This window comes from bacterium (assembly GCA_016703265.1).
Taxonomy (GTDB): Bacteria; Krumholzibacteriota; Krumholzibacteriia; order LZORAL124-64-63; family LZORAL124-64-63; genus CAINDZ01.
Genome location: JADJCK010000003.1, coordinates 115343 through 230685, shown reverse-complemented (window position 1 = coordinate 230685; position 115343 = coordinate 115343). Strand labels below are relative to the sequence as shown.

Below are 115343 nucleotides of genomic sequence, written 5' to 3'. Positions count from 1 at the left end.
CGCTGGATGCAACTGGGCCCGGGCTACGGCCTGGTACTGGGCGTGGCCGAGGGCGACCTCGGCTCGGCTGCGGTGCGCAACCATCGCTGGAATCTCGTGGCCGGCTGGATGACACGCAGCGGCCGCGATACATCGCCCTGGCTGACGCGGGTCTTCGTGGAGGCGGGGGCCGGCGAGAACCTGACCGGCGCGCGCCCGTTCCTGCTCGGCGCCGAACGCGGCCTGCGCACGCTGGCCGTCGACGGCATGGCCGGCGACCGCTTCGTGCGCGGCAACCTGGAACTGGGTCGGGCCACGGGGCTGCAACCGTTCGGCGTGTTCCGCCTGGGCCTGGCAGCCTTCTGCGGCGCAGGCTCGGCGTGGTGGGCCGACGAGGCGCGCTCGGCCGGCGACCTGCGCCGCGAAGCGGGCTTCGGCCTGCGCTTCGGCCCGGTGCGCTCGGCCAGTGTCGAGACGGCGCGCCTGGACATCGCCTGGTCGCTGGACGGGGGCGGGCCGCAGATCGCGGCAGTGACCGGCGGGCTGTTCTGAGCCTCGCCGGCACCGGCGGGAAGGGCAGGTCGATTCGATGGCAATTGGGAGGCGAACCTGGGGTGATCGTGGCCTGCTTGCGGCCGGCGTCCTGATGTGCGCCTCGAGCCTGGCCCATGCCCTCGGGGGCTGGCCGCCGCTGGCGCGCGAACTCGCGGGCCTTGGCGTCCCGGGAGACCTGGCGGGCGGGATGGCCGTCGGCTGGTTGTTCGGCAGCGGCGCGATGGCCGCCTGCGGCGTCCTCGTGCTGCTGGCGCGCCGCGAACTGCGGCGCGGCGTTGCCGCAGGCGCAGCCACCTGCGCCGTGGTGGGGACGTTCTACGTCATCTTCGGGCTGGCCGCCACGGCCTACCGCTTTCCGCACCTGCATTTCCTGGCCTTCATCGGCCTGGGCCTCCTCGTGCTGCTGTCAGCGCGGATGGCGGCCGCCCGCTGACGTCCGCGGCCCGTGGCGGTATTCGAGGTTGCCAGACCGGGTCGCGGTCGTTTATTCGTCGTGATCCGCGCGTGACAGTGCCCATTCCCATCCGCCAGCCAACCCGGGAGCCGACAGCCATGACCCGCGCCGCCCGCACCAGCCGGAACCACGCCCAGCAGCCCGTCGGCCCCCGCATGCAGGAGCTGGCCGATGCCGGCCGCCTGACCAGCCGCAACGCCGACAAGCACTGGCTGTACCAGAACTCGGTGCAGAACCCGTCGGTCGAGGTGCCGTTCATCGACCGTGTCTTCGCCAACGAGTTCGGCCGCAAGCCGAGCGTGCTGCGCGAGGACTTCTGCGGCACGGCGCTCCTGTGCAGCTGGTGGGTCAAGGCGCGTGCGACGAACCGCGCCATCGGCGTCGACTTCGACGGGCCCACGCTCGAGTGGGGCCGCGTCAACAACCTGGCGCCGCTGGGCGCGAAGGCCGAGCGCGTCACGCTCATCCAGGACGACGTGCGCAGCGTGCGCGCGCCGAAGGCCGACGTGCTGATGGCCTCGAACTTCTCGTGGTGGGGCTTCAAGACGCGCGATGAACTGGCGGTCTACCTGCGCAACTGCCGCGCGAGCCTGAAGCCCGAGGGCATCCTCGTGATGGACTGCTACGGCGGCCCCGAGGCGCAGGTGGTGCAGGAGGAGCAGCGCGACCAGGACGGGTTCACCTACGTCTGGGACCAGGACCACTTCAACCCGGTGACGGGCGAGGTGCGCTGCCTCATCCACTTCGACTTTCCCACCGGTCCGCGCATGACGCGCGCCTTCACCTACGACTGGCGCCTGTGGCATGTGCCCGAGACCTGCGACCTGCTGCGCGAGTGCGGCTTCAGTCGCGTGATGGTCTACTGGGAAGGCACCGACCGGAAGGGCGAGCCGAACGGCGTGTTCCGCGTGAGCACCAAGGGCGACCTGGCGCCGGCCTGGATCGCCTACATGGTGGCGGTGCGGTAGCGGTTTCGCAGGCCCCGGCGCGACCTACAACGAGAACCACTTGTTGAACTTCACCAGGAACACGTTGCGCGGGTGCGTCCCGAACAGCGCGTCGAGGTCGTCGTTCAGGCTGAACCGGCCGTTGTCGATGAAGTCGCTGCGCCCCTGCGACCAGACCAGGAACAGGGTCGAACCGGCATCATACTCCCAGCGTACGACCAGGTTCGAGTTGAAGTCGCGCACGTTGAAGTCGGGCCTGGCGAAGGAATAGTCGGGCGTGCCGTCGCCGTCCTCGTCTACGTCGTAGCTGCCGTCGGTCTCCGACACGTCCGCTTCGTCGTAGGCCGCGAAGCGGTCGCCGAGCGCCCGGGCGCGCGGGTCGAGCACGCGCTTGTAGGAGCCGTAGCGGCCGGCCGAGACGAACGGCGAGCCGTAGTACTGGATCGTCAGCGCCGGCGTCAGGCACCAGTCCAGGCGGAAGGTCAGGGACAGCGTGCGCTGCTCCAACCGGCCGAACACGTAGCGGTCGCTGCCGCCCGCGTCCACTGTTTCGACATACTGCAGGTTGTCGTCGTTGCGCTCGAAGGTCGGATTGAGCGACAGGCGGAGGTTGTTGGCCGGCCGCATGCCGATCTCCGACCACACGGCCCAGGTGTCCTGGCTGTCCTCGTCGCGCAACCAGCTCCAGGCGCCCAGGGCCAGGTTGACCTTGCGCCGCTCGTCGTTGCGGATGTTGCCCTCGAATTCCCAGCCGCCCGGCCAGCGCGACGAGGGCCCGCCGCGCAGTTCGGTGTTGGAAATGCGCCCGAAGTTGCGCGTGGCGCTCAGGTGGAACCCCTGCTGGCCGCGGAACTGGCCGCCGGTGTTCACGTTCATGGCCCGGTTCAGTCGCGTGCCGCCGAAATCCCAGTCCACCCACTCGTTCGCGTTCACCTGCAGGTTGTTGAAGATGCCGGCCGGGTTGCGCTGCACGTAGCTGGCCCAGGCGAAGTGGTTGATCTCGTCGGCCACGCGCATGTAGCCGAGGTCGTTGATCTCGAAGCCCGGCGAGCGCCACGCTCCGCCCACCTGGTACATGAAGTTCGTGTTGTTGCCGGTGCGCGTCAGCATGACCGAACCGGAGTGGCCGGACAGCGACGTGCGCAGCGAGTCGACCTCGGCATGGTCGTTGTCCGGGCGCTGGTAGAAGCGGGCGGGACTCGTCTGGGCGCCGAGGATGGCCTGCTCGCTGCCGCGCAGGTGACTGCCGAAAACGCGCGCCTCGAGGCGGAAATTGCGCTCCTTGAAATAGTGCAGCAGGTCCACGCCGCCGGCCCAGGCCCGTCGTTCGAGGAACTCGAGATGCGGGTCGTCGATGTCACGGGCCACGGAGGTCAGCATGCCGCCGATCACGGTCTGCCCGCCGCGCAGGTCCTGCGCCACGCGACCGACGAAGTAGTTCGTCAGCGGCTCGACGGTCTCCTGGAGGTCGCCGTCGCCGCCGGTGATGTCGGCCCGTTCGCGCGCGGTCACGCTCTCGAGCACGCCCACCGAAAGCCCGCCCGCCGTCTTGCCCGACAGCTTGGCGGCGCCCAGGATCGAGGTCTGGTCGGGCAGGTCGGCGAACTCGCCGTCGGCAAGGTCGGGCCGATGGCTGGGACTGCGCCCGATGCGCCGCGAGTAGAACAGGCGGTCGCGCGTGAAGTGGCCGCCGGTGATGGCCGGGGCCAGCGGCAGGTTCAGGACGTCGGCGCCCTCGATGAAGAACGGGCGCTTCTCCTCGAAGAACGTCTCGAACGCGGTCAGGTTCACCTGCGACGGGTCGGCTTCGACCTGCCCGAAATCGGGATTCACGGTCAGGTCGAGCGAAAAGTCGTTCCCCAGGCCGATTTTCGCATCAAGCCCGCCGGTGATGCTGCTCTCCGAACCGTCGCGGAACGGGTTGCCGGCCTCGGACTCCTGCCGCTCGTGCTGCACGACCAGGTACGGCAACACTTCGACCCGGCGGCCGGGCTTCAGGCCCTCGATGCCGCGCAGGTCGCCGAACCGGCTGACCCAGCCGTTGCCGCTGCGGGGGATGTTCTGCCACGTGGAGCGCTCGCCGGCCCGGAAGTGGCGCCGGTGCACCTGCAGGCCCCAGGGCGCCGGCTTGGCCGGGTCGAAACGCAGCTGGCTGAGGGGAATGCGCATCTCCGCCGTCCAGCCCTGCGCGTCGATGTTCGTGGCGCCTTCCCAGACCGGGTCCCAGTTGCCGTTCCAGTTGTTGCCGTCCTCGCTGATGTACTCGTCGCCGCGGGAGCCCGACAGGCTCAGCGTGAACGAATAGGCGGTGCGCTCGTCGGAGCGGCTGTCGATGTTGACCTCGATCCAGTCGCCCGGGAACCAGTCGCGGCGCGCCAGGTGCGGTGTCACCGTCGCCGGGTCGTCGTACAGGCGGAAGGCGAACCAGAGCGCCTTGTCGTCGTAGAGGACCTTGACCTGCGACTGCTGCGACGGCGCGGCGCCGTCTGCGGGTTCGCGCTGGACGAACTCGCCCGACCACTCGACCGCATTCCACGCGGGGTCGTCGACCAGGCCGTCCAAGTGCGGGGATTCGCCGGCGATGCGGCGTGTCTCGTAGGAGCGGGTCGCGACCGTGGTGCTGCCGGCCACCTGGGAGGCGTCGGTCACCTGGGCTGCGGCCGGCACCGCCAGGCAAAGGACCAGGGCGACAGCCCGAGCAAGGCGGAAACAGGGGCGCATGCGGGGTACCTCGGTTGGTGGGCGAACGACCGCGCCCCCCGGGGAGGGCGCGGCATGCGGATCTGAAGGACATGACGCTGAAACCGGGGGTCAGGGTTGCAAGGAATCGCGTGGCGCGCGATTCCGTCCGCCATCAGCCGGGCAATCGGAGAGCGGAGATCATTTCCGGACCGTCGACCACCGTCAGGTTGGCCGCAACCGGCCCCGCGGGAGTGAAGGTGATCCGGACCGCTCGAGCCCCGACCGGGTGGAACGCGCGCGAGCCCAGGTGCACGAGGCCGCGCGGAGCCCCGTCCGGCAGGCGCTTGAAGAAGAGCGTGCCGTCCTTGGCCGAGACCTCGAGGCGGCCCCCGCCCCGGCGATCCATCTCGTAGATGCCTGTGCAGGCCGTCAGGTCGGCGGGCTCCAGCGGCACGGGCACGGGCACCGGGTCCGCATCGCCAAGGGACTCGAGGTAGGCGACTACTCCCTGCGCGGCGGGGCCGCCCTTGCGCGCATGGTGTAGCAGTGTCAGGCCGTGCGGTCCGGTCGTCCGCTGGATGCCCGGGCTGGCCGCGACACAGGCCTGGACGGCCTCGAGGTGGCCGAGCATGGCGAACGTGAACAGGTCGGGCCGGGCACCGTGATCCAGCAGAAGGGCGGCGATCTCGCGGTTCCCGACGTGGGATGCGGCCCCGATCGGCGTCTCCCAGTCGCCAAAGCCCCAATCCCAGCCGGCGTTCGCCAGCGCCGGGCTTTCCGTGAGCAACTCCTGCACGCGGGCCAGGTTGCCGTGCGACGCCCCGACGATGGCGCGGACGCGCGCGGGATCCTGGGCCGGGAACGGGTCCCCGCCGGCGGGGTATGCATCTGTTTGGGGCGCCGCAGCGGCGGCGGCGCGCGCCGCCCCGAGCAGGGTCGGCGCTGCACAGAGCACGGGCACGGCGACGAGGAACGAACGGCGCGTGAGCAGGTCCGACATGGAACTCTCCATCCGGTCGGGTTCAGGCGGGGGAGAGGCAGGATAAGCAAAGTGGCCGGGTCGGCAACGCCGGCCGGTCCGCCCCTGCCATTCCGATTGACGGCCCGGCGCGGGTTGACTAACCATTGTGGGTTGAGAACGACGGCGTCGAATGCGGACGGGGCGGGCCCCCGCCCGGAAACACGGGCGAGCAGAAGGAGCGGCAATGGCGACGAAAATCGGCATCAATGGCTTCGGGCGCATCGGGCGGCTGGTGTTCCGCGCGGCGATGGATCATCCCTCGATGGAAGTGGTGGGCATCAACGACCTGTTCGACGCCAAGCAGCTGGCATACATGCTCAAGTACGACACGATCCACGGCCGCTTCAACGGCACGGTCGAGACCGGCGACGGCTGCCTGATCGTCAACGGGAAGAAGATCCGCCTGACCGCCGAGAAGGATCCCGCCAACCTGAAGTGGGGCGATGTCGGCGCCGAGTACATCTGCGAGTCCACCGGCTTCTTCCTCGACGAGGCCTCGGCCGCCGGTCACATCAAGGCGGGCGCGAAGTGCGTCGTCATGTCGGCGCCTTCCAAGGACGACACGCCGATGTTCGTCATGGGCGTGAACCACAAGAACTACAAGGGCGAGCAGTTCGTGTCGTGCGCGTCGTGCACCACCAACTGCCTGGCTCCCGTAGCCAAGGTGCTCAACGACAACTGGGGCATCGCCGAAGGCCTGATGACCACCGTGCACGCCACCACCGCCACGCAGAAGACCGTGGACGGCCCCGGCGGCAAGAAGGACTACCGCGGTGGCCGTGCGGCTGCCGGCAACATCATCCCCTCGTCGACCGGCGCGGCCAAGGCCGTGGGCAAGGTCATCCCGCAGTTGAAGGGCAAGCTCACGGGCATGGCCTTCCGCGTGCCGACGCTGAACGTCTCGGTCGTCGACCTCACCTGCCGCCTGGAGAAGGCGCCGGGTGCCGACGCCGATTCGGCCTACGCCGCCGTCAAGGCCGCGATGAAGGCCGCGAGCGAGGGCGAGCTGAAGGGCATCCTCGGCTACACCGAGGACGACGTCGTCTCTTCCGACTTCAACCACGACGCGCGCACCTCGATCTTCGACGCCGGCGCCGGCATCATGCTGAACCCGAACTTCGCGAAGATCGTGTCGTGGTACGACAACGAGTGGGGCTACAGCAGCAAGCTGGTGGACTTCATCCAGTACATGGCCGACCGGAAGTAGACTGGCTTCACCAGTCCGCTTGCGCCGGCGCAAGTCGAATCGATATCGCGAACGAAAGACCAGCCGGCCCGGTTTCGCACCAGGCCGGCTGTGTCATTGTGGCGCGGGAGCCTCCAGCCGCTCAGCGCAGCAAGGTCAGTCGCGTGGAACCCGTCGTTTCGCCGGCCCGCAGCCGGCAGACATAGGTGCCCGACGGCGCCTCGCGGCCGATTTCGTCGCGACCGTCCCAGCCACGGCTGTGCGCGCCGGCAGTGAGCGCTTCACCCCGGACCAGTACACGCACGCGCCGTCCGGCGGGGTCGAAGATCTCGAGCGAGGCGCTCGCGGACTCCGGCAATTCGAAAGAGATCACGGTCTGCGGGTTGAACGGGTTGGGCGCCGTTTCCAGACGGAGGTCCGTCCGGGTCGGCAGCAGTTCCACCGGAGCCGGTGCGAAGGCGCACTGGCGCGGCGCAATCCACAGTTCGGGATCGCTGGGAACGTACACATGGTCACCGTAGGCGTAGACAGGCGCCCACTGCACCGTCGGCATCGGGATGAGTCCCACCAGCGCCGGGGCGGCAGTGATTCGCATGTCGAGCACCTGAACACCCGTCTGGCGCACCATCAAATAGGCGAGGTCACCGCTGACGTTGATCCAATAGGCCGGCTTCGACGTTGTCCAGGAGCCGACCGGTGTCGGCTGTCCCGGATCCGACACGTCGAAGATCTCGAGTCCCGCCTGGGTCGTGATGTAGGCCAGGCCGCCGGACGCCAGGACTCCGGTGCTCAAAGATGTCGTCGTGAAGCTGGCGATGATGACCGGCTGCGTCGGGTCGGTCACGTCGACGATCCGGGTCGGACCGCTGGTGCGGACGTAGAGCAGGTTGCCGTCCAGCGAGAGTTGGTACGGGTCGGACACCAGCACCTGGCCGATGAGAACCGGTGCCGCGGGGTTGCTGACGTCCAGGACGCCGACCCGCGAGCCGGGAAAGCTGACGAAGAGCAGGTTGTCACGCGCTTCCATGTCGTAGGCCCAGGTGCCGCTCGGGGCCACGAAGTCGCCGACATCGAGCGGATCGGCCGGATCGCTGATGTCGAATATGCGCACGCCGGCCGGTGAACCCCACTGTATGTAGGTCAAGAAGGCCAGATCGCCGTGGACCTCGACGCGATAGGTCTCGTTCATGATCTCGACGGCCTTTTGGCCCAGCACCACCGGCTGCTCAGGGTCCGACATGTCGACGGCGACCAGTGCGCCGTAGAATGTCCGAGCCAGCCATGCGGTCGAACCGGCCATCTCCATGTCGATGATGCCGTCCGGCAACATGTCGAAGGACCAAGGTGCGGGGTCCGCGTCGGCACCCCAATCCTCGCATTGGGCCAGGGCAGCCGCGGGGGCCAGGCTGATTACCAGGCCCAGCAGCAGAGCCTTGACCGGCGCAGGCGCCGTCCGGGGGCAGTGCGCCGAAGCGCCGCAGTGCAGCTTCATGGCGGGTCCTTTCGGTCCTGAGCGTCAAGGACGAACCATGACCATACAGGACGGAAAATGTCCCGTCAAGAGCGGCGGTGCTACCAACGGTCAGCCGAGTACCTCACCCCGCACTGCTTGCGAATCACGTCCATAGTACACAGGATAGACAAGCTGTCATCGAGCGGCATCACGTCCGGCTCGGTGCGTCCTGCGCGCAGCAGGTCCATGAACGCCTCGGCTTCGTGCGCGTAGCCGCCGCCGCGGCTGGGCAGGTCGAAGACCTGTTCCTCGCCGCCGCGCACCTGCACGGCGATACGCGTGCCGGCCCACCACGGGAACAGGATACGGATGCGCCCCTCGGTGCCGATCACGTGTGCCTCGCGAGGCGTGTCGCAGCGCAACGAGCAGCTCAGCGTGGCCAGTTCGCCACGGGCATGGCGCAGCACGATGGCCGTTTCCTCGTCGACTCCGGTGGGGCACAGGTTGGCGACCGCGTGGATCATCGTCGGCGGGCCGCAGAACATCGACGCCAGCGTGAGCGGGTAGATGCCGAGGTCGAGCAGGGCGCCGCCGGCCAGTTCCGGTGCAAACAGCCGGCTCTGCGGGTCGAACGGCGCGCGGAAGCCGAAGTCGGCGTTCACCAGTCGCACCTCGCCGATCGTGCCGGCAGCCACCAGTTCACGCACGCGCGCGATCGACGGCAGGAAACGCGTCCACACCGCCTCCATCAGCAGCAACCCGGCCGCGCGCGCTGCAGCAACCATCCGCTCGCCCTGCGCGGCATTGACGGCCAGGGGCTTCTCGCACAACACGTGCTTGCCGTGCGCCAGGCAGAGCAGCGTGTGCGCCTCGTGGCCGCTGTGCGGTGAACCGATGTAGACGGCGTCGACGTCGTGGTCGGCGGCGAGGGCCTCGTAGCTGCCGTGCGCGCGAACCGCGTCCGGTTCGGCAGCGAACTCGGCGGCAAAAGCTGCAGCGCGCTCGACCTCGCGCGAACCGACGGCGACCAGTTGCGCGCCGGCAGACTCGCGCAGTGCAGCGGCGAACTTCCGCGAGATGCGACCCGGGGCCAGGATGCCCCAGCGGATGGTGCGTGGTTCCATGTCTCTCCTAATTGGCAGCCGTGTATCGTGGCGCGCTGCGCAATCATACCCGATGGCGCCAAATGATTGATGTACTTTTGTTTGTCGGCGATTGGATGCGCGACATCGATACTCCACGTTGTTCTTGAGATGCGTTTCGCGGAAAGAACGTCGGCCGAAGGGTTGTCGGTCAGGAATCATGTGCCTATACTCCAAGTACACGCTGTTGGTGATTCGCTGTTACCCATAAGGAGCAACACGATGGTTTCCAATATCCATCCGCCCCCACCATTCCACATCGTTGATTGCGCCCTGGTCACCAGCGTGACGGGCCGCAGTGTGCAGAATCTCCGCGAGCTTCGTGATGCCCTCCTGGATGTCGAGATCTCGAGCATGTACAACCACTTCTGGGGCGGGCTGCTTCGGCCCCATTTCGATGACCCGGAATTCCACAACGATTTCGCGATCTGGGCCCGCAGGGGACTGCATGATCGTGTCCTGGCCGAACGCCTCGCTGCCGTGGATCCGGCGGAATATTCCGAACTGGAGGAGATGCGGGACGACCTGGTCGACATCTGCGAGGATCGCCTGGCCGAGGTCGATATGGTGCCGTGGGCGCCGCGGGACCAGCAGTTCCATTTCCAGAGCGCCACTGTCGTCGTCTTCAATACGGGCCGCGTCGTGGCCAGCCCCGGGCAACTGGCCGACGCATTGCCGCGCTTCAGTCGCGGGAGCGTCTTCTATCATTTCGTCGACGCGCGCCGGCGCAATGACGACAGGTGCGACGACCTGAGTCGATGGCTTGCCGATTTCGGTTCGGACCACCTGGACCTCGTCGCTCGCCTCGGGGCCGTCGATCCCCTGCAGGGATCGCTCCACGACCTGAAGCGACGCGTGACTGAGGTTGTCGGCGCCGTCGCGGTCGGAGGTGGGCGATGAGCCTGCTACTCGAACGCTATGCCGAAGTCGCGGGCCGCGGCGTCATCGACCAGATCGAGGCGCTGGCGCGCCCGCTGCGCGGGCTCGAGGTCGTCCATGTCAATTCGACACGCAGCGGGGGCGGTGTCGCTGAGATCCTCGCCTGGATGGTACCGCTGCTCAACGAGCTGGGACTGACTGCCCGCTGGGAGGTCGTCAACGGCGACGGCGACTATTTCGAATGCACAAAGTCCTTCCACAACGGCCTCCAGGGGTACCCGGTGGCGTTGACCAGCTCGCTGTTGCGGGCCTACGAACAGACCAACGAAGCCAATGCCGAACGCCTGCGCGACGGGCTACGGAAGGCGGATCTGGTCGTCGTGCACGACCCGCAACCGGCGCCGCTTCTCGGGCTGATCCCCGATCGGAGGGGTATCTGGATCTGGCGCTGCCACATCGACGCCAGCCGGCCCAACCGGGCGGTCTGGAAGTACCTGCGCCGCCATGTCGCGGGCTACGATGCCAGCATCTTCTCGCTGCCTGATTTCACGCAGCGATTGCCTCATCGACAGTTCCTCATCCCGCCCAGCATTGATCCGCTCAGCGAGAAGAACATTGAGCTCGGCGCCGAGGAACTCGAGAGCGTGCGCAGTCGCTTCAACCTGGATCCGGATCGCCCGCTGGTGACGCAGATCAGCCGGTTCGACAGGTTCAAGGATCCGGTGGGTGTGGTTCAGGCGTATCGCCGGGCCAAGCGCGGCGTGCCGGGATTGCAGCTGGTCCTGGCCGGCGGCGAGGCGACCGACGATCCGGAAGGTGCCAAGGTGTACCGGGAGGTCCAGGAAGCGGCCGGTGACGATCCGGATGTCCGCCTGCTGCTGCTGCCGTCGGATGCGCACCGGGCCATCAATGCCCTGCAGCGCATCAGCGACGTCGTCATCCAGAAATCCACCCGGGAAGGTTTCGGTCTGACGGTTGCAGAGGCATTGTGGAAGCGCCGGCCCGTGATCGGGGGGAATACCGGCGGCATCCGCCTGCAGGTGGTCGACTACCAGACGGGCTTCCTGGTCGACACCGCGGAGGGCGCGTCGGAGCGCATCCGCTATCTCCTGTCCCGTCCCCGGCTGCGCGAGGAGATGGGTGCCCGGGCGCACGCCTACGTTCGCGAAAGCTTCCTGCTCACGCGCCATCTCGTCGAGTACCTGGCGCTCTTCAACGTGATGATCCGTGGCGAGTCCGACCGCATCGAGGTGGCGTGATGTCGGCAGTGGTGGAACGCTTCCTGCGCGAAGTCGGGAACTCGCAGCGCGCTGTGCTTGGTCTCGACTACGACGGCACCCTGGCGCCGTTCCGCAGGCGACCGCAGGATGCGTTCCCGTATGCCCGCATGCGCACGCAATTGCAGCAGATCATGGCGGGTGGCCGCACGCGCGTCGTCCTGGTTTCCGGTCGGCCGGCCGCCGACGTGCGGGACATGATGGCATTGTGGCCAAGCCCCGAGATCTGGGGCGCCCACGGCTGGGAGCGACTGCGGTCGGGGGTAAAGCTGAAGCGCATGCCTGTCGACGGCTCGGTTGCCGAGATGTTGGCGCGGGTGCGAACCGCGCTGGAAGCGTGCGAGCTGCTGGCACACGCTGAATGGAAGCCGGCCAGCGTCGCCGTGCACTGGCGCGATGCCAGCAACGCCGTTGACATCGAAGCCAGAGCTCGCGCTGCGCTGTCGCCCCTTGTCGCGGACCCGGAGTTCGAGCTCATGCCGATCGTCGAAGGCCTTGAGTGGCGTTGCCGTCGCTGGCACAAGGGCACGGCCCTGTCGGCGGTCATTTCCGAGGAAATGCAGGGAACTCCCGTGGCCTACGTCGGAGACGACCAGACCGACGAGGATGCCTTTCACGTCCTGGCCGGGCGCCCGTGCGCTCTCGGCCTGCGGGTGGCTTCAGGCCCGGTTGCCACGGCGGCCGCGGCGATCGTCGCGCCGGCAAGTGGTGTCATCCGCTTTCTCGAGCAATGGCGGGGCGCCTGGCCAGGTGCCATCGCGTCGGATGTCGCCGGCGGGAGGAAATCATGATCGACCGTGCGTCATCCGGCAGAATGGTGATCGTTTCGAACCGGCTGCCCGTCGTGGCGGTCCAGGAGGATGGTGTCTGGCGGCTGGAGCCCGGAAGCGGCGGCCTGGTGACGGCAATGGCACCCGTGCTGCGTGATCGCCGCGGCGTGTGGATCGGCTGGACTGGCTCGTCCGTTCCGGATGATGAAGATCTGCGACGACTTCTCCGGCAATCGACGCGTGAAACGGGATACGATATGGAGCCGGTCTTCCTGGATGAGCGGGAGCGACTCCTCTACTACCAGGGTTTCTCCAACGAAACATTGTGGCCCCTGTTCCATGACCTGCAGACGCGCTGTCGCTTCCAGACCGAGGCCTGGCAGGTCTATGAACAGGTGAACGCCCACTTCGCGGATGTCACACGCCGGCAATTGCGGGATGATGACTTCATCTGGGTCCACGACTATCACCTGCTGCAGGTCGCTGCGCACCTGCGCCGTGCCGGCGTGAAGCAGCGAACGGCGTTCTTCCTGCACATCCCGTTCCCGGCGCTGGACATCTACCTCAAGCTTCCCCGGCGCCACCAGATCCTCTCGGACCTCCTCGCCTATGACCTCGTCGGCTTCCAGGTGCCGAGGGATCAGCGCAACTTCGTCCAGTGCGTCCGCGCGCTGTTCCGGGACGAGGTCACGATCGAGCGCCAGGACGGCCGTACGACCATCACCTACCGGGGCCGGGTAACCCAGATTGGTTCGTTCCCGATCAGCATCGACTACGATCGCTTTGCCAGGGATGCGGCCAGCGAGACTGTGGCCGAGCGGGCCCGGTACCTGCGGGACCAGTTCCCGGACAGGCAGATCATTCTCGGTGTCGACCGGCTGGATTACACCAAGGGGCTGTGCGAGAAACTGCAGGGATTCCGCGAAGCGCTGCGGCGCTGGCCCGCGCTTTGTGGCCGCGTCACGCTGGTGCAGGTGGTGGTGCCCAGCCGCAGCGACATCCAGGAGTACAGCGACCTCAAGGAGGAGTTGAACCGCCTGACCGGCGAGATCAACGGTGAGTTCACGCGACCGGGCTGGGTTCCGATCCACTACCTGTATCGCAGCCTGGACCGGCAGGAGCTGCTGGCGTGGTACCGCGCAGCCGACATCATGCTCGTGACCCCGCTCAAGGACGGGATGAACCTGGTGGCCAAGGAGTACATCGTGGCCAACCACGGGCGAAAGGGTGCGTTGATCCTCAGCGAGTTCGCCGGTGCCGTGAGCCAGTTGCATCGCTGGGTGTTTGCGGTCAATCCCCACGACGCCGAGGAAGTGGCGTCGGCGATCCATGCCGCCTGGGAGTTGTCCGTCGATGAAAGGCGGCGGCGGATGACGCACCTGCAGCGAGGAGTACAACGGCACGATGTCTTCTGGTGGGTCAATACGTTTCTGCACGCCGCCATGCGACGAAAACTCGACGATTTCCCGGTCCTCGAGGAGTACGTGCCTGCGTTGCCGCCCGAAGGTCTGCGCGACGAAGCCCGGATCTAGCGCCCGACCTCACCGCATGCCGCGGACGGTGCGAACTCATTCGACACAGACAAAGGAAGGAGTGTCAGGATGTCTGCCTGGGATATGGACCTTTTCGGCAATACGTTGCGGGCATGGCTGATGGGGCTTGCGATTGCGGTGGTGTTGACCGTCGCCTCCAGGCTGGTGGTCTACGTGGTCATCCGCCGCCTGCAGGGCTTCGCGAAACGTACGGCCACAAACGTGGATGACCTGCTCATCGGCGTGCTCGCAAAGACAAAGCTGCTCCTGCTGTCCATACTGGCCTTGTATGCCGGCACATCTGTACTCGAACTGCCGCCCCGGCTCGGGGGATGGCTGGGTGCATTGGCCGTGGGTGCGCTGCTCGTCCAGGTGGGCATCTGGGCCGACCGCCTGATCAATCTCCTGGCGATCAACTACCAGGAACGAAGCCAGGATGACGATGGCGGCAGGGTCACCACGATGAGGGTGGCCGTATTCATGACCAGGATCGTGCTCTACAGCATCATCCTGCTGATGGCCCTGGACAACATTCCCGGACTGGACATCACGACGCTCGTGGCCGGCATGGGCGTCGGCGGCATTGCGGTGGCGCTGGCGCTCCAGAGCATTCTCGGCGACCTGTTCGCATCGCTCTCGATCGCCCTGGACAAGCCGTTCGTGGTCGGCGACTTCATTGTGCTGGACACCTACGCCGGCACCGTGGAACGCGTGGGCCTCAAGACCACGCGTATCCGGAGCCTCTCCGGGGAACAGCTCGTCCTGGCCAACAACGATCTCCTGGCCAGCCGGATCCGCAACTTCAAGCGGATGACCGAGCGGCGGGCGCTCTTCGGGTTCGGGGTGGCCTATGAGACCCCGGCCGAGGCGCTGGAGTCCATCCCGGTCATGGTGCGGGAGATCATTGAAGCCGAGGAGTTCACGCGGTTCGATCGTGCGCATTTCAAGGGCTATGGCGCCTCGTCGCTCGACTTCGAGGTCGTGTACTTCGTGCTGCAGCCGGACTACCAGGTATTCATGGATGTGCAGCAGGCGATCAACCTGGCCATCTTCAGGGCATTCGAAGAGCGGGGCATCGAGTTCGCGTATCCGACCCAGACGCTCTATCTGCGGCGGGCAGCAACGTCCTGAAGCTAGATGGTCGGGGGCATCCGCCTTCTGGTATGATCCTGCCGGAGAACCCTGGGAGGCCATCGGTTGAGAGAAGCCACTCAACAACCGCATTCCCGCATCGTACTCATCGACGCGCTGCGCGGCTCGGCATTGATGGGCATTCTTCTGCTGCACGCGACCACCCATTGGAGCTTCCCGCGTTTCCCGGAGGTGTCTTCGACCTGGCTCGGGGTCCTGGATGCCCGGACGCGCGACCTCGGACTGTTCCTGATCGAGGGCAAGGCTCACGCCATCTTCGCCATGATGTTCGGCGTGAGCTTCTTCATGCTCCAGGAACGCTGGACCCGGCGGGGCATCCGCTTCCGGGGGCGGTACCTCTGGCGGCTCGTGGTGCTGGCGGTTCTGGGCTACATCGACGGGATCATCTACTACGGCGATGTCCTGCTGACCATCGCCATCCTGGGCATGCCGCTGGTCTTCATCCACCGACTCGGGAACCGCTCGCTGGCCTGGATCGCCTTCGTGCTGCTGTTGCAGATTCCGGCTTTGTGGGGTACCGGCCAGGCGCTGTTCGTGAAGGGCTACCAGCCGTCGATACGACAGCCATGGGTTTCCGAACTGCGCCTCCAGAACGTATACGCCGAGGGTTCGTTCCTCGCCGTCAGCGCGGCCAATGCCGGCCGCGGACAACTCGCGCGCCTCGGGTGGGCCATTGAATCGGGGCGCTACCTGCAGATGATGGGCCTTTTCGTGTGCGGGCTCCTGGTCGGCCGCAGCCGCATCCTGGAGGATCCGGCGCGCAGCGAACGGCTGGGGCGGCAGGCGTTGTTCTGGGGGCTGGCGGGGTTCGCCGTCATGCACTTGGCCAAGCACCGGCTGGGCGGCTGGGGAATGCAGGGTGCGGACCCGGGCCAGCTCGGCAACCTGCTTTCGGCTTACCGCAACCTCGCGCAGATCGCCGTCTGGGTCGGCGCCTTCATCGTGATCCACCAGCGCACTCGGGCCAGGGCGGCGCTCGATCTGCTGGCACCGTACGGAAGAATGAGCCTTACGGGATACGTCACGCAGGGCCTGATCGGCGTGCCGCTGTTCTACGGCTACGGGCTGGCTCTGTATCGCCACCTCGGTCCGTTCGAGAGTCTCCTGCTCGGTGGCGGCATCCTGGTCGTCCAGTGCGCGGGTGCGCACTACTGGCTGCAGCGATTCCGGTACGGCCCGCTGGAATGGCTGTGGCGTTCGTGCACCTTCCTGGACTTCTCCACGCCGATGCGGAAAGGATGAGCGGCAGCGCATGCTGTCGTCTGAACGCTGAGGCGTGGCCGACGTTGTGGTGGTCGGTTACCGGAACAAACCCTTGATGGTGCCGAAACTGCTGACCTGCTCGGCCACGGGGCATCCCGGGCCGCCCCAGGTCGCCACCGGAAGACTGGGATCGCCGGACGCGACTCCGGCCAGGCGGACGCCGTGGGTGCCGCCGTAGATGACCGGCAGTCCTCCGTACAGCGCCGGGTTGGGCGCGGGACCCAGGCGGAACTCGACACTGGCGGGCTCCAGGGGCAGGAACTGCCAATGCACCAGCACGATGGCCGGCGACAGCGGCGTCGAGATCCCGCACTTGTAGAAGCCGCTTGCCATGTTCCCGCTGTACTGCAGGCAGCCCATCGTGCTGCCGGGAACCTCGTTGACCAACCGGACCACAAAGGCTGACGTGTTGACCGTGTAGCTGAACTCGAAGCCGCGGACTTCCTCGCCCGGATTCATCAACAGCACATACACGTCCGTCGAGTAGTAGGGCAGGACCACCTCGCAGTTCCGATTGCCGTTCGTATCGAAATAGACGCCGAACTGGTCGGTGTCGTGATCCAGGCTGCCCAGTGCCGTCGAGCCTGCGAATATGGCCAGAATGCAGGCAATGAAGCTGGCAGTGATGCGGGTCGACATGGGTGCGCTCCATGGTGGTGCGGCCGTTGAATGCGTTGCGCCCGAAGATCATAGCACATCGAATTGCCCGATGGCGCGTCCAGGAATGGCGGTGCTATTCCCCGACCGCCGCAAACCCGGCCCAGTAGAAGGGATGCGTGGAGCGGCCGTCACGGCGGCGCTGCTCGAGCGTCATGCGCGAGGCCTCGCGGACCGCGGCGCCGGCCGGCAGGTTCCGCAAGCGTGCCGCGTACAGGCCCAGCATCCACTCGCGCGTCGCCTCGTCCGCGACCGCCCAGCCGCTGGCGATGACGGTGCGCGCACCTGCCAGATGGAAGGCGCGCCGCATGCCGAGCTGGCCTTCGCGGGCCCACGCTTCGCCGACTCCCGAATGGCAGGCTGATAGCACCACCCAATCGGTGCCGGCCAGGTCGAGCGTCGAGACTTCTTCGGATGTCAGCAGCCCCTCGTTCTCGTCCGCCACCGTACCGGCCGGCCGGTTGGCGCCGGCCATGGCGAGCCACACGCGGTGACCGAGCCAGGTGACGGCGCTTCCCTGGCGGGAGCTGCTGCCCGTCGACTTGCCGGGTCGGCGCTCCAATGAAGAGACACCGCCGACCCCGCGCAGGTCCGACACCGCGACCTCGCAGGTGTCACGCAGCACGATGCCGTGCGTCGCCAGGTGAATGACCGCCTTGCCGGGAGCCTCGAGCTTGAACGTGCGCTCGTCCGAGGCCGCACCCACGAACAACGCCCGCGCGCCCATGGAAGTCGACGTATCCCAGATCCCGGCGATGGCTTCGGCTTCGGCGCGTGCCGCCGGCAACGGTCCCAGCGGGCCGGCGCGACCGGAGACGCACGGCCAGGAACGGTCGGCCGCCGCCATCGGGGGCTTGGCCGACCGCGACGCTGCGGTGCGATCGAGGTCGAAGTCGGGGCCGCCCATCGCCAGCAGCCCGCGGCCTGCCGGTGCGTCGTCGCCGAGGAGTTCGCGTTCGGCGTTCAACACGCGCACGATCCGGCCTTCGTCCGCCAGGTAGCCGTTGCCGCGCCCGGGCAGCGCCAGCCAGGACACGTTCCAGATGGCCCCTTCGGGCACCAGGAACAACTCGTTGGCCGACCCCGCGGCGCGATGCACCGGATCCCACAGGCCTTTTCGCACAATGTCGCCGAGGGTGCGACAGCGGCGCTCGGCGTCGGCGGCGGCCACCGGCGAGGTTGGCGGCGGCGTGGCCATCGCGGACGCCCAGTCGGCGATATCCGCGGCCAGGTCCGCTTCGCGGCCCAGCGCGACATAGCGAAGCGACTTGCTGCCGGCCCGGGCCACGAATGCGCCCAGGGTCCGGTCGCCTGTCCCGATGTCGCCTTTTCCGATGTCAGCCGGGGCAAAGGCCACGAGCGCCTGCCCGGGCCGGAGCCGCGAGAGGATGCGCGCCAGCGACACCGTGTCCGGCGCGGCACTCCCGAGCAGGCGCATGAAGCCGCGCTCGGCGTCGTCGGACTCGCGTCGGCCTGCCTCGAAGCGCGCTGCCGATTCCGGGTCCTCCGGATGTGCGGCGCCGCTGACGACCAGTTGCGCCAGTCGCCGCTGCGCACCCAGCCACCTGGCATGGGCGGTGACAACACTGGGATCGGCGGCGGCCGCCGCCGCGAGCCGCCGCGAGGCGATCTCGGCGCGCACCAGCCCGCGCGAGCGCACGATCGCTTCCCAGGCCTGCCGCACCTGCGCGGGCTTGCCGTCCCTTGCCAGCTGCACCAGCACGTCGCAGGCGCCGGTCAACTGGTCGGCCAGCTGCAGCGCCCGGCGGTCGGGCAGGGCCTGCGCCTGGTAGCGCAGGCGGTCGCGCTCGGCACGCGAGGCCAGCAAGGCATCGTCCCAGGCCGCCGCCGCGCGCCCGACGCGTGCCTCGGCAGCGGCACGCGCGGACAACACGGCGATCCATTCCGGGGTGGCGCCCACCGACGTGCTGTCATGCAAGGCGTCCAGGCGGGCCCGCAGGCGCTGGGCCGCGGGCCGATCGGCCCGTCCCTTCAGGGTGCCCAGGCCCTGCGTACAGGCCGCGGCGATGTGCTCGGCCAGCGCCTGCTTGTGGGGCCAGGCCCGGTCGACGGCCGCCTCGAGCCGCGCACGGGCTCCCGGCGCATCGCCGGCAAGCTGCTGCATCTGCGCCGCCATCAGCGCCAGGTACATGGCATTGGCGTCCATGGCCCCCGTCGGCGACTCGACCATCGGTGCCAGCCCGGCCAACTCCGCGCGCACCCCCGAGGTGTCGCCGATCGCCACCGAAGACTGCAGACAGGAAAGGCGCGCGTTGATCACGGTCGGGTGCTCGGGCCCGAGGTCCTGCGTCAGCCGCGGCAGGAGCCCGCGCAGCTGCGCCACTGCCGCCGCATGGTCCCCGAACTCGGCCAGGCGATAGGCAACGCGGGTGCGTGCGCGCAGGGTCCGCAGCGCATCCTCGCCCGACTGGGCGGCGGCAATCTCGTATGAGCGCTGGGCCAGCTCGACGGATTCGGCCAGATTGCCGACCCTCAGCTCGAGCGTGGTCTGCCGGGCCAGCACGCCTTCCAGCTTGTCGCTTCGCGGGTCCGTGATCCCCTCGGCGATGGTACGCGCGCGATCCAGCCGGGCACGCGCCTCGTCGAACTCGCCCAGGTCTGACAGCCATTGCCCGTACTCGGCGAGGACCGGCACCATCGAGGCGTCGTCAGGCCCGACCCGGGCTTCGCGCACCTCGACGGCGCGCTGGAACGAGGCCCGCGCCTCCTGGTCCCTGCCGACGGCGTGCAGGGCCAGGCCAATCGTCAGGTGGTCCTCGCTCACCTGCATCGAGTCGGGTGGCACCTGCGCCGCGTGAAGCCGCAGGGTCTCGCGCGCGTGGCGCAGTCCGTCCTCGCCGCGCCCCAGGTCCAGGTAGAATTTCGCCGCCCAGAGATGCGACCAGGCGTACAGGGGGTCGTCTGCCTTCGCGTGGCGGCTGCGGATCGCAATGCTCCGCTCGATGGCATCGAAGACAACGTCGTCGTGGACCAGGCGCTGCTTGTAGCGCGCCTGCGCCACGTAGATCAGCGCCCGGGACAGGGCCAGCGAATCGGCCGGGCTCTCACCCTCGATCGTGGCTACCAGGCCGCCGGCCAGCGAGTCGAGCGCGGCCCAGCGGCCGGCGGCACTGGCTTCCTTGAGGGCCGGCCAGGCCTGGGCGTGCGCATCGCGGACGACAGGCGCGGCGGGCTTCGCGGCGACGGCGGTCCCGGCGGTTCCGGCCACGAGTGCCGCCATGGCCAGGACCAGGGCCCCGAGCTGTGCCGATCCGTTCTTCATGCTGACAGCCTTTCCGGCTCCATGGGTAGTCCGGTCTCGACGAGAGCGGGCATGGTAACGTGGATCGCCGGATGCTGCACGCGAGCGCCGATGGTCAACGGGCGCAACAAGGCGCCCGCCAACCACTGGAGAACTGATTTGAACGTTCGTACCGGAACCTGCACATCGACGCGCGAAAGCTGCCGATAAATCAACCCGATGGTGATTCCGGCATCACTTCAAGAGCACCATCTTCCCGATATGATCCACGCCCGCGGCCTTGAATCGAAGGAAGTAGAGCCCACTGGCGAGCTGGTGCCCGTCATCATCCCGACCGTCCCAGGTGAGTGTGTGCGTGCCCGACGGCATGCGCCCGTCGGCCAGGAGGCGGACCTGCCTGCCGCGTGCGTCGAAGACGGCCAGCCTGACCGGTCCTTCGGCAGGGACCACATACTCGATCGTGGTCTGCGGGTTGAACGGGTTGGGGTAGGTGCGGGCCGGGCCGAAGGCGGCAGGGACGACGCCTTCGTCGACGCCCGACGGGATCACCCGTTCGACGTCGATGTAGTTGATGCTGAACAGCCAGCCCGTCTTGTCCGTGTCGGAGTCGAAATCGAACCGCATGATGTGCGTCCCGGCTGCGAGCGGCACGCTGGCGATCCGGATGGGACTCCAGAACTGAAAGCCCCCGGTGGACGGCACAGGCCTTTTCCCACTCACGTCGACATTGTCGATCGACAGGGTGAAATTGCCGAAACCCGGGACGGTCGCCACGAAGGGGACGAAGTCGAAGTATCCCGCCTCGGCCACCGAGAACGTGTACTCGATCCATTCACCCGCGACGATCCAGTACAGGTCGTAACCCCCGCCGGCGGCCGCTTCGAGGTCGACACCCTCGGCAGGCCTGTAGGCCAGGCCGATGTTGTTGGCGTTCATGTCGTGGTAGGCGATGCCTTCGCCGCCGTTGTCGTAGTTTTCCGCCTGGATCCGCCCGGGCACCGGCGCCGGCACGCCCGAGTACGGGGTGCCGCTGGGCAGTACGGTCACCAGCACGCTGTCCTGCGCCGAGAGGGCGAGCGCATTGGTGATCGTGAGCCGGACCCAGTGGTCGCCGACCTCGCTGAAGGTGACCGTCGTGTCGGCGGCCGTGCTCGAGCCCGCGCCGTCGAACGACCAGGCGAACGTCAACGGGCTCCCGTTCGGATCGAAGCTCTGGCTGCCCGTGAACTGGATGGTGAGCGGCGCCTTGCCGGAAACCCTGTCCGCCAGCAGCAGCACGACAGGTGCATCCGGATCGGCGGGCGAGGTGCTGAACGAAGCCGTTTCGCGCGGGCCGACCGTGAACGAGAAACCGTCCGTGAACGTGACCAGCCGGCTGGCAGGGCCGGCATTGTAGGCGACGTAGGTCAGGTCGCCGGCCGGGTCGCGGAAGACGGCATAGGTCGGGATGTCGGCGAAGATCGTCGTGTCCACCCGGCCCATCTTCTTGAGGTTGAACAGCCAGTGCATCGTGTGGGCGCGCGATTCGCCGTCGAACGGTTCGTAATCGCTGTCGGCAAAGTAGTAGGACAGGGCGAGATTCGGGTCCGCAAGCGCCAGGTACTCCCACAGCAGGTCCTGCCAGATGTTCGGCTGCCCGCTGTTTTCCGCCACGATCTCGCTGTAGTTGGCGAGAACATGGTCGGGATGATGGCCGAGATACAGCGAGCCGCCGTTCACCGGCAGGATATTGATGCCGTGGATGAACTCCGGATCGGCCCCGAACCAGGTCGAATGGACGCCCTTGCCGCCCCAGACCATGCCGATGGCGACATGCGGGTAGCTGGCCGGAAACACCGCGTTGTCCACGTCGAACCAGTACTGCTCGACGGCCGTCGTCTCGGTGGCGTGCAGGAAGACGCCCAGGTCGCGAATGGCGGCCTGACCGGTCGCCTCGCCCCACAGCACGACGGCCGTGGCGAAGTTCATCGACTCCGAGCTCGACTCCTGGTTGTTGCCGTCGCCGAAATCGCCGTGTCCCGCCGCCCACGAGTGCCCGGCATACGCGTCGTGTGACCGCAGGAAGGGAAAGCGCGTATCCGTCCGGTCCCAGTTGTTGCAGTCGCGGATCAACAGGTTGACCATGCCGCCCCAGTTGCCCTGCGCGGCCCAGGTGCTGTCATACTGCGCCACGACGGCCGCGCTCATGATCGCGTAGGACGCGTGGAAATGGTGGTCGTTGATCTGGTTGTCCGCGCCGTAGCCGGAAGGGTATCCGGTCAGGACATCCCAGTTGTCGATGTAGGAGTATTCCTGCTCGCCGCCGACGGTGAACCAGTCTTCCAGCCGGCTCTTGATCTCGGCGAGGAAGTGGTCGCGTTCAGCCGTCGCGCCCAGCTGGTCGGCGATATGGACAAGGTGGGCGAAGCGCCCCATGGCCTTGCCGTTCTCGTACGTCGGGCCGACGGGGATGCTCTCCGCCGCCACGGCCTGTACCTGCGCGAGCAGCTCGGCGCGGTTGTAGTCGCCCCGGTCCGGCAGCGCCGGCAGGACGCCGGAGAACGGCAGGTCGGTCGTGAAGGTGCTTCCCTCGTACAGCTTCATCTGCCCGTTGACCGACGGGTACGAGTAGGCGGTCAACGGTGCCGACGTATGCAGCCACTGGTGGCGGTAGAGCGCGGTCATCGTTTCGTTGACGCTGGTCCCGTTGCTCTCCATCAACTGAGTCTCGTACGCATAGGTGGTCTGCAGCGTCGCGGCCGCCTCGTCGTACTGCCAATCGACCGTGCTGCCGGTCACGAAGGCGTAGGCGTGCTTCCGGAAGAGCGCGATGGTCGCCGGCTGGGCATCGGGCAGCAGCGCGATCGACAGGTAGTCCTGGCCGTTCAGCGACGACTGCAGCGGGCCGGTACCCGTCCACGTGGATCCGCTCGGCGCAAAGACGCCGTAGTGACGGCCCTGGATCGTGAGCCCGAGCGTACCGTTCTGGTTGTACCAGGTCGTGAACGCGCCTTCGGGTGTGACGACGGCGTTGCCGCCGGTCAACCTGAAGAACACGAACGGCAGCCCGTGCCCGAAGGTGGCCTCCATCGTCTGGGCACCATCGTCCCACAGCGCGGTGGCGGTCCAGTCGCCGTAGTCGTGGGTTCGCGTCTGCGCGGCGGAAAGCCCGGCCACGCCCACCGTCAGCTGGAGCGAGAACGGATACAGGTAGTCGTTGGCCGCGTAGACATGGGTCGGCGTGTGCCCGACCTGCAACCCCGTCGCGATGGCCTTGACCATCAGCGGATGGGCGTAGAGCACGTTGGAGTGCGGGCTGCTGTAGAACGGGTAGATCAGGCTGCTCCAGAAGTCGTTAGACTGCACGGGCAGCGAGAATCCCGACGACACCTTGGGCGAGATGTTCTGGCCCGACGAGTTCTGCGGCCCGATCTCACCGGCCGGCAGCGTGGTGCTGTAGCTTCCCAGGCCTACGTTCACGGTTGCGCTGAAAGCCGGACCAGCAGCGATCGCGGCGAGGACGAGCAGCAGGGAGCGGAACGACGTCTTGGAGATCATGGCCGGCCTTTGGGCGGGAGGGTGCTGCCATTGCAAAAAACTTTGTTCGGTTACCGATCATAGTGGATCCAGCGCTTGATTACAAGCGCGAAGCGAGGATGTTTAATTTGCGAATTTGTACCAGAACACGCACATCGGCGCGCGAAAGCTACCCATAGATCAATTCATGGGGGCATCATTTCACCAGCGACAGCTTCTGCGTGCCGATCCGATCGCCCACCCGCACCCGCGCCAGATAGGTTCCTGAGGGCAGCGACCGGCCATCGTCGCCGTCGCCGTGCCAGGTCAGGACGTGGGGGCCTGCGTCGAGATGCCGGCTCGACAGCAGGGTCTTGACCAGGCGGCCGGCCGCGTCGAACACGGCCACTTCCGCGAGCGCCCGCTGCGGCACGGCAAAGCGGAGATCCACCTGGGGGTTGAAGGGGTTGGGATAGCCGGTCACCGCGAGGCCGCGACGGGCGGGGGGGCCCTGCTCCGGCACAGCCGACGTCGAGGTGATGCAGGGCGCGGGCAAGAACGCCACCCCGTCGTCACTGCCGACCCACACCAGGTCGCCTACCACGCGGGCGCGGTAGGCCCATCCGAGGTCGTACCCGTGGTAGAGGTGGCCGGCGAAGGCGGGCTCGAGGGGATTGCTCACATCCAGCAGCTGCACGCCCCAACCGCCCTGGGTGCACAACAGCAGGTCGCCGTGAAGCGACACGCCATTCGTGAACTGGTTCGGCCGAGTGAGGACGATCGTGGGATGGGCAGGATCGTGCACGTCGATCACCCGAAGGATGCCGTCGGACACGTAGGGGGTGCTGAGGTAGGCGTAGCCGCCCCCCACGGCCAGGTCTTTGCCGGACACCACGACGCGTCCCAACAGGGGCAGGTTCACGGGGTCGCCGAGATCCAGGATGTGCAGCGAGGTGTCCGACATGACGTAACACAGGCCATCGGCGAGTTCCAGGGTGCGCACCGACATGGCCCGGCCGCCGATCCGCTGCGGATGATCGGGATTGCTCAGGTCGAACGTCAACACGCTGTCAACGATTGCGGCGACGAGCAGGTCGCCGACCACTTCAATCTCGGACACGGGCGGCCACCAGGCCATCGGGACGTTGGCGCGGACGTTGGGCGCGGCGGGATTGGACAGGCCGTACACCGTGAGCCCGTTGCCGTGCCCGGAGTAGAGCCGGTCGGCGGACAGGGCCACCCTGGCCTGGATAGTGTCTCCGGTGAGGTTCAGGGGCACTGTGGGGTCGGACACGTCGAAGACCTGCAGGCCGAGGTCGCTGGAAAGGTAGACGTAGTCGCCGAGGCGCTCGGCATCGTACGAGAATCCGTTGCCCCAGTAATACTCGCCTGCCGTGGGGTAGGTCAGATGGGCGCCATCGGTGTCGAACACGCGCAGGATGCTGCCCTCGGCGCGCACCAGGTGGTGGCCGAAGAGCGCGGGGAGGTTATTCGTCAAGCCCGGCAGCGAACCCAGGAAGACGGGCGCGGCCAGGGTGGACAGGTCATAGAGGTCGATCGCGCCCGAGTCGAGGGTGAGGTAAGCGAGGTCGCCCTCCATCATCACGTGGACCGGCCTGTAGCGGGGAGCGAAACCGCCCGAGACGAACGGGGCATCAGGGTCGCTCACGTCGATGATGTCCACCGTATAGGTGCCGGGACCCGGCGCGACGATGTGCGTCGGGTCGGCCAGGCACATGGTAGTCTCGACCGTGGCGTTGCGGGCAAGGCTGCCGCGCAGCACGGGCGCTGCAGGATCACTGAAGTCCCAGACCTGGAACTCGGTCGTGGTGCGCACATACACGAGGTTGCCGCCGTCGGACAGCAACGACTTGGCGTCAAGAGCGAGGCTCGTCAATACGGACATGGCGGCGGGATCCGAGGCCTCAATGACGTCGACCATCCCCGTCATGCGCTTCGCCAGCAGCAGGTCGCCGTGAAGGGCCACGAAACTCACGCCCTGCGGGATGATCAGGGAGCCGGCGATCTGTGGCGATGTCGGCGACGAGACGTCGACGGCGTGCACGCCGGGCAGGGTCTGGTAGCTGCTGGCGAACAGGACGCTGCCGCGCAGCACCGGCTTGTTGAGGCGTGTCCCCACGTTCACTCCGGTCAGGAGCAGCGGGTGGGTGGGGTCGGTGAGGTCCAGCGCGGTCACGTCGCCGGTGGCACTGACGGCGTAGGCGTGGTGGGCATCGGCCGTGATGCCCGTGAGGTAGATAGGGAGGTCCAGGCTGCCCGCCAGGTGCGCGAACTGGCCGTAGTCCACGCAGTCCGTGGCTGCGATGCCGGGCCCGGCAGAGATGGTGGACACGGCGGTCAGAGCCAGGATGATCGCGGCGCTTGCGGTGCGACAGCGGTTTGTCGGCATGGCGTTCTCCAAATCACTGGGGCTTATCTGGATTGAAATTATCATGAATCAATGACATGGCGCAAGCGCCGAGAGATCCGGCTCCACAAACGCGCCAACGTGCTAGAATGCCGCGAAATGGAGGTCGCATGCCGATGAGAGCCTTTCTGATCACCGCAGCACTGCTGGTCGCAACCGCCGTGGCCGCAACTCCGGCCTCGTGGCTGGACCAGCCCGTTCCCGACAACTGGAATACTGCCGGCCGCCCGGTGCCCGCCGCCGTGCGCGACCCGCAGGCGCAGGGCGACCCGCGCTGCGCCGCCCAGTTCCGTATCCCGTCGAAGAGCCGCGCCGATCGCGCGGTGGTGAAGGCCGGCTGGTCGCTGGTGGGGCCGCTGCAGGTGTTCGGCGACACCGAGCTGGTGACGGCGGCGTCCGGCGCCGACGGCATGTGCCGGCCGCTCGGTTACCAGGCGTTCGTGTTCAAGGGCGGGAAATTCGTCGGTACGTTGTCGCCGGGGCCGATGGATGCGCGCACCGACGGCATCGCCAACCAAATCCATCTGGTCGCGCCCGACCGCCTGCACGCCGATTTCGCGCGCTACACGGACCAGGACCCGCTGTGCTGCCCGTCGGCGACCACCTCAGTCAGGTTTGAGATCCGCGGGACGGGCAAGGCAGCCGTGGTCGTGCCCGTCGAGGCGCAGACGCAGCCCACTGCTGCCTCGCCGCCGACAGGGAGCGCGCCGGCCTCCGATCGTTCGCTGGCCAACACCTACTGGAAGCTGGTGCGCCTCGGCGAGCGCGGCGTCACGGTGACCGAGGGGCGGCGCGAGCCGCACCTGATCCTGCACGCGGATGACGGGAGGGTTTCCGGTTCGGGCGGCTGCAACAACCTGAACGGGACGTACAAGCAGGAGGGCGCGGCCCTGTCGTTCGGGCCCATCGCCTCGACGAAGATGATGTGTGCCGAGGCCATGGAGCAGGAGCGGCGATTCCTGGAGACGCTCGGCAACGTGCGCAGCTGGCGCGTGGACGGCGACGGGCTGGAGCTGCTGGACGAGAAAGGCAACGCAGTTGCTCGGTTCATGGCGGTGGACCTGGACTAGCCGAACCCGCATCGCAAAAAACGGGGGAGCCTCACTGCGAGGCTCCCCGTCATTTCAGCACGCGAAACAGCGCCGCGCTCAACCGCAGCCGCTGCACCCGCCGGAACTGCAGTCCTTGCCGGGGGCGCCGAGTTTCAGCATGTAACCGCGCCGGTAGTTCTCGTCGATATAGTCGATGGTCAGGCCACCGCTCTGCTGCAGGATGTCCGAGGTCTGGGCATCCATCATGAACTTCATGCCATTCGTGTCGACGACCGCGTCGTCAGCCTTAGGCTCATCCAGAGCCATGCCAATGCTGGGGCCGCCTCAGCCAAAGCCCTGCACGAACAGGCGCACGCCCTTGCCGGCGTGTTCGGTCCAGTCGAACGCACCGAAGGCCTGGTGCGCACTGGCCGAGATATTGAGAAGATTTTCAACGCTCACGGCGCGTTCCTTTCAGAGTCGATGGGGGTCCCGATCCGGCTCACTCAATATGGGACGGGCGGGGCCTTCCCGCCAAGAACGGTTATCGACTTCCGGGCCGGAAACTGAAGCGGAGCGCCCGGGGCAGGTGCCCCGGGCGTCATCCCGGATCGAAGCTGGAGACGGGTGCCGCCGCGGCTCAGCCGCAGCCGCTGCAGCCGCCGGAATGGCAGTTGCCGGGCTTGCCGAGGGTCAGCAGGTAGCCGCGGCGCTCGTCTTCCTCGATGTAGTCGACGTTCAGGCCGCCGCCCTGGCGCACCACTTCGGTCGTCTGCAGGTCCATCATGAACCGCACGCCCGACTGCTCGACGACGGAGTCCTCGGCGGTCGCCTCGTCCAGGGCCATGCCGATCGAAGGGCCGCTGCAGCTCATGCCCTGCACGAACAGGCGCACGCCCTTGCCGGCGTGGGCCGACCAGTCGAAGGCGCCGAAGGCCTGCCCGGCGGTATCGGTGATCTTGAGGAGTTCCTGGGTTTCCACGTCTCGGTTCCTTTCGCGGGCGCGCCTGACCTGAGCTCGAAAATCTGCGCGCAAATATCGCGTCATTCCGCCGGAGTCGCCAGCCTCACGGCTTGGTTTCGGGCGCCACCCGCCGGTAGACCAGGCTCATGACGGCATTGCCCTCCTTGCCCGGCAATTGGCGTATCTCCTTGACCGTCAGCGTGGTGCGGTCGGCGCTGACGCGGAACTGGCGGGTGCGGCGCACCTGGCCCTGGGGATCGCGCTCGGTCACCACCAGGGCGTCGCCTTCCCACGCCGCCGCCGCCTTCACCGAACCGCGGGGCGTGAACACCTCGGTCGGCTCGCCGCCGATGCGCAGCATCCTGGAGATCTGCATGCCGTCGGTGAGGTCGAACTCGTCGCCTTCGTGGAAGATCTCCAGCAGGCCGAACTCGCGGGCCGACTGGCGGCCGGCGGCCTCGGCGCGCTTGCCGGCTTCGCCCTCGGAGCCGTCAAAGCCTTCGCCCGGCATGCGGCCCTGGTTGGGGTCCAGCGCGGGGCCGCTGCCACCGCGACCACCGCCAGGCCCACCACCACGACCGCCACCTGGTCCACCGCCCGGGCGGCCGCCGGGCCCGCCCGGCCCCCCGGGCCCACCGCCCATCCTGGCGGGGTCATCGCTGGCCTTGGGGTCGAGCTTCCAGTGACCGGAAAAATCGGGATGCGCCGTCGCCGGCGCGGCTGCGACCGGTGCGCCCGCCGGGGGCGCAACGGCCGGCCCCTCGGCACGAGTTGCAGGGGGAACGCCCAGGGCCAGGGCAGCCGCAAGGACCGCCGAACGCAGCAGGAAACGGGTCGACATCGGAACCTCCGTCTTGGGGAGTCGGCATGGTATCATGCGCGGGCAGCACACAAGCAACAACAACGCATGAAACCGTCCCTGCCAGCGGGAGCAGCCACACGATGAGCCCAAGCCGTCCCGACCGCCATTTCGAACCCGCCCTCTTCCGGTTCCTGGCCGACCTCAAGGCGAACAACGACCGCGACTGGTTCGACGAGCAGAAGCCGCGCTACGAGGCCGAGGTGCGGCAGCCGGCGCTGCGCTTCATCGTCGATTTCGGGCCGCACCTGGTGAAGGTCAGCCCGCACTTCCGCGCCGACCCGCGGCCGCAGGGCGGCTCGCTGTTCCGCATCCATCGCGACATCCGGTTCGCGAAGGACAAGTCGCCCTACAAGACGCACATCGGGCTGCACTTCCGGCACGAGAAGGGGAAGGACGCGCACACGCCCGGCTTCTACCTGCACCTCGAGCCGGGCGCCTCGTTCATCGGGCTGGGCCTGTGGCATCCTGACGGGCCCACGCTGAAGCAGTTGCGCGAGGCGGTGGTGGCCGACCCCGCGGCCTGGCGCAAGGCGGTCGGCGGCCGTCGCTTCAAGGCGGCCTTCACCGTCTCGGGCGACGAACTGGTGCGCGTGCCGCGCGGCTATGACCCGGAGCATCCCCTGGCCGATGTGCTGCGCCTGAAGGACTACACAGCGTTCGCGCCGCTGGCCAACCGCGATATCACGGCGCCGGGCTTCCTGCCGCGGTTTGCGGGGCTGTGCGCGGACGGGGCGCCGTTCATGGCGTGGCAGTGCCGGGCGCTGGGATTGGAGTTCTGAACGGTCTGGCGTTCTGAACGCGAGCCGCCCGCCGCAATCCCCACACATGCGAAAACCTCCCCGCCGACCGCAGCCGGCGAGGAGGCTTTGCGCTAAGGAGTCCGGCCGGAGCCGAACTTCAATCAAACCAGCAGCTACTTCACCAGCTGCATCTGGCGGACCTGCATGACTTCCTTGCCGATACGCAGACGAGCGAAGTAGGAACCGCTCGCCACGTTCTGGCCGGCGTCATCGGTGCCGTCCCAGACCAGGCTGTACTCGTTCGCGGGCAGGCTGTCCTGGATCAGGGTCCGGACCTTCTCGCCGCGGATGTTGTACACGTTCAGCTGCACGGGCTCGTTCCGGTTGACCACGAACTTGATCGTCGTGGCCGGGTTGAACGGGTTCGGCGACACCGAACGGAAACCGCCGGCCTTCTCGATCGAAGGCAGGTTGTTGTCGACAGCCGAGAGGCCGGTCAGGTCGATGTACGAGTCATCGATCGGACGGATCTTGAACGTGCCGAACTCGTAGTCCATGAAACCGGTCACGGTGACCACGTCGCCGACGGTCGGCGTGTAAGCCAGCGTCGCGTACGTGTCGACCATCAGGGTGTCGCTGGCCGAGTTGGTGTCCGAGATCAGCCACTCGCGATACTGGGCCAGGCCCGTGGTATCGATGACGGCCGAGTTCCAGGTCTTCACCCAGACGTTCTCCCACGCCTCGCCCGAGGCGCCGTCGCCGTCGGAGATCGGACGGTCGTCCTCGAGGACGTTCGTCTTGACGCGCGAAGGCACGGGCAGGGCATGGCCGAAGCTGATCAGGTTGACGGCTTCGGGGGTGTGCGGGATCATCTCGGTCAGGCCGAAGTACTCTTCGCCATGGCCGCCGATTTCCACCACGTCACCCTGGTAGTACGGGTACTTGCCGGCGCTCTCGTAGACCAGCACGCCACCGAAGGCGTAGCTGTTCGTGGCCGGGTTCTTGGCCAGTTCCTGCACCACGAGCTTGCTCGCCGCGCCGACCTGGGACAGGCCCGCCGCGGTGACCACACCCTTGATGTTGAGCGGCTTGTTCACGAAGTTGTTGTCCTGCACCGCAGCATCCGCCGGCACCGTCTGCATCGCGTAGATCGACGTGAAGCCGACCGCCACGCTGAAGAAGCCCGTGGGGGCCGTGCCGGGCAGCAGCGAGGTCTGCGCTGCCGTGTCGAAGGCCTGCAGGTAGAAGTCCACCTGGCTCTGCGTGTGCGGAGCCGGGATGGTGCCCGCCCAGATGTCGCCACCGGTGTTGCTCATGGCCACGCTCTGCCACGCGCCCGGCGTGGTGCCGTCGCTGTTGCGGTAGAACAGGGAGGCCGAAGCAACGGCGATGTTGTCGACGATCTTCGCCGACACCGTCACCGGGGTAGCCGCCAGGGGCGCCCAGTTCGAGGTGTTCAGCTCGCTGATGACCGGCACGGTGTCGCCCAGCGGATTCTCCACCAGGTGCGCCTGCTGCGTGGGCTTCAGCTCGATCTCGGCGTTGAACTTCACGATCGGAGCGGTGATCTGGTAGGTGTCGCCGATGTCGACGGCGCCGATGTCGATGCCGGTCGTGCCGTCGACGAACACCTGGATCGTGTCCGTGCCGTCGGTCATGAAGAAGAACTTGTTGAACGCGGCCGTGTTCTTCGACGTCACGACGCCGATCGAACGGCCGTAGGTGCCGACGTTCTCGTAGTCCGAGAGGATCTGCGTGATCGTCATGTCCACGGGCACCGGCGTATTGCCGCTGCTGAGCAGCGAGAACGTCGGGGTGGCCAGCTGGATTTCGCCGCTGAACGCGGAAACGGTGCCGGTGACCGACACGAGGTCGCCGAACGCCACGGCGTCGCCGCCGCTGCCGAAGAGCGCGATGCCGCCGTCGCCGGCGCTCCAGATGTAGCCGGAGCCGGTGCTGTAGTTGAACCGCTCAACCACGATGCCCGACACGGTCACGACCTGGCCGGTGTACGGGCTGGCGATGGCGCCCGTCGTCGGGTTGTACTGCTGGATCTGATCAATGGTCTGGGCCGAGGCGAAACCGCCAAGAACCAGACTCACCAGGATAACCGCGCCAAAAAGATGCTTTTTCATCCTTCCGGCCTCCTTCGCGCATAGAAGGTGAACGTCTCTGTCTGTCGTTGCCGATGCGAATGCCAAGTGCTTGGACCAGAAGTGGAAAGGAAGAACTTCCACGCAGGGGAACGATCGGGACCCGGTCGGGGAAACGCCTTCCCCCGGACCGTGGCGAACCCGCACCGTCCAGCCGCCCTTGACCAGGGATCGTCCCCGCGGAATTGCGGGGCGGGCGAACCCTGACAGGGATGCAAAGCATATCATAAAGCCGCCGGAATGGGAAAAAAGTTCTGCTAATAATCTGTCAAAAAGGCAAATCACGACGCCGTGATCAATAGGGAACGCCCAGTCATGACTTCGGGTTGCGGCAGGCCGAGCAACTGGAGGATGGTCGGGGCGATGTCCGCCAGCCCGGCCTTTTCGTCGGTCCGCAGGATCCCCTGTTTACCGGCAAACGATCGTCCGGCCAGGATGAACGGCACCCGGTTCAGCGAGTGCTGGGTCATGACCTCGCCGTCGGGCCCGAGCATCTCGTCGCAGTTGCCGTGGTCGGCGGTCACCAGCCAGGTGGTGCCGCGGGCCAGGCTCGGCGGCATCACGTCGCCGAGCAGGCGGTCGAGCGTGGCGATGGCGCGGACGGCGGCCTCGTAAATGCCCGTGTGCCCGACCATGTCGCCGCTGGCGAAGTTGACCACGATGACGTCGAACTCGCTGCCCAGGCAGGCCTCCTTCAGGACGGCCGCCACCTCCGGCGCGCTCATCTCCGGCTGCAGGTCGTACGTCGCCACCTTGGGCGAGGGCACCAGGCGGCGCACCTCGCCGGGCCAGGGCTCTTCGCGCCCGCCGTTGAAGAAGTAGGTCACGTGGGCGTACTTCTCCGTCTCGGCCGTGCGCAGGTTGCGCAGGCCCGCCTGCGCGAGGATCTCGGGCAGTCCCAGCCGGATCGGCTCGGGCGCGTAGATCGAAGGCAGGTCCAGCTTCTCGTCGTACGGCGTCATCGTCAGGTAGTGCACGCGGGGGCGCCGGGTGATCGGGAAACCGTCGAATCCCGGCTGCTTGAAGGCCCAGGTCAGCTCGCGGGCGCGGTCGGCGCGGAAGTTCCAGAAGAAGATGCCGTCGCCGTCGCGCACCGTCGCCAGCGGGGCGCCCGTCGCGTCGGTGACCACGGTCGGCTCCATGAACTCGTCGGTGACGCCGGCGGCATACGACGCGGCGATGGCCGCCACCGCGTCCGTGGTGCGGTGGCCCTTGGCGTCGAGCGTGCCGTCGACGACCAGGTTCCAGCCCCGCTGCACGCGGTCCCAGCGCTTGTCGCGGTCCATGGCCCAGTAGCGGCCGCAGACCGTGGCGATGCGGCCGGCGCCGATGCGGTCGAGCTGCTGCTGCAGTTCGGCCACGTAGCCGCGCCCGCTCTGCGGGTCGGTGTCGCGCCCGTCCAGGAAGGCGTGGATGAAGATGTCGCGGAAGCCGCGCTTCTTCGCCTCGGCGACGATGCCGTACAGGTGTTCGGTGTGCGAGTGCACGCCGCCCGGCGAGACCAGGCCCAGCAGGTGCAGGCGGCCGCCCTCGGCCAGGCAGGCGTCGGCGAACCCGGTCCAGGCCGGCCGCACGGCGAAATCGCCCTCTTCCAGGCTGCGCGAGATGCGTACCAGTTCCTGGTTGATGACGCGGCCGGCGCCGATGGTCAGGTGCCCGACCTCGCTGTTGCCCATCTGCCCTTCGGGCAGGCCCACGTCCAGGCCGCAGGCGCTCAGGGTGGTGAAGGGGTAGTCGCGCAGCAGCGACTCGTAGAACCGCGGATGGGCGCCGATGACCGCGTTGCCGACCTCACTGCCGGGACCGCTGCGGTAACCCACCCCGTCCAGGATGCAGAGGACCACCTTCGGGGCGCTGGTGTCGGCGGCGGCGGTGATCGGGGATTCCTGGCTCATGGTCGCTCCCTGGCAGGGTCGAAACTGCCGGCCGGCACCTGCCACAGCTCGGCTTCGCCGAGGGCCGTCAGGATGACGTCCGCCAGCAGGTAAGTGTCGTCGCGGGGGTCGGTTGCGCCCCCGCTGGCGGTTTCCAGGCCGGCCCCGGCCTGCAGGACGGCGCGTGTGATCTCGCGCCCGTCCGGCAGCAGCTCGGTCACCCGCAGGCGGCCGCGCCGGACCAGGTAGCCGGCCGGGGTGGCCGCGTGCAGCAGTTCATCGGGGGCCAGTGGCAGCGCCCGCCGGTCGCGGGCCAGGCGCTCGGCCAGTTCCGGCCGGCTCGAGAACAGGTGGGCGTCACGCCGGAGACGGAGCACCGGCCGGTCGGCTGGCGGCACGAAAGCCATCCTGTCGGTTGGGTCAGGGGCCTTGCGGCCGGACCAGTCGCTTGCCCGCGTGGACGTTGCGCTCGTCGACAGGATACGCCCGCCGGGCGCGGCCGCAAACCCCAATCACGTCGGCCGGTGCCGGCCGGCCACCGGCACGATTTTGAAGGTTGCGGTCGCATCTCCGACGATGTTAGTATTATTTTCGCAATATTGATTTTCAATTTCGCAGTATCGAGATCGGCGCCGCGGCGCGGCAGGGGCCGCGGCAGGCGCCGCCGAGCGGACGCGAGAGGGCGGACGCCGACACCGAGCGGACGCCCGTGACGCGGCCTCGAGACTGCGAGCGCGCGGGTGGGGACAGGGGGTCGATGATGGAGCGCAGGTTCTTTTCGAAGCGGCACGGCAGGTCGGTGGCGTTCGCGCTGGCCCTGCTGGCCGCAGTGCCGTTCGCCGCTGTGCCGGCGCGGGCACAGCTGAACGAGGAAGCGGTCGAGTACCAGGAGCACCTGGGCGAGTACATCCCCGGTGACATCATGCTTCGCGACGAACAGGGCCAGACCGTGGCCCTGGCCGACGTGATCGACAAGCCGACCATCCTGATGATGGTCTATTTCGAGTGTCCGGGCATCTGCACGCCGCTGTTGAACGAGGTGGCCGACATCCTCGGCAAGAGCCGGCTCGACCCGACGAAGCAGCCGTTCCAGCTGCTCGCGGTCAGTTTCGAGCCGAACGACACGTCCGAGATGGCGCGGATGAAGCGCGCCAACTACCTGAAGCTGGTCGGGCGGCCGCTGCCTGAGGAGACCTGGCGGTTCATGACCGCCGAACAGGCGAGCATCGACCGGCTGGCCGGCGCCGTGGGCTTCCGCTACATGCGCGCCGGGTCGGAGTACACGCATGCCGGCGGCCTGGTGATCGTGGCGCCGGACCGGAAGATCACACGCTACCTGCTGGGGACGGAGTTCCTGCCGTTCGATTTCCAGATGGGCGTGTACGAGGCCTCGCGCGGCACGGTCATGCCGACGACCGCGCGCCTGATGAAGATGTGTTTCAGCTACGACCCGGAAGGCCGCACGTACGTGTTCAACATCGTGCGCGTGACGGCCTTCGTGATGCTGTCGTCGCTGGCCGTGTTCGTGACGTTCCTGTACTTCACCACCCGCCGCAAGCGGCGCAGGGAGGGTTGATTCGATGTCCGGAACCAACACGGGGCCGGCCTACACCGGCAGCTACCTCGAGGACTACGGCAGCCGGAAGGGCCTCATGGCCTGGCTCACCACCACCGATCACAAGCGGATCGGCATCATGTACATGGTGGCGATGTTCTCGTTCTTCGCCGTGGCGGTAGCGCTGGGCCTGCTCATCCGCCTCGAGCTGATGAACCCCGGCATGCAGTTCGTGACGCCGCGCATCTACAACTCGCTGTTCACCCTGCACGGCGTGATCATGGTCTTCCTCTTCATCGTGCCGGGCATCCCGGCGGTGATGGGGAACTTCATCCTGCCGCTGCAGCTGGGCGCCGACGACGTGTCGTTTCCGAAACTGAACCTGGCCAGCTGGTACATCTACATGGCCGGGGCGCTGATGGCGGTGATTTCCCTGTTCGTGGGCGGCGGCGTGCCGGACACGGGCTGGACGTTCTACGCGCCCTATGCGCTGCGGTCGGGCACCAACGTCTCGCTGGCGGTGCTGGCGGCCTTCGTGCTCGGCTTCAGTTCCATCCTCACCGGCATGAACTTCATCACCACGATCCACCGCCTGCGGGCGCCGGGCATGTCGTTCTTCCGGATGCCGCTGTTCTGCTGGGGCCTCTACGCCACGGCCTGGATCCAGGTCATCGCCACGCCGGTGATCGGCATCACGCTGCTGCTCGTGGTCATGGAGCGGGCGCTGGGCATCGGCTTCTTCGACCCGGCGCGGGGCGGCGACCCGATCCTCTACCAGCACCTGTTCTGGATCTACTCGCACCCGGTCGTCTACGTGATGGTGCTGCCGGCCATGGGCGTGATCTCGGAGATCCTGCCCACCTTCTCGGGGCGCACGATCTTCGGCTACAAGGCGATCGCGCTGTCGTCGATGGCCATCGCCATCGTCGGCTACGTGGTGTGGGCGCACCACATGTTCACCACCGGCATCTCGGACACGGCGCGCTGGGTCTTCAGCCTGCTCACGTTCCTGGTGGCGATCCCGACCGGCATCAAGGTGTTCAACTGGATGGCCACGCTCTACAAGGGCTCCATCCGGATCGACGTGCCCCTGCTGTACGCGCTGGGCTTCATCTTCCTGTTCTCGATCGGCGGCCTCACGGGCCTGGTGAACGGCGCGCTGGCCACCGACATCCATGTGCACGACACGGCGTTCATCGTCGGTCACTTCCACTACACGATGTTCGGCGGTGCCGGCATCGGCTTCTTTGCCGCGCTCCACTACTGGTGGCCGAAGGTGTGGGGCCGCTCGTACAACCGGAAGCGCGCGCTGTGGGCGTGGGGCCTGATCATGGTCGGCTTCAACACGCTGTACTTCCCGATGCTGGTGCTGGGCATCATGGGCATGCCGCGCCGCTACGCGGACTACCTGCCGCAGTTCCATACGCCGCACTTCATCTCGACCGTCGGGTCGTGGATCCTCGTCTCCGGCCTGATTCTCATGTTCTACAACCTGATCCGTGCCATCAAGCACGGTGAAAAGGCCCCGGACAATCCCTGGGGCGGCACCACCCTGGAGTGGCAGACGACATCGCCGCCGCCGCAGCTGAACTTCGCCACCCCGCCGGTGGTGACCACCGGACCCTACGACCACACCGCCGTGCGCGCCGCGGCGGCCCGGGAGGTGCGTTCGTGAGCGCCGTTTCCCCTGCGGTGGCCGCCGAGGCCGGCCACCACGAGCATCGTGACGACGAGGGCAGCAAGACCGGTATGTGGCTCTTCCTGTTCACGGAAGTGCTGCTGTTCGGCGGGCTGTTCATCGTCTACGCCGTGTACCGGCACCGCTTCGGCCACGAGTTCCATGCGGCGGCCGGTGAACTGAACAAGTTCATGGGCGTGACCAATACATTTGTTCTGCTGACCAGCAGCCTGACGATGGTACTGTCGGTCGGCGCCCTGCAGCGCCACCGCCTGGCCGAGAGCCTGCGCTGGCTGTGGGTCACCTTCGGGCTGGCCTGCTGCTTCCTGGTCATCAAGTTCTTCGAGTGGAGCGCCAAGCACCACCACGGCATCTGGCCGGGCGGCGAGCACCTGCACGCCATGCCCCCGGGCGAGGGGCTGTTCTTCAACCTGTACTTCATGATGACCGGCCTGCACGGCATCCACGTGCTGGTGGGCATGGCCGTCATGGCGACCATCGCGGCGCGCATGCGTGCCGGCAAGATCTCCGGCGACCGCTACGGCGCGCTCGAGTACACGGGGCTGTACTGGCACCTGGTGGACCTGGTCTGGATCTTCCTGTTGCCGCTGTTCTACCTGACCAACTGACCTTGTGCGGCCGGGGTCGAGGCCGGAGAGGGGAGCGACGATGCACGATACTCATGCGACTCACGCGGCACACGCACCCGTGCCCACCAACGTCTTCATCCTGGTCTGGGTGGGCCTGCTGGTGCTGACGGGGATCACCGTGGCCGCCTCTGTCTGGTTCCCGGGCAAGGTGGGCATCGGCGTGGCCATGGTCGTGACACCGATCAAGGCGGCCATGATCCTGATGTGGTTCATGCACCTGAAGTACGAGAAGCCTGTCTTCAAGTTCATGTTCCTTTCGGCCATGCTCATCCTGGCCATCGTCATGGGCCTGACGTTCTTCGACTATTCGTTCCTCGGAGAGGGTGGATATGGCGGGCGCATCTAGCTATTCGGGACTCGTCGACAAGACGTTCTGGATGATCCTCGGTTCGTCGGTGATCCTGCTCCTGGGCATCACCATCACGATGATCGTGTTCATCGTGAAGTACCGGCGTTCGAAGCACCCGAACGCCAGCGACATCGAGGGCAGCGCGACACTGGAGACCCTGTGGACGGTCCTGCCCACGGTCCTGGTGATGGTGATGTTCTACTACGGCTGGGCCGGATTCAAGGTCATGCGTGACACGCCGTCCGGCGCCATGCCGGTCACCGTGCAGGCGCGCATGTGGTCGTGGTCGTTCAAGTACGAGAACGGCAAGCAGACGACCGAACTGGTGGTGCCGGTGGGACGCCCCGTGGCCGTGAACCTCGAGTCGGCCGACGTGATCCACTCCTTCTTCGTGCCGGCGTTCCGGTTGAAGGAGGACTGCGTGCCCGGCCGCAAGAACCACGCGTGGTTCCAGGTCGAGCGCGAAGGCACCTACGACATCCTCTGCGCCGAGTACTGCGGCGACCAGCACAGCGCCATGCTGGCCAAGGTCGTGGCGGTGCCGGCCGACACCTTCGATGTCTGGATCGAGCGGGGCGGCGGCCGGCCCACGGGCCAGAAGCTGCTGCAGATCAAGGGCTGCGTGGCCTGCCACACCAGCGACGGCAGCAAGCTCGTGGGTCCCTCGTTCAAGGGCATCTACGGGCACACGGTGAAGGTCATGACGAACGGCGTCGAGCGCGAGGTCATGGTTGACGACGAGTACATCCGTCGCTCGCTGATGGAGCCGAACGCCGATGTCGTCGTGGGCTTCCAGCCGCAGATGCCTGCCCTGGGCAGCCAGTTGGACGAAGAGGATATCCAGCTGATCATCGACTACATCAAGCGGCAGTAGCCGCGAAAGGACCGTCGTTGTCGCCCTGGCTGCAGCTGCTGAAGATCCGCATCACCGCGGCCTCCACGGTCACCACCGTGGTGGGCTACGTACTGGCGCGGGGGCGCTTCGACTGGCCGCTGGTGCCGGTGGCGGCGGGCATCCTGCTGCAGGCCTGCGGTGCAGCGGCGTTCAACCAGGTGCAGGACTCCCGAGTCGATGCGCTGATGGCGCGCACGGCCGGCCGGCCCATTCCCTCGGGGCGCATCTCGCGGCGCGCGGCGGCGTTGTATGCCGGGGCATTGCTGGTGGTCGGCACGGCGCTGCTGTGGTGGATCTCGCCGGCGGCCGCGCTGCTGGGCGTGGGCGCGGCCGTGGTCTACAACCTCGTCTACACGCCGCTCAAGCGGGTGACCCCGTTCGCGGCATTGCCGGGTGCGCTGATCGGCGCCCTGCCGCCGGCCATGGGCTGGGCGGCCGCCGGCGGCTACCTGCAGGATCCCTCCATCCATCTGGTGGCGTTCTTCTTCTTCCTCTGGCAGATCCCGCACTTCTGGCTGCTGCTGCTGTTCTACGGGCAGGATTACCATGATGGCGGCCTGCCGTCGCTGCTGGACCGCTTCGACCGCGGGCAGGTGCTGCGCCTGACGTTCCTGTGGATCGCGGCGGTCTGCGCCGCGTCGCTGCTGCTGCCGTTGACGTCGCTGTTCGACCGTCCGGCACTGGCCTACGTGATGGCCGGGGCCGGCGCGCTGGTCGTGCTCCGGGCGGCGACGCTGCTGAAGGTGGCGGCCCCCGGCATGGCGGTGGCGCCGTTCCGGCGCGCCTGCCGCATGCGGTTCATGGAGATCAATACCTTCGTGCTGCTGGTCTGCGTGCTGCTGGTGACGGACGCGTTGATGGTCGGGTGACGCCGGTCAGTTGCCGCGGGAACCGTTGCCCTCGCCCCGCTGTTCAACGTCTTTCCCCGTCCCGCGCCCGAACCACCCCTGCCGCCGGAAATAGTACAGCAGCCCCGCCGCCGTCGCCGCCATCAGCACCAGCGAGAACGCATAGCCCCAGGCCCAGTTCAGTTCCGGCATGTTCCAGCGTGAACGCGCGGTGTTGAAGTTCATGCCGTACACACCGGCAATGAACGACAGCGGCATGAAGATGGTGGAGATCACCGTCAGTACGCGCATGATCTCGTTCATGCGGTTGCTCATCACCGACATGTAGAGGTCCAGGAGTCCGGCGGCGCGGTCGCGCGCCGCCTCGGTCAGGTCCACCACCTGGCGCGCGTGGTCCAGGCAGTCGCGCAGGTGCAGGTGCGTGGTCGGGGTGAGCGTCGGGATCTCCTCGCCCAGCATGCGCACGATGACATCGCGGGTCTGCCAGGACATGCGGTGCCAGGCCGCCAGGTCGCGCTTGAGTTCGTGGATGACCGCCACGTCGACGCGCTGGGGGTGAGAGAAGATGAGGTCTTCCTGCTCGTCGATGCGCCGCTCGTATTCCTCCACCACCGGGAAATGCAGGTCGACCGCCAGGTCGATGACGGTGTAGGCCAGGTAGTCGGCGCCGCCCTCCATGAGGCGCGGCCGCTTCTGGCGGATGCGGTCGCGGATCGCGTCCAGCGCGGCCAGCGGGCGCTCCAGGAAGCAGAGCACCAGGCCTGGCGCCACGAAGAGGCACATCTGCTGGGTGGTGCGGCCGTCGGGGTCGGGCACGCGCAGCACGACGAAGTCCTGGTCGGCATACTCGTCGAACTTGGGGCGCTGGTGGGTGTGGGCCACGTCCTCGAGGGCCAGGCGATGCAGGTCGAACTGCTCGCCGAATCCGACCAGCAGCCCGTGGTCGTCCACGCCGGTCACGATGATGAACGTGATGCGGCCGGCTTCGACCAGCGCGTGGGCGCCGGCGGCGTCCTTCGCCGTCGATTCGGTCACGCCCGCCGGGCCGAAGGTGACGACCTCGATGGTCGACGGTGCGGCATCGGGCTGCGGGGCCAGGGTGCCGGGCGCCGTACCCGGGCGGCCGCGACGGCGCTTGGGCGCCGGGCCGTGGGTGCGGGCGGAACGGGCGGAGCGCGGGGACACGCGGGCCTCCTGCGGGCTGGCGGCAACGGTTCGCGGCGGGGCCGACCGGCGACTTCCGCTCACGGGCCCATATTGCGTCCGGCAGGGGCGGTTTGGCAATGGCTGGTCGCAGGTCGTCAGGCGCCGGGACGCCGGTAGCCCGTTTCCTGCAGCAGCGCGGCCAGGCGTATCGCCAGTTCGTGCTGGGTGGTGCCGTGTTCCGGCTGGCCGGCCAGGTTGTGACGTTCGTGCGGGTCGTTCTTCAGGTCGTAGAGCTCGACCGGAAGCGCCGGGTCCTCGGGGTAGGTGATGTACTTCCAGTCGCGCGAGCGCACGGCCAGGCAGGTCGGTACGTTCCCTTCCTCGCGGAAGTACTCGTAGAGGAAGTCGTCCCGCCCTCGGTCACCCTTGGCCAACGGGAGCAGGCTGCGGCCCTGGCACGTGGCCGGTATCGCCACGCCGGCGGCCTCGCAGAACGTGGGCAGCAGGTCCAGGCCGAGGGCCATCTCCCCGCAGACGCGGCCGCGCGGCGCCAGCTTCGGGTGGCGCATGAGCAGCGGCACGCGGATCGAGGCCTCGTAGGCGGCACGCTTGTCGCGCAGGCCGCCGTGCTCGCCCAGCATCAGGCCGTTGTCGCTGGTGTAGATGATGATGGTGTCGTCGAGCAGCTTGCGGTCGCGCAGCGTGCCGACGAGCCGGCCCACGCTCTCGTCCACCGAGAGCAGGCAGCGGTGGTAGTTGCGCAGGTCTTCGGCGGAAAGTTCGCCTTCGCCGCGGCTGCCCCAGTCGGGCTTGCGGGTCAGGTCGCCGTCGATGTCGTCCGAGCTCGTGAAGTCGATGCCGGCATAGCGCTGCTCGTGGCGTGTTGCCGGCACGAACGGGGCGTGCGCCGCCTTGTGCCCGACCACCAGCAGGAACGGCTTCGTGCGTTCCTGCTCCAGGAAGCCGACGGCGTGGTCGGTCAGCTCGTCGGTGATGTAGTTGAGGACCAGCCGCCAGTCGCCGTCGAAGTTCATCGTGTTGCGGATGTACTCGCCCTGGCTGGTGAAGCTGATCCAGCGGTCGAAGCCCGCGCGCGGCGTGGCTTTCGCCAGCATGTGCCACTTGCCGAAGTAGGCGGTCTCGTAGCCGGCAGCCTGCAGCAGCTGCGCGAAGGTGGGGCACGAGCGGTCGGGGTCGCGCGAGACGTTGTCCAGCACACCGTGGCGATGGGCGTAGCATCCGGTGAGCATGCTGGCCCGCGAGGGGCTGCACAGGCTGGTGGTCACGAAGGCGTTGCTGAATCTCACGCCCTCGCTGGCCAGGCGGTCGAGGTTCGGGGTCTCCAGGCGCTTGTCGCCGGCGCAGCCCATCGAATCAAAGCGCACATCGTCAGTCAGGATGACCAGCACGTTGGGCTGTCGCGCGCCGCCGCCGCCGCCCGCACAGCCGAGGAGGTCGCCGAGGGCAAGCGTGGCCGCGCCGGCCCCGATCACCTTCAGCGCCTCGCGCCGTGTCATGGGCGAAGGCGGGCTCATTGCCGCATGTCTTTCGGGGCCGACCGGGCCAGCCGCAGGCCCACGTGCGTGAAGCGCTGGCCAGGGAAGGCCTTCTGGCGCGCGGCCGAGCGGCAGTTGCGCCCCAGTTCGTGCCAGTTGCCGCCGCGGATCACCCGTTCAGGCCCGGTGTCGGGACCGCGCGGGTCCACCGCCGGCGTGGAGCCGGGAAATGCGTGCCGGTCCCAGCACCATTCGCTGACGTTGCCGTGCATGTCGTGCAGCTCCCAGGCGTTGGCGGGGAAGCCGCCCACATCCACGGCCTGGCCCCGCCACAGCCCCTTGCTGCAGCCCTTCTGCGGATCGTAGCCCAGGTAGTTGGCCTGGTCGGTGGTCAGGCAGTCGCCGGTGTTGAAGACGGAGCCGGTGCCGGCGCGACAGGCGTATTCCCATTCGGCCTCTGTCGGCAGCCGGATGCCGTCGGCTGCCGGGTTCCAGGCCACGAGCGTGTCGCGGATCGTGTAGGCCGGATCGAACCCCAGCGTCTTCGACAGCGCATTGCAGAACTGCACGGCCTCGTACCAGGTGATGTTCTCCACCGGGCAGTCGGGACAGTCGTAGAGGAAGCTGGGATTGCTGCCCGTGACGGCCATCCACTGGGCCTGCGTCACTTCGTATTTACCGAGGAAGAAGCGCCGGGTGATGGTGACGGGATGCTGCTGCTCGTCGTTGCGGCTGCCCCATTCGTAGTCGGGGCTGCCCATCAGGAACGAACCGGCGGGCAGGAAGACGAACTCCAGGCGGCCGCGGTCGTCGTCCCCCGGGCGCGCGGGTGCGGGCTGCGCCACGGACCGGTCCGCGGCGGACAGTCCCAGGAGCAACAGGGCGATGAGGACACGCTGGTGGGTGCACCGCATCCCGTCGTCGGCTTGCCTTTCCGGGTCTCCGGGCGCCGTGTCGGGCGGCGTCGGGACCAGAGGCTGACTGTAACATAATCGTGACCATCTGTATACGGGGCAGTTCCGGTGTCGTATCGGGGGCGCCGGTTGACAGTCTCCCGGCACCGGGCTAACGTGGAGGCAACCGTTGGGGGTGGCCGTGCCGGCTTTTGACCGGTGGGCCTGAGAAACACCCTTCGAACCTGAACCGGATCATGCCGGCGTAGGGAAACGGGCCGCACGCGGCGCTTTCCTGACAAGGGAGGCGCCTTCTTTTTTGCCGCGCGGTGGCGTTCCTGCTCCGGCCGACCTTCACCTGGAGGCGGCCATGACATCCATCTTCGTGCTCGTGGGGTGCGCGCTCGGCGCGGTGTCGGCACTGGCGGCGGCGCCGGCTACGCTCGTCACATCGGCGAACGACTCTATTCCCCGTCCCGTCTATCAGGACTCCGGCGTCGAGGTCACGGCCTCGCGGTACGGGGCCCAGGAGCGGCTGAACGTCTCGAACCTGACGGCGGCCGACCTGGCAAAGCGTGAACCCGACCAGGAACTGCCGATGCTGGTGCAGTCGCTGCCGGGCGTGTTCTCCTACTCGGACGCCGGCAACGGCCTCGGTTACACATACCTGAAGGTGCGCGGCTTCGACCAGCGGCGCGTGGGCGTGCTGGTCGACGGTGTGCCCCTGAACGATCCCGAGGATCACCAGGTCTGGTGGGTCGACCTGCCCGACCTGGCGGCCGACGTGCAGGACATCCAGCTGCAGCGCGGGGTCAGCGGTTCGGTGGGCGGCATGACCGCCATCGGCGGCACGGTCGATGTGGTGACCACGCCGCCGGGACGCCGGCCCGGCACGCGCATGGCTTTGGATACGGGCAGCTACGGATTCAGGCGCCAGATGCTGGCCTGGGACAGCGGCCTGCTTGAGGGCGGCTGGGCCACGGCGGTGCGCCTCTCGCGCCAGGAGACCGACGGCTATCGCGAGCGCTCGGGGCACGAGGGCTGGGCCGTCTCGTGGAGCGGGCGTCGCGAGACGGCACGGACGGTGAACCAGGTCAATGTGAAGACGGGTCGCGAGGTCTCGCGCCACGCCTGGGACGCGGTGCCCGAGTCGATGCTGCTCGTGAACCGCCGGGCGAACCTGGAGACGTACCACAACGCCATCGACGATTTCCGCCAGCCCCACCTGCAATGGCACCACACGCGGAAGCTGGGCGACCGCCTGACGCTGGTCAGCCGCCTGTACCACGTGCGCGGCGACGGCTTCTACGAGAACTACCGCGCGGGCGAGACGGCCGAGGGCTTCGGCCTGGACCGGCTTGGCGGTCCCGCGCCCGAAGACGAACTGGACCTCGTGCGTCGCAAGTGGGTCAGCAAGCGCCACACGGGCTGGGTGCCGTCGCTGACCTGGGATCAGGGAGGCGGCCGCCTGCTCGTGGGCGGCGACGCCTACACGTTCCGCTCGGAGCACTGGGGCGAGGTGCTGTGGGCGCAGGGCTTCGCGGCCGACGCCTTCACCACGCCGTGGCGCTACCACGACTACACCGGCGACAAGGACGCCTGGTCACTGTACGCCGACCAGCGCTGGGGCCTGGGCTCCGGCCTGCAGGCCACGCTGAACCTGCAGTTCCAGCACAAGCGGTACCGGTTCGCGCAGCACGAGGCCGGCAATTTCACCGGTGAGCGGCTGAACAGCTACACCGTGGTCGACGAGTTCTTCAATCCCAAGGCCGCCCTGGACTGGACCGTGCCCGGCGCCGTCGCGGGCGGCGTCCTGCAGGTGTACGCGAACGCCGGCATCAACCACCGCGAGCCCACGGACAACGAATTGTTCGACACCTGGGAAGGCGGAGACGACCTTGACGCCGACCCGCTGTTCGGCCGCAGCCGCGAACTGCGCGACGACGAAGGCAACGTGACCGGCGTGGAATGGTACGATCCTCTGGTGCGCCCCGAGCGCGTGGAGGACCTGGAGTTCGGCTTCGGCTGGCGCGGGCCGGCCCTGGCCTGGACGCTGGGCGGGTACTGGATGGACTTCGAGGACGAGATCGTGGCCTACGGCGGCGTCAACGAGGACGGCAGCGGCATCCGCGGCAATGCCGGGCGCACGCGTCACCGGGGACTGGAGCTGACCGCGCGGATGAAGCTGGGCGAACGCCACGAACTGGCCCTGGCGGCCTCGCGCTCCTGGGACGAGGCCGTGGAGTTCACCTTCCACGACTGGGACGGCTCGGTGTACGATTACGCGGGCAACCCCCTGGCCCTGTTCCCGCGCCACCTGGCGCTGGCGACCTGGGACGGGAACTGGGGCGAAGGTCTCCGCAGCCGCGTGCGACTGCGCAGCACCGGCCGCCAGTGGCTGGACAACTCGGGCGAGAGTGACCGCACCATCGAGCCCTGGACCACGATCGACCTGTCGCTGTGGCTGGACCTGCGCGAGGCGGGCCTGGTGCGCGGCAGCGAGGTGACGTTGTTCGCGCACCTGCGCAACGCGGGCAACGTCGAGTACGAGACCTGGGGCTACTGGTACGGCGAGAACTACTACACGCCGGCGGCGGGGCGCAATGTCGCCGTCGGGATCGATTGCGGGTTCTGATGCAAGACCAACACCAGCCGGCCGGCGGCGAAGGCTGCCCGTTCTTTCCCAAGCGTGGGCGTCGCGCCGTCGTGCTCTGCGATGGCCCGCCACCTTCGGAGCAGGTGCTTTCCTACTGGCTGGCCGGTGCGGACCTGTTCGTCTGCGCCGACGGCGCCGGCCATCCCTACGAGCAGCTGCCGCGGCTGCCCGACGTGGTGATCGGCGACTTCGATTCGCTTTCGGGCCGCGTGCTGGCCGGCCGCGGTGGGCCGCTCTTGCTGCAGGTGGACGACCCTTACACCACCGACAGCGAGAAGGCGCTGCTCTACGTCTGCGACGAAGGCTGCGAGGAGGCGGTGCTGCTGGGCGCCACGGGTTGGCGCCTGGACCACACGCTGTTCAACGTGCAGTTGATGGAGCGCTTCGGCGACCGCCTGCGCATGTGCCTGTCGGGCCATGGCGCCGACGGCGTGCGCGTGGGGCCGGGCGCCCACGAGTCGTGGGCCCTGCCCGCGGGCACGCATTTCTCGCTGCTGCCGCTGGCCGGCGAGGCCGGCGGCGTCACCATCGAAGGCGCCGCCTACCCGCTGCTGGGCGACACGCTGGGCCCGGCCGGCCCGACGGCCATCAGCAACGTGGTGACGATGTCGCCGCTGCTGCTGTCGGTCGGACGCGGCTCATTGCTGGCGCTGATCGAGCGCGAACCGGAGCCGCCCCGCTCCGCCCGCGGCCCCGAGTAGATGGAAGCCGGCCTGACCTCCTGGTGGGCCGGGCTGGCCTATGTTCTCTTCCTGGTCTACGCGGTGCTGCGCGTGATGCGCAAGCCCGCCGTCGGCGCCGTCGAGTACCTGGTCGCCGGCCGTCGCCTGACGCTCCCCGCCTTCGTGGCCACGCTGGTCTCGACCTGGTACGGCGGCATCCTCGGCGTGGGCGAATACGCCTGGCGCCACGGACTCAGCAACTGGCTCGTGTTCGGCGTGCCGTACTACATCTGCGCCGCGTTGTTCGCCTTCCTGCTAGCGGCGCGCGCGCGTCGCAGTCGCCTGCTGTCGATTCCCGACCTGCTCGAGCAGCGCTACGGCCGCGGCCCGGCGCTTCTGGGCGCCGGCACATTGTTCGTGATGACGGCGCCGGCGGCCTACGTGCTCATGCTCGGCGTGCTGGTGCAGCTGGCCACGGGATGGCCGCTGTGGCTGGCGGTCAGCCTGGGTTCGCTTTTGTCGGTAGCGTATGTGTTCCGCGGCGGCCTGAAGGCGGTGGTCGACACCGACCGCGTGCAGTTCGTGCTGATGTTCACCGGCTTCCTGGTGCTGGTGCCGGTGTGCATGGTGAAGCTGGGCGGCTGGGGCTGGCTGCGCGCCAACGTGCCAGCCACGCACCTGGTCTGGGACGGCGGGCTGGGCTGGCAGGCCATCTTCGTCTGGTACTTCATCGCGCTGTCCACGCTGGTGGAGCCGGCCTTCTACCAGCGCTGCTACGCCGCGCAGGACGAGAAGACGGCGCGGCGCGGCATCCTCATCTCGATCGCCTTCTGGATCCTCTTCGATTTCCTGACGACCACCGCCGGGCTCTACGCGCGCGCACTGATGCCCGAGTTGGCTGAACCCGTTCGCGCCTTCCCCGAACTGGCGGCGCGGGTGTTGCCGGGCTTCTGGCAGGGCGTGTTCACGGTGGGCCTGCTGGCGACGATCATGTCGACCATCGACAGCTACGCCTTCATCGCGGCGGTGACGCTGGGCCGCGACCTGATCGGACGCTGGCGCGGGTACGACGACGAGCGTTCGCTGCGCCTGGCGCAATGGTGCCTGGCCTTGACAGCGGCGGTGGCCACGGCGCTGGCGCTCGCGGCCGGTTCGGTGGTCACGTTGTGGAAAGTGATGGGCTCGGTGGGTACGCCGGTGCTGCTGCTGCCGCTGGCGTTGGCGCACACGGGACGGCGTGCCTCGGCCCGGCGTGCCGTGGCGGCGATGGCCGGCGCGGGCGCGGTCTCCACGGTCTGGCTGCTGCTCGGTCGCGGCGCGCCGTGGCACGGCATCGAGGCTATCTTTCCCGGATTGCTGGTCTCGGCGGCGGTGCTGGCGCCGGCATGGCGACCGGGGGCGCGGAAGAAAGAAGGAACAGGATGACGAACGATGACTCCGGGCCGCTGAGCGCCCGTTACCGGGACGCGCTGCGGGCGCTGCTGCGCTACGCCATCGTGATGGCGATCGTCGGCCTGCTGGTGGGCGTGGCCTATCAGGAGTCGGCGAAGAAATTATCACTGGAGACGACAGGCGCCGGGCTGCACCTCGAAGCGGTCATCGGCCTGGCGCTGGTGCACGGCCACATCTTCACCATCGGCGTGCTGTTGCCGCTGGCCCTGGCCGGGGCGCTGCTCATGGCGCGACGCGCCGGTGGGCGCGAGATCGGCCAGCGTTCGCTGCACTGGCTCGTGCGCGGCTACCTGCCGGCGGCCGCGGTCACCCTCGTGCTGCAACTGGTGAAGGGCTACCACGTGCTGCTGGCGGTGCGCGGCGGCCAGACGGACCTGGCGGCCATCGACCACGCGTTCCTGGGCGGGCAGGAAGTGCTGCGCTATGCGCTGTTCGGGGTGAGCCACACGGCGATGGGGGTTTGTCTGGTGGTGTTTTTGGTGGCTTTGTGGCGGAGTTTGCGGCGGGGGTGAGCCGCTTGCGCCGGCGCAAGTCGCGCACGATCAAGTCTCACCCGAAGTTCTGAAGCGGTCGTCATCGGTCGGGCAGGGGGAAGCATGAGCGGGTTCGAGTTCTTCTTCTCGCTGTTCGGGCTGCTGCTCGGGTTGGCGCTGGCGGAGGGGTTGGGTGGCCTCGCCCGGGCCCTGAAGGCTCGCGACCGGGTCCGCATCGGCTGGCCGACGGCGCTCCTGGGCCTGGTCGTGTCGTGCGACGTCGTCACGTTCTGGATGTACGGCTGGGCCCTGAGGGACCTCGTCCCGGTCACCTGGCCGGCGCTGTTCGGAGCCTTCGTCGTGGCCGCGATCTACTACCTGGCCGCCTCGCTCGTGTTCCCCGACGATCCCCAGGATTGGGCCGACCTCGACGGCCACTTCGACCGGCACCACCGCAAGGTGCTGGGCGGGATCCTCGCCGCGAACGTCGCGCTGCTGGCGACCACGGTCGCGCTGACCGGCCTGCCGGGCGCGGGCAGCCTGCGCACGATCGTCATCACCTGGTCGTTCTTCCCGGCCTCCCTGCTCGCGATCGTGGCTCGCGATCGACGCGTGGTGCTCGGCTGCCTGTGGTGGCTTCTCCTGCTCTATCCGTTGTCGGTGATCTGGCATTGAGGTTGCCCGGCGCAACTGCCGTCCGGCCTCAACGCCTCCCGCCGCCGTCAGGCATTCGGGAGCGCGACGGGAGGGTCCCGGATTGACGGGTGGGTTGGCGTCATGGGACAATCGCGCGGCGCGGGTGGTCCGCGATCAGGGCCAATGGAGTTTTTCGTTGGCCGCCTGGCGGGCGTCTACCAATAGCGAGTGGGTCTGGTGCCGCTGACGGAGAAAAGCCTGGGCGCTCGTCTCAGCCGCTGGTCAAGTGAGTTGGTGGAGAGCTTTCGCGAATGGCTTAGCGGCCCCTATTACGGCCTGAAGGAAGCGACTGACGCGGCATTCGAGTTCCTTGAGTCCCAGCACCGATTTGAGAAAGTCACACCTCTATCGAACCAGAGGGACATCTTTGGCAGATGGACCAGGGGGCCTCTCACCCTCGAGGTCAAAGTGGATCAGAGAGACGGGCCGCAGTTGTACTTCTCACTGGAGCAGGACTGGTCCAGGGGAAGAGCGTATGACTTCCGCAATGTTGTGCTTCTCCTGGAGCATGGCACTCTCTCAAGGCTGGACAGTCGCCGGCGAATGGACGCCTTCAGGGACATGGAAGCGGGTTCCCCCGTTGAAGTATTGCAGCGGTATGCCGGGCTCCTACGGAAGTATCAAGACAGGATTCTTGGCGATGAAATCGGCGTGTTCTCCCTTCTGGAGAGCGAGTATCGGATCATCGAAGGATAGGGTTGCCCGCCGACTGCACTTGCCGCGCGAATGCTTGCGCCGGCGCAACTGCGATCCGGATACCACGATGTCAGGAGCGCCATGACCCCGCCCCGCCACACCCTCCTGAGGGATCTCCAGTCAGGTCCCTTGCTGGACCTGGTCCTGGTGATGGCGGTGCTGAGCGTGCTGCTGATCCGCTTCTGGCTTCACCTGACCGGTTACCCTCTAGTTGGCGGCGACAACCTGCACATCGCGCACATGCTGTGGGGCGGGTTGCTGATGCTGGCGGCTCTGGTGCTGCTGCTGGCCTTTCTCGACAACCGCGCCCGCCGGCTGGCGGCGGTTCTCGGCGGCATCGGCTTCGGCACGTTCATCGACGAGGTCGGCAAGTTCATCACCAGGGACAACGACTACTTCTACGAACCCGCCGTGTCGGTGATCTACGTGGTGCTCGTGCTCTTCTACCTGGCCGGCCGCTCGCTCGCCCGGCGGCAGCAGGCCAACCCGACCGAGAACCTCATCAACGCCCTGCGGAGCACCGGCGAATTCGTCACCGACGATCCCGAGCGGGGCGAGCGGGCGCGGACGTTGTCGTACCTCGATGCCAGTGGCGACACGGGCCCGGTGGCCACCGCGCTGAGGGCCGCCCTGGCGGACGCCCCGACGACCGCTGATCGCCGCGCGGGTCTGCTGCTTGGTGTCACCCACCGCGTCGTCGGTGCCTACCGCACCGTCGGGGCGAGCCGCTGGTTCGGCTGGGTTCTGGTCGCGTACTTCGCGCTTCAACTGGTGGCCGCGGTCCTCAGGCTGGCCCTGTTCGTGCCCTGGCTCGCGCCTCGTCCGGTGTTCCTGGCCAACGTGCCGCTGGTGACCCCGCTGCCACCCGATCCTGACCAGTTCGCCGTCGCGGACTGGCTGCAGCTGTCCAGCAGCGTGCTGGCCGGAGTATTCGTGGCCCTCGGCATGGTCGCGGTGTTCCGGGATCGCATGCACGCGCTGCGGATGTTCATGCGCGCGACCGTCATCAACCTGTGCATCACCCAGGCTTTCCTGTTCTATCGCGTTGAATGGCTGGGACTGGGGGCGCTGGTCCTGAATCTCCTGATACTGGCGGGGCTGCGATTTGCGATGGACCATGAGCCGGGGGCTTTGGTTGCCCGACGTTGAAGACGTATCCGCACGCTGTCCTCACTCGCCGGTCGCGGTGAACGCCGCCCAGTAGAACGGATGCGTGCCGCGACCGTCGGCCCGGCGCGCGCGCAGGATCTCCCGCGACGCTTGCTGTACCGCGAGTCCCGCAACGGTCGTGCCGCGCACGCGGGCCCGGTGCAGGGCCGTCATCCACTCGCTCGTGGCGTCGTCGTCAACGGCCCACTGGCTGGCGATGACGGCGCGGGCGCCGGCCAGGCGGAACGCTCTCGTCAGCCCGAGCACGCCCTCGCGGTTCCAGTTGGCAGCCACGCCCGATTCGCAGGCGGAAAGCACGACCCAGTCGGTGCCGCGCAGGTCGAGAGTCGCCACCTCGCTGGCGGTGAGCAGGCCCTCGTTCTCGTCGATGCCTGCGGCTGCAGCGTTGGCGCCCGCCAGCGCCAGCACCACGCGGCGGCCGAGCCAGGGCGACATCGGCAGGCTGGCGGCCGCGGGCTCCGGGCGTGCCTCGGCTATCGCAGCCAAGCCGCCCACGCCCCGTTTGTTCGGTGCCGTCCCGGCGGCGCAGAGATCGTCGAGGTCCACCGCGTGCGTGGCCACATGGATCACGCCGCGGCCGGGAGCCAGCCGCTTGAAGGCAGCTTCCACAGCTGCGGCGCCACGCAGCACCTGAACGTCGTCGCCGTGCTCGCGGGCGATGGCTTCGATCTCGCGCTCGGTGCCGGGAAGCGGTGTGAACTCGAGCGGCTGGCCGGCGCGGCAATCGGGCAGGACCGCGCGCGTGGAAGCGATCGTCAGCGGGCGTGGCCCGGCCGGTGCGGCAGCGGGCTGCGCCGCTCCATCGGTGCTCCCGAAGTCCACGCCGCCGACCGCGAGCAGGCCCGAAGCGCGGGGGCCAGCTTCGTTGCGCAGCAGGTCGCGCTCCGCCTCGAGCTCGCGGACGGTGGGCCCGCGCTCGACGAGGTAGGTATCGTTGCCCGCCGGAAGCGCCGCCCACGGCAGGCGGTGCAAAAGCCCGTCGGTCACAATGACGATCTCGCCGGCTTCGCCGGCCAGGGGCGCGATGACGTCCCAGGTCAGCTCGCTCAGCCGGCGGCCGGCCTCGCGGCACGCGAGCTCGGCACCGGGCTTGCCCTGGGGAGAGCGGCCAGCTAGGTCACGCCACAGCGCCAGGGCGGTCTCGATACGTTTGCTGGGTCCCAGGTCGCGCAGGTGCACGCGGCGCCGCGTGTCGAGCACAAACGCCGCCAGGCGTTCCGGCCTTCCGCGCTGGCGCACGGTCGCGAATGCCGCCAGCGCCGTGCCGGGCCGCAGCGCCGCGCGCACGGCGGCCAGGCTGGCCCCGCCGGCAGCCGAGTCGCCCTGCTCGCGCGCGCGCGGCGCGACCTTGGCCCAGCGGCGTTCTGTATCGTCGGCCCGCGCCCGCAGCTTGGCCAACTGCGCCTGCGTAGCGTCGTCCGCTTCGCCGGCCGCGCGCACCTCGAACTGCGCCAGGCGCCGCGTGGCCGTCATCCAGGCGGCGTGGGCACGCAGCGCGGCCGTGTCGCGCGAGGCTTCCGACGGCGGGCGCCGCCGCATCACCTCGTCGCGCACCAGGCCACGCCAACGGATCAGCTCGTCCCAGGCCGCTGCCGCCTCGCCGTGGCCCTCGAGGGTCAGGGCCAGCAGTGCGTCGAGCGATGTCGAGTGTACACCGGACAGGGTCAGGCCCTCGCGGTCGGGCAGTGCGTGCAGGTCGCGCAGCAGCAGCGTGCGCGACAGCGCGGCTCCGGCGCGCGTCCGGGCGACCGCGTCGTCGACGCGGCCGATGCGAGCCAGGGCCAGGCCTCCGTCGGCCAGGGCCCAGGCCTCGATGTCCGTGCCCCGCAGGTCGTGTTCGTCGAGCGTGCGGGTCAGTGCCGAATCCTGACGCACCACCGCCTGGCGGTCCCCCAGGTCGGCCAGGAGGCTCATCCGGATCCGTTGCGCTTCGGCGACCTGTTTCCAGTTGCATTCCGGTTCCGCCAGTTCGGCGGCCTCGGCCGCTTCGATCAGGTCGAGCGCCGCGCGCGGATCGCTGTCCCTGAGGATCTCGGCCAGGCCTGCACGCGCATCGGTCAGCGCGCCCGTGGTCGTGAGCGATTCGCCGGCCTCGAAGCGGCGGCAGACGCTGCGGAACCGGGCTGCTGCTTCGGCCGTGTCGCCGAGCGCCGATTCGGTCGTGGCCAGCGCCACCTCGGCCCAGAGGGTCTCGCGATGGTCCAGTCCGAGTTGCTCCTGATAGACGGCCAAGGCCTCGCGGAGCAGGCGGTTGGCGCGCACCGGTTCCCCAACCTCGGTCAGCTGGATCCCCAGGTTGGTCCGCTGCAGGGCGAGGTTGGCGGGATTGATGCCGGGAACCGTCTCGGCGATCTCCAGCGCCTGCTGCGTGAGGTCGATCGCACGGGAAATGTCGCCGCTCCTCATCTCGAACAAGCCCGCCCGCTGCAGGCCCATGCTCATGGCCGGGTGGCGCGGACCCTTGCGCGCCTCGTACTCGCGAAGCGCGTCGTCCAGGCTGGCCCGGGCACCGTCGAGGTCGCCCTCATACTCGAGCAGCCAGGCGATCTCGCAATGGAAATCGCCGATGCGGCGATCCGCCTTGATCTCGCAACGCAGGCGCGTCTCGAGGCCAGCCCGCATGGTCGTCAGCGCCGAGTCGAGATAGCCAAGGCTCATCTGGGCACTGCCCAGCCGGTAGTAAGACTCGGCCACCTCCTCATGAATGTCGCCGTAGCAGGCGCGGCGCAGGTTCATGGCCCGGTGCGCGTGGCCCAGCGCAAGGTCCGAGCGATTCTGGTCGTCGAGAATCAGCGACAGCACATCGTGAGCGTCGGCTCGCACCAGGTTGTGCTCCCGGCCGCCCGCCGGCAGCAGGACCAGCGCTTGCCGCGCCGAGCGCACCGCCACCGAATCGGCCAGCGACCGGCGCGCCGCCCGGGCGCGCGACAGGCAGACCAGCGCGGTCGCATGCTCGAGGGGGTCGGCGCTGTCGGCGCCGCGCAGTTGCGCGCAGGCCGTCTCGGCCAGCGAGTCGGCGCGCGCGTAGCGTCGGTTGTCGAAGGCGTGGCGCGAGGCCGCGATCAGTTCGGGCACGGTCACTGGCACCGCGGGCGCAGTCTCGGTCCGGGCCGTATCCGGTCCGATCACCAGGCACGCGAGGGTTGCCAGCAGAATACGACGGGACATGTCACCCTACTCCCCGGTATGGAGCTTACCCAGGCAGGATACTCAGGGAATATGATAATAGATCTCGGATTCAATCGGTACGGTTTTCGCTGGGTAACGGGGCGCCCACACGGGCCGCCGGCGTGGAAGCGGCCGCACCTGGACCTGGCGCGGCCGCTCCCCGACACGTCCCGCAGCCGCCTTGGGCCGGGGCACCTGCGATCCGCGCGGGGCTACCGCACGATCGTCAGCCTCCGGGCACCCAGCCGCCGGTCGCCCAGGTCCAGGCTGACGAAGTAGACGCCGGCTGCCACCTGGCGGCCGCCGGCGTCGCGCGTGTCCCAGCGCGCCTCGAAGCGGCCGGCGGGCATGTGCCCAAGGTCCACCTGGCGCACACGCCGGCCGCGCAAGTCGAAGACCGAGTAGCGCACGTCGGCGTCCTCGGCCAGCGAGAACGAGAGCGTCGACTCGCTCCCGGTCGGGTTGGGGCCGATCGAATGGAAGATGCTCACGCGCGCTTCGGACGCCACATCCGAGGTGGCCGGGAAAGCCAACGTGCCGACGCCGCTCGTGACGCTGCCGCAGCCGTTGGTCACGACCAGGCGGTAGGCGCCCTGGTCGGCAAACACGACGTTCGCAATGGTGAGCACCTGGGTCTGCGCGCCCGTGATCGTCGACCCGTAGGCGCCGGTGCCGTTGACCAGAGGCACGTTGTTGTGCGTCCACTGGTAGGCCAGGCCCGGGAAGCCGCCGCCTGCCGCGGCCGAGAAGACCACCGTGGCGCCGGGGCTGACCGTCTGCGAGAACGGCGTCGGGTTCAGCGAGATCCAGGGCACACCGGTCTCGGTGTAGCGAGCCCAGTGCGGCGTGTAGGTGGTGCCGCCCTGCACGCTGACGAAGTCGCCGCCCACATGCACCTCGTTGAACAGCGACCCCAGGGCCCTTGCCGCCGTGTTGGTGCCGCCATTCGCATCGTGCCAGGCAGCACCGTCCCACCAGGCCACGTTGTTGGCGCTGACGCCGCCGATGGCCGTGAAGGTGCCCGCCGCGTAGAGCCGCGCGCCGTTGGTCCTCAGCGCGCGCACGCCGATGGAGTTCGTCCCCCCGAAGCCCAGGTTGAAGTAGTTGGCACCGTCCCAGCGCGCGATGTTCGGGCTGCCGGCCAGGCCGGCGAACTGCCCGCCGATGATCAGGCTGCCGTTGAAGACCTCCAGCGCGTAGACGGTGCCCGCGAAAAAGCCGCCGACCGGCACCCAGCTCGTGCCCGTCCAGCGGGCCAGGCCACCGGTGGAACTGCCGCCCGCCGTGGTGAACGAGCCGCCGGCATACAGCGAGCCGTTGAACTCCTTCAGGGCGTAGACGGCGCCGTTCATGCCGCCAAGGGCGGTGAGGTTCTCCCAGACGTCGGTCGTTTCGTTCCAGCGCGCGATGCGCGAGACCGCATTGGCGCCCGACATCGTGAAACTGCCGCCGGCATAGGTGAAGCCGCCCGAGCGCTCGATGGCGTACACGCTGAAGTCGAAGCCGGCGCCCATCGCCTCCCAGGCCGGCGGAGGGAAGCCGCCGAACGGGGACTCGCGCCAGCGGGCGACGCGCGGCGCCCCGACACCGCCGGCCGTCGAGAAGAGGCCGCCGGCGATCAACTCGTACGAGCCGTTGATACCGGGGTACTTGAACGACTCCAGGGCGTAGACGATGCCGTCCATGCCGGTGCCGAAAGCCGACAGCGGGCCTCCGTTCCAACCGGCGATGTTGTTGGCCGTGACGAGCGACTGCGTCGGCTGCACGAACGAGCCGCCGGCGACCAGCCGCCCGTTGTAGGCCACGAACGCCGCCACGTAGTTCGCCGTGCCGCCTCCGAACGGCGCCCAGCTGGTGCCGTTCCAGTGCGCGATATCGTTGGCCGGTACCCCCGCGTCACTGAAGGCTCCCACGGCAATGAGTTCGCCGCGGTACGACGTCAGATCGTAGACCACGCCGTTGGTGCCGGGGCCGCGGGCCTGCCAGGCCGAGCCGCCCGGCGGCCAGAAGGCCACCCGGCTGGCGGGGGTGCCGCCGGCGACAGTGAAGGAGCCGCTGATGCAGATGCCCTCGTGGATGGCGATGCTCCAGATCGTGGAGCTGCCCGACGGGTTGCTCACACCGCCCTGGAAGGCGTGGAAGGAACTCCCGTTCCAGCCGGCGAAGTTGTGGCAGGTGACGCCGTTGATGTCGAGGAACCCGCCGGCGATCAGCAGCTCGCCCGCGAACACGTCCAGATCGTAGATGCCGCCGGGGTCGGTGCCGTCGGTGATGGTGGTCCATGGCGCGGCGCCGCTGCCATGCGTGATGTGGATGGCGCTGCCGGTGCCGCTGCTGGTGCTCGCCTTCCAGCCCGCGGCGTAGAGCTCGCCGTTGTACTCGGCCAGCGCCTGCACGGCGGTGTTCGTCTGCGAGCCGAAATCGGCCTGGTTCACGTCCTCCCACTTGAACGAGCCGGGAATCCAGCGCGCGATGAAGTGCGCCGGGTCACTGCCGGGAATCACGAACTGGGTGATGAAGGTGCCGGCGATGTAAAGCGAGCCGCCGTAGACGATCATGTCGTACACGTCGCCCGTGTTCGTGGCCGACAGGTTTTCCCAGGTGGTGCCGGTCCAGCGCTGGACGGTCTCGTCGAACGTGCCCTCGTTGTTGTCGCCGTTGCAGCCGGCCACGACCTCGCCGTTGAACACGGCGAGGCAGTAGACGATGCGCGCGATGCCGCTGCCGAACGGCTGCCACTGCGCCGTCGACGGGTCGTACTGTGCCACGTTGTTCGCGGTCACGCCGCCGATCGAGTTGAAACTGCCCGCCACCACCAACCGCTCCAGCAGCGGCCCGGCGCCGTCGGGGTCCCACGTAATGGAATCGTAGATGACGCCGTCCGCGCCGTTGGGCAGGGTGCCGTCGTCCAGCGGGCCCTGAATCCAGTCTTCGCATTGGGCCGAGCCCGCCGCCGGTAGCAGACTGACCACCGCGAGCGCCGCCAGCGTCAGCGCCCCCGCAGACTTCATTCGCCAAGTCATGGGTTCCCCCTCGATGACACAGGTTGGTGGCCGGGCCGTAGCGCCCCGGGCAGTGGGGGCTGGCGGCGCCAGGCTGTATCGTGTTATCGAGGAGTCATACGCTCTGGCATGCCGAAGCGAACAGGGTGGCGTTCCGGGTCCCGGCTACCGGTGGCCGGTCGTGTCGGCGGTGTGACCGGGGTGCCTGCCTCAGGTATATTATCGTGATCCGACGGCCCGGCCCTATTACTCGGCAACATGGTCGGCGGCGCGCGGTTCACCACGGCCCGTCGGCCGTGACCTTGAAGAATGAACCGCCCTCCAGCCGATACAACCCCAGGTGGCCGCCGGCCCAGATGCGGCCATCCCGATCCTCGAAGGTGCACTGGATGGCGCCGCTGTCCAGGCCCTGTCCCTTGTGGAAATTCGCGAAGGACTTCCCATCGTACCGGTACAGGCCGGCGTTCTCGGCGGGGAACCAGATGTTGCCCGCACGATCCTCGTAGAGATCCCAGACTTCCGTCCCTTGCAGGCCTTCCTGCACCGTCACGTTGGTGAACGTCGTGCCGTCGAAGCGGCAGACGCCGTCATAGGGCGTCGCGAACCAGATGTTCCCTTCGCGGTCTTCCAGGATGTCGTTGATGGCGTCGTCGCACAGGCCGTCCTTTTCCGAGTAATTGCGCAACGATGTGCCGTCATACCGGTACGCGCCGCCGCCGGTGGCGAACCACAGGTTCCCGGCGCGGTCCTCCATGATGCTGTAGACCATGTTCGGGCCCGAGACGCCGCGGCCCGGGTCGGTCGCCGCCGGTGGCAGGGCGAAGGGGACGAAACGCTTGCCGTCGAAGCGGCACGCTCCGCCGAAGGTGCCTGCCCAGATCGTCCCTTTGCGGTCGATCAGGAGACTCCAGACGTCGTCATGGCTCAGCCCGTCCTCGACGGTGAAATTCACGAACACGGTCCCGTCGTACCGGGTGACGCCGCCGGACGTCGCGAACCAGACGTTGCCGCCCTTGTCCCCGACGATGCCGCGGACCGCGTCGCCGCCGAAGCCCTGCCGGGTCGAGTAGTAAGTGAGCAGCGGGCGCTCGTAGACGCACACCCCGTCGCCGTTCGTGCCGAACCACAGGTTGCCTTTCGTGTCCTGGAAGATCCGGCGAACGAATTCGCTGATGGCGCCCGTACCGGGCTTGCGGGCCACGAACTGCGCCTGTGCGGATGTGGCCGTGCCTGCCAGCAGGAGAACCGTGGCGACGGTGGCGATGGTACGGTTGAGCAAGTGCGGGCTCCTTTGTCGTGTGCTCCACGGGGGAATTCGGGGTAACGCCGCGGGGGGCGTGCGGGTTCCCCGGGGGCGGGGCAGGTCGATTGACATCCGGGCCGCCGTCTGGGAATACTCGCGCGGTGTCAGGGGGCGCTTCGCGGCTGCAGCGAGGGGACGGTGGCGTGCCTATTCCATTCTCTATCTCCGGACCGATGAGGTCCATCGTCATCATCGCACTCGCAACAGCCGTGCTCCTGGTGCCGCCGGCTTCCGCCATCGCCGCCAGCGCGGCCCCTCTGGTCCTGGGCGGCGAAGACGAACAGGAGGGCATGCTCCTCTCGCCGGAACAGGTCGAGGAGGGACCGGACGGCAATCTCTACGTCCTGGATACCGGCGATGCCACCATCAAGGTCTATGGGCCCACCGGGGAATACCGGTACCGGCTCGGTGGCGAGGGCGAAGGCCCGGGGCGATTCCAGCGTGCCGACGGCGCGAGCTTCGGCTTCATCGGGAAAGACCGGATCTACTTCGCGGAATACTACGGCGGGCACCACTGGCTGACGATCATGAAGCTGAACGGCGACCTGGTGCGCGTGCTGTCGCCGCAGCTGGACGTGGCCTTCGGCGTGGCGGCAGCCAGCCCGCTGCGCGGCGGAGGGTTCCTGGTCCAGTTCGGCTTCAACGTGGTGGCACACGCGAAGGACAGCTATTTCCTCTACGACACCCCGCGGTCACTCGCCCGCATCGACAGCCTGGGTGCGGTCGTCTCGACCATCGTGAAGACGAGCGACACCAGGTCGATCTCCACGTTGCCCAACGGCGGGGAATCGAACCTGCCGTTCACGCCCGGCTTCCACTGGCTGCCGCTGGACGACGATGAGGTGCTCTGGACCAACGGCATGAGCCCCCGGCTCCGCGTGCTCGATCACGCCGGACGGCTCGTCCGCGAGATCGAAACGCAGCTGCCCGGGCCTGTGCCTGTTTCCAGCCAGGAACTGGGACGCTGGCGAGCGGAGCACAAGGAGCTCGTGGCTTCCCGGTACCCCGACTGGTGGAACCGATACGGCCGCGTCATCGAGTCCTATGACAAGCCGCTCTACGACAAGCCCATCATCGAACGGATTTCCCGCACGCCGGGCGGCCTGCTGCTCATCGAAGGGCCCCCTGATTCCGGGTCGGCCCTGTCGAGCTACCGGTTGATCAATGACCGCGGCGAGATCCTGGCCCGGACGACGACGCTGGCCCGCGGGCTGCATCTTTCCGCACACTACGTGCTGTACTTCACGACCGATGAAGATGGGGCCGTGAGTGCCCATGCTGCGGTGCGGGCAGCCGACGAGGCTGCGGCGGTGGCGCAGTTCAGGTAGATCGTGGTCGGCCGGGTGTTCCCCGGGCCGGTTGTGAACAGATGACCGTGCCAGTGAGTCGCTGGCGCCGGCGCAAGTCGCGAACGGTCAGGTCTCACGCGATCGCGAGACTTGTGCCGGCGCAAGTGGGGCGCCGAATCTCGTCTATCTCTCCGCACCCATCTGTCGGTCCTGTCAATTCTCCGGTGTGCAGTATACAGAACAGACGCAAATAAAAACCGATAAAAGCTTGCGCAAAAATAGATTATCGCTATATTTACGCCTTCAATAAAAGCCTCAAATTCCTCCCGGAAACCGAGGTCATCATGCCCAACACAGCCCTGACCGCATTCACCCCGGGCCTGCCCGCCACTGAGGTCGACGCCGCCTTGCGCCAGGCCGTCGACGTGTGCGATCGCGCCCGCGAGTGCGCGGTGCTCTGGTTCGCCGAAGTGCAGCGCCGGGAGCTCTATCGGGGCCTGGGCTTCGCCTCGCTCCAGCTGTATGCAACCGAGGGACTCGGCTTCACCGACAACCGCTACTGGCAGTTCAAGCGGCTCGCCGACGACCTCGAGCGCCTGCCCGTCCTGAAGGAGGCGGTGGCGTCGGGTCAACTCGGCTGGACCAAGGCGACGCAGGTGGCGCGGGTGGCGACGCCCGCCACCGAGGAGGCGTGGGTCGCCAAAGCTGCGACCACGGGGCGGCGTGAACTGGCGTGCGCGGTGCAGCAGGTGTGCCGGCGTGAGGCCGCTGCCCGTTCGTCGACGTCGTCGAAGTCATCGACATCGGCAGGGCCGCTGTTCGCGGAACCCGCGGCGATGCCGCGCGAGCCCCTGCCCGCCACCATCACCCTGCGGGGCGATGGCCTGCAGGTCGCGCGCTTCGAGGCGCTGCTCGAGAAGGCCCACAAGCTGGGGTTGATGGCGAACGGCGCTGACCGCATGGATGCCGTGCTGGCGGGACTCGAGGCGCTGGTCGCCGGTCAAGGTGCGACGATGGCCGGGCCCACGACGCAGATCGTCATCCACCAGTGCCCCGATTGCGGCAGCGCGGCGGCGGTGACGCAGCGTGGCGAGCTTCCACTTGCGCCGGCGCAAGTGGCGGCGGCGGCGTGTGACGCGCGGGTGCGACGCGCCGGCGGGGTGAACAAGGCCACCATCCCCCCGAAGGTGCGCGCTGCGGTGCTGGCTCGTGATCGCCATCGCTGCACGTCGCCGGGATGTCGTTCGACGCGATTCCTGGAAGTGCACCACCTCACGCCGCGTGCGCACGGCGGGTCGAACAGGGCGGAGAACCTGGTCACGCTGTGCGGCCGTTGCCATCGCCATGCGCACGAAGGCGCGGGGGCACTTGCGCCGGCGCAATTCGAGCACCGACAAGGCGAACCTTCACATACCTTGGCGCCTGCTTCGCCGATGCCGGCTGCCCCGTGACCACGGCGTTGGCGGCGCGGCTCAGCCTGCTGCGCTGAGCGCGCGGGGAATTGACAGTCACGGGGCGCGTCCCGTACGTTCCCGGTAGTCAGGGGCAAGAGGGATGGTCCTCGGGAATGGTTCGATACGGCGCGGTGATCCGTAGTGTTCTGGTATTGTCTTCGGTATTGGCTGTCGCGTTTCTGCTGAATGGCTGCTCCGGGAACATGACTGGCCAACCGGATGCGTCGGGCTCCGTTGCCTCCGCCGTGATCGGCGTCGAGGGTGGTGAGCTCAGGTTCGACACCCATTGCGTCCTGCTGGTGGCGTCGGGCGCCGTCGGTGCCGACGGCAGGTTCTCCATCCGCGAAGCCACCCAGGTGCCGCCGCCGCCGGACGGGTGCCGCCGGTTCGGGCCGGCCTACCTCATCGCCGGGCCCGCCCTCGAGGCGTCGCTGCCGGCCGGCGTTGCCATCCTGCCTGCGTACGACCGCATCAATGATCCCGAGAACCTGATGTACCTGCCGGCGCGGCTGAGCCGGCTGGACGGCGACAACCGCTGGTCGACCGTACCGGACAGCGGCAGTCCGTTCGGGCTCTTCCTGAACGGATGCACAGATGCGCTGGGTACGTTTGCCGTGCACGTGGACACGACCACGGGTCAGGTGGGCGAGGTCCAGGCCTACGTGAAGCTGTGGATGCGGGCGGTGTGGAGCGACGGCGCGACGCAGCCCACCTGGTCCAGCACGGCTCTCGCCCAGTTCTATGACCCTGTCCTTATGGACCCGCGTGTCGATGCCGGCGGCGACCTCAGGATCGGCGCGTTGACCCTGACGCCTTACGGCCCGGGTTTCATCGCGACGAGCCAACGGCCTGAATTCGAAGCCGGCGAATCGTACAGGTTGCAGGTGCCCGGGGGCGCCGAGGTTCCCGCACTGGACATTGACCTGAAGTACCTGAACGAGGCGCCGGTGCTGACATCGCCTGTCGCGCCCGGAACGGAGGTCAGCCGGGCCACCGGTTTCACCGTCACCTGGGAAGGTACCGGGCCCGGGTTCACCTGGCTTCTGGTGTATGGCACCGGACGCGAGGGCTTCGTCTCGTTCGGCGGGGCGACGGCAAACGATGGGCAGTACGTCGTCACCCCGGAAGACCTGGCCGACTTCGATCCCGGCGCTGGACTGACGGTGTTCCTGCAGCAACTCCGATTGCGGTCGCTGTCGGGCGACGGGTTCACCGCGAACAGCACGTACTCCGTGGAGATCAGTTCAGTGGCGCATGTGGTGGTGCGGTAGGAACGTGCGTGGCGAATGGTGGTTTATTTTTCGATTTCCCTCATGTAATCTGGGTAGATGGACAACCTCTCCCCGGCATATCTTTCTGCCCTCGCTGTCCAGATCGGCGGCCTGAGCGCGTTTCTGGGGGGATTCGCGGCAACATTCCTCGGCACGCTTCTGGCGCGGCGCGCCGACGGGAAGACAGCCTCCTTGTCCATCGGGTTTGCCGTCAGTTCCTCGGTGGCCTTTGTCGTCACGGTCGTAGCCTCAACCGCTCTTGTCGCGGGCTTGCACCCGGAAGCACCATCCGCAGCGCCCGCAGCCGGGGCAGGCGCTGCGCGCGTGCTGCTCGTCCTCGGTTTCCTTTTCGGGCTCTACTCCCTGCTTGCCAGCCTCGCCCTCAGCGGGTGGGCCCGGTCGCGCGGCACGGGGCTGACGACCACCATCGCATCCGGTATCGGCATTGTCCTTGTCACGCTGATGGTCGTCGGCATCAACTGAGCCGGTTCGATGGTGCGATCGACACCGGGCCCCGACCGCCGCGCAAGTGGGGTGCTGAGGGGCGGCCGTCACTTCAAACAGTCGCCTGCCTCCGCGGCAGCCTTCGCCAGATCACGAAGCTCGACACCGCGAGCACGGCCGCGAACACGGCGATGGTCAGGTACGGCGAGACCCACTGCGCCACCCATCCCGCCAGGAACGAGCCCAGCGGCAGCGAGCCCCCGAAGCCCACCGACCAGATGCCCATGATGCGCCCGCGCAGCGAGTCGTCGACACTCGTCTGCACGAGCGTGTTGCTGGTCGACATGAACATCACCGCGCCGAAGCCGGCCACCGCCAGGCCCGCGCCCATGGGTACCACGTGCCGCGTGGCGGCGACCATGAACGCGCCCAGGCACAGCAGCCAGACACCGCCGAAGACCTGCAGTCGCGACGTCTCGGAGGCGGTGCGACCGGCCACCACCAGCGCACCGGCAATGGCGCCGACGCCGAACATCGCCATGAGCAGGCCGTACTCCCATTCGCCCAGGTGCAGCAGGTCCTGCGCGATGGCCGGCATGAGCGTCTGGCAGGCCCAGCCGAAGGTTCCCATCAGGCAGAGCAGCAGCATCAGGATGCGCACGCGGCGGTTGCGGTGCACCTCGCGGAAGCCCTCGAGCAGGTCGTGCCAGTGGCTGGTCAGGTGCGGTGGCGGCCGGTGCGGCGGCAGCTTCAGGCGCAGCAGAGAGACGGTGACGATCAGGTAGCTGATCGCATCGAGCAGGAAGCACCAGCCGGCGCCGACCGCGGCCATGATGAGACCGGCGATCGCGGGGCCGATCACGCGCGAGGAATTGACGAGCACCGAGTTCAGCGCGACGGCGTTGAGCAGGTGCTCGCGGCCCACGATGTCGCTGACGAAGGCCTGCCGCGAGGGCACCTCGAAGGCGAAGGCGATGCCGCCGACGGTGGCCAGCGCCATCAGGTGCCAGGGCTCGGCCCAGCCGGTCAACACCAGTATCGCGGTGGCCGCCGACGAGGCCGAGGCCAGCAGCTGCGTGAGGATGACCATCTTCCGCTTGTCGACGCGGTCGGCGATGGTACCGGCCAGCGGCGAGAGCAGGAACATGGGCAGCAGCGCCAGGCCCATCACCGTGCCGAGCATGGCGCGCGAGCCGGTCATCTCGTAGATGACCCAGCCGAGGGCCGTGCGGCGGACCCAGGTGCCGATCATCGAGGCGGTCTGCCCCAGGTAGTAGGTGCGGAAGTTGGGCACCTGGAGCGACGAGAAGGTGGTGTGCAGCCAGGCGCGGCGGCGATTGGACGCAGCGGACGCCGGCGGCTGGGGTGTGTCGTCCGTGGTCACGGCTTTTCCGGCCCTGCCGCGCCGGCGGTGCCCGTGGCGGCCAGCTTTTCGGTGACGACGGCCCTCGCGCGCTCGCGAAGAGCCGCGCCGCCGGGGCGTCCTGAAGGAGTACGCGCCGTGAGCTCGGCGGCGGCGGCATCGAGGGCGGACAGGACATCGGCCGCCACGGCGGCGATGCGCGCGTCCAGGGTGGATTCGGCGGCTGCCAGGTAGGTCTCGCCGTAGATCGACTGCTCGGCATTGTCGACGAACAGCAGGGCGGCCCGGCCCGTGCCCGTCCGCATGGTGATGGCCGTGATGTCGAGGTTCGCCGGCGTGCCGTCGGCCTCGAGGACCGTGAGTCGCGTGTAGGCCACCGGGCGCGGCACCGCCCGCACGTCGCGGGCCACCACGCGATCGAGCAGCTGCGCCGGCGCAAACCCCGGGTCGACGGTGCGCAACCGGTCCTGCAGTCCCGCGAACTCCGGCTCGCGCTGCTCCTGCCGGAAATACAGGGCGTGCAGGCGGTCGTAGATGCGTCCGGCAGCCAGGTCCGTGGCGGCGCCTGGTTCACTGAGCGTGAACACGCCGGGCGCCTCGCGGTGCTGCGCCAGCGCCTCGACGTTCTCGGCCATGCGGCTCGCAACACCGGTCGAATGCGGTGCGGAGAACTCGAGGTGGAGGTTGTCGTCGGTGTTGACGACGCCCCCGGCGGCGAAGGCCGCGCCGCCCCGGTCGCCGAACTGGAAGAAGTCGAGGAGATCGTCGGCCGTCGCCATGTCGACCCGCGCCAGGGCCTCGCGCAGCTGCGGGCGGGCCAGGCGCCGCTCCAGTTGCCCGCGGTCGAAGGCGAGCGGCCGGTCGCTGCCGACGAGGTGCGCATCGTAGTGCGTGAGCCAGACCTGCGTATGGGGGAAGGCCGTGCGGAAGGTGCGTACGACGGTGGCCAGGTCGTGCGGCGAGAGTTCGTAGATCGGCAGCCACTGCATCATCACGCCGCCGGGTTCGAGCCGGCTGGCCGCCAGGCGATAGTACTCGGCGGTGTAGAGGTAGGCCGAGCCCCGGGTCCAGGGATGCACCGGGTCGGCCGTGATGACGTCGAACCGTTCGCGCGTGGTCAGCAGCCAGTTGCGACCGTCGTTGAACGCGATCTCGAGCCGCGGATCATCCAGTACGTGGTGGTTCCATTCGGCGAACGTGCGCGCCGCCGGCACCACGGCCGGTTCGAGCTCCGCCAGGAGGATGCGCTCGGCCTCCGGATGGAGTGAAACGGCGCCCAGGGTCATGCCCGTGCCGAGGCCCAGGACGAAGACACGTTTCGGGTCGGGATGCAGGAGCATCGGCAGGTGCCCCAGCAGGTACTGGCACTGCACGTCTTCATCCATGTTCGACGCCACGACCTTGCCGTTGACCAGCACCGCCTGGTCGCCGCCCTTGACGCGAATCACGCTGATCGTCGAGTTGGCGCCCTCGTGGTAGTAGAGGATGTCGGTGTTGGCGAGGGCGGCCTGCACCTCCTCGGGCGAGTCGAACGCCGCGCGCTGGTTGTTGCGGTAGATCGCCATGAGATCCTGGTTCCACAGGCGCGCGCCGGCGGGAAGGACCACCGGCACGGCGAGGATCGCGACCGCGGCGACCAGGCCGGCGCGACGGACCGCGGATCGCGCGGATGCCGCGCCGATGACGGCCGCGGCCAGTGACAGGTTCAGGGTCGACAACGCGATCAGCGAGCGTTCGATGCCCCACATCCTGATCAGGAGGAAGCCCGCTGCGAGCGCCCCGAGGATGGCGCCCACGGTATTCCAGGCGAGCACCTCGCCCACGGCGCCGGACGATCGCCTGCGCGTCGACGCATGGACGGTGCCTGCCAGCGGGAACGCCACACCCATGAGGAACGCAGGCAGGACCATGTACGAGAAGGCCGCCGCGAAACCGGTCGCCTGCCGCGCCGCGAACTCGCCCCAGCCCGCCCCGACCAGCGCGCTGGTCAGCCAGGCCGAGTGGCCGGAGAGGTCGCCCAGCAGCCAGGTGACGCCGAGGGCCGCGCAGCCGATCAGGGCCTGCACCGCCGCGAACAGTCGCACGAGACTCTTCGTGCCGCGGCCGGCAGAGCGGCGTCGCATGAACAGGCCGAACGACTCGCTGCCCAGGCCGATGCCCGACAGGAACGCCGCGAGCATCACGGTGAACGCATAGGTGGACGTGCCCAGCGTCGTGCCGAGGGCGCGTGTCCACAGTACCTCGTAGCCGAGGGCGCAGAAGCCGCTGATGCCGATGCCCGCCAGCACGAGCTTCGCACCGGGAGTCGTCACGATCGCGGCGTCCTGCGCCTGATCCTCCGCTGCGCCGTCCGGCATCGCCGCCGACCCGCGCCGCCCGAGCAGCAGTGCTGCCACGGCGACCGTGATGTTCACGAGCACGGCGACAAGGAGCGTGCGCGAGGTGCCCAGTCGCGGCAGGAGCAGGAAGCCGGTCACGACGGCGCCGACCACCGCGCCCAGCGTGTTGAGTCCGTAGAGGAGCGACAGGTGCCCGGCCAGGCCGCCGCCCGCCCCGCGCGCATAACGCGACAGTACCGGCAGCGTGGCGCCCATCAACGTGGTCGGCACGATCATCGCGACGGTGGCCAGGAGGAAGCGGAGCGCGGTGAGGGCGGTGGGGTTGTCCCGGAACGGGCCGGCCAGGGTCACATAGATGGCCGGGTACACCTGCAGCATGCCGTAGGCGGCAAGGGCAGACAGGGCAATGCCCAGTTCGAGCAGGCCGTAGGCGCGCAGCGGCCGCCGCCAGCGATCGGCACGGCGACCGATGAGCCAACCTCCGAGGGCCAGCCCGCCCATGAAGACCGCGAGCACCGTCGAGACCGCAAGGTGGGTGCCGCCGAAGACGAGGCCCTGCTGGCGGACCCACACCACCTGGTAGACGAGCGCGGTGGCGCCCGAGAGCAGGAACAGCAGGTAGAGGGCCGGGCGCATCGGGGGCCTCCCGCAGCAGGCGACGTCGGACGAGGGCGCGGAAACAGTCGTTGATTCCGCAACGAAGCTGGGACTTTCGTCACCCCTTGTCAATCGGCGGCGGCGCTTCGTGCGGGCTCCGGCAGTTGACCGGCTTCGGCCACATCCCTAGCGTCAGGCATCACCCGGTCCGCACCCCGACGCGGGCCGGGCACAAGGGGAGGGGCATATGAACCACTCGAAAAGAGGGAATCGTCGCCTGATCCGGGAACGGGCCCTCGCCATCACAATGGCCATCTTGTTCGCGTCGATGTCCGTCGCGACCGCCCTGGCCATGGATCTCATCCCATCCGAACGCGACACCACGAACCTGTACGGCGGGCCGGCCACGCTGGACGGCAAGTTCGAGACCGCCGACGGGGTCCCGGACAAGCAGGGTTGGGTGTCGCAGGACATGTCGCCGCAGGGGGTCGGCAATTTCGGCCAGCTCTGGAAGGATCTGGGCGATGCCGACGAGGACCAGGACAATCAATCCCCCCAGTGGGCCTTCATCGACGACGGCGTGGTTGTCGAAGGTGTCGGCCCCAGCTACTGCACCGGCGGCCTCTTCTGCTACGGGCCGCAGGGTATGGTCACCAACACGACGGGCGGGCTTGTCGGCGGCATCGCCACGCTGCACAACGAGGTGCTGTCCGAGCCGATCCAGCTGCCGCAGGAGAACGGCTGGCCCGTGCTCAGCCTGGACACCTACCTGGACAACGGGCGCTTCCCGTTCCAGGACTGGCTCTTCGCGTCCTACGTCCTGGACGCGACGGCGGATCCGCAGGGGCTCACGGGCTGGGAATCGTACTCGGATACCTTCATGCATGGTGCCGAGTACGGCCACTACACGCGCACCTCGATAGCCTTCACCCCCGAGTTGTTGCCTGCGGGCATGCGCTGGGTGCGGATCCGCCTGGTCGCCTACCAGGTGGTGACGATCCCGGGCGGCCACGGGACGCCGGCTCCCTATTTCGACAACGTGCGGCTGCAGTGGGTGCGCGGTGCGGCAGCAGCAGTGCCTTCGCCGGTCGCATCCATCGCGGCGACGGCGGTGCCCAATCCGTTCAACCCGTCCGTGACGATCCGCTGGACGGCGGACGCCGGCAGCCGCGCCACGGTCCGGGTGCATGATCTGTCCGGACGCCTGGTGGCGAGCCTCTTCGACGGTGAAGCCTCCGGCGCTGCGCATGAAGTCGTCTGGAACGGGCGCGATGAGGCCGGGCAGGCGGTTGCGGCCGGGGTCTACCTGTGCCGGATCTCGACCGGTTCTGATGCGCGGGTTCTCAAATTGTCCCTGGTCCGGTAGGCAGAACGGGGGCGGATCGGGCAGGGCGGCGCCGGAAGGCGCCGCCCTTGTTGGTGCGGCCATGGCTGTCAGGTCGTTATTGATACTGGATTGTCATCAACCCAGTGGGGCAGGGGGGGGCGTCCGGCGAACGGCGCCACGGACTGCGCCATCATACTTGACATCATCGGTAAAGATTCTATCTTTTGTTCCGACTAAACTTCACGGACCCCAACCCCCGAGGGTATTTGATGTCGGATTCGCTGCTGAACCCCGAAAACCCGGCCAACGTGTTCGCCTGCCGCAACCTGCACGTGTTCGTGAAGGACGGCGATGTGGAGAAGGAGATCGTCCGCGGGGTCGACCTCACGGTGCGCCGCGGGCAGAAGCACGCCCTGATGGGGCCCAACGGCTCGGGAAAATCCACGCTCGCGGCCGCGCTGATGGGCCACCCGAGCTACCGGGTCGAGGGCGAGATCTGGCTGAACGGCGAGCGCGTCGACGCGCTGGATCCGCACCTGCGCGCCCGGCGCGGGATGTTCCTCAGCTTCCAGTACCCCGTGGCGGTGCCCGGGGTGACCGTGGCGAACTTCCTGCGCGCGTCGCTGGGCGCGCGGCGCGGCACGGAGATCCCGGTGCGCGCCTTCCGGCAGGAACTGAACGAGGCCTTCGCGACGATGGACATCGACCCCTCGTTCATCACGCGCTACCTGAACGACGGGTTCTCGGGCGGCGAGAAGAAGCGGCTCGAGATCCTGCAGATGCTGCTGCTGAAGCCCGCGTTCAGCCTGCTCGACGAGACGGACTCGGGCCTCGACATCGACGCCCTCAAGGTGGTCTCGGACGGCATCAACCTGGCCAGCAACGCCGAGAACGGCCTGCTGCTGGTCACGCACTACCAGCGCATCCTCAACCTGGTGCAGCCCGACGTGGTGCATGTGTTCATGAATGGGCGCGTGGTGCGCACCGGCGGCATGGAACTCGTCCATGCCCTCGAAGAGCGGGGTTACGACTGGCTGGCCGAAGAGGCCGCCGTCACCGAAGGGAGTCGCACATGAGCGACGCCACACTGAGGGATTCGAAGACGCTTGACGTGACGTCGATCAACGACGACTACACGGCGCGCTACGGCTTCCACGACCCGGAAGACTACTTCCTGAAGGCTCCCAAGGGGCTGAACCACGAAGTCGTCGAGATGATCTCGCGCAAGAAGAACGAGCCGGACTGGATGCGGGCGATTCGCCACGCGGCGCTGGACACGTTCCGCGCCAAGCCCATGCCGCGCTGGGGCGACAGCGAGGCGCTGGACTCGATCGACTTCGAGAACATCCACTACTACATCAAGCCCAAGGGCGAGCAGGCGACCGACTGGAACGACGTGCCCGACCAGATCAAGAAGACGTTCGACCGCCTGGGCGTGCCCGAGGCCGAGCGCAGCTTCTTGGCCGGCGTCACGGCGCAGTACGAGTCGGAAGTGGTCTACCACTCGATCCGCGAGGACCTGACGAAGATCGGCGTGATCTTCATGGACATGGACTCGGCGCTGCGCGAGCATCCCGAGATCGTTCGCAAGTGGTTCGGCAAGATCATCCCGACGGGCGACAACAAGTTCTCGGCCCTGAATACGGCGGTGTGGTCGGGCGGCTCGTTCATCTACGTGCCCAAGGGCGTGAAGGTGGACATCCCGCTGCAGGCCTACTTCCGCATCAACGCCGAGAACATGGGGCAGTTCGAGCGCACGCTGATCATCGCCGACGAGGACAGCTCGGTGCACTATATCGAGGGCTGCACGGCGCCCACCTATTCCTCCGATTCGCTGCACTCAGCAGTGGTGGAACTGGTGGCGATGGACCGGGCGCACATCCGGTACACGACCATCCAGAACTGGTCCGTGAACGTCTACAACCTGGTGACCAAGCGCGCCCACGCCTACACCGATTCGGTGGTCGAGTGGGTCGACGGCAACCTGGGCTCCAAGCTGACGATGAAGTACCCGGCCATCGTGCTCAAGGGCGAGCGCGCGCACGGCGAGGTGCTGTCGATTGCGTTCGCCGGCAACGGCCAGCACCAGGACGCCGGCGCCAAGATGACGCATGCGGCGCCGAACACGACCAGCCGCATCATCAGCAAGTCGATCAGCAAGGACGACGGGCGCAGCAGCTACCGCGGCCTGATCCGCATGGGTCGTGGCGCCACCGGCTGCAAGACAAGTGTGGAGTGCGATGCGCTCCTGATCGGCGACCATGCCGTCTCCGACACCTACCCGACCATGGACGTGGCCGAGTCCGATGTGCGCGTCGAGCACGAGGCCCGCGTCTCGAAGGTGGGCGAGGAGCAGCTGTTCTACCTGCAGAGCCGCGGCCTGGACCCGGACAAGGCGCGCCTGATGATCGTCAACGGCTTCATCGAGCCCTTCGTCAAGGAACTGCCGATGGAGTACGCCGTCGAGCTGAACCGGCTCATCGAACTGGAGATGGAGGGTTCCGTTGGCTGAGACCACCGCACCCGTGATGACGCCGGCCCGCCCGGCGCTGGACAACAACCTGCTGGCGGCCCTGGCGGCGGCGGCAGGCGAGTCGGCCGACGGCCTCGGCCGGCGCGTGGCGGCGCTGGCCCGCTACGAGGCAGCCGCGGCGCCCGACCGCGTGAAGCACCTGTGGCGCTTCACCGATCCCGCCAAATTGCTTCCGACTGTCGTGGACGCGAAGGTCGGCGGCTGCCGGCCGCCCGCGGCGGTGCCGGGCGCCTCGGCGACGATCGACCTGTGCCCGGGCCAGGCGCCCGTGGTGGCGCTGGGCGAAGGCCTGCCGGCCGGAGCCCTGGAACTGGTGCCCGTGGCGGCCTCGGCCTGGCACGGCGATGACCTCTTTGCGGCCCTGAACGAGGCGGCCTGGAACACGGGCGTGGGCCTGGTCGTGGCCGACGGCGTGAAGCTGGCCGGCCCCATCCACGTGCGTGTGCACGCAGGGACCGACGCGACCATGCCGCGCATCGTGCTCACGGTCGGTCGCAATGCCGAGGCGATGCTCGTCGAGCAGCACGTCGGCGGCGGCGGCGAACGGCGCGTGGCCTCGCGGACCGAGATCACGGCCGGCAGCGACTCGCGCGTGCGCCATGCCATCGTGCAGGTCTGGGCGCCGGGCACGAGCGGGCACCTGTCCGTCAACGCGCGGGCGCACTCCGGGGCCGACGTGCTGACCGTCTGCGGCGTCTTCGGCGGCGAGAACACGAAGCTCGAGATCGGCACCGAACTGGTCGGCGCCGGGGCGCACAGCGAGATCGTCGGCGTGACGATGGTCACCGACAAGCAGCATGGCGACGTTCATACCAGCCATCGCCACCTGGCGGGGAAGACCACCAGCCGCATCGACTTCAAGGCCGTGGCCGCCGAGCAGGCGCGGTCCACCTACACCGGCCTGATCCGCATCGACGATGCGGCCCGCCATTGCGAGGCCTACCAGGTGAACCGCAACCTGCTGCTGTCGTCGCGCGCGCGCGCCGATGCCATCCCCGAGCTGGAGATCCACAACCAGGAAGTCAGCTGCAGCCACGGCGCCACCATCGCGCCGGTGGAGGAGGACCAGCTGTTCTACCTGGAGAGCCGCGGCCTGGACCGTGGCGAGGCGCTGGGCCTGGTCGTGGGCGGGTTCCTCGAGAACACGCTGGCCCGCCTGCCCGACGAGGTGCGGACAATGGTCGAATCGTTCGTCGGCCCGCGGCTGGCGACGATCCGGGAGGGTACGGCATGAGGCGGGCCAAGCCGTTGACGGCGCCGGCCGGCGTCGAACCCTGCGACGGGCAGAAGGGCGATTGTTCGCGCTGTGGCCGCATCTTCGCCGAGCGCTTCCCGCTGCTCGAGCGGACGGTCAACGGCCGGCCGCTCGTCTACCTGGACAATGCGGCCACCACGCAGAAGCCCGGCGCCGTGATCGCCGCCGAGGCCCGGTACTACCGCGAGCACAATGCGAACGTGCATCGAGGCATGCACACGCTCGGCGTTGAGGCGACCGACCTCTACGAAGGTTGCCGGACGCGCGTGGGCCGCTTTCTGGCCGTGCCGGCCGAACGTGTGGTGATCACACGCGGCGCCACTTCTGCGCTGAACCTCGTGGCCGGCGGCCTGGCCGCGACGCTGAAGCCCGGCGACGAGATCCTCGTCACGGAGATGGAGCACCACGCGAACCTGGTGCCGTGGATCCAGCTGGCCCGTCGCGAGGGACTGGTGCTGCGGCACATTCCCATTACCGCCGGCGGAGAACTGGACCTGGCGCGCCTGCCCGAGCTGCTCGGCAGCCGCACGCGCGTCGTGGCCCTCACGCACGTCTCGAACGTGCTGGGGACGATCAACCCCGTGGCCGAGATCGCGGCGGCGGCGCACCGTCGCGGCGCGCTGGTCGTGGTCGACGCGGCACAGTCGGTGGGCCACCTGCCGGTCGCCTTCGACGACCTGGGCGCCGACTTCCTCGTCTTCTCCGCCCACAAGGCCTACGGCCCGATGGGGCTGGGCTTCCTGGCGGGTACGGCCGAGGCGCTCGAGCGCCTGGAGCCGGTCGAGGTGGGCGGCGAGATGATCGACATGGTCACCATGGAAAGCGCCACCTGGGCGGCGATCCCCGCGCGCTTCGAGGCGGGCACGCCGAACGTGGCGGCAGCGGCGGCTTTCCCCGCCGCGCTCGACACCATCGACGAAGCCACGCTGGAACGGCTGCGGCAGCACGAGATCTCGTTGACGGCCTACGCGCTGGAGAGGTTGCTGGCCGTCGGCGGCCTGACCATCTACGGGCCCCGGCAGGCGGACCGCCGCGGCGGCCTGGTCGCCTTCCACGACCCGATGGTGCACCCGCACGACATGGCGCAGCTGCTCGATTCTCTGGGCATCGCGATCCGCGCGGGGCACCACTGCGCCCAGCCGCTGCATCGCCGGCTCGGCGTCGTGGCCACCAGCCGAGCCTCTTTCGGCATGTACAACACCCACGAGGACATCGACGCGCTCATCCACGGCATCAACTACGCCAGGAGCGTGTTCGGCCTATGAACGGCGGCATGGACGAGCTGTACCGGGAAGTGATCCTGGACCATCACCGCCGGCCGCGCGGACAGGCGCCGCTGGCCGGTCCGGCCGATGCGCGCGCGGAGGGCAAGAACCCATCCTGCGGCGACGAACTGGAACTCGAGCTGGCTTGCGCCGGCGGCGCCATCACGGGGGCGCATGTGGCCTGCCGGGGCTGCGCCATTGCGACGGCCAGCGGTTCCATCCTGGCCGAGCTGGTGCCCGGTCGCACGCCCGAACAGGCCCGCGCGCTGGCCGAGGCGTTCCGCGAGGCGATGCACAGCCCCGACGGTGTGCTGGCCGATGCGCTCGACCCCGGCGATCTCGAGGTCCTGACCGGTGTCCGCAAGTTTCCGGCGCGGGTCAAGTGCGCGCTGCTGCCCTGGATCACCCTTCTCTCGGCACTCGATGCGCAGTCCGGCGACGGCCGGGCCGCGCCGGCAACCACGGAGGCCTGACCATGAATACGCTGACCCAGGCCGCCGTCATCGACGCCGTGCGCCCGGTTAAGGATCCCGAGCTGAACCTGAGCATCGTCGACCTCGGCCTGCTGCGCGAGGTGGAGATCGACGCTGCGGAAGGCCACGTCACGCTGGGGCTCACGCTCACCAGTCCGATGTGCCCGATGGGCCCGCAGATCATGGAAGCGGCCCGCAACGCCGTCCTGCGCATGCCGGGCGTGAAGTTCTGCGGCGTGGACCTGGTCTGGTCGCCGCCCTGGGATCCGCGCGTGGACGCCACCGAGGACGCGCGGGCCGAGCTGGGCATCTGGGATTGACGCCCCCGGGCGCCCGCCCGATATTCGGCCGATGAAACCCGCTGCCAGCCGTCAAACGTGGTCCGAACGGGCGCGCTCCCTGTGGCCCGTCCTGCTGCCTGTGCTGGCCACGCTGCTGGTCTACCACGGCGTGGGCAGCTACGACTTCGTCAACTTCGACGATGACCTCTATGTCTACGACAATCCCCGCGTGACCGGGGGCCTGTCGCCGGCGAACGCGCAGTGGGCCTTCACCACCGGGCACGCCCAGGTCTGGATCCCCGTCACCTGGCTCTCCCTGCAGCTCGACGCGACGCTGGCCGGTCCCGGCGCCGCCGGCTTCCACCGCACGAACCTGTTCCTGCACCTGGCCGGCGTGCTGCTGGCGTGGCTGCTCGCGCGCCGACTCACGGGCAGCGCAGCGGCGGCGATGCTGGCGGCGGCTCTCTTCGGCGTGCACCCGCTCAACGTCGAGGCCGTGGCCTGGGTGACCGCGCGCAAGGACGTGCTGATGGCGCCGCTGCTGCTCGGCGCCGCGCTGGCCTGGGTGTCGACGACCGGTCGCCGCCGCGTGGTGCTGACATTTGCGCTGGCCCTTCTGGCGATGCTGGCCAAGCCCGCGGCCGTGGTGGCGCCGTTGCTGCTGCTGCTGCTTTCGCTGTGGGAGCGGTGGAGCGCGCCGGAGGGCGCCGCTTCGCGCCGCGGCTGGCGCGGCGACGCGGTGTTCCTTGCCGCACTGGCCGCCGCCGCGGCTGCGGTGGCGCTGGTGACCGTACGCCTGGCCCGGGATGGCGAGATGGGCGCGCCCGTGCCGGTGGCGCCCGTGCAGCGGGTGGCCGACGCCGCGACCGGCGTGGGTCGTTACCTGGAGCGGTTGGCCTGGCCGCACGGCCTGGCCGTGCGCTACAGCGAGGCGGACCTGCGCGCGGGACCGATCGAGGCTGTCATCTGGGGTGTGGTGGTGGTCGCCCTGTCGTTCGTGCTCTGGCGCGCTCGCCGACGCCTGCCGCTGGTCACCTTCGGCTGGGCCTGGTTCCTGGCCTGCCTGCTGCCCTCGAGCGGCCTGCTGCAGGGCGGCCAGCTGCCGATGGGCGATCGCTATGCCTATGTGGGCGCGCTCGGGTTGTGGATCGCGGGCGCCGGCGCGCTGGTGCAGGTCACCGCCCGCGCGGCACGCCTGAAGTTGCCGGTGTTGCTGGCGACGGTGGCCGTCGTGGCCGCGGCTGCGATGGTCGCCACGCGCCAGGCCGCCGTGTGGCGCGGGCCCGAATCGCTCTGGCGTCATGCACTTGCCGTCACCCGCGACAACGATGTCGCCCACCAGAACCTGGCCGTGCTGCTGGATGACGCCGGTCGCCGTGAGGAGGCGCTGCAGCACCTGGAAGCCTCGATCGCGATCAAGCCGCGCAGCGAGACGCACTTCAACGCCGGCAACGTGACCGCCGCGCTCGGGCGGCTGGACGAGGCGGAGGTGCACTATCGTGCCGCGCTGAAGCTGAATCCGTCGCTGGGCGAGGCGTCACTTAACCTGGGTTCGCTGCTGGGCGGGCAGGGAAGGCTGGCCGAGGCGCGGCAGGTCCTGCTGACGGCGGCGGAGAGACACCCCGACCTGGCCTCGGTGCAGTACAATCTGGCGGTGGTGGCCTGGATGCAGGGCGATGCCGGCGAGGCGACGCTCCGCTGCCGCCGGGCGCTGGAACTGGAATCGGCGCATGCCGGTTCACGGCAGCTCCTGGCGCAGATTGCGTCCACGCCGACGGCGCCGCCGGCCGCGCCGTAACCCGCTTCAGTCGGGATCGCGGTCGTCGGTGGAGAACAGGTGCCGCAGCGTCTCAAGGTGACGCTGCCGTTCCTCGCGGCTCTCGGAGTTGCGCAGCGTGGACATGGAGCGCCCGAGCACCTTCTTGATGAACTGCTGCAGGCTCTTGTCCACCTCGTCGGCCACCTCGTCGGAGTGCTTCTTCCGCACGAAACCGACCTGCTTGTCCTTCAGGTCCTCCAGGTAGGCGCGGAACTCGGCCACGGTCGGCCGCAGGTCGATGTCCTCGAGCCACTGCCGGAACTGGTCCAGCTCCTCGCCGATCAGCCGTTCGGCGTGCGGAATTTGATTCCGACGCGCGGCCAGGTTGCCCTGCACGATCTCGTCGAGGTCCTCGAGCCCGAACACGAAGACGTTGCCGATCTTCGACACCTCCGGGTGCACGTCGCGCGGCACGGCGATGTCCAGCATGAACAGCGGCAGGCCGTGACGCCCGCGCACAGCCTCGTGCACCATGTCGGGCATGATCACCGGCTCGGTGGCGCCGGTCGTGGTCAGGACCACGTCGGCGGCGGCAATGGCGGCGCCCAGCTCCTCCCAGGGACGCGCGACGATGCGGTCGGCCCGCGCGCGCAGGGCGCGGTCGACACGTCGGGTGTCATCACCGTCCGGTTCGTCGAGCTGGCGCAGCTGTTCCTCGCGCAGCGTGGCGGCCAGTGCCTGGGCGCGCTCGAAGCTGCGGTTGACGACGGTCAACTGGCCGATCTCGTGCTGCAGGAAATGGCGCGCCGCCAGGGCGCCCGTTTCGCCGGCGCCCACGAGCACGGCGCGATGCCGGCTGAAGCGGTCGAAGAACTTCCGCGCCAGTTCCACCGCCGCGAAGGCCACGCTCACCGCTCCGGTCGAGATGCGCGTTTCGGTGCGCACGCGCTTGCCGGCGCGGAAGGCGCCCTGGAAGGCGCGCAACAGGCCGGGGCCGGGTTCGTGGTGCGCGCGCGCCTGGCGATAGGCATCCTTCAGCTGGGCCGTGATCTGGGGCTCACCCAGCATCAGGCTCTCCATGCCGGAAGCCAGGCGGAACAGGTGCGCGATGGCGTCGAGGTTGTCCAGGCGCAGAGCATGTTCACCGAAGAACAGGTCGGCCTCGGCGCCGATGGCCGTGAGCGCCTCGCGCAGGATGGCGTCGGGGTCGGCGCCGACCCTCACCTCGAGGTAGATCTCGGTGCGGTTGCAGGTGGAGACCGGGATCACCGACACGCAATCGGGCTCGCCCCGGCCGCCACCGGCGCCCGTGCTGCCGGCGCTGAGGGCGTCCATCAACTCGGCGGCGCGCACCTCGGTCAGATGCGCGCGCTCACGGACGGCAGTCGGCGCCGTCTTGTGGTTGATGCTGCGGACGTGCAGGGTCGTCGCGCCGGTCATCGCCACTCCCGGGTTTCGAGTGGGGACCCGGCCGCGGCGTGCCGGGCCAGCGACTGTTCGAGCGTGTCGGCGGTCACGGCCGCATCGAGCGTCGGAAACTTGTGGAACGTCGGGAAGAAGTGGTGGATGGCGCCCATGCCCACCACGACGGCGATATAGGCCGCGACGGCCATGATGTTCATGCGGCGGCCGCGCCAGCCCCAGAAGCGATGCCCGACCAGGCCCGCCGTATAAGCCAGGAAGATGACCCACGACAGCAGGATCTTGGGATCCCAGGGCGTCAGCGTTGCGGCCATCTTCGGATCCACGCGATCGGCCAGGTTGTACATCCACAGGTGGCCCAGTGCCAGCGCCAGGAACAGCAGGGGCACGCCCATCTCGACGGCGACCACGCTCATCCGCTCGAGCGTCTCGAGGGCGGGCAGGCGCCGGAACAGGAGGCCGAACTGCCGCCGCATCAACTGGCGCGCGAGCACCAGGTAGAGGATGGCGTAGAGAAAGCTCAGGCTGAGCGCCGTATAGGCCAGCAGCACCAGAACGGCGTGGCCGGCAAAGCCGGGATCCTGCAGCAGCGGGCTGGTATTGGCGGTGCCGGGGCCGGCCAGGCTGGCCAGCAGCATCAGCAGGGCCGCGGCGCCGGTGGTCAGGAAGCCGGTCTGCTTGGCGCGCAGCCGCCGCTCGATCACGAGGTAGGTACCCATGAGCGCCAGGGCCAGTGCGGCCAGGAATTCCGACTGCGTGCCCATGGGCAACCGCTTCAATCCGACGGCGCGCACCACGATTGCCGCCATGTGCAGCAGCACCAGTGAGCCCGCCAGGCGCGAGCAGGTGCGGCGTGCCCACGGGTGGTCGGTGTAGAACAGCCACAGGTAGTCGGCCCACACCGCTGCATAACCCAGCGGCAGCAGGATCGTGATCAGGGTCAATGCCGTGCTCATCGCGCCACCTCCGCACCCTCCGCCCGCGCGCCCGTCAGCGCGCCCATGATCCTGTCCGCAAGCGATTCCGTTTCCTTGACGCAGGCGTTGACCGCGATGCCGCGGTACGCGCTGCCCGAGAACCACAGCCTGCCGTGCCGAGCCGCTGCGGCATCGATCGCCTGCAGGCGAGCCAGGTGTCCCGGCACGTACTGGGCGATGGCCCGCTGGTGCCGGATGATGTTCACGAGCTCTGGCTTGCCGCGCAGGCCGAACAGCCCGCGCAGGTCGGCCAGGACCAGTTCGACAAGGGCTTCGTCGCCCAGGTTCATGACGCCGGGATTGCCGGCGCCGCCCGCCATGCAGCGCAGCATGACGCGGCCCTCCGGCGCCAGCCCGGGAAAGATGCTGCTGCTCCAGAGCGCGCCGAGGATGTTCTTCCGCTCGCGGCCGGGCACCAGCATGCCGAAGCCGTTGAGGTCGTGCCCGACATCGCCCCGCGCGTAGCCCAGCGCGATGACGGCCATGGGCGCGTAGGGAATGCGCGCCAGGTCGTCAGCCAGCGCGGCGTCGAGGCCGCGCACGTGCACGGCGGCAGCGTGGGCGGGCGCCGCGTCGACGACCGCGGCAAAGCCGCTCCGCTCGCCGCCAGGCCACCGAACGGTCCAACCGTCGGCGCCCTTGGCGATCGCCTGCACATCGGCCCCGCGCACCACCTCGGCTTCGGTGTCGGACTCGAGCGCCGCGGCCAGCGCATCGACCAGGACGGCCATGCCGCCGTCGAACGAATGCAGCACGCCGGTGGGCCCGGCGTCGGTGCGGCGGCCCTTCCGCCGCTTCTCGCGCCCGAGGGCGATCATGGCGCGGAACAGGCCGCCGTGGTCGCGCTCCAGCTCGACCATGCGCGGGAAGGCCGCGGCCAGGCTCAGCTGCTTCGACTCGCCGCCGAAGACGCCTTTGACCATCGGGTCGAGCATCACGTCGGCGAATTCGCGGCCGAGCCGGCGTTCGCCGAACTGGTCGATGGTCTCGTCGGTGGCCGGGTCGGTAGCCGCGCGGCCCAGGTCCTTTCGCCGCGGCACCAGCAGCTCGCCGGCCATGCGCAGCTTGCCGCCGGCACTGAGCAGGCGCGACGACAGGAAGGCCTTCGGCGACAGCGGGATCTCCTCGAGGCGGCCGTTGACCAGCAGGAACCGGTGACGCGCCGCGTCATTGCTGCGCAGCAATCGCGGGCGCAGGCCCAGCCGGTCCACCAGGCGAAGGGTGGCCGGCTCGTTGTCGAGGAAGCCGTTGGGGCCCCACTCGAACTGCCAGCCGCCCTGGTTGATCGTGCGCAGGTTGCCGCCGCTCTGGGTGTCCTTCTCGAAGACCGTCACCGCCACGGCGGCGCCTGACGCCCGCGCGCGATCGCGCAGGGCCAGCGCCGTCGCCAGGCCGGCCACGCCGCCGCCGATCACCGCCACGCGCTGCATTTCGCCGCCACTGTCACGCACTGTGGTTCTCCCTGCCGAACGCCGTGGCCGCCAGATGGCCCGCCAGCGAGTCCAGCCACACCGCATCCTCGTTCAGCGCCGCGCCCCGCGCGAAGCCGTGGAGCCCGGCCTTTTCGGCGGTCTCCTTCAGTTCCAGGTCCAGCTCCAGCAGCGTTTCGATGTGCTCGCAGGTGAAGCTGACCGGCTGCACGAACAGCCGCCGGCATCCCGCGGCCGCCAGACGGCGCGTCTCGGCCTCGATGTTCGGCTCGAGCCACTTGATGGGACCGACGCGGCTCTGGAACGCGACCATGGGCTGCGAGCCGCCGACCACCAACCGCGCCTGCCAGTCGGCGTGCCCTGCCGCGGCGAGCGCCGCGGTCACGCGGGCGTGCACGGCCGCCACCGTCTCCAGTGTGCGCTCCTCGTAGCAGTCGCCGCGCTTGATGAACGAATAGGGCAGAGAGTGCGCCACGTAGAGCAGCGCCGACGCGGCAGCGTCCTCGCCCGCGGTGGCCCAGGCGCCCAGTTGTGCCGCCGCCGGCCGGGCCAGCGACTCCAGGAATCCCGGCAGCAGGTGCCAGTCGGCCACCGCGTGCACGGGAGCAGAGGGCGCCAGGCGACGCAGCGAATCCAGCACGTAGTCGAGCGTGCTGCCGTTCGTCGCGGCCGAGAACTGCGGGTACATGGGCACGACCAGGAACTGCGTGGCGCCCTGCTCGAGCAGCGAGGCCACCGTCTGGTCGGGGAACGGGCGCCAGTAGCGCATGGCGATGTCGGGCCGGATGTCGAGTCCCGCGCCCCGCAGCCGCTCGGCAAGCAGTTCGCCCTGCCGACGTGTGGTCGCCAGTTGCGGCGTCACCGAGTCGGGACTCACCAGGGCGTAGCGCTTGCGCACGTCGGGCGATCGTCGCTTGGCGATCGCCCATCCCAGCACGGGGGCCAGCAGGCGCGGCACCGGGAAGATCTGCGGGTCGCGGAACAGGTTGCGCAGGAACGGCTCCACCGCGCCGGGACCGTCGGGTCCGCCCATGCCGCACAGCACCAGTCCGGTGCGGCGCGCCGGGTCCAGGCGCGGTGTGGCGTAGTTGTCGACGCGCCCGGCGAGCGAACTCCGCGCTGAGGCCATCTCAGACGGTCCTCGAGAACAGCGGCTTGTCCTGGGTGCCGCCCAGGTAGGCGTCGAAGATCATGGCCACGTTGCGCACGAAGTAGCGTCCCTTGTCGGTGATGCGCAGCCCGCGGTCGTTCACCTCGACCAGTCCGTCCTCCACCAGCGGCGGCAGTGCCTTCAATTCTTCGGCCAGCAGCCGGTCGGCCGGCGCGCCGAATGCACGCTCAGTCAGGGCCCACGGCAGCTCCAGGTTGCACATGACGTTGAGGATGACCAGGCGCCGCATGCGGTCGTCGTCCGACAGCTTGTGGCCCTTGACGATGGGCAGGCGGCCCTCGTCGATGGCGGTGCCCCACGTGTCCAGTTCGGCGTCGTTCTGCACGAAGCGGTCACAGACGTCGCCGATGCCGCTCATGCCGAAGGCCAGCATGTGCGGGGCCGGTTTGGTGGCGTAACCCATGAAGTTGCGGTGCAGTGCCCGGTCGCGCAGCGCCACCGAGAGCTCGTCGTTGCGCTTGGCGAAGTGGTCCATGCCGATCCAGGTGTAGTCGGCGTCCTGGAACAGGTCGACCGTCAGCATGAACAGCGAGAACTTGTCGTAGCCCGACAGCATCCGCGTGGTGTCGACCTTGTTCTGCCGCGGCCGCACCCAGGGCACGTGGGCGTACGAGAAACATGCCACCCGATCCGGCTGCAGTTCGATGATCTCGCCCAGCGTGTGGGCGAACGATTCGCGTGTCTGGCCCGGCAGTCCGTAGACCAGGTCGACGTTCACGCCCGGGAAGCCGGCATCACGGCAGGCCTGGTACACGTTCAACGTGCGCTCGCGGCCCTGCCGGCGGCCGATGGCCACCTGCACCGATTCCTCGAAATCCTGCACGCCCAGGCTGATGCGGTTGAACCCGGCTGCGCGCAGCGAGGCCACCTGTTCGGGCGTGGCGATGCGCGGGTCGATCTCCAGCGAGACCTCGGCGTCGGGCGCGATGTCGAACGCGCCGCGGAACATGGCCAGCGCGCGGTTCACCTCGGACTCGCTCAGGTAGTTCGGCGTGCCGCCGCCCCAGTGGAACTGGACCACGCGCCGGTTCGTGCCGATGAGGGCCGTGACCATCGCGAGTTCCTTCTCGACGCGGTCAAGGTACACCTCGACGGCGTTCTTCTCGCGCGAGACCAGCGCATTGCACCCGCAGTAGAAGCAGTGCTTGGCGCAGAAGGGCAGGTGCAGGTAGATGGCCAGCTCGTCGCCCGGCCGCTCGTTGAGCGCGGCCAGGGACTCGCGATATTCCGAATCGCCGAAGGGCTGCTTCCACGCCGGCACCGTGGGGTAGCTGGTGTAGCGCGGCCCCGGCTGGTTGTACTTCTCGACGAAGTCGGCCGGTATGTTCAAGGACATGGTCGCCCGTCCTCTTGCTCTATCAGTGACCGCGGCGGAACTCCTGGACCGTGCGGACCAGGGTTTCCACGGCGGGGATGGGGGCGTGCGGCAGGATGCCGTGGCCCAGGTTGAACACATGCCCGGGGGCGGCGGCGCCCTGCCGGCAGATCTCCAGCGCCCGGTGGCGCACCTGCTCGTGCGAGCCGTACAGCACCAGCGGGTCCAGGTTGCCCTGCACGCAGCGGCCGGGCAGTTCGGCGATGGCGCGTGTCAGGTCCTGCGTCCAGTCGACGCCGAAGCACTCGCAGTCGAGCGTCGAGACCAGGTGGTTGTACGGCGCGCTGCCCTTCAGGAAGTAGATGCGCGGCACACCCGTGTCCTTCAGTCCGTCGAGGATGCGCCGCACCACCGGCAGCACGTGCTTCTCGTAGTCGGCCGGGTGCAGGATGCCGCCCCAGGTGTCGAACAGCTGCACGGCGTCCACGCCGGCGTCGACCTGCATGCGCAGGTAGTCGAGGATCTGGTCACCGAGCAGGTCCAGCAGCTCCTGCAGCAGCTCGGGCCGCGAATAGAGCATCGTCTTGAGGTGCTCGTATTCCTTGGAGCCGCCGCCCTCGATCAGGTAGCTGGCCAGCGTGAACGGCGACCCGGCAAAGCCGATCAGCGGCGTGCGGTCGCCCAGTTCCTTCTTCATCAGCTTGATCGCGTCGGCCACGAAGCCGACACCTTCCAGCGACGGGTAGCGTTCGAGCGAGCGGATGTCGCGCTCGTCGCGCAACGGCCGCTCAAGCTTCGGGCCGCCGTGCGAGAAGTCGAACGGGGCGCCCATCGCCTCAAGCGGCGTCAGGATGTCGCTGAACATGATCGCCGCGTCCAGCCCGAACCGCCTTATCGGCTGGATGGTCACTTCGCAGGCAGCCTCGGGCGAGCGGCAGAGGTCGTTGAACGAGATCCGCGAGCGCACCTCCAGGTACTCCGGCAGGTAGCGGCCGGCCTGCCGCATGATCCAGATGGGCGTGCGGTCGCACGGCTCGCCGCGCAGGTTCTTCAGGAAGATGCTGTCCTTGAGGTCGGCCATGCGCGTCAGCTCCAGCTCTTGAAGGTGTCGGCCACGGCGCTCACCGTGGCGTCGATGTCGGCGTCGGCGTGCGCCGCGCTGACGAAGCCCACTTCCCAGCCCGACGGCGCCAGGTAGACGCCGCGGTCGATCAGGTCGCGGTGCAGGCGGCCATAGGTGGGCATCTTCGAGCCGTCGACGGCCTCGACCGCGCGCGGCGCCTCGGGCTGGAACACGCACCAGAACAGCGAGCCCTGGCGCGCCAGGCTGGCGGTGATGCCGGCGTCGGCCGCGGCCTTCCGCAGCCCGGCCTCCAGGCGCGCGCCCTTGCGCTCCAGGTCCTCGTAGAAGCCGGGGCGACCGGTCTTCTCCAGCGTGACCAGGCCCGCGGCCATCGCCACCGGGTTGCCGCTCAGCGTGCCGGCCTGGTACACCGAGCCCAGCGGCGACACGTGCGCCATGATGTCCCGCCGGGTCGCATAGGCGCCCACGGGGAACCCGCCGCCGATGATCTTGCCGTAGGTTCCGAGGTCCGGCGTGATGCCGAGCAGTTCGGCCGCGCCGCCGCGGGCCACACGGAAACCGGTGATGACCTCGTCGAAGATGAGCAGCGCGCCGTGCTTCGTGGTCAGGTCGCGGCAGGCCTTCAGGAACTCCGGCCGCTGGATGAGCAGGCCGCTGTTGGCCGGCACCGGCTCGATGATGAGCGCCGCCACCTCGCTGCCGCGCGCGGCAAAGAACGCCTCGAGCTTCGCCACGTCGTCCAGGGGCAGCACGACCGTCGTGTCGCTGAAGCCCTTGGGTACCCCGGCGCTGCTGGGCGTGCCGAAGGTGGCCAGCCCGCTGCCCGCTTCCACAAGCAGGCTGTCGGTGTGGCCGTGGTAGCAGCCGCTGAACTTGACGGTCACGTCGCGCCCGGTGAACCCGCGCGCCAGGCGGATGGCGCTCATCACGGCCTCGGTGCCGCTGCTGACGAAGCGCACCTGGTCGAAGTGCGGCATCCGAGCCAGGAAGGCCTCGGCCAGGAGCACCTCGCGGCGGCTGGGGGCGCCGAAGCTGGCGCCCTCGTTCATGGCCTCGAGCGCCGCCGCGTGCACCTCGGCGTCGGCGTGGCCCAGGATGAGCGGGCCCCAGCTCAGGCACCAGTCGATGTACGACTTGCCGTCCTCGTCGGTGAAGCGGCAGCCCTTCGCCGACCGGAAGAACAGGGGATCGCCCGGCACGGACTTGAACGAGCGCACCGGGCTGTTCACGCCGCCGGGCATCACCTTCTGTGCCCGCTCCCACCAGTTCGCGTTGCTCACTTGAGCCACCCCTTGGCCAGCGCCTCGCGCCCGTGGTAGGTGATGATCAGGTCACTGCCCGCGCGGCGCATGGCCAGCAGGTTCTCGCGCACGATGGCGGCCTCGTTCACCCAGCCGGCAGCCGCGGCGGCCTTCACCAGCGAGTACTCGCCCGACACGTTGTAGCAGACCACCGGCACCATCACCTCGTCGCGCACGCGGCGGATGACGTCCAGGTAGGCGAGCGCAGGCTTGACCATGACCATGTCGGCGCCCTCGTCCACGTCGAGCATGGCCTCGAGCACGCCTTCGCGGCCGTTGCGAGGGTCCATCTGGTAGCTCTTGCGGTCGCCCTGGGGCGCGCTGTCGCAGGCGTCGCGGAACGGGCCGTAGTAGGCGCTGGCGTACTTGGCGCTGTAGGCGATGATGGAGGTGTCGGTGTAGCCCTCGTCGTCCATAAGTTCGCGCATGGCGCCGACGCGGCCGTCCATCATGTCGGAAGGGCTGACGATGTCGGCGCCGTTGCGCGCGTGCGCCAGCGCCATCTTCGCCAGCTGCTCCACACTCGGGTCGTTGACGACCTTGCCGTCCTCCAGGAAGCCGCAGTGGCCGTGGCTGGTGTAGGCGCACAGGCAGACATCGGTGACGGTGATGATGTCGCTGCCGAACTGCTTCTTCAGCTCGCGCAGGGCGCGCGCGATGACCGAATCGTCGCCCAGCGCCGCGGTGCCGTGCGCGTCCTTCCGGTCGGGGATGCCGAACAGCAGGTGCGACTTCAGGCCCAGTTCGAGGTCGGCGCCCACTTCCTTCACCAGTTCGTCGACCGAGCAGTGGCCCACGCCGGGCATGCTGGCGATCTCGTCCTTGAAGCCCTTGCCCTCGACCACGAAGTGCGGCGTGATCAGGTGACGGGCCTCGACACTGGTCTCGGCGACCATCTCGCGCATGACGGGGCTGACGCGCAGGCGGCGGGGGCGTTCGTACATGTCCATGGCGTGCACTCCGGTCAGTTTGTTTGCGGTCACTGCCCCAGGCCGGCGGCCCGGAGCATGGCATCCAGGTCGGGGGTCTCGGCGACCTCCGTCCGGAAACCGGCCTCGCGGGCAACCGCCGCGGTCGTGGCGCCGATGGCCACGCAGTCCGGTCGTTCCTTCCAGGCGGCGACGAAGGCGCGCACCGCCGTGGGGCTGCAGAAGAAGACCATGTCGGCGGCGGCCGTCGGGGCCGTCGGCAACTGTTCGGGCGGCACTGCCGACGTGCGGTACAGCGGCACGTCGAGCACCTCGTAGCCGGCCATGCGCAGCGTCTTCGCCGGCTCCGACATGCGGCTCACGGCGCCGGGCAGGAGCACGCGGCAGGGCGCCGTGACGCTCGCCACGAACGCACGCGCCAGCATCGCCCCGTCGGCCACGTTGCAGCCCAGTTCATCGAACAGGCCCACCGCTTCCAACGCCGCGCGCGTGCCGTTGCCGAGCGTGCCGATCTTCGCACCGTCGGGCCTGCCCGCCCATGCCGCATAGGCACGCGCGCCCTGGGGCGATGTGAGAAGCACCCAGTCCCAGCGCCCGGCCGGCGCCGGCGGGTCCAGCGTCTCGTAGCGGAGCAGGGGCAGGTCCAGGGTCACGAACCCCAGCTCACGCAGCCGCTCCAGCCACGGTGCATTGCCCTGCGCCTCGCGGGTCAGGACGATGCGGCGGCCGGCGGCAGTCATGGTCACATCCCCCGGTGCAGGGCCAGCTTCGACCAGGCGGATTCGGCCAGCGCCTCGGGATCGGATCCGCTCAGGCTCAGGCGCAGCGGCGCGGCGTCATCGACGTCGCGCGCGAGGAAGGCCTCCAGCCGCCACTGCGAGGCAGAGCCGGTGATGTTCACGCCGAAGGGCAGCTGGCAGCCGCCTTCCAGCCGGCAGAGCAGCGTCCGCTCGGCGCGCACCGCGCGCGCGGCCTCGGTGCAGTCGAGCTGCGCGATGGTCCGCTTCCAGATGTCCTCGTCGCGGCACTGCAGGCCCAGCATGCCCTGCGCGGGCGCGGGCACGAACACGGCCGGGTCGAGCGGCATCGTGAACAGGTCGTCGAGCTTCAGTTCCAGCCGCTTGAGACCGGCGCAGGCGAGCAGGATGGCGTCGTAGCGTTCCTCGCGCAGCCGGTTCACGCGCGTCGGCACGTTGCCGCGCAGGTCGACGATCTGCACATCGGGCCGCAGCTTCTTCACCTGCGCCTGCCTTCGCGCGGCGCTGGTGCCCAGGCGCGCGCCGTCCCTGATCGGCAGCGCCTCGCCGCGCGCCAGCCGCGCTTCGTCGACCGCCTCCTTGCGCACGAGCAGCATCTCGCGCGCATCCTCACGCCCGACCATCGCCGCCAGCGCCAGGCCGTCGGGCATGTCGGTGCCGAGGTCCTTCAGCGAATGCACCGCCAGGTCGACGCGACCGGCGAGCAACGCATCCTCGAGTTCCTTGGTGAAGAAACCCTTGCCCTCGAGTTGCGCCAGCGGCACATCGTCGATGCGGTCGCCGCGCGTCTTGATGATCTCGATCTCGGTCTGCGTGCCGAGTTCGCCCAGCAATCGCTGGATGGTGTGGGCCTGCCACAGGGCCAGGTCCGAGCCCCTCGTGCCGATGCGGCAGGTCGCGGCGAATTCACGGGCTGGGGGCGTCTGGGGCACGGCGTTTCCTTCCGGTGGGCCGGTGCAAAGGTGGGATTTTTCACAAATATAGTGTGCCGGGGTGGAGGAGCCAGTTCGACCTCTTTCCGGCCGCGGGTGTGCGGGGCGCCGGATGTGTAGTCGCAGCATGGTAAACGATTGTCAGGCAAGACGATACACAATTTACAGGCGCTGGTGACAAAAAATCACACGGCAAGACAATATTGATCGCGACGATCAATTTTGTCGTTCGATTTTGCGGTGCCCCCTATCGAACCCGGCCACTCATTCCGTATCATCAACCAGTGGCCCGCCATGGCAGCGGGTGCGCGGTCCGTCGCAGCCCGATTGTCCCCGCTCCCGCTCGTTCGCCCCGACCTTCGCTCCGTCGGTACCGTGGCCGCTGCCGAATGCCGTGTACCCGACACGCGGAGGAGCGCCCATGCGACACGTCACCCTGAGGCCGGCCCCCGGCCTGACCATCCTCGCTATCCTGTTCCTGGCCGGGGCGGCTGCGGCCTCCGAACGCCAGGCCACCTCGCAAACGGCCCTGTACTTCAGCGCCTCGACCGCGAAGGCAGCCGGCGACACGGTCGACCTGATGGGACCGGGCGGCCTGTATCCGTATCGCGGCGACTTCGAGACCGCCGAGGCCCGCCCGGGTGGCGCCGGCCTGCTTCCCGACGGCTGGTATTCCGTCGACGAGACGGCGCCGGCCAACCACTGGCATGTCGATACCTACGGCGTCGCGGCTCCGCTGAGCGGTCGGGTTGCGTGGTGCGGCACCATGGCGCTTGCCTCGTGCGGCGCCGGCGACCTGGCCGGCGGGTACAACAACAGCTGGTACGACATGCTCGAATTCCGCAAAACGGTGGGCGGGGCTGCGACCGTGCGCGTCCAGGCCGACCTCGTCTACGACACCGAGCCGGGCTACGACTTCATGACCCTGCAGCGCCGGACAGCGGCCAGTCCGTACTTCGAGCCGATCAACGGCGGCCAGGGCTTGTCTTGGGACGGCATCGGTACGGCGGCCGTCGACTACACGTTCACCTACGCCGGGTCCGAACTGTATGAAGACACCGACATCGCGGTCGCCTTCATCTTCAGCTCGGACGGCGCCTGGTCCGACGGCGACTGCCTGTGGCCGACCAGCGGCGCCGCCCGCCTGGACAACATCACGGTGACCGTGAACGGCACCCCGTACGTGGAGGACTTCGAGGACGGGTTGCTCGGACCGGACTGGTCGCCGACACCCAACATGGGCGTTGGCGACTTTGCGCGCGTGTGGGGCGTGCTCGGAGACCTCGACGACTGCGCCTCGAACTACTCGAAGCTGGTCGCCTTCATCGACGACGGCCTGGTGGTGCCCGGCACCGGCGGCACCGTCGGTGGCCCAGGGAACGACTACGGCCCCCCGGGCGGCTACATCGTGAACAACACGGGAGGGCTGCTCGGACCGAGTTACCACATCCATAACTCGGTCTATTCGCCGGGCATGGCCTTGCCCGATCCGGGGCTGTTCGGCATGACCATGGCCTTCGACGTCTACCGCCACGAGCTGCTTGGCTTTGATTCGCCCGGCATCTTCTACACGTGGAGCATCCGCACGGCGCCCCTGGGCAGTGACATCGAAGCCGCGGCGTGGAAGGACCGCAACTTTGTGTACTATGGTGGGCCGAACTACCTGCGCACGATCAATGTTGTCGATGATCTGGTGGTGCCCGGAGCCCAGCAAGTCCAGTTGACGCTGGGAGTCTACGAATTCGGCTTCATGTTCGACGTGGACGGCACCGACGGCACGCCGGCGCCGTACTTCGACAATGTGAGCCTGAAGGTGTACCCGACGACGGGTCCCCGCCTTGTCGCGACCGAGATCCGCCTGGCGAACGACGGCTTCCCGGCCATCGGCGACGTCGACCTGGCGAACCTGGGCGCCAACTCGGTGCGCTTCGACATGGCGGCCAATATCTCGGCCCGCACGCATATGCGGAACGACCCCGGCGATTCGATCTGGATCGACGCGACGCCGCGGTCCGGCGGTACGCTGGACATGCCGCAGCTGCACTGGACCTTCGCTGTGCAGAACCCGCTGTTCGATGCGTACCGTGCTCTGCCTTCGAACCCGGTTGCGGCCAGGCTGACGTACACCGCGTCCGGAGCGCAGGTCGCGAACCGCTACAACTTCGACCTGCCCGACACGGGCATGATCTTCCCGGGCGACGTGCTGCACTACTACTTTGCGGCCACCGACCATGTGGCCGGCGACACGCGGACCGCGACCCTGCCCGGCGACATCAGCCAATTCGGCAACCCGGAGAGGTTGACGTATCCCAGCGCCTTCTCGGTCAGCGGCCTGCCGTCGATCAGCAATGCGGCGGGTCACCAGCCGGAGGTGCTTTTCTGGAACGACTTCGGGTTCCGCGGCGGCGAGGACGAATGGCTTAGTGCGCTGCGCTATGCCGGCTGGGAAAGGGGCGTCGACTACGACGTCTTCGACACGCACGGGCCGAGCTCCGGCGTGGGCAACGGCCTCGGCGGGCGCGCCACCATCTCGCAGATCGACGGCTACACGGATATGTTCTACACGGCCGGCGATCTCAGCACGTATACCCTTTCGAACGGCGACTTCGCCGGTGACCCGGGCAACGACATCGGCCTGCTGAACGCATGGCTCGGCCTGGGTGAGCGCGACCTGTTCATGACCGGTGACGACCTAGCGCAAAGCCTGTACACCTCGGGCAGCGCGGCGCGCACCTTCCTCGAGACGAGGATGGGCGTGTCGTACATCGACGGGGACATCCGCGACAACATCGCCGGCCAGGTGGCGCCGCTGGTGGTCAGGGACGCGGGCAACCCCGTTTTCACTACCGCCGGCGCCTGGATCGCCTACGGCGGATGCGCCGGCATCAACGACTTCGACACCGTTGTCCCGCTCGGTGGAGCGGTGCGCCTGGCGGAATTCGCCGCACCCGACCACACGAGCACGCCCTATTCCTACGCGGCCGCCACGCTCAAGGTCGCCGGCTCCAGCCGGGTGGTGTCGATGAACCACGACCTGATGTACGTGATGAATCCGCCCGCCAAGTACCCGGCGCCGCCGTCGACGCGGACGATCCTGCTGGGGAATGTCATGGACTACTTTGGACTCATTCAATGGATGTGGGTGACTCCCGCGGAGATCCCGGATGCGGCGCCCCGTCTGGCCGTCGCCGCGAACCCCAACCCGTTCAATCCCGTCGTCACCCTCGCGTACACGCTGCCGGCACCGGGGCACGTCGTCATGAAGGTGTTCGATGTCCGCGGCGCCCTGGTTCGCACGCTGCTGGACGGTCCGGTGGCTGCGGCAACCGGCACCGTGGCGTGGGACGGTGCCGATGACGGCGGTGATCGCGCGGCGTCGGGCCTGTACTTCGTGGAGACGCGCAGTGAAGGCCAGGTCGACGTGCGCAAGGTGACGATGTTGAAATAGCTGCGGTCAGCATCCGGACCTGATGTTGACAGCGAACCCGCCGGCCGATCCTGCGTAGGGTACTTCCCGCGCGGATCGGCCGGCGGCGTTCTGTCGCTGCCGCGCGGGGGCCAACCCCTGGACGGCGGGATACACGATGAACATCAACCTGAATGGGATCGCACGGGCGGCGCTGCTGCTGCCCGCCCTGCTGGCGACGATGGCCGCGGCACAGCCCGGAACGCCGGGAGGATCGGCCGCCGAGGCCTGGACCGGAGCACCCGAACAACGGCTGTGGGGCCTGATGCAGGTGTGGTCCGAGACGAAAGGCGCCTTTCCCCACTTCGGCGACAGGCCGGGCCTGGACTGGGATGCGGCCGCGCGGGCCAGCATCCCTCGCGTGCTGGCTGCGCCCGACGTTGACGCCTACTACGACGTGTTGATGGAACTCGTGGCCGGGCTTCGCGACGGCCACACGCTGGTGCTTCCGCCCTGGGGCTACGTGAGACCGGACTTCGACGGGCCGGCGCTCGAACTGCAGGCCGTCGATGGACGCATCCTCGTGGCGCGGGCTGCGGGCGGTGGCGAGGTGGAGGCCGCCGGGCTGGTGCCGGGCACCGAGATCATCGCCGTGGACAAGGTGCCCGTCCGTCGCTGGTTCGACGAACGCGTGCTGCGGATCCACGGTCGCGGCGTGCCGCAGGCCGATGAAGCCATCAACCTGTATCATCTTCTCCAGGGGCCACGCGGCAGCCGCGTCAACCTGACTGTCCGGAACGGCGACGGCGCCGATCGCGATGTCGCCCTGACCCGGGGCGGCGCCGATGGCGAGCCTTTCGCCTGGCGCTTCGTGGAGTGGGCCATGATCGCGCAGCACCTGCAGACGCGCCGCCTCGAAGACGGCGTGCGCTACGTGGCGATCCCCAGCTTCAGCCAACCACACTTCGTCGACGAGTTCCTGGCGCTGGTCGACAGCACGGCCGGCGACGGCACGCGCGCCCTGATCATCGATCTCCGCTACAACCTTGGCGGCAACAGCCAGGACGCCGAGGCGATGATGGCCGCGCTCATCAACGAACCGGCGGCCACGGCCATCATGCGTTATCCGCACCGCGTGCCGGCCCTGCGTGCCTGGGGGCAGGAAGAGCCCTGGTCGGAGCGCGCTGGACGGTGGCACCGCGCGAAGGCCGGCGTTTCAGCGGGCCGCTCGTGATCCTGACCGGGGCGCCACCAACAGCTCGGCCGAGGACTTCGTGTTGATGCTGCGGGGGCGGGTCGTGCGTCGGTGGTGGGCGGTCCCACGGCGGGCAGCTCGGCAACGCGCTGGTGACACCGTTGCCGGGCGGCGGCCAGTTGCGGGTCTCGACCTTCGCGGCGCGCTGCCCGGACGGCACCGCCTACGTCGGCAAGGGACTGGAGCCCGACGTGCTGGTGACGCCGGACGCGGCCGACGTCGCCGCGGGCCGCGATCCCGTGCTTTCGCGCGGCCTGGCCGTGGCTGCCGCGTTGGCGGCGCAGCAACGCTGAACGCGCCCGGCGGCGGGCGGCGCCGTCACGGGGTCCGTGACGCGTCGCCGCCCTCCATCAGGTCGAAGCTCCCGTCCAGGACGCGTTCCGGCCGCCCGCTGCGCCAGCCGCGCAGCCGGTCGCGCACCAGGGGCGACGGCAGTTCGCGGTAGTGCCGCACCAGCTGCAGGCGATCGGGCGCCGGCGCCGCCAGCGCCGCCATCGCTTCGCGAAGGGCCGTGGCCCGGTCGGCCGCGGCACGCGCCGGTTGCGGCACGGCCCGCACCAGCACGGGGTGCCGGCGGAAGCCGCCCTCACGCTGCGGGTCCGGGTCTTCCCACACGTGCAGGCCGCATTCGGTCGCCAGCAGCAGGCAGGCGGCGTAGCCCGATACGGCCACGACCTGGCGCCACGGCTGTCCGTTGCCGCCGGTCTCCTGCAGCACCACGCGCTTGAAGCGCCGTTGCTCTGCCCAGCGTTCGTACATCGTCGCCAGGCGGCGCGCCCAGGCGTCGCCGGCCGCCGAGGCCCCGCTGCCGTCGCCGCCGGCGTCGACCAGCAGGTAGGCATCCCAGGGCATGTCCTGCTCGATCGCGGTCACGGCCGCCTCGAGCAGGTGCAGGCTGCCGGCCAGCTTGACCAGCAGCGCCGGCGGCACGATCCGCGCCGCACCCGACCCGCGTGTGCCACGCGGCGGCGTCGACAGCCGTTCCAGCAACTGGCCCGCGCTCTCGAGGCCGCTCTCCACACGGTCGATGTTCTCGATGCGGTCGAGCACGGCGAAACGGTCTTCCGCATCCCAGAAGTCGGAACCGGCCATGGCGGCCAGCCCGTCGGACTTGCGCCGGCGCAGGTCTTCCGAGCCGACGCGGGCCAGCAGCGCCGCGTGCACGGCCGCCAACGCCGCGAGTTCGGCCTCGCCGCCGTGGCCGTCCAGCAGCACCCGCTGCGGCGTGATGTCGCCGCCGTCCGTGGCGTCGAGCGACATCCCCGCTGTGGGCGCGGCGGGCGTCGCTTCCGGGTCGATGAAGTCGACGAGCAGACGGTCCGCGTTCGCGTGCACGAACAGGAACTGGTCGCCTGCCGGGCTGCGTCCCTGCGCGATGATGCCGGCCAGCGGTTCGAGCAGGTAGCGTTCGACGGCGCGGCGCAGCGGGCGCGCGCCCAGGTCGGTGGTGAAGCCGCGCTCGAGAAGGAAGTCGACCGCCGAGTCGTCCCAGATCGTGGCCCATTCGCGGTGGCGCAGGCCGCGCCGGCGCTCGGCCTTGTGGATCTCCAGACGCAGCAGCTCGCGCATCGTCTCGCGCGTGAACGGGCGAAACACGACCACGCGGTCCAGGCGGTTGATGAACTCCTTGCGGAACGCGCCCTCGATCGCCTTCTCGACATCCTGCGGCCGGAAGTCCTCGCCCGGCCGGCCGAAGCCGACGCCCGTGCCCGTGGCCACGCGCGCGCCCAGGTTCGAGGTCAGGATGATGATCGTGTGCCGGAAGTCCACGGTCTCGCCGTGCTCGTCGGTCAGGCGACCGTCGTCGGCTACCTGCAGGAACAGGTCCCACACATCGCTGGCGGCCTTCTCGAACTCGTCGAGCAGCACCACCGAGAACGGGCGCTGGCGCACCTGGCTGACCAGCGAACCGCCGCCGGCTTCCGCCTGCGGCGAATTGGCGCGCAGCAGCCGCACCGCCGAGCCGCGTTCGTTGTACTCGCTCATGTCCACGCGGATCAGGCGCTCCGGCGAGCCGAAGAGGAACTCGGCCAGCACCTTCGCGATCTCGGTCTTGCCGGTGCCGGTCGGTCCCGCGAACAGGAACACGCCCTGCGGCCGCGACGGATCGCCGAGCCCGGACTTCAGCATCGCGACGCGGTGCACCAGGCACTCCACGGCCTCGTCCTGGCCGAGGATGCGCTCGCGGAAGAAGCTGCGCACCGCCTGCAGGTCGTAGCTCTGCCGGTCGTCGAGGAACGAGGCGGGCAGGCCGGTCAGCTCGGACAAGGTGGCGACCAGGTCGCCCCGGTCGTACGCTGCCGTGCCGCCGGCGTGCATGACGCGTCGCCGCGTCTGGTCCAGCAGCTGGATCAGGTTGCCGGGCGCGGCCCGGTCACTCAGGAACTGCTGCGCCAGAAGCCAGGCCTCGTCGATCACGCGGTCGTTCGCGGGCAGGGGCTCGGCGGGATTGGTGCCGGCGGCCAGCCAGGAGTGGGCGAGCGCCAGGGCGCCGGGTCCGTCGAGCGGCTCCACCTTGATCACGTCGAAGACGCCGCGCACCGCCGGCAGCGCCTGCTGCAGCGTCTCCCAGGCCGAAGGCGTCATGGTACCGATCACGCGCACGTCGCCGGCCTCGAAGTGGTTCAGCAGCAGGTGCAGCGCGCCCGAACGTTTCTGATCGTGCGTGCCCGTGGCGCGAAGCGCGCCCAGGTCGGGGATGAACCACAGCCGGCGCGGCTTGCCCATCTCCTTCAGGTAGGTCTGCAGGCGGCCCTCCATATCGCCCACGTACTTCTGGTTGGCGATGATGTCGGTATGCCCGGCCTCGAGGACGAGCCACTTCCTGCCCAGCAGCCGCTTCGCCAGCGCCTCGATGACCGCGCGCTTGCCCACGCCCGGCTCGCCGACCAGGAGGCAGGGGCGGGGCGGGGCGGCGTCGAGGTTGCGCTGCAGCCGCTCCACGAGCGAGGTCTGCAGCGGCGTCTCGAGCAGGCGCCTGCCGCGCGTGGCGGGCGCGCGATCCCAGACCCGGCCCAGTTCGGCCAGCGCGGCACGTTCATGGTCAGCGGGCGCCGCCGGCGCCTGGGCCGAAGGCGCAGACGGCGTCTGTGCGGTCTCGACGGCGTCGATGGCGTCGAGGGCGCTGCGCCAACCGGTGGTGATGTCCTCGCCCAGCCGTTCGAGCAGGCGCCGCAGGTCGAAGACGCTGTTGTGGCGTTCGATGATCCGCCGCAACGACGGCGGGAACTCCGCCACCTCACCCGCCGCCAGCCGCTCGCCGATGAAGGCGCGCAGGTACTCCACAGCTGCCGGGTTGTTGCACCAGCCGCGACTGCCGACATCGACACTGACGCTCACCAGCAGCGTGGCCACCGCCGGTTCCGCTGCGGGCACGCAGGCGCCGATCGCGCGCAGCGCATACCAGAGGAACCACGGGGGCAGCGAACTGGCTTCCGAGGTGACGCGTTCGATGGCGGTGAATGCCGTGCCCCGCCGGGCGATGGCCAGGAAGGCCGCGCAGCGCAGCCCGCCGTGGTCGCCGAAGGCGAGATCGAGCAATCGCTGTTCGGTGCACTCCGGATCGGCCAGGAGCTCCAGCGTGGCGACCATGGCCGGATGGTCGACCACCTCGGACGGGTGGGCGGCCAGGTTGAGGGCGTCCTGCAGCGGCGCGATGGTCGCGTAGATCGAGGTCGGCTGCAAAGGCGGCCGGCCGGTTCCGGCGCCCGGCGGGGCGGCTTCCGCGGGCGGCGCCCCCCGGCCCGCAGGAGTTTCTCCACGCCGATTCCGGCGCATCGTGGTCCAGGCGGCCAGGATACCGATCACGATCAGCGCAATGGCTGCGATCTGGAAGAACATGGCGGTTCCGATCCGGTGGCGAGAGGTGCAGGCGCGGGTTCCGGGGGCATTCTAGGGCAGGTGACGCCCGAAGACAACGGCGGGCCCGGCACGTGGCCGGACCCGCCGGAAGGCGGCCTGGAAGCAGGACGGATCAGGCGCCGCGCTGCCGCCGCACGGTCACGCTTTCACCCGCCACGCCCCAGTTGTCGGTGTCCACCTCGTCGATGATCACGAAGGTCGTCGCCGGGTTCTTGCCCAGCACGCGTTGCAGCAGTTCGGTGGCGCCGGCGATCAGTTCGGCCTTCTGCGCGGGGGTGGCGCCCTCCCGCGTGATCCGGATGTTCACGTAGGGCATGGTCGTCCTTTCAGGAAGCGGGGCGATGCGGACCGCCGGCGCGGCCGCATCGCCCCGGGTCCGGGCGTTCAGTTCTCCAGCGGCAGCAGCACCACCTTGACCACGTTCTGCGGGTCGATCACGCTGCGCGCCGCGGCCTTGATGACGTCGGCGGTCAGGCCGTCGACCATGGCGTTCGTCTGCAGCATCAGGTGCGGGTCCGAACCCTGCCGCTGGTGCTGCACCAGCGCCGCGAGCCAGTAGTCGTTGCGCTTGAGGTTCAGTTCGTCATCGCGACGCCGGGTGGCCGTCACCTTGGCCAGCGTCTCGGCGTCGGGACCGTTGGCAGCAATGTCGTTCAGCTGTGCCCAGACCGCTTCGGTCAGTTCGGTCACGCGCGCGGGGTCGCAACCCCAGCCGATGCTGAGCTGGTGGTAGCCGTAGGGGATCGAGCTCAATCCGCCACCCACGCGCACGCCGTAGGTGCCGCTCTTGTCCTCGCGGATCGACTCGCGCAGGCGGATGCGCAGCACATCGGCCAGCGAATCCAGCGCATACTCCTCCGGCCAGCTCCACTCGTGCCGGGCCGTGAACACCATCTCGACCATGCCCTTGGGCTCGGTGCCGCGGTGCAGCACGCGCTCCTGCACGCCGGTGGGCAGCTTGATGCCCTCGTCGCGCCACGACTCGCGCCGGGCCGTCCCGGGCAGGTTGCCCAGCCAGGTGCGCACCAGCGGCTCCGCCGTGGCCGGGTCGATGGCGCCGACCAGGAAGAACGTGAAGTCGCTGAAGTCGGCGAAGCGCTCCCGGTAGAACGCCAGCGAGGCCGCCAGGTCAAGCCGGTCCAGGTCCTCGACGCGCGGCGGCTGCCGGCGCGGGTGATGGCCGGTCACGACCACGCTGATCGTGTCGCGGAAAGCGGCCTCGGGGTCGGCGGCGCGGTTCTGCAGGAACGAGCGCTGGCGCTCCAGGAGCGACTTGAACGCCGTGGCGTCCTCGCGCGGCGAGGTGGCCAGCAGCCAGGTCATCTGCATCAGCGTCTCGAAGTCCTGGGGCGAGGCGCTGCCGCGCAGCCCCTCTTCGTAGGTCGAGATATACGGGGACACGCGCACCAGCTTGCCCGCGAGCTTCTTCTGCAGCGCCGTGGGGTCGAAGGCGCCGGCGCCGCTGCTGCCGACGATGTTCGAGGCGGCCGTCACGCGCGGATGCAGTTCGTCGTCGAGTATCAACGACGTGCCGCCGGGGCTTGTGGCCCACATCAGGATCTCGTCGTTCTTGAAATCGGTCGGCTTCAGCACCACGCGTGCCCCGTTGGCCAGGGTCCAGGTGGTGGTGCCCAGCAACTCGTCCTGCTCGCTCGCGATGATCGCGGCCGGGGCCGGCACGGCCGGCACCAGCGGCGCCTCGACGGTGGCATCGACGTAGGCCGGGATGTCGCGCGCGGCCACCGAAGTCATGATCGCGGTGAGGGCGGCCTCGTCGGGGATCGCCAGCCCGTCGCGCTGCGGCGCCTCGACGGTGACGACGCGGCTGCCCTTCTCCGTCAGTTCGCGCAGCCGCGCCTCGACCTCGGGCAGCGTGACGCCCGGCAACAGGTCGCGCACCAACTGCAGTCGCTGCGCGGCGTCGGTGTACGGCGTGCCGCGCAGGAAGTAGCCCTGCAGCGAGCGAGCCAGGCGCTGCGACTCGGTCTTGTCCATCTCGGCTGCGGCCTGTTCCGCCTGCCGCAGCACCTCGATCTTGGCGCGCTCCAGCTCGCCGGGGGCGAAGCCGTGGCGCGTTGCGCGCTCGAGCTCCGTCAACAGCGCCTCGAAGCCGCGGGCCACACCGTCCTCCTTGACGGTGGCGCGCAGCGTGAAGGCGCCCTTCGTGCGGACCATGCGCCGGTCCATGGCGAACGCGCCGCTGAACGGCGGGTCGGCCTGCCGCGAGAGTTCGGACAGTCGTGCCCGCAGCATCGCATTGGCCAGGCCGCCCCGCAGGCCGTCGCGGAAGTCGCCGACCGTCGATTCACCCCACGGCTCGTGCTTGATCAGCAGCGAAACGCCGGAGCTCGACGCTTCCGGGTCGGTCGTGATGGCGAACAGCGTCTTCTCGTGGTCGGGTACCTCGGGCTGCAGCACGGGGCGGCGCTGCTCGGGCGAAGGCATGGTCGCGAACCGCTCGCGGATCGCCTGCTCGACGACCGCAGGGTCGAAGTCGCCCACGGCGATCACGGCCATCAGGTCGGGCCGGTACCAGTCGCGATAGAAGCGGCGCAACGTCTCGTAGGGGGCGTTCCGCAGGATCTCCGGGTCGCCGATCGTGTTGCGCTGGCCGTACCGCGAGCCGTGGAAGATGACGGGCAGTTGCGCGTCGCCCATCCGCTCGTCGGCGCCGCGGCCCAGGCGCCATTCCTCGATGACGACGCCACGCTCCTTGTCGACCTCCGCCTCGTCGAAGCTGACGCGATGCGCCCAGTCCTCGAGGATGCGCAGTCCCGTGTCCAGCAACCCGGGCTGGTCGGTCGGCACCTGAAGCATGTACACGGTCTCGTTCTGGCTGGTGTAGGCGTTGACCTCGGGCCCGAACTGCATGCCGATCGACTCGAGGTAGCTGACCAGCGCCTGCTTCGGGAAGTTCTCCGTGCCGTTGAACGCCATGTGCTCGATGAGATGCGCCAGCCCCTGCTGGTCGTCATCCTCGTCCACCGACCCGGCGCCGACCACCAGCCACAGCGCGGCCCGCTGTTCGGGCTTGGCATTCGGGCGCACGAAGTAGCGCAGGCCGTTGGGCAGGGTGCCGGTGGTCACCGCAGGATCGAGGGGGACGGGCGCTGCCAGGTCGGCAGCCGGGCACAGCGTGGGAACCAGCAGCGCGCAGGACAAGAGCGCCAGCAACAGGCGGCGGGGCATGGGTGTTCCTTTCGGGATTCGTGGCGGTCGACGGGAGCGGAAGGCAAGGGCGATGGCACAAGGTGTAGCATCCGCAGGGCGGCGGCGTCAATTTCCCGTCGCCGACGCCAATTCATATGAACGCCGGTGCAGGCTCGGCAGTTCCCGCACCGACACGACGCCGCGTGCCCGCGCGAAGGCGTCCATCGCGGCCGTGCTGTCGGCGCTGTCGCCGCCCAGCCGCCAGTCCATCAGGCGCACCTGGCCCAGGCGCAGCTGCCGCTCGGCGAACTGGAGGGGGAAGCGCTTGTCCTGCAGGAAGATCGAATCGATGGCGAGCAGCGAGTCGGCGCGCGTGATCGCCGTTCGGTCCGCTCCCACGGCGCCCAGCCAGGCCGTCACCCCGGCCAGGTCGGCGTGGGCCAGCGCGCACTCGAAATCGTCCTTTTCCGGGCGCAGCGGCTGCAGTGCCATTTCGTACTCCCGGGCGGCGGCGCGCAGCCGTTCGGTGCGCTCCCTGTCGTCGTCGGCCAGCCGGGCGCGTTCCTCGGCCAGGCGGCCGCGCGTGCGACACAGGCTCCAGTAGCCGCGGATCCAGGTCGGCGCCCTCGTGCCGGCGGCCGCGTCGAGGAAGTACTGCGCACTGTCGAGGTTGGCGACTGCGGCGTCTCCAGCCAGCGCCGAGCGCGCCAGGTACGCCGTGCCCATCGCCTCGGCGAGGATCGAATGGTGACTGATGTCCTTCACGCCGTTCAGGTCCCTCGCGGCCTGCAGTTCCTTCAGGCCGCGATCGATGATGTCCAGACTGTCGAGCACTGCCCCGAGCGAGGCTATCGCGACGCCCAGGTTCAGTCGCGCCAGCGCGCGGGCTTCCAGGCGCTGGTTCGGCCGCACGGACTCGTCGTGGAAGGCGCCGGTGGCGTCGCCCAGTGCCTCGCAGGAGATCCGGTAACGCTCGTACGCCAGGCGCCAGTGCGTCACCGGTGTCTGAAGTTCGGCCAGGTTGGTGTGGGCCATGCCGACACCAGCCCAGGCCTGGTGGGCGCCCAGCTGCAGGATGTTCACGCGGGCGACCATCCGCGGGTCGATCGCCAGACCGCTGCCCTGCTTCCACGGCACGAGCGCCGCGTCGCGCCAGTAACCACGCGCCTGCTCGAGCAGCGCGGCATCGTGGGCGGCGTCGCCGCGGAAATAGAAGAGTTCGCCGAGGCGCCACCTGATGTACCGGTTCAGGTCGTCGGTGAATGGTGCTTCCGGCAGTTGCACCAGTTCGGACCGGGCCTTCTGGAAGAGGGCGGCAGCCGCGAGGTAATTCGCCTCGTCGCGCGGCCCCGAATGCCGAAGCATATCCGCTTCCTCGACGATGGTGAAGAACGTCTCCCAGTTCGGGCCCTGGTTCCTGTCGCCGCCCAGCACCAGGGCCAGTGTCACCGAAGCGGCGGCCAGCGTCACCGCCGCCATCAGCGCCAGGCGACGCAGGCGGGGCCGCGTGCGCAACGCGCGCCTGACACGGGCCGTCGGACCTGGTCGCCGCAGCGAGATCGACCTGTTCTCCGCCTGGCGGCGCAGGTCGTCCGCCATCGCGGCAGCGGTGGGGTATCGCTGCCCGGGATCCTTGGCCAGGGCGTGCTGGATGATCAGGTCGATCGCGCTGTCCCGGCCGGACAGCGGCCGCGGCTCGGCGGTCGTGATCTCGAGCAGCGCGCGCGGCGTGGACAGCCGCGACAGGTTGTAGGGGAGGGTGCCGGCCAGCAGTTCATAGGCGATCACGCCCAGCGTGTAGATGTCCGTCCGCTCGTCGATGGCTGCCGCGCCGCCCGCCGCCTGTTCCGGGCTCATGTAGCGGATCGTGCCCAGCAGCTGCCAGGTCTGCGTTACGAGCGTGGCCAGGGGCACGCTGTCGTCCTGCAGCCTCGCGATGCCGAAATCGAGCACCTTCGGCCGCCCCTCCCGCGTCACCAGGACGTTCTCGGGCTTGAGGTCGCGGTGGATGACGCCGTGCCCATGGGCGGCGTGCACGGCATCGCAGAGTTCGGCCAGCAGGAGCACGCGCTGTTCAGGTGTCGACTCCGTTTCCACGCGCCAGCGGTTCAGGGTGACGCCGTCGATATATTCGGTGGCCAGCCAGGGCGCGCCGGTGTCGTCGGTGCCCGCATCGAGAAGCCTGGCGATGCCGGGATGGTCGAGGCGCCGCAGCACCTCGACCTCGCGCCGGAAGCGACGTTCGAGATTGGCGTCGCCGAGGCCCGTCCGCAGCACCTTCAGCGCCACCGCCGGCGCGTCGTCGTCGTCCAGCCGCCGGGCCTTGAACACGATCCCCATGCCGCCCTGCCCGAGCAGGCCGAGGATGCGCCAGGGGCCGATCGTCTCCGGGACCACGACCTGCCGCGCCCACGGATCGGCGCCGTCCACGGGATCCCCGGCACCCGCATCGTTGGCCAGCAGGTCGCGCACTTCGTCGAGCAGGTTGGGGTCGTCGCCACAGGCACGCAGCACAAAGGACTCGCGCGCCTCGGGCGCCAGGCCCAGGGCGTCGATGAAGATCTCGCGGGCGGCGTGGAAGCGCATGCGGTCGATGGGAGACACCTCGCGCCGGGATCATCGTCAGGGTGATGTGCGACCATTGTACGCCGCGGCGCGCCTTGTTTGTCAAGACGCGGCTGAAGCGGCCTTGGCGAAACCGGCCGGTGCGGCTAGGATGGCGGGCCAATCCACTGCCGGGGCGGAAAGGACGCGTGGCGCATGAACTACCTGATCATCGTCCCGATCCTGGCGCTCAAGTTCCTTCTGCCCGTCCTCTACCTGTGGTTCCCCTTTGCCGCGGGCTGGGCCAACTGGCTGCTCGATTCGGTCGATGGCGACCTGCTCATGCCGGCCGGCCTGGACTTCGGGCTGTACCAGAACCTGGACAAGGCCGCCGACTGGACCGCCTACCTGTTCATCTTCATCTGGGCCTGGCGTCGCCCCATCCGTCGCGAGATCACCGTCACGTTCGCGCTGCGCACCATCGGCCAGGCGCTGTTCTTCATGACCCACGACGAGATGATGCTGTTCTGGTTCCCCAACCTCGAGGAGCCGCTGTTCCTCGTCTACGTCACCATCGCGAGGTTCCGGGGCTGGGAGCGCGCCCAGGTCATCTATCGCGCGCGCCTGGCCTGGATCTGGATCGGCATCCTCGTCTACAAGTTCCAGGACGAGTGGTTCACGCATGTGGCCAACGTTGATCGTACGGAGTTCCTGAAGGGATTGCTGAAATGAAAACGCGAATTCCAGTACTCGCGGCGCTCTACCTGATCGCCGCGGCCGTGCCGGCGTTGTCCGCGACGACGGCGCCGTTGCCCGGCCCGGAGGAAGTCGCTGCCGAAGCCCGCCGCCTCATGGCCGTTCACGACGTGAAGGGGATGGCGTTGGCGGTCATCGACGACGGCCGGGTCGTGCAGGTCAACGCGTTCGGTTTCGCCAACGTGGAACGCGGCGAGCCGCTGACGACCACTTCCATCATGTACGGGGCCTCGCTCACGAAGGCGGCCTTTGCCTGCTTCGTGCTGCAGCTGGTGGATGAGGGGAAGCTCGACCTCGACGCCACCATTGACCGCCTGCTGCCGCGCCCGCTGCCGGAGTACGAGGAGTTCGCCGACCTGGCCGGCGATGAACGATGGCGTCGACTCACGCCGCGCATCATCCTGAACCATGCCACGGGCTTTGCCAATTTCCGCTGGCTCGAGCCCGACGGGAAGCTGCGCTTCCACCACGACCCGGGGACGCGCTACGGGTATTCGGGCGAGGGCTTTTACATCCTGCAGCTGGTCCTCGAGGAGGGTCTCGGCCTGGATGTCGGCGCCGGGATGAAGGCCGGGCTCTTCGACCGGTTCGGCCTGAAGGACACGTCTTTGCAATGGCGTGCCGATTTCACCGGCAGGGTGGCCGACGGCTACGCCATGGACGGCTCCTTCGAGCCGCACGACGAACGCTCGGGCGTCAGCGCCGCCGGTTCGATGGACACGACGATCGGGGACCAGGCACTCCTGTGGGCCGCGATCCTGCGCGGCGAAGGCCTGTCGGCCGCTTCCCGCGCCGAGTTCGTGCGCCCGCAACTGCCCATCGCTTCTGCCCACCAGTTCCCGACGCTTGTCGACGCCACCGACCCGCGCGGAACGGCCATCGGCCTGGCGGCCGGCCTCGCCGTGGTTACCTGCCGTGACGCCGCCGGCCCCCTCTGGTTCAAGGGCGGCCACAACGACTGGACGGGGAACATGCTCGTCTGCCGGGAGGACGGGCGCCGCGGTGTGGTGCTGCTGGCCAACTGCGTGCGGGCCGAGTTGGCGTATCCCGAACTGGTGCGGTTCATCCTCGGCGAATCGGCAATGCCGTGGTGGTGGGAGTACAACGTCGACTAGGTTGCCGGCCGCTGGCCTCATCCTGGTCCCCAACCCGCGACACCTGTGCTAGGATGCCGTCCCTTTCAGATGGGACGAGCGCGGCCGCCCCGTGTGGCCCCGGTCCGAATCCCGATTCCCGCCCGGAGGCCGTCCGCGCCATGTCCCCGCAGGTCGTCCCGCTGCCCCTGTCCGAGCCGCTGCTCGAGACGATGGCCGCCGAGCTCTCGGCGCGGCTGCCGGGCGCCGTCCACGGCGACTATTCCGGTGCGCTGGTGCTCCTGCCCTCGACACGTGCCTGCCGCACCCTCGGCCAGCTCGTCTTCGAGGCTTCGGGTCGCGAAGCCGTGCTGCTGCCGCGTATCCTGACGCCGGCGCAACTGGCGGTCGAGGCCGCGACCGCGCTGGGCCTGGCGCCCGCGACTGATGCGCCCGTCGATCGCACGCGCGCGCTGATCCTGACGCACCAGCTGGTGGCCGGCGACTGGCTGCAGGGCCCGCCGGAAACCGCGCCGGGGCTGGCCCAGGAACTGGTGCGCACCTTCGACGAGATCCGCCGCCACCAGCTTGCCGATGTATTGCTGCTGCCGGCGAACCTGGAAGAGGCCCTGGGGCGCATGGCCGTGCGCGAGGCCGAAGCCGAGGCCGTGGCCACCGAGCTGCAGAGCCTGCACGACGCCTGGCGCCTCTACCGCGCCTGTATTCCCCGTGACCAGGTCGATGCGCAGGTGCAGCTGGCCAACCGGCTGGCCCGCGGCGCGGACGGCGCGCTGCCGTGGCCGCACGCCCGCTGCGAACTGGCGCTCGCCGGCGGTTTCACGCGGCTGGATCCGGTCACCGCGGCCCCGGCGGTGGCCGCGCTCGCGGCGGCTGACGCGGCCATGGTCTACGTGGGGTCCAACGCGGACCCGCTCTCGCGGCGGCTCACGGCCACGTGGGACCCCGCCGATGCGCGCGGCGGCCCGCTCGGGCCCGCGCGTCGCGCGGCGCGGCAACTCGGGGCGCAGGGCGCCGATGCCGAAGCGCCGGCGACGAAGCAGCCGGCGGCGCCGCAGGGATTGCGCGAGCGCCTGGACGCACTGGCGGCGGTGTTGCCGCCATTGGCCTCCCCGACGCCGGGCGGCGCCCTGGAATTGGCTGCCTGCAGCGATGGGGAACACGAGGCGCGCGTGATCTCCGACCTGGTCGTGCGCCGGCTGCAGGAGCCCGACGGCGCCACGGCGCGGCTGGCCGTGGCCGTTCCCGACCGTCGCCTGGCCGCGCGCGTGTCGGCGCAGCTGAGGCAGGCGGGTCTCGATGTCGACAACACCCATGGCGAGCCGCTGTCGGCGCAGCCGGCCGGACTGCTGCTGCGCTTCGCGCTGCGGGCGGCGCTGACGGGCCTGCGCGGCGAGGCGGTGCTCGAGGTGCTGGCGCATCCGTACGTGGCCCTGGCGGTGCCGAACGGCAGCCATGGGCTGTGGACCCTGCGGCTGGAGAGGCTGTTGCGCAGCGACGACGCCTTCCAGGGCGGGCAGGATTCACTGCTGCGCCGCGCCCGCGAGCATGACGAGGCGGCCCGCGCCGTGCTGCGCCGCGCATCCGAAGGCATGGAGGCGTTCGTCGCTGCGATCGGTGACGCGCTGTCGCCGCTGCTGGAACTCGGCGGTCGCCGGCTTTCGCCCTGGGCCGAACACCTCGCCGCGCTGCGGAAGGCCTGGGCGCTGCTCGCCGCGGAGCGACCGCTCGAGACCGGGTCCGACCGTGCGGACATCATCGCCGCCGCGCGCCTGCTCGACGAGCTCGCGGTCGATGCCCATCGCCTGCCGGTGGTCACGGCGGCGACGTTCGCGGCCGACCTGAACCGGCAGCTGGCCGGCGCTTCGGCGCCGCCGCATCGCGACCCGGGGCTGGGCCTGCTCGTGACCGGCCACCTCGAGGCGCGCCTCGAGCGCTTCGACCTTCTCGTGGTCGGCGGGCTGGCCGACGGCTCGCTGCCGCGGCGCCCGTCGCGTGCGGCGTTCCTGGGCAGCCGCGCGCGCGAGGCGCTGGGCCTGCCCGGCCGTCGCGACAGCCTCGATGCCGACGCCGAGTTGTTCCTGCGGCTGCTTCACGGCGCGCCGCGCGTGGCCCTGACCTGGCCTGCCGAGGAAGAAGGCTCGCCGGTGCTGCCGTCGCCGCTGGTGGAACGCCTGCTGCTGGTGCACGGCCTGGCGCCCGACGCCGAGCTGCTGCGCGCGCCCCCGGCACCGACGTGGAGCGCGATCGCGCCGGCCACGGCAGCGATCGAGGCGGCTCAGCGCTCGTTCCTCGGCGAGCCGGCGGCCACGCCACTGCTGGCGCCGGCGCGGCCACGCGGGCGCCTCAGCTGGTCGGGCCTGCGCAAGTGGCTCGACTGCCCCTACCGCTTCCTGCTCGAGTACGGCTTCGCGCTGCGCCGCGACGAGGACGTGCAGCGCGAGTTCGGCCGCCGCGAGTACGGCTCGAAGGTGCACGAGGTGCTGCAGCGGTTCCTGGCGCCCGGCAGCCACGGCTACGCGGCACTCGTTGCCGGTGACGGCGAGACGGCGCGCCGGGAACTGGATCGTGCCGCCGTCGCCACCTTCGTTCCGGGTGCGCTCGCGCTCGAAGTCGGCGACCAGCCGGATCGCGCGCTGTGGCTCGAGGCTTTCCGCGACCTCATCGACCCCGTCGTCGAGCACGAGTTGTCGCGTTTCATCGACTGGCGCCCGGTCGGCTTCGAGACCGGGTTCGAGCTGCCCCTGGACCGGCTGCACGGCTGGCTGCTGCACGAACTGGACACCGCCGACGCCGACGAGGCCGCAGCCTTGCGCGCGCGCGTGCCGGCAGCGATGCCGGAGGCGGCCGCGGGCGTGGTGCTGACCGGGCGCATCGACCGCCTGGACCTGGCCTGCGACGGCTCGGGTCGCCTGGCCGTCATCGACTTCAAGACCGGCGCCCGCCCCTCGAAAGGCGAGATCGAGCGATTCGACGAGATGCAGGTGCTGCTCTATGCCGTGGCCGTCGGCGCCGGCGCCGTCGATCTGCCCGGGCCGGACGGGCCGCGACCGCTGGCCGGGACTGTCGCCGAAGGCGCCTACTACGGGTTGAAGCGCGACGAAGTCGGGGTGCGCGCGAAGGTCGAGTTGCCCGCGCTGGACGGCGAGGGTCGCCCGCACCTGCGGGAGGGCGCCGCGCGCCTGCTGCAGCTGGCTTTCGCGGCCGTGGCGCCCGGGGGCCCGTTCCCGCTCGTGCCGCGCGCGCAGGCCGGCGAGGGACCGGCGAAGCTGCCGTGTGAACGGTGCGACTTCCGGGGCATCTGCCGCCTGGAGGAGATCGACCTGTCGCCGGTACTGAAGCGCCGCGTGGAGAAGCTGGTCAACCGGCGGGAGGACGCGTGGTGAACGCCATCGACCAGGCCCGCCGCATCCAGCTCAAGGCCTCGCGGCCCGATCGCTCGGTCGTGCTGCGTGCGGCCGCCGGCTCCGGCAAGACCACCGCGCTGGTCAACCGCTTCCTGCGCCTGTGCCTGGAGCGCACCGCGGCGCGCGCGGCGCCGGGCACCATCCTGGCGGTCACCTTCACGCGCAAGGCAGCCGTCGAGATCCAGGAACGCCTGCGTCGCGAGGCGCGCCAGCTGGCCCTCGCTGCGCCGGACGAGCGTGCGCTCCGGCTGGCCGCGATCTTCGGCGACCGCGAGCGGGGAGCACCCGACGAGCAGGAGGTTGCCGCGGCCGGCGCGCTCTACGAGCAGCTGCTGGCCGACACCTCGGGACTGAACCTCGGCACCATCCACTCGTTCTGCCAGGTGGTTCTGGGCCGTTTCGCACGCGAGGCCGGCCTGGACCCGACCTTCGGCGTGCTGGAAGACCCGCACGACCTGCACGACGAGGCCTTCGACCTGCTCGTGGGCGAGATCGCGCAGGACCCGCTGCTCGCGGACGCCGCACGTCGCCTGGGCGCGCACCCCGACAGCCTGCGCAACACGCTGCAGGTCTGCCTGGACGAGGGCATGCGCCTGGAGCGCTGGCTGCAGGCGGCCCGGGGCGATGATGAAGCGACTCGGGCTGCGCACCGGCGCGCGCCACGCACCGAGGCCCTGCCGGCGCTCGAGGCCGACCTGCGGCGACACCTGTTCCCCGGCCTCGCCGACATCGACGGCAACCTGCACGCGAGGTTGGGCGGCCAACTCGCCGCGGCGCTCGGCGCCTTCGCACAGGAGCTGCCGGCGGTCGTGCGTGCTGCGTTCGACGTCTTTCCCGGTAAGTCCGGGGCGAACCTCGACAAGCTGGCGGCCGACGCGGCCGCGCTGGCCGCGGGCTGGGACCCGTCGGTAGACGATGCGAGGGCGGAGGCGGCCGCCAATCGGCTCGGCGCCGACGTCGCCGGGCTGTTGCTGACCAGGGACAACAAGGTTCGTTCGTACACGCGCAGCGGCGGCGCGGAGTTCAAGGCCGAGTTCCGCGCGCTGATTGCAACGCAGGCGCTGCCGGTCTTCACCCTGTTGATGGACATCACGCGCCTGGAACTGCTGGCCGAGAATGTCGCGCTGCTGCGCCTGGGCCTGCGCCTGCGCGACCTGGTCGCGGAACTGAAGCGGCGCGATCGCGTCGTCGACTTCCAGGACCTGGAGGATATGGCCAGCGGCCTGCTGGCGGGCCGGGGTCGCGCCCAGGAACTGCAGTACCGTCTTGATGACGCCATCCAGCACCTCTTGGTCGACGAGTTCCAGGACACGAACATCAACCAGTGGGAACTGCTGAAGCCGTTCGTGTCGGAGTTCCTTGCCGGCGGCGGCGATCGCACGCGCACCTTCTTCCTGGTCGGCGACGTGAAGCAGTCGATCTACGGCTTCCGCGGGGCCTGGCCGCGCCTGTTCGGCGAGGTGGAGCGGGAGATGGAGGACTACGACTGCGACGTGCTGGCGCTGCCCACGAACTTCCGCAGCCGGCGCGCCATCGTCGAGGGTGTGGGTGAACTGTTCAATGCGCCGCCCCTGGCCGGGCGGCTCGAGCCCGAGGAGCAGCTCGGCGTGCGCCAGGAATGGGCGCGCACCGACCGGCCCGGGACGTTCATCATCCACGCGCCGTTCCCCGACCCCGACGATCCGGAGTCGGCCGGCGCCGGCGGCGGCGAGCAGGCGGCGGCGCGGGCTGCCGCGGCGATGGTCAGGCGCATGCGCGACACGCACGAGCCGGTCTACGATGCGCACCTCAGGGCCGAGCGGCCGCTGCAATGGCGCGACGTGCTGGTGCTGGCCCGTTTCCGCACCGATTTCGCGCTCTACGAGCGCGCCTTCCGTGAGGCCGGCATTCCCTTCCTGCCTCCGGGTCGCGGCATGCTGGCGGCCAGTCGCGAGGTGCGGGATCTCGTGGCGCTGCTCCGTTGGCTGGCCTGGCCCGACGACAACGTGGCGCTGGCGACGGTGCTGCGTTCACCCATCGTGCGGCTCGACCAGGGCGCGTTGCAGGCGCTGCTGTCGCAGCGCGGCGTGATGCAGAAGCGTGACGACGGCGGCTGGCGCGAACCGCGGGCCCTGTGGCAGGCGCTGCGCGCCTCGACCGACCCGCAGGTCGCCGCCGTGGCGATGCAGCTGTCCGAGTGGCGGCGCAAGCTGGACTTCGAGACGTGCCACGACCTGCTGCGTCGCATCGCCCGCGATGTCGACCTGCCGCGCCGCTACCAGGTGGCGCTCGGCGAACAGGCGCGCTTCAACCTCGAGCGCCTGTACGACCTGGCGCTCGGCGGCGACGTGCTGGGCACGCCGACCGCGCGGCGGCTGGCCGACATGATCGAACGCGCCGCCGCCCGCGGCACGCAGGAAGAGGCCCCGCTGCCCAGCGACGGCGAAGGTCGCGTGCGCTTCCTGACCGTACACGGCGCCAAGGGACTGGAAGCGCCCGTGGTGCTGCTGGTCGATGCCGACCACAAGTCGCAGCGCAGGACCGCACAGGTCTGCCTGGACGCCGACGCGCGCCACCCGGCGCTGCTGCTGGCGACCACGGCTCGCCAGCGCCGCGGCTACGAGTTCCCCGAAGGCGTGGAAGCGCCGGCCGACCCGCTGGCAGCCGCTGTCCGCGACGCCGAGGGGCGCGACGAGGCCGAACAGGCGCACCTGCTCTACGTGGCGCTGACCCGCGCGCGTGATCGCCTGCATGTGCTCGGCGGCGATCGTGCCGGCAGCGGCTCGCGCGAGCACCGCAGCCCGCTGCGCGACCTTCGCGAGGCGGCTGTCGGGGCCGCCGCCGCCGCCGCTGCCGACTGGGCCGTCGAGGCGCCGGCCGCCGATGACGACGCGCTGCACCGCGAAGGCGGCAGCGGCCCGGGCGTGCCCGGACCCGCGCGCGAACCGCACGAGCCGCCGCCGGCTCCCGCAATGTGGCAGCCCCCGGTGCGGCGCCCGCGGTTCGCGCTGGTGCGGCCGTCGGCCGCTGCCGACGACCCGCGCCACGACCGTCGCGACGACGCCGATCCCGAGGATGCGGCGGCGGCCGAGGCGATCCGCGTCGATGACGCAAGGCCGGACGACGACGCGCGCGAAGGTCAGGGGTCGGCGCCGGACGCCGGCGTCGACGTGCGCCCGGCGCGGGTCGCCGCCGCCGGCGCCCTGCCGCCCGGGGTCTCGCCCGCCGAGCACGGCGACCGCGTGCACCGGCTGCTGCAGGCGGCCTGCCTGGCCGGCGTCATGCCGCCGGGAACGGGGCCGGCGCACGACGAAGCGACGGCCGTCTTCGCGGCGCCGCCGCTCGCCCGGGTCTTCCGTCCGCAGGCCGGCGCCTTCGCACGGAGCGAGGTCCCGGTCATCGCACGCCGCGCTGCAGCGCGCGGCGCCCCGGCGGTGGAGCAGCGCATCACCGGTGTCATCGACCGCCTGGTTGTCGGTCCGGATGGTGTCGACATCATCGACTACAAGACGAACCGCGGCGCCGCGGACCCGGCGCAGCGCGCGTGGCTCATCGACCACTACCGCCCGCAGCTGGCCGCCTACCGCGAGGTAATGACGCTGCTGCACCCCGGACTTCCGGTGCGCACCTGGCTGTTGTTCACCGACCCGGCCCTGCCGCACGACCAGCGCCTGCACGAGGTCACCTGACCGGCGCCGTTGCGCACAAAAAAGCCGGGGACCCCTGCGTGGAGAAGGGATCCCCGGTCGCGCGGCCGCCTCGCCTCCTGCTAAGCGGGCCGGCGGTCTGTGGTCGCTGCTAGCGCTTGAGCTCCTTGCGCATTTCCTTCAGTTCCCGACGCAGCGCTTCCATTTCCTCGCGCACGGAGTCGAGGTCGTCGTCGGCGAGGTTCCGCCGTTCGATGATGACTTCGCGCTCCTCTCCGGGAGCGCCGTCGCGGCCCAGGCGCCGCAACATGCGCGGGGCGATCGCCCTGGCGTCGTCGCCCTCGCCGTCGCGGATGATCTCGATGCGCCGGCCTTCCATCGCGTCGCCGGGCATCTCGCCCAGCGTTGCCGTGACGGTCTGCCGGCTGCCCTTGCGCAGAACCTGCAGCGAAATTTCGTCGCCCGCCTTGGTGCCGGCCATCGCCTCGTGCAGCGCGTCCGGCGTGCCCACTTCGGTGTCGCCGGCCTTGACGATGACATCGCCGGCGCGCAGTCCGGCCTTCGCGGCCGGACTGTCCCCGACGACCTCGGTCACCAGCACGCCGGCCCCGTCCTTCACGCCGAAATACTCGCCCAGCTGGCCGTTCAGCGCGTCCATGCGCAGGCCGAGCCAGCCACGGTCGTCGTCCATCGTGCGGATGATGACCTGGTGGTCGCCATCGCCTTCGCCGTGGAAGAAGGCGCGCGGCGCCTTGCCGTCACCCTTGGGGAGCACCATGACCCTGGTGTCGCCGTCCTCGAACCACTGCATGCCCTCGAGGTCCTTGAGGTTCTTCAGGCCTTCCAGCCCCTCGAGCTTCTGCAGCTTCTCGAATTCCTTCATCTGTTCGGCATCAGGCGCGGCGGGCCATTCGACCCTGGACTCGCGCTTGCCGGCCACCGCCGCGAGCTTCGTCTGCCGGCCGTCGCGCAGGACCACGAGATTGGCCTTGTCGCCGGGGGCCAGCGCCCGCACGGCTTCGGTCAGGGCCGCCTGGTTCGTGGCGGCCTGTCCGTTGAGTTCCAGGATGACGTCGCCGTCCTGCAGGCCTGCTTTTTCGGCAGGGCTGCCGTCGACCACGTCGTTGACGATGACGCCGGGGCGGTCGCCCATCTGCAGGGCCTTGCTGATGCTCGGGGTCAGGTCCTGGAGCATGATGCCGAGGTAACCCTGCTCGGCGGCGGCGGCCGGCGCGGCCGCGGCAACGATCACGAGCAGCGAGAAGAGCGATGCGGCCACGCCCAGGGGGCGTCTGGCAGCCGTGAACGCGAACATGGCGCTGTCCTTTCGGAGGCTCGGTGGAGGGGATTCGGCCGTCATAACGTCCAGGGCGGGCGCAGGTTCCCACCGGCGGCGGGCCGGTCCTGCCGTCACCCGAAAGTGGTCAAGAACCGGCCGGTCGGGCCGATCACTCCCTGGGGCGCCCGTACCGGTCGGCGGGGGCGCCGGTGTGGTCCGATCTGCTGTCAGGGCAAGGTCTTGGGGGGCGGGCAACGATGGCCAACATCGAGTGGAAAACCGAATACGAGATCGGCGTGCCGCTCATCGACGAGCAGCATCGCCATCTGGTCGAGATCATCAACAAGTTCGAGGATGCCCTGCAGCGGGGCAAGGGCTCGCGGCAGATGAACGAGATCATCAAGGACCTGATCGGCTACACGCAGGAGCATTTCGCGACCGAGGAACGCCTGATGGCCGAGGCGGGCTACGAGCACCTGAAGCTGCACCAGAGCCAGCACCGGCAACTGATGCAGAAGGTGGAGCGGTTCCAGTTCGAGTTCAACGGCGCCGGCAAGCGCATCACGGCCGAGATGCACGAGTTCCTGGCCTACTGGCTGGTGACGCACATCCTGCGCGACGACAAGGCCTACAGCCCCGTGCTGGCGGGCCAGACTGTGCCTGAAGCAGCCGACTGACCGGCGCCGGCGCCCTCAGCCGCGCAGGTGCGACACCAGGATCTGAAGGCCGATCAGCATCAGCAGGACGCCGCCACCGACCTCCATGCGGTTTCCCCACTTCGCGTGCAGCACGCCGCCCAGCGCCAACCCGCCCCAGGACATCGCCGCGGTGATCACGCCGATAAGCAGGCACGGCAGCCAGATCGCGATGTCCAGCACCGCCAATCCCAGGCCCACGGCCAGCGCATCAACGCTGGTCGCGACACTCAAGGCGATGAGCGACCAGCCGCGGGAGGGATCGCTGCGCGGCTGCTCGTCGTCGTGGTGGCGCAGGCCGGCGATGATCATGCGGCCGCCGACGAAAGCCAGCAGCCCGAACGCCAGCCAGTGGTCAATCGTGTGGAAGACGCCGACCAGGCCCCGCCCGAGCACCCAGCCGACCAGCGGCATCAGCATCTGGAATAGCCCGAAATGGAAGACCAGGCGGAAGGCCGCGCGCCCGCCGCGGGCCCTGCCGGTGGCCGCGGTACCCAGGCAGACCGCGGTCGCGTCCATGGCCAGTCCGCAGGCAATGACGATGTAGTGCCCGATACCCAAGCCGCGGCTCCATGGGGACAGTCGGTAGGGGGTCCGGTTCGGTTTCCAATGATGGAAGGCGACCGGGCGCGGCGCCAGTCCTCGTCCGCGGAGCGGCTTCGAGGGGTTCCGCCTAGATGGCAGCGCCCACCGAGACGATCCCGGTGATGTCCAGGTCGGCACACGTGCGCAGGTCCACGTAGGGCCTGTCGTCGCGGGGAATAAGATCGCCGTCCGCCTCGCGGGTCACGCGCAGGCGGGGGCGGGCGAGCGAGGTGCCGCGCGCCACCACGACAGCGGTCCGGCGGTCGCTCAGGCGCACCTCGCTGCCCGGGGGATACAGGCCCAGCGTGTTGACCAGCGCCGCCAGCAACCGCGGATGGTAGGCCGTCTCGTCGCCCAGCATGATCTCGAAGGCGCGGCGCGGCGACATCGGCTTCTTGTAGGGGCGACGCGCGGTGAGGGCCTCGAACACGTCGCAGACATGGATGAGCTCCGGCACGATGCCGAGGCATCGGCAGCCCGGCACATCGGGGTAGCCGCCGCCGCCGTGCCGCAGGTGGTGACCCCAGGTGGCCGACAGCACGAGTGCGCTGGCTTCACCGTTGTCCAGGAGGATCCGGGCGCCTACCGCCGGGTGGGTCTCGATGACGCGGCGCTCGTCGTCGTCAAGGCGGCCGGGCTTGAAGAGGATCTCGGCGGGAATGCGGCCCTTGCCCACGTCGTGCAGCAGGCCGGCCGTCGCCAGTTCGGCCAGTGCGTCGGGCGGCCAGCCGAGCTCGCGCGCCACCATTGCCGACAGCGCCGCCACGCGCACGGAATGCCCGATGGTGTAGCTGTCGTAGTCGGGGTAGCGCAGGAACTGCATCACGTCCAGGGCATTGCGGTCGGCCAGGTCCACGAGTCCGGCGCCGGCAGAGCGTGCGCGGTCGAAATCGACGGAGCCGTCGTGGAGCACGGCCAGCGCGTTGCAGGCGACCGTGTCGTACATCGCCTGGTAGATATGGACCAGCGTCGCGAAATCGGCCGTGCCGACAGCGCCGGACTCCGACTGCGCGTCGTGGTCGTGCCCGCCGCCGTCGTCGATGGCGGGGGTCTCGCCGTTGTCCTCGACGAGCGGCGCCGCCAGCGTGACGCCCGACAGTCCGCCCGCGACGAACGCCGACTGGGCCTCGGCCAGGCTCGCGAAGGGCTCGCCGCGCTCGGCGCCGAGCCGGAAGAAGGTCGTGAGGTCTTCCGCCGTCACGGGCGCACGGAATGCGAAGCCGCCGCAGCCGAGGCGCTCGGCGAAGTCGATCAGTGCGCGACCCGCGATGGACGGCCCCACGAGATAGCGGCCGTTGCGCACGAACTTCCCGCCGAAGACGCCGAATGCGAGGGTGTCGGAATCCGTGTCGCGCAGCAGCGCCGTGATGTCGGCGGCCACCTCGCGGCTGGTGGCGATGACGCGCGGGTGCGCATCGAAGTACATGCGGCGCTGGCTGATACCGTTGGCCAGCCGGATGATCACGTCGCTGAAGCGCTGTTCCATGTCATTTCCCCGGCCCGGAGGGCGATTGCGCCGCGACGCGGCAGGCCTCCGGCCACACCCGCTTCGTGAGCAGGCGCCGCTCATTCACGATGCGCTGCAGCAGCGGTGCCGCGGCAATGGGAGCGGTCGCGGCCAGCCAGGTGATGGCGCCGGGCACCCAATGCTCGGTGCGCCGATCCTTCGGCAGCGAGTCGACCATCCCCAGCAGGAGCGGCACGACCAGTTGCTTCAGTTCGCGGGACGGCTGCGGGCGACCGCCGTCGCGCAGGAGCGTGATGTACAGGTGTCGATCGTCCGGCTCGTAGCCGCGAACGGCCCCCATCACGATGCCGGTCAATCGATCGGGGGGCGTTTCAGCAGCGCGCGATACAGGCGCGGACCATGATGTTCGCTCCCTGCCAGGTGCAGGAGCACCGCATGGATGCTGCGCACCCGGGACGGCGCCACCAGGAAGACCTGCTCCGCAGCCACCGGATTCAGCGCCCCCGGCAGGGGCGACAGGCGGTCCAGGCGCCCGAGGGCATCAGCGACCTCCAGCGATGCAGCCAGTTGCCACAGTCGCGCGACAAGGGGCTCGGGCGCCGCCGGGAGGCCGAGCAGCAGGTCGTTGACGAGGTGGGGCCACAGGAAGTCGCGCACGGCCGGCGGCCACGAACTGTCGACTTCGGCCCAGACAGCGCTGACCAG

At 69.1% G+C, this 115343-nt stretch carries 85 protein-coding genes, 1 pseudogene and 1 riboswitch (2 of these 87 running past the window's edge); of the genes and pseudogenes, 45 read left to right on the top strand and 41 right to left on the bottom strand.

All coding sequences use genetic code 11. From position 1 onward, the window contains the following. The 3 genes from IPG61_05245 to IPG61_05235 all read left to right on the top strand — a co-directional run. A protein-coding gene (locus tag IPG61_05245) for a hypothetical protein (GenBank protein MBK6733482.1) crosses the window boundary here: on the top strand, positions 1-531 show its 3' end. It extends 1107 nt beyond the left edge of the window; 531 of the gene's 1638 nt are visible here — the last part of the coding sequence; its start codon lies beyond the left edge, outside the window; its stop codon occupies positions 529-531. 37 nt (positions 532-568) lie between these two features. Continuing rightward, entirely contained in the window at positions 569-967 is a 399-nt protein-coding gene (locus IPG61_05240) for a hypothetical protein (protein ID MBK6733481.1), read from the top strand. 119 nt (positions 968-1086) lie between these two features. After that, complete coding sequence (locus tag IPG61_05235) at positions 1087-1956, top strand: class I SAM-dependent methyltransferase (GenBank protein MBK6733480.1); 870 nt, start codon at positions 1087-1089, stop codon at positions 1954-1956. A 24-nt stretch (positions 1957-1980) separates the two neighbouring features. Here the strand turns inward: IPG61_05235 and IPG61_05230 are convergent, their stop codons facing one another. Then, the gene (locus IPG61_05230; protein MBK6733479.1) at positions 1981-4656 is read right to left on the bottom strand and encodes a hypothetical protein; all 2676 of its coding nucleotides are present in this window, start codon (positions 4654-4656) and stop codon (positions 1981-1983) included. Positions 4657-5107: 451 nt separating this feature from the next. Then, positions 5108-5446 (bottom strand): annotated as a pseudogene (locus IPG61_05225) (ankyrin repeat domain-containing protein). A 376-nt stretch (positions 5447-5822) separates the two neighbouring features. Between IPG61_05225 and gap the strand changes: the two are divergent. Further along, entirely contained in the window at positions 5823-6845 is a 1023-nt protein-coding gene (gene gap, locus IPG61_05220; protein ID MBK6733478.1) for a type I glyceraldehyde-3-phosphate dehydrogenase, read from the top strand. 121 nt (positions 6846-6966) lie between these two features. On the opposite strand, the gene IPG61_05215 is transcribed toward gap, so the two are convergent. After that, positions 6967-8316, bottom strand: a complete 1350-nt coding sequence (locus tag IPG61_05215; protein MBK6733477.1) for a hypothetical protein — start codon at positions 8314-8316, stop codon at positions 6967-6969. A gap of 80 nt (positions 8317-8396) precedes the next feature. Further along, positions 8397-9401, bottom strand: a complete 1005-nt coding sequence (locus IPG61_05210; protein ID MBK6733476.1) for a Gfo/Idh/MocA family oxidoreductase — start codon at positions 9399-9401, stop codon at positions 8397-8399. Positions 9402-9641: 240 nt separating this feature from the next. Between IPG61_05210 and IPG61_05205 the strand changes: the two genes are divergently transcribed. The 6 genes from IPG61_05205 (at position 9642) to IPG61_05180 (ending at position 16271) form a co-directional block, all read left to right on the top strand. Further along, positions 9642-10319: a hypothetical protein gene (locus IPG61_05205; protein ID MBK6733475.1), complete on the top strand. Its 678-nt coding sequence runs from the start codon at positions 9642-9644 to the stop codon at positions 10317-10319. Then, a complete protein-coding gene (locus IPG61_05200; protein ID MBK6733474.1) occupies positions 10316-11557 on the top strand; it encodes a glycosyltransferase in 1242 nt (413 codons plus the stop codon). Before IPG61_05205 ends, IPG61_05200 begins: the two co-directional genes overlap by 4 nt. Then, a complete protein-coding gene (otsB, locus tag IPG61_05195; protein ID MBK6733473.1) occupies positions 11557-12366 on the top strand; it encodes a trehalose-phosphatase in 810 nt (269 codons plus the stop codon). The genes IPG61_05200 and otsB overlap by 1 nt, the downstream gene beginning before the upstream one ends. Continuing rightward, positions 12363-13877, top strand: a complete 1515-nt coding sequence (locus tag IPG61_05190; GenBank protein MBK6733472.1) for a trehalose-6-phosphate synthase — start codon at positions 12363-12365, stop codon at positions 13875-13877. The genes otsB and IPG61_05190 overlap by 4 nt, the downstream gene beginning before the upstream one ends. A gap of 69 nt (positions 13878-13946) precedes the next feature. Continuing rightward, positions 13947-15008, top strand: a complete 1062-nt coding sequence (locus IPG61_05185) for a mechanosensitive ion channel family protein (protein MBK6733471.1) — start codon at positions 13947-13949, stop codon at positions 15006-15008. A 66-nt stretch (positions 15009-15074) separates the two neighbouring features. Beyond that, complete coding sequence (locus tag IPG61_05180) at positions 15075-16271, top strand: DUF418 domain-containing protein (protein MBK6733470.1); 1197 nt, start codon at positions 15075-15077, stop codon at positions 16269-16271. A 57-nt stretch (positions 16272-16328) separates the two neighbouring features. Here IPG61_05180 and IPG61_05175 read toward each other — a convergent pair whose 3' ends face one another. The 4 genes from IPG61_05175 to IPG61_05160 all read right to left on the bottom strand — a co-directional run bounded on the left by IPG61_05175 (position 16329) and on the right by IPG61_05160 (position 26116). After that, complete coding sequence (locus IPG61_05175; GenBank protein ID MBK6733469.1) at positions 16329-16931, bottom strand: hypothetical protein; 603 nt, start codon at positions 16929-16931, stop codon at positions 16329-16331. Positions 16932-17025: 94 nt separating this feature from the next. Then, a complete protein-coding gene (locus tag IPG61_05170; protein MBK6733468.1) occupies positions 17026-20232 on the bottom strand; it encodes a CHAT domain-containing protein in 3207 nt (1068 codons plus the stop codon). 213 nt (positions 20233-20445) lie between these two features. Then, a complete protein-coding gene (locus tag IPG61_05165; GenBank protein MBK6733467.1) occupies positions 20446-23748 on the bottom strand; it encodes a carbohydrate-binding protein in 3303 nt (1100 codons plus the stop codon). Between the two features lie 175 nt (positions 23749-23923). Continuing rightward, positions 23924-26116: a T9SS type A sorting domain-containing protein gene (locus tag IPG61_05160; protein ID MBK6733466.1), complete on the bottom strand. Its 2193-nt coding sequence runs from the start codon at positions 26114-26116 to the stop codon at positions 23924-23926. Positions 26117-26250: 134 nt separating this feature from the next. Here IPG61_05160 and IPG61_05155 point away from each other — a divergent pair, with 134 nt between their 5' ends. After that, on the top strand, positions 26251-27204 hold the full coding sequence (locus IPG61_05155; GenBank protein MBK6733465.1) for an META domain-containing protein: 954 nt from the start codon (positions 26251-26253) through the stop codon (positions 27202-27204). A gap of 78 nt (positions 27205-27282) precedes the next feature. Here IPG61_05155 and IPG61_05150 read toward each other — a convergent pair whose 3' ends face one another. From IPG61_05150 to IPG61_05140, 3 genes are all read right to left on the bottom strand, one after another. Then, positions 27283-27492 (bottom strand): hypothetical protein, encoded by a 210-nt coding sequence (locus tag IPG61_05150; protein ID MBK6733464.1) that lies wholly within the window; start codon positions 27490-27492, stop codon positions 27283-27285. A gap of 313 nt (positions 27493-27805) precedes the next feature. Further along, positions 27806-28147, bottom strand: coding sequence for a hypothetical protein (locus IPG61_05145; protein ID MBK6733463.1), 342 nt, complete (start codon positions 28145-28147; stop codon positions 27806-27808). Between the two features lie 85 nt (positions 28148-28232). Then, positions 28233-28970: a hypothetical protein gene (locus IPG61_05140; GenBank protein ID MBK6733462.1), complete on the bottom strand. Its 738-nt coding sequence runs from the start codon at positions 28968-28970 to the stop codon at positions 28233-28235. Between the two features lie 101 nt (positions 28971-29071). On the opposite strand from IPG61_05140, the gene IPG61_05135 reads away from it, so the two are divergent. Further along, complete coding sequence (locus IPG61_05135) at positions 29072-29770, top strand: DUF2461 domain-containing protein (GenBank protein ID MBK6733461.1); 699 nt, start codon at positions 29072-29074, stop codon at positions 29768-29770. A gap of 134 nt (positions 29771-29904) precedes the next feature. Here IPG61_05135 and IPG61_05130 read toward each other — a convergent pair whose 3' ends face one another. The 3 genes from IPG61_05130 to IPG61_05120 form a co-directional block, all read right to left on the bottom strand. Continuing rightward, positions 29905-31866 (bottom strand): hypothetical protein, encoded by a 1962-nt coding sequence (locus tag IPG61_05130; protein ID MBK6733460.1) that lies wholly within the window; start codon positions 31864-31866, stop codon positions 29905-29907. A 299-nt stretch (positions 31867-32165) separates the two neighbouring features. Then, positions 32166-33779 carry a 2,3-bisphosphoglycerate-independent phosphoglycerate mutase gene (locus IPG61_05125; protein MBK6733459.1) on the bottom strand — a complete coding sequence of 538 codons (1614 nt, stop codon included), beginning with the start codon at positions 33777-33779 and terminating at the stop codon, positions 32166-32168. Continuing rightward, positions 33776-34156, bottom strand: a complete 381-nt coding sequence (locus tag IPG61_05120; protein ID MBK6733458.1) for a hypothetical protein — start codon at positions 34154-34156, stop codon at positions 33776-33778. Before IPG61_05120 ends, IPG61_05125 begins: the two co-directional genes overlap by 4 nt. Before the next feature lie 359 nt (positions 34157-34515). On the opposite strand from IPG61_05120, the gene IPG61_05115 reads away from it, so the two are divergent. The 6 genes from IPG61_05115 to IPG61_05090 are packed head-to-tail and all read left to right on the top strand — an operon-like array spanning position 34516 to position 39754. Next, the gene (locus IPG61_05115) at positions 34516-35334 is read left to right on the top strand and encodes an SCO family protein (protein MBK6733457.1); all 819 of its coding nucleotides are present in this window, start codon (positions 34516-34518) and stop codon (positions 35332-35334) included. Between the two features lie 4 nt (positions 35335-35338). Beyond that, a complete protein-coding gene (locus IPG61_05110) occupies positions 35339-36988 on the top strand; it encodes a cbb3-type cytochrome c oxidase subunit I (protein MBK6733456.1) in 1650 nt (549 codons plus the stop codon). 17 nt (positions 36989-37005) lie between these two features. Continuing rightward, entirely contained in the window at positions 37006-37620 is a 615-nt protein-coding gene (locus IPG61_05105) for a cytochrome c oxidase subunit 3 family protein (protein ID MBK6733455.1), read from the top strand. Positions 37621-37660: 40 nt separating this feature from the next. After that, positions 37661-37987 (top strand): cytochrome C oxidase subunit IV family protein, encoded by a 327-nt coding sequence (locus tag IPG61_05100; protein MBK6733454.1) that lies wholly within the window; start codon positions 37661-37663, stop codon positions 37985-37987. Then, positions 37971-38864, top strand: coding sequence for a cytochrome c oxidase subunit II (gene coxB, locus IPG61_05095; GenBank protein MBK6733453.1), 894 nt, complete (start codon positions 37971-37973; stop codon positions 38862-38864). Before IPG61_05100 ends, coxB begins: the two co-directional genes overlap by 17 nt. Positions 38865-38881: 17 nt before the next feature. After that, positions 38882-39754 carry a protoheme IX farnesyltransferase gene (locus IPG61_05090; protein MBK6733452.1) on the top strand — a complete coding sequence of 291 codons (873 nt, stop codon included), beginning with the start codon at positions 38882-38884 and terminating at the stop codon, positions 39752-39754. Positions 39755-39760: 6 nt separating this feature from the next. Here the strand turns inward: IPG61_05090 and corA are convergent, their stop codons facing one another. The 3 genes from corA to IPG61_05075 form a co-directional block, all read right to left on the bottom strand. Then, positions 39761-40918, bottom strand: a complete 1158-nt coding sequence (gene corA, locus IPG61_05085; protein MBK6733451.1) for a magnesium/cobalt transporter CorA — start codon at positions 40916-40918, stop codon at positions 39761-39763. A 116-nt stretch (positions 40919-41034) separates the two neighbouring features. After that, complete coding sequence (locus tag IPG61_05080) at positions 41035-42414, bottom strand: sulfatase (GenBank protein MBK6733450.1); 1380 nt, start codon at positions 42412-42414, stop codon at positions 41035-41037. Further along, complete coding sequence (locus tag IPG61_05075) at positions 42411-43289, bottom strand: formylglycine-generating enzyme family protein (protein MBK6733449.1); 879 nt, start codon at positions 43287-43289, stop codon at positions 42411-42413. Before IPG61_05075 ends, IPG61_05080 begins: the two co-directional genes overlap by 4 nt. A 161-nt stretch (positions 43290-43450) precedes the next feature. Then, positions 43451-43557: riboswitch (TPP riboswitch) on the top strand. An 81-nt stretch (positions 43558-43638) separates the two neighbouring features. Here IPG61_05075 and IPG61_05070 point away from each other — a divergent pair. The 7 genes from IPG61_05070 (at position 43639) to IPG61_05040 (ending at position 51052) form a co-directional block, all read left to right on the top strand. Beyond that, a complete protein-coding gene (locus IPG61_05070; protein ID MBK6733448.1) occupies positions 43639-45903 on the top strand; it encodes a TonB-dependent receptor in 2265 nt (754 codons plus the stop codon). After that, on the top strand, positions 45903-46625 hold the full coding sequence (locus IPG61_05065; GenBank protein MBK6733447.1) for a thiamine diphosphokinase: 723 nt from the start codon (positions 45903-45905) through the stop codon (positions 46623-46625). The genes IPG61_05070 and IPG61_05065 overlap by 1 nt, the downstream gene beginning before the upstream one ends. Continuing rightward, positions 46626-48011 carry a sodium:solute symporter family protein gene (locus IPG61_05060; GenBank protein ID MBK6733446.1) on the top strand — a complete coding sequence of 462 codons (1386 nt, stop codon included), beginning with the start codon at positions 46626-46628 and terminating at the stop codon, positions 48009-48011. Further along, positions 48008-48550, top strand: a complete 543-nt coding sequence (locus tag IPG61_05055; protein MBK6733445.1) for a DUF2871 family protein — start codon at positions 48008-48010, stop codon at positions 48548-48550. Before IPG61_05060 ends, IPG61_05055 begins: the two co-directional genes overlap by 4 nt. Positions 48551-48634: 84 nt before the next feature. After that, entirely contained in the window at positions 48635-49186 is a 552-nt protein-coding gene (locus tag IPG61_05050; protein MBK6733444.1) for a hypothetical protein, read from the top strand. Positions 49187-49384: 198 nt separating this feature from the next. Continuing rightward, positions 49385-49903: a hypothetical protein gene (locus IPG61_05045; GenBank protein MBK6733443.1), complete on the top strand. Its 519-nt coding sequence runs from the start codon at positions 49385-49387 to the stop codon at positions 49901-49903. A gap of 81 nt (positions 49904-49984) precedes the next feature. Next, positions 49985-51052, top strand: a complete 1068-nt coding sequence (locus IPG61_05040) for a hypothetical protein (protein MBK6733442.1) — start codon at positions 49985-49987, stop codon at positions 51050-51052. Positions 51053-51073: 21 nt separating this feature from the next. Here the strand turns inward: IPG61_05040 and IPG61_05035 are convergent, their stop codons facing one another. The 3 genes from IPG61_05035 to IPG61_05025 form a co-directional block, all read right to left on the bottom strand. Then, entirely contained in the window at positions 51074-54241 is a 3168-nt protein-coding gene (locus IPG61_05035; protein ID MBK6733441.1) for a CHAT domain-containing protein, read from the bottom strand. 212 nt (positions 54242-54453) lie between these two features. Continuing rightward, positions 54454-57264 carry a hypothetical protein gene (locus IPG61_05030; GenBank protein ID MBK6733440.1) on the bottom strand — a complete coding sequence of 937 codons (2811 nt, stop codon included), beginning with the start codon at positions 57262-57264 and terminating at the stop codon, positions 54454-54456. A 256-nt stretch (positions 57265-57520) separates the two neighbouring features. After that, positions 57521-58522: a hypothetical protein gene (locus tag IPG61_05025; GenBank protein MBK6733439.1), complete on the bottom strand. Its 1002-nt coding sequence runs from the start codon at positions 58520-58522 to the stop codon at positions 57521-57523. A 197-nt stretch (positions 58523-58719) separates the two neighbouring features. Here IPG61_05025 and IPG61_05020 point away from each other — a divergent pair, with 197 nt between their 5' ends. The 4 genes from IPG61_05020 (at position 58720) to IPG61_05005 (ending at position 63043) form a co-directional block, all read left to right on the top strand. Further along, positions 58720-59874: a hypothetical protein gene (locus IPG61_05020; GenBank protein MBK6733438.1), complete on the top strand. Its 1155-nt coding sequence runs from the start codon at positions 58720-58722 to the stop codon at positions 59872-59874. A 305-nt stretch (positions 59875-60179) separates the two neighbouring features. Next, the gene (locus tag IPG61_05015) at positions 60180-61286 is read left to right on the top strand and encodes an HNH endonuclease (protein ID MBK6733437.1); all 1107 of its coding nucleotides are present in this window, start codon (positions 60180-60182) and stop codon (positions 61284-61286) included. Positions 61287-61492: 206 nt separating this feature from the next. After that, complete coding sequence (locus IPG61_05010) at positions 61493-62560, top strand: hypothetical protein (GenBank protein ID MBK6733436.1); 1068 nt, start codon at positions 61493-61495, stop codon at positions 62558-62560. Positions 62561-62617: 57 nt separating this feature from the next. Then, a complete protein-coding gene (locus tag IPG61_05005; GenBank protein MBK6733435.1) occupies positions 62618-63043 on the top strand; it encodes a hypothetical protein in 426 nt (141 codons plus the stop codon). A 73-nt stretch (positions 63044-63116) separates the two neighbouring features. On the opposite strand, the gene IPG61_05000 is transcribed toward IPG61_05005, so the two are convergent. Next, positions 63117-64388 carry an MFS transporter gene (locus IPG61_05000; protein ID MBK6733434.1) on the bottom strand — a complete coding sequence of 424 codons (1272 nt, stop codon included), beginning with the start codon at positions 64386-64388 and terminating at the stop codon, positions 63117-63119. Continuing rightward, on the bottom strand, positions 64385-67342 hold the full coding sequence (locus tag IPG61_04995) for a fused MFS/spermidine synthase (protein ID MBK6733433.1): 2958 nt from the start codon (positions 67340-67342) through the stop codon (positions 64385-64387). Before IPG61_04995 ends, IPG61_05000 begins: the two co-directional genes overlap by 4 nt. A 208-nt stretch (positions 67343-67550) precedes the next feature. Here IPG61_04995 and IPG61_04990 point away from each other — a divergent pair, with 208 nt between their 5' ends. From IPG61_04990 to IPG61_04955, 8 genes are all read left to right on the top strand, one after another. Beyond that, entirely contained in the window at positions 67551-68669 is a 1119-nt protein-coding gene (locus IPG61_04990; GenBank protein ID MBK6733432.1) for a T9SS type A sorting domain-containing protein, read from the top strand. A 230-nt stretch (positions 68670-68899) separates the two neighbouring features. Continuing rightward, positions 68900-69706 (top strand): Fe-S cluster assembly ATPase SufC, encoded by an 807-nt coding sequence (gene sufC, locus IPG61_04985; GenBank protein ID MBK6733431.1) that lies wholly within the window; start codon positions 68900-68902, stop codon positions 69704-69706. Beyond that, on the top strand, positions 69703-71142 hold the full coding sequence (gene sufB, locus IPG61_04980; protein ID MBK6733430.1) for a Fe-S cluster assembly protein SufB: 1440 nt from the start codon (positions 69703-69705) through the stop codon (positions 71140-71142). The genes sufC and sufB overlap by 4 nt, the downstream gene beginning before the upstream one ends. Then, complete coding sequence (locus IPG61_04975) at positions 71135-72397, top strand: SufD family Fe-S cluster assembly protein (protein MBK6733429.1); 1263 nt, start codon at positions 71135-71137, stop codon at positions 72395-72397. Before sufB ends, IPG61_04975 begins: the two co-directional genes overlap by 8 nt. Then, entirely contained in the window at positions 72394-73683 is a 1290-nt protein-coding gene (gene sufS / locus IPG61_04970) for a SufS family cysteine desulfurase (GenBank protein ID MBK6733428.1), read from the top strand. Before IPG61_04975 ends, sufS begins: the two co-directional genes overlap by 4 nt. Beyond that, positions 73680-74156, top strand: a complete 477-nt coding sequence (locus tag IPG61_04965; protein ID MBK6733427.1) for an SUF system NifU family Fe-S cluster assembly protein — start codon at positions 73680-73682, stop codon at positions 74154-74156. Before sufS ends, IPG61_04965 begins: the two co-directional genes overlap by 4 nt. A 2-nt stretch (positions 74157-74158) precedes the next feature. Continuing rightward, on the top strand, positions 74159-74476 hold the full coding sequence (locus tag IPG61_04960; GenBank protein MBK6733426.1) for a metal-sulfur cluster assembly factor: 318 nt from the start codon (positions 74159-74161) through the stop codon (positions 74474-74476). A gap of 31 nt (positions 74477-74507) precedes the next feature. After that, on the top strand, positions 74508-76235 hold the full coding sequence (locus tag IPG61_04955) for a tetratricopeptide repeat protein (protein ID MBK6733425.1): 1728 nt from the start codon (positions 74508-74510) through the stop codon (positions 76233-76235). 6 nt (positions 76236-76241) lie between these two features. Here IPG61_04955 and hemA read toward each other — a convergent pair whose 3' ends face one another. Genes hemA through hemC form a run of 10 tightly spaced genes read right to left on the bottom strand, consistent with a single transcriptional unit; the run spans position 76242 to position 87515 of the window. After that, positions 76242-77636 carry a glutamyl-tRNA reductase gene (gene hemA / locus IPG61_04950; protein ID MBK6733424.1) on the bottom strand — a complete coding sequence of 465 codons (1395 nt, stop codon included), beginning with the start codon at positions 77634-77636 and terminating at the stop codon, positions 76242-76244. After that, positions 77633-78574, bottom strand: coding sequence for a cytochrome c biogenesis protein CcsA (gene ccsA / locus IPG61_04945; GenBank protein ID MBK6733423.1), 942 nt, complete (start codon positions 78572-78574; stop codon positions 77633-77635). The genes hemA and ccsA overlap by 4 nt, the downstream gene beginning before the upstream one ends. Then, positions 78571-80046 (bottom strand): protoporphyrinogen oxidase, encoded by a 1476-nt coding sequence (gene hemG / locus IPG61_04940; protein ID MBK6733422.1) that lies wholly within the window; start codon positions 80044-80046, stop codon positions 78571-78573. Before hemG ends, ccsA begins: the two co-directional genes overlap by 4 nt. Next, entirely contained in the window at positions 80039-81154 is a 1116-nt protein-coding gene (hemH, locus tag IPG61_04935) for a ferrochelatase (protein MBK6733421.1), read from the bottom strand. Before hemH ends, hemG begins: the two co-directional genes overlap by 8 nt. A 1-nt stretch (position 81155) precedes the next feature. Beyond that, complete coding sequence (gene hemN, locus IPG61_04930) at positions 81156-82532, bottom strand: oxygen-independent coproporphyrinogen III oxidase (protein MBK6733420.1); 1377 nt, start codon at positions 82530-82532, stop codon at positions 81156-81158. 22 nt (positions 82533-82554) lie between these two features. Next, positions 82555-83592, bottom strand: a complete 1038-nt coding sequence (gene hemE / locus IPG61_04925; protein MBK6733419.1) for a uroporphyrinogen decarboxylase — start codon at positions 83590-83592, stop codon at positions 82555-82557. 5 nt (positions 83593-83597) lie between these two features. Then, entirely contained in the window at positions 83598-84836 is a 1239-nt protein-coding gene (hemL, locus tag IPG61_04920) for a glutamate-1-semialdehyde 2,1-aminomutase (protein MBK6733418.1), read from the bottom strand. Between the two features lie 35 nt (positions 84837-84871). Next, entirely contained in the window at positions 84872-85846 is a 975-nt protein-coding gene (gene hemB / locus IPG61_04915) for a porphobilinogen synthase (GenBank protein MBK6733417.1), read from the bottom strand. A 29-nt stretch (positions 85847-85875) separates the two neighbouring features. Next, entirely contained in the window at positions 85876-86565 is a 690-nt protein-coding gene (locus IPG61_04910; GenBank protein ID MBK6733416.1) for a uroporphyrinogen-III synthase, read from the bottom strand. 2 nt (positions 86566-86567) lie between these two features. Further along, positions 86568-87515, bottom strand: coding sequence for a hydroxymethylbilane synthase (gene hemC / locus IPG61_04905; GenBank protein ID MBK6733415.1), 948 nt, complete (start codon positions 87513-87515; stop codon positions 86568-86570). Positions 87516-87936: 421 nt separating this feature from the next. Here hemC and IPG61_04900 point away from each other — a divergent pair, with 421 nt between their 5' ends. From IPG61_04900 to IPG61_04890, 3 genes are all read left to right on the top strand, one after another. Further along, complete coding sequence (locus IPG61_04900; protein ID MBK6733414.1) at positions 87937-90963, top strand: hypothetical protein; 3027 nt, start codon at positions 87937-87939, stop codon at positions 90961-90963. 136 nt (positions 90964-91099) lie between these two features. Then, a complete protein-coding gene (locus IPG61_04895) occupies positions 91100-92155 on the top strand; it encodes a hypothetical protein (protein ID MBK6733413.1) in 1056 nt (351 codons plus the stop codon). 113 nt (positions 92156-92268) lie between these two features. Next, positions 92269-92469 carry a hypothetical protein gene (locus tag IPG61_04890; protein ID MBK6733412.1) on the top strand — a complete coding sequence of 67 codons (201 nt, stop codon included), beginning with the start codon at positions 92269-92271 and terminating at the stop codon, positions 92467-92469. A gap of 25 nt (positions 92470-92494) precedes the next feature. Here the strand turns inward: IPG61_04890 and IPG61_04885 are convergent, their stop codons facing one another. From IPG61_04885 to IPG61_04870, 4 genes are all read right to left on the bottom strand, one after another. Beyond that, positions 92495-96016: an AAA family ATPase gene (locus IPG61_04885; GenBank protein MBK6733411.1), complete on the bottom strand. Its 3522-nt coding sequence runs from the start codon at positions 96014-96016 to the stop codon at positions 92495-92497. A gap of 133 nt (positions 96017-96149) precedes the next feature. Then, entirely contained in the window at positions 96150-96353 is a 204-nt protein-coding gene (locus IPG61_04880; protein ID MBK6733410.1) for a 4-oxalocrotonate tautomerase family protein, read from the bottom strand. A gap of 68 nt (positions 96354-96421) precedes the next feature. Further along, positions 96422-99226 (bottom strand): insulinase family protein, encoded by a 2805-nt coding sequence (locus tag IPG61_04875; GenBank protein MBK6733409.1) that lies wholly within the window; start codon positions 99224-99226, stop codon positions 96422-96424. Positions 99227-99313: 87 nt separating this feature from the next. After that, positions 99314-101773 (bottom strand): serine/threonine protein kinase, encoded by a 2460-nt coding sequence (locus tag IPG61_04870; protein ID MBK6733408.1) that lies wholly within the window; start codon positions 101771-101773, stop codon positions 99314-99316. 174 nt (positions 101774-101947) lie between these two features. Between IPG61_04870 and IPG61_04865 the strand changes: the two genes are divergently transcribed. From IPG61_04865 to IPG61_04850, 4 genes are all read left to right on the top strand, one after another. Next, positions 101948-102463 carry a hypothetical protein gene (locus IPG61_04865; protein MBK6733407.1) on the top strand — a complete coding sequence of 172 codons (516 nt, stop codon included), beginning with the start codon at positions 101948-101950 and terminating at the stop codon, positions 102461-102463. Then, a complete protein-coding gene (locus IPG61_04860; protein ID MBK6733406.1) occupies positions 102460-103602 on the top strand; it encodes a beta-lactamase family protein in 1143 nt (380 codons plus the stop codon). Before IPG61_04865 ends, IPG61_04860 begins: the two co-directional genes overlap by 4 nt. Before the next feature lie 140 nt (positions 103603-103742). Next, complete coding sequence (locus IPG61_04855; protein ID MBK6733405.1) at positions 103743-106964, top strand: PD-(D/E)XK nuclease family protein; 3222 nt, start codon at positions 103743-103745, stop codon at positions 106962-106964. After that, entirely contained in the window at positions 106961-110653 is a 3693-nt protein-coding gene (locus IPG61_04850) for a UvrD-helicase domain-containing protein (GenBank protein MBK6733404.1), read from the top strand. The genes IPG61_04855 and IPG61_04850 overlap by 4 nt, the downstream gene beginning before the upstream one ends. Before the next feature lie 109 nt (positions 110654-110762). Here the strand turns inward: IPG61_04850 and IPG61_04845 are convergent, their stop codons facing one another. Continuing rightward, complete coding sequence (locus IPG61_04845) at positions 110763-111971, bottom strand: PDZ domain-containing protein (protein ID MBK6733403.1); 1209 nt, start codon at positions 111969-111971, stop codon at positions 110763-110765. Positions 111972-112147: 176 nt separating this feature from the next. Between IPG61_04845 and IPG61_04840 the strand changes: the two genes are divergently transcribed. Further along, positions 112148-112567 (top strand): bacteriohemerythrin, encoded by a 420-nt coding sequence (locus IPG61_04840; GenBank protein ID MBK6733402.1) that lies wholly within the window; start codon positions 112148-112150, stop codon positions 112565-112567. A gap of 15 nt (positions 112568-112582) precedes the next feature. Here IPG61_04840 and IPG61_04835 read toward each other — a convergent pair whose 3' ends face one another. The 4 genes from IPG61_04835 to IPG61_04820 form a co-directional block, all read right to left on the bottom strand. Then, positions 112583-113104 carry a manganese efflux pump gene (locus IPG61_04835; protein MBK6733401.1) on the bottom strand — a complete coding sequence of 174 codons (522 nt, stop codon included), beginning with the start codon at positions 113102-113104 and terminating at the stop codon, positions 112583-112585. Between the two features lie 154 nt (positions 113105-113258). After that, positions 113259-114656, bottom strand: a complete 1398-nt coding sequence (locus tag IPG61_04830; protein ID MBK6733400.1) for an HD domain-containing protein — start codon at positions 114654-114656, stop codon at positions 113259-113261. Between the two features lies 1 nt (position 114657). Beyond that, positions 114658-114981, bottom strand: coding sequence for a hypothetical protein (locus tag IPG61_04825; protein ID MBK6733399.1), 324 nt, complete (start codon positions 114979-114981; stop codon positions 114658-114660). 8 nt (positions 114982-114989) lie between these two features. Beyond that, positions 114990-115343 carry the 3' end of a hypothetical protein gene (locus IPG61_04820; protein MBK6733398.1) on the bottom strand. Its footprint extends 1218 nt past the window's final position, so the window shows 354 of its 1572 coding nt (coding positions 1219-1572); its start codon lies off the right edge, out of view — the gene reads right to left on this strand; it ends in the stop codon at positions 114990-114992.

Coding starts and splice junctions, on each gene's coding strand:
- sufC (MBK6733431.1), top strand. CDS start 68,900: ATGTCGGATTCGCTGCTGAACCCCGAAAACCCGGCCAACGTGTTCGCC.
- IPG61_04960 (MBK6733426.1), top strand. CDS start 74,159: ATGAATACGCTGACCCAGGCCGCCGTCATCGACGCCGTGCGCCCGGTT.
- hemA (MBK6733424.1), bottom strand. CDS start 77,636: ATGACCGGCGCGACGACCCTGCACGTCCGCAGCATCAACCACAAGACG.
- hemB (MBK6733417.1), bottom strand. CDS start 85,846: ATGGACATGTACGAACGCCCCCGCCGCCTGCGCGTCAGCCCCGTCATG.
- IPG61_04830 (MBK6733400.1), bottom strand. CDS start 114,656: ATGGAACAGCGCTTCAGCGACGTGATCATCCGGCTGGCCAACGGTATC.
- IPG61_04860 (MBK6733406.1), top strand. CDS start 102,460: ATGAAAACGCGAATTCCAGTACTCGCGGCGCTCTACCTGATCGCCGCG.
- sufB (MBK6733430.1), top strand. CDS start 69,703: ATGAGCGACGCCACACTGAGGGATTCGAAGACGCTTGACGTGACGTCG.
- IPG61_05110 (MBK6733456.1), top strand. CDS start 35,339: ATGTCCGGAACCAACACGGGGCCGGCCTACACCGGCAGCTACCTCGAG.
- IPG61_05010 (MBK6733436.1), top strand. CDS start 61,493: ATGACTGGCCAACCGGATGCGTCGGGCTCCGTTGCCTCCGCCGTGATC.
- IPG61_05190 (MBK6733472.1), top strand. CDS start 12,363: ATGATCGACCGTGCGTCATCCGGCAGAATGGTGATCGTTTCGAACCGG.
- IPG61_05020 (MBK6733438.1), top strand. CDS start 58,720: ATGAGGTCCATCGTCATCATCGCACTCGCAACAGCCGTGCTCCTGGTG.
- IPG61_05055 (MBK6733445.1), top strand. CDS start 48,008: ATGACGAACGATGACTCCGGGCCGCTGAGCGCCCGTTACCGGGACGCG.
- IPG61_05215 (MBK6733477.1), bottom strand. CDS start 8,316: ATGAAGCTGCACTGCGGCGCTTCGGCGCACTGCCCCCGGACGGCGCCT.
- IPG61_05075 (MBK6733449.1), bottom strand. CDS start 43,289: ATGCGGTGCACCCACCAGCGTGTCCTCATCGCCCTGTTGCTCCTGGGA.
- sufS (MBK6733428.1), top strand. CDS start 72,394: ATGAGGCGGGCCAAGCCGTTGACGGCGCCGGCCGGCGTCGAACCCTGC.
- IPG61_04885 (MBK6733411.1), bottom strand. CDS start 96,016: ATGTTCTTCCAGATCGCAGCCATTGCGCTGATCGTGATCGGTATCCTG.
- IPG61_04965 (MBK6733427.1), top strand. CDS start 73,680: ATGAACGGCGGCATGGACGAGCTGTACCGGGAAGTGATCCTGGACCAT.
- IPG61_04900 (MBK6733414.1), top strand. CDS start 87,937: ATGCGACACGTCACCCTGAGGCCGGCCCCCGGCCTGACCATCCTCGCT.
- otsB (MBK6733473.1), top strand. CDS start 11,557: ATGTCGGCAGTGGTGGAACGCTTCCTGCGCGAAGTCGGGAACTCGCAG.
- IPG61_05205 (MBK6733475.1), top strand. CDS start 9,642: ATGGTTTCCAATATCCATCCGCCCCCACCATTCCACATCGTTGATTGC.
- IPG61_05140 (MBK6733462.1), bottom strand. CDS start 28,970: ATGTCGACCCGTTTCCTGCTGCGTTCGGCGGTCCTTGCGGCTGCCCTG.
- IPG61_05240 (MBK6733481.1), top strand. CDS start 569: ATGGCAATTGGGAGGCGAACCTGGGGTGATCGTGGCCTGCTTGCGGCC.
- IPG61_05150 (MBK6733464.1), bottom strand. CDS start 27,492: ATGGCTCTGGATGAGCCTAAGGCTGACGACGCGGTCGTCGACACGAAT.
- IPG61_04855 (MBK6733405.1), top strand. CDS start 103,743: ATGTCCCCGCAGGTCGTCCCGCTGCCCCTGTCCGAGCCGCTGCTCGAG.
- hemL (MBK6733418.1), bottom strand. CDS start 84,836: ATGCCCGGCGGCGTGAACAGCCCGGTGCGCTCGTTCAAGTCCGTGCCG.
- IPG61_05065 (MBK6733447.1), top strand. CDS start 45,903: ATGCAAGACCAACACCAGCCGGCCGGCGGCGAAGGCTGCCCGTTCTTT.
- IPG61_04865 (MBK6733407.1), top strand. CDS start 101,948: ATGAACTACCTGATCATCGTCCCGATCCTGGCGCTCAAGTTCCTTCTG.
- gap (MBK6733478.1), top strand. CDS start 5,823: ATGGCGACGAAAATCGGCATCAATGGCTTCGGGCGCATCGGGCGGCTG.
- IPG61_04880 (MBK6733410.1), bottom strand. CDS start 96,353: ATGCCCTACGTGAACATCCGGATCACGCGGGAGGGCGCCACCCCCGCG.
- IPG61_05070 (MBK6733448.1), top strand. CDS start 43,639: ATGACATCCATCTTCGTGCTCGTGGGGTGCGCGCTCGGCGCGGTGTCG.
- IPG61_04840 (MBK6733402.1), top strand. CDS start 112,148: ATGGCCAACATCGAGTGGAAAACCGAATACGAGATCGGCGTGCCGCTC.
- IPG61_05100 (MBK6733454.1), top strand. CDS start 37,661: ATGCACGATACTCATGCGACTCACGCGGCACACGCACCCGTGCCCACC.
- IPG61_05115 (MBK6733457.1), top strand. CDS start 34,516: ATGATGGAGCGCAGGTTCTTTTCGAAGCGGCACGGCAGGTCGGTGGCG.
- IPG61_04955 (MBK6733425.1), top strand. CDS start 74,508: ATGAAACCCGCTGCCAGCCGTCAAACGTGGTCCGAACGGGCGCGCTCC.
- IPG61_05235 (MBK6733480.1), top strand. CDS start 1,087: ATGACCCGCGCCGCCCGCACCAGCCGGAACCACGCCCAGCAGCCCGTC.
- IPG61_05080 (MBK6733450.1), bottom strand. CDS start 42,414: ATGAGCCCGCCTTCGCCCATGACACGGCGCGAGGCGCTGAAGGTGATC.
- IPG61_05185 (MBK6733471.1), top strand. CDS start 13,947: ATGTCTGCCTGGGATATGGACCTTTTCGGCAATACGTTGCGGGCATGG.
- IPG61_05165 (MBK6733467.1), bottom strand. CDS start 23,748: ATGATCTCCAAGACGTCGTTCCGCTCCCTGCTGCTCGTCCTCGCCGCG.
- IPG61_04910 (MBK6733416.1), bottom strand. CDS start 86,565: ATGACTGCCGCCGGCCGCCGCATCGTCCTGACCCGCGAGGCGCAGGGC.
- IPG61_05125 (MBK6733459.1), bottom strand. CDS start 33,779: ATGAGCCAGGAATCCCCGATCACCGCCGCCGCCGACACCAGCGCCCCG.
- IPG61_05170 (MBK6733468.1), bottom strand. CDS start 20,232: ATGAAGAACGGATCGGCACAGCTCGGGGCCCTGGTCCTGGCCATGGCG.
- IPG61_05210 (MBK6733476.1), bottom strand. CDS start 9,401: ATGGAACCACGCACCATCCGCTGGGGCATCCTGGCCCCGGGTCGCATC.
- IPG61_05030 (MBK6733440.1), bottom strand. CDS start 57,264: ATGACTTGGCGAATGAAGTCTGCGGGGGCGCTGACGCTGGCGGCGCTC.
- IPG61_05050 (MBK6733444.1), top strand. CDS start 48,635: ATGAGCGGGTTCGAGTTCTTCTTCTCGCTGTTCGGGCTGCTGCTCGGG.
- hemH (MBK6733421.1), bottom strand. CDS start 81,154: ATGGCCTCAGCGCGGAGTTCGCTCGCCGGGCGCGTCGACAACTACGCC.
- IPG61_05060 (MBK6733446.1), top strand. CDS start 46,626: ATGGAAGCCGGCCTGACCTCCTGGTGGGCCGGGCTGGCCTATGTTCTC.
- IPG61_05230 (MBK6733479.1), bottom strand. CDS start 4,656: ATGCGCCCCTGTTTCCGCCTTGCTCGGGCTGTCGCCCTGGTCCTTTGC.
- IPG61_04870 (MBK6733408.1), bottom strand. CDS start 101,773: ATGCGCTTCCACGCCGCCCGCGAGATCTTCATCGACGCCCTGGGCCTG.
- IPG61_04990 (MBK6733432.1), top strand. CDS start 67,551: ATGAACCACTCGAAAAGAGGGAATCGTCGCCTGATCCGGGAACGGGCC.
- IPG61_05005 (MBK6733435.1), top strand. CDS start 62,618: ATGGACAACCTCTCCCCGGCATATCTTTCTGCCCTCGCTGTCCAGATC.
- IPG61_04875 (MBK6733409.1), bottom strand. CDS start 99,226: ATGCCCCGCCGCCTGTTGCTGGCGCTCTTGTCCTGCGCGCTGCTGGTT.
- IPG61_04845 (MBK6733403.1), bottom strand. CDS start 111,971: ATGACGGCCGAATCCCCTCCACCGAGCCTCCGAAAGGACAGCGCCATG.
- IPG61_05200 (MBK6733474.1), top strand. CDS start 10,316: ATGAGCCTGCTACTCGAACGCTATGCCGAAGTCGCGGGCCGCGGCGTC.
- hemN (MBK6733420.1), bottom strand. CDS start 82,532: ATGTCCTTGAACATACCGGCCGACTTCGTCGAGAAGTACAACCAGCCG.
- IPG61_04835 (MBK6733401.1), bottom strand. CDS start 113,104: ATGGACGCGACCGCGGTCTGCCTGGGTACCGCGGCCACCGGCAGGGCC.
- IPG61_04995 (MBK6733433.1), bottom strand. CDS start 67,342: ATGCGCCCGGCCCTCTACCTGCTGTTCCTGCTCTCGGGCGCCACCGCG.
- IPG61_05040 (MBK6733442.1), top strand. CDS start 49,985: ATGACCCCGCCCCGCCACACCCTCCTGAGGGATCTCCAGTCAGGTCCC.
- ccsA (MBK6733423.1), bottom strand. CDS start 78,574: ATGAGCACGGCATTGACCCTGATCACGATCCTGCTGCCGCTGGGTTAT.
- coxB (MBK6733453.1), top strand. CDS start 37,971: ATGGCGGGCGCATCTAGCTATTCGGGACTCGTCGACAAGACGTTCTGG.
- IPG61_05015 (MBK6733437.1), top strand. CDS start 60,180: ATGCCCAACACAGCCCTGACCGCATTCACCCCGGGCCTGCCCGCCACT.
- IPG61_05035 (MBK6733441.1), bottom strand. CDS start 54,241: ATGTCCCGTCGTATTCTGCTGGCAACCCTCGCGTGCCTGGTGATCGGA.
- IPG61_05155 (MBK6733465.1), top strand. CDS start 26,251: ATGAGAGCCTTTCTGATCACCGCAGCACTGCTGGTCGCAACCGCCGTG.
- IPG61_04895 (MBK6733413.1), top strand. CDS start 91,100: ATGAACATCAACCTGAATGGGATCGCACGGGCGGCGCTGCTGCTGCCC.
- IPG61_05160 (MBK6733466.1), bottom strand. CDS start 26,116: ATGCCGACAAACCGCTGTCGCACCGCAAGCGCCGCGATCATCCTGGCT.
- IPG61_05130 (MBK6733460.1), bottom strand. CDS start 31,866: ATGAAAAAGCATCTTTTTGGCGCGGTTATCCTGGTGAGTCTGGTTCTT.
- IPG61_05135 (MBK6733461.1), top strand. CDS start 29,072: ATGAGCCCAAGCCGTCCCGACCGCCATTTCGAACCCGCCCTCTTCCGG.
- IPG61_05175 (MBK6733469.1), bottom strand. CDS start 16,931: ATGTCGACCCGCATCACTGCCAGCTTCATTGCCTGCATTCTGGCCATA.
- hemE (MBK6733419.1), bottom strand. CDS start 83,592: ATGGCCGACCTCAAGGACAGCATCTTCCTGAAGAACCTGCGCGGCGAG.